Annotated in this window: 117 protein-coding genes and 2 pseudogenes (1 of these 119 running past the window's edge); 56 read left to right on the top strand and 63 right to left on the bottom strand. The window is 65.9% G+C overall.

The genetic code is table 11. The annotated features are described in order from the left end of the window. Positions 1 to 376, bottom strand: the 5' portion of a protein-coding gene (locus tag ACK8OU_RS08120; RefSeq protein ID WP_410302873.1) for a COQ9 family protein. Its footprint begins 299 nt before the window's first position; 376 of the gene's 675 nt are visible here — the first part of the coding sequence; the start codon lies at positions 374 to 376; its stop codon lies off the left edge, out of view. Between the two features lie 105 nt (positions 377 to 481). Between ACK8OU_RS08120 and rpsU the strand changes: the two genes are divergently transcribed. Continuing rightward, positions 482 to 688, top strand: a complete 207-nt coding sequence (gene rpsU / locus ACK8OU_RS08115) for a 30S ribosomal protein S21 (RefSeq protein WP_011748553.1) — start codon at positions 482 to 484, stop codon at positions 686 to 688. 268 nt (positions 689 to 956) lie between these two features. Here the strand turns inward: rpsU and ACK8OU_RS08110 are convergent, their stop codons facing one another. Genes ACK8OU_RS08110 through ACK8OU_RS08100 form a run of 3 tightly spaced genes read right to left on the bottom strand, consistent with a single transcriptional unit; the run spans position 957 to position 3,489 of the window. Then, positions 957 to 2,648, bottom strand: coding sequence for a methyl-accepting chemotaxis protein (locus ACK8OU_RS08110; RefSeq protein ID WP_410302872.1), 1,692 nt, complete (start codon positions 2,646 to 2,648; stop codon positions 957 to 959). A gap of 29 nt (positions 2,649 to 2,677) precedes the next feature. Further along, positions 2,678 to 2,971 carry a hypothetical protein gene (locus ACK8OU_RS08105; protein WP_410302871.1) on the bottom strand — a complete coding sequence of 98 codons (294 nt, stop codon included), beginning with the start codon at positions 2,969 to 2,971 and terminating at the stop codon, positions 2,678 to 2,680. Between the two features lie 59 nt (positions 2,972 to 3,030). Then, positions 3,031 to 3,489 (bottom strand): Lrp/AsnC family transcriptional regulator, encoded by a 459-nt coding sequence (locus ACK8OU_RS08100; protein WP_410302870.1) that lies wholly within the window; start codon positions 3,487 to 3,489, stop codon positions 3,031 to 3,033. Between the two features lie 144 nt (positions 3,490 to 3,633). Between ACK8OU_RS08100 and ald the strand changes: the two genes are divergently transcribed. After that, a complete protein-coding gene (ald, locus tag ACK8OU_RS08095; RefSeq protein ID WP_410302869.1) occupies positions 3,634 to 4,752 on the top strand; it encodes an alanine dehydrogenase in 1,119 nt (372 codons plus the stop codon). A 48-nt stretch (positions 4,753 to 4,800) separates the two neighbouring features. Here ald and mscL read toward each other — a convergent pair whose 3' ends face one another. Beyond that, a complete protein-coding gene (gene mscL, locus ACK8OU_RS08090; protein WP_410302868.1) occupies positions 4,801 to 5,223 on the bottom strand; it encodes a large conductance mechanosensitive channel protein MscL in 423 nt (140 codons plus the stop codon). Between the two features lie 128 nt (positions 5,224 to 5,351). On the opposite strand from mscL, the gene ACK8OU_RS08085 reads away from it, so the two are divergent. Next, complete coding sequence (locus ACK8OU_RS08085; protein ID WP_410302867.1) at positions 5,352 to 6,047, top strand: glutathione S-transferase N-terminal domain-containing protein; 696 nt, start codon at positions 5,352 to 5,354, stop codon at positions 6,045 to 6,047. 35 nt (positions 6,048 to 6,082) lie between these two features. On the opposite strand, the gene pheT is transcribed toward ACK8OU_RS08085, so the two are convergent. From pheT to pyk, 7 genes are all read right to left on the bottom strand, one after another. Further along, entirely contained in the window at positions 6,083 to 8,491 is a 2,409-nt protein-coding gene (pheT, locus tag ACK8OU_RS08080) for a phenylalanine--tRNA ligase subunit beta (protein WP_410302866.1), read from the bottom strand. Further along, complete coding sequence (locus tag ACK8OU_RS08075; RefSeq protein WP_410302865.1) at positions 8,488 to 8,844, bottom strand: DUF2513 domain-containing protein; 357 nt, start codon at positions 8,842 to 8,844, stop codon at positions 8,488 to 8,490. The genes pheT and ACK8OU_RS08075 overlap by 4 nt, the downstream gene beginning before the upstream one ends. Beyond that, the gene (gene pheS / locus ACK8OU_RS08070; protein ID WP_458524349.1) at positions 8,841 to 9,914 is read right to left on the bottom strand and encodes a phenylalanine--tRNA ligase subunit alpha; all 1,074 of its coding nucleotides are present in this window, start codon (positions 9,912 to 9,914) and stop codon (positions 8,841 to 8,843) included. Before pheS ends, ACK8OU_RS08075 begins: the two co-directional genes overlap by 4 nt. Positions 9,915 to 10,054: 140 nt before the next feature. Then, a complete protein-coding gene (rplT, locus tag ACK8OU_RS08065; RefSeq protein WP_250040264.1) occupies positions 10,055 to 10,414 on the bottom strand; it encodes a 50S ribosomal protein L20 in 360 nt (119 codons plus the stop codon). 15 nt (positions 10,415 to 10,429) lie between these two features. Continuing rightward, the gene (gene rpmI / locus ACK8OU_RS08060) at positions 10,430 to 10,630 is read right to left on the bottom strand and encodes a 50S ribosomal protein L35 (protein WP_410302863.1); all 201 of its coding nucleotides are present in this window, start codon (positions 10,628 to 10,630) and stop codon (positions 10,430 to 10,432) included. 139 nt (positions 10,631 to 10,769) lie between these two features. Next, the gene (locus ACK8OU_RS08055) at positions 10,770 to 10,994 is read right to left on the bottom strand and encodes a hypothetical protein (protein ID WP_410302862.1); all 225 of its coding nucleotides are present in this window, start codon (positions 10,992 to 10,994) and stop codon (positions 10,770 to 10,772) included. Positions 10,995 to 11,031: 37 nt separating this feature from the next. Next, positions 11,032 to 12,477 (bottom strand): pyruvate kinase, encoded by a 1,446-nt coding sequence (gene pyk, locus ACK8OU_RS08050; RefSeq protein WP_410302861.1) that lies wholly within the window; start codon positions 12,475 to 12,477, stop codon positions 11,032 to 11,034. Positions 12,478 to 12,611: 134 nt separating this feature from the next. Here pyk and ACK8OU_RS08045 point away from each other — a divergent pair, with 134 nt between their 5' ends. Beyond that, positions 12,612 to 13,352 (top strand): N-formylglutamate amidohydrolase, encoded by a 741-nt coding sequence (locus ACK8OU_RS08045; protein ID WP_410302860.1) that lies wholly within the window; start codon positions 12,612 to 12,614, stop codon positions 13,350 to 13,352. 40 nt (positions 13,353 to 13,392) lie between these two features. Here ACK8OU_RS08045 and ACK8OU_RS08040 read toward each other — a convergent pair whose 3' ends face one another. Both ACK8OU_RS08040 and dgcA read right to left on the bottom strand, forming a co-directional pair. Then, positions 13,393 to 14,256: a D-amino-acid transaminase gene (locus ACK8OU_RS08040; RefSeq protein WP_410302859.1), complete on the bottom strand. Its 864-nt coding sequence runs from the start codon at positions 14,254 to 14,256 to the stop codon at positions 13,393 to 13,395. Between the two features lie 67 nt (positions 14,257 to 14,323). Next, a complete protein-coding gene (gene dgcA / locus ACK8OU_RS08035; RefSeq protein ID WP_410302858.1) occupies positions 14,324 to 15,286 on the bottom strand; it encodes an N-acetyl-D-Glu racemase DgcA in 963 nt (320 codons plus the stop codon). A 198-nt stretch (positions 15,287 to 15,484) separates the two neighbouring features. On the opposite strand from dgcA, the gene ACK8OU_RS08030 reads away from it, so the two are divergent. The 3 genes from ACK8OU_RS08030 to ACK8OU_RS08020 all read left to right on the top strand — a co-directional run bounded on the left by ACK8OU_RS08030 (position 15,485) and on the right by ACK8OU_RS08020 (position 18,025). Next, positions 15,485 to 16,441 carry an L-malyl-CoA/beta-methylmalyl-CoA lyase gene (locus ACK8OU_RS08030; RefSeq protein WP_410302857.1) on the top strand — a complete coding sequence of 319 codons (957 nt, stop codon included), beginning with the start codon at positions 15,485 to 15,487 and terminating at the stop codon, positions 16,439 to 16,441. A gap of 310 nt (positions 16,442 to 16,751) precedes the next feature. Further along, the gene (locus ACK8OU_RS08025) at positions 16,752 to 17,714 is read left to right on the top strand and encodes an acetyl-CoA carboxylase carboxyltransferase subunit alpha (RefSeq protein WP_410302856.1); all 963 of its coding nucleotides are present in this window, start codon (positions 16,752 to 16,754) and stop codon (positions 17,712 to 17,714) included. Beyond that, entirely contained in the window at positions 17,711 to 18,025 is a 315-nt protein-coding gene (locus tag ACK8OU_RS08020) for a DMT family transporter (RefSeq protein WP_410302855.1), read from the top strand. Before ACK8OU_RS08025 ends, ACK8OU_RS08020 begins: the two co-directional genes overlap by 4 nt. Positions 18,026 to 18,043: 18 nt before the next feature. On the opposite strand, the gene ACK8OU_RS08015 is transcribed toward ACK8OU_RS08020, so the two are convergent. From ACK8OU_RS08015 to ACK8OU_RS08005, 3 genes are read right to left on the bottom strand one after another with little or no spacing between them, the layout of a single operon-like run. Continuing rightward, positions 18,044 to 18,775, bottom strand: a complete 732-nt coding sequence (locus ACK8OU_RS08015; RefSeq protein WP_410302854.1) for a lysophospholipid acyltransferase family protein — start codon at positions 18,773 to 18,775, stop codon at positions 18,044 to 18,046. Continuing rightward, positions 18,772 to 19,668, bottom strand: coding sequence for a cell division protein FtsX (locus ACK8OU_RS08010; protein ID WP_410302853.1), 897 nt, complete (start codon positions 19,666 to 19,668; stop codon positions 18,772 to 18,774). The genes ACK8OU_RS08015 and ACK8OU_RS08010 overlap by 4 nt, the downstream gene beginning before the upstream one ends. Continuing rightward, positions 19,668 to 20,339 carry a cell division ATP-binding protein FtsE gene (locus ACK8OU_RS08005; protein ID WP_410302951.1) on the bottom strand — a complete coding sequence of 224 codons (672 nt, stop codon included), beginning with the start codon at positions 20,337 to 20,339 and terminating at the stop codon, positions 19,668 to 19,670. Before ACK8OU_RS08005 ends, ACK8OU_RS08010 begins: the two co-directional genes overlap by 1 nt. Before the next feature lie 139 nt (positions 20,340 to 20,478). Between ACK8OU_RS08005 and ACK8OU_RS08000 the strand changes: the two genes are divergently transcribed. Continuing rightward, positions 20,479 to 21,438: a zinc-ribbon domain-containing protein gene (locus tag ACK8OU_RS08000; protein WP_410302852.1), complete on the top strand. Its 960-nt coding sequence runs from the start codon at positions 20,479 to 20,481 to the stop codon at positions 21,436 to 21,438. A 17-nt stretch (positions 21,439 to 21,455) separates the two neighbouring features. Here the strand turns inward: ACK8OU_RS08000 and ACK8OU_RS07995 are convergent, their stop codons facing one another. Genes ACK8OU_RS07995 through argH form a run of 5 tightly spaced genes read right to left on the bottom strand, consistent with a single transcriptional unit; the run spans position 21,456 to position 27,316 of the window. After that, entirely contained in the window at positions 21,456 to 24,095 is a 2,640-nt protein-coding gene (locus tag ACK8OU_RS07995; protein WP_410302851.1) for a TIGR02302 family protein, read from the bottom strand. Positions 24,096 to 24,128: 33 nt separating this feature from the next. Further along, a complete protein-coding gene (lysA, locus tag ACK8OU_RS07990; RefSeq protein WP_410302850.1) occupies positions 24,129 to 25,394 on the bottom strand; it encodes a diaminopimelate decarboxylase in 1,266 nt (421 codons plus the stop codon). Next, a complete protein-coding gene (locus ACK8OU_RS07985) occupies positions 25,394 to 25,720 on the bottom strand; it encodes a DUF2834 domain-containing protein (RefSeq protein WP_410302849.1) in 327 nt (108 codons plus the stop codon). Before ACK8OU_RS07985 ends, lysA begins: the two co-directional genes overlap by 1 nt. A 55-nt stretch (positions 25,721 to 25,775) precedes the next feature. Next, positions 25,776 to 25,913 (bottom strand): lipoprotein, encoded by a 138-nt coding sequence (locus tag ACK8OU_RS07980; RefSeq protein ID WP_410302848.1) that lies wholly within the window; start codon positions 25,911 to 25,913, stop codon positions 25,776 to 25,778. Further along, the gene (gene argH, locus ACK8OU_RS07975; RefSeq protein WP_410302847.1) at positions 25,910 to 27,316 is read right to left on the bottom strand and encodes an argininosuccinate lyase; all 1,407 of its coding nucleotides are present in this window, start codon (positions 27,314 to 27,316) and stop codon (positions 25,910 to 25,912) included. Before argH ends, ACK8OU_RS07980 begins: the two co-directional genes overlap by 4 nt. Positions 27,317 to 27,341: 25 nt before the next feature. Here argH and ACK8OU_RS07970 point away from each other — a divergent pair, with 25 nt between their 5' ends. The 5 genes from ACK8OU_RS07970 (at position 27,342) to yddG (ending at position 31,928) form a co-directional block, all read left to right on the top strand. Further along, the gene (locus ACK8OU_RS07970) at positions 27,342 to 27,884 is read left to right on the top strand and encodes a TlpA disulfide reductase family protein (protein ID WP_410302846.1); all 543 of its coding nucleotides are present in this window, start codon (positions 27,342 to 27,344) and stop codon (positions 27,882 to 27,884) included. A gap of 93 nt (positions 27,885 to 27,977) precedes the next feature. After that, a complete protein-coding gene (locus ACK8OU_RS07965; RefSeq protein WP_410302845.1) occupies positions 27,978 to 28,832 on the top strand; it encodes an EAL domain-containing protein in 855 nt (284 codons plus the stop codon). A gap of 137 nt (positions 28,833 to 28,969) precedes the next feature. After that, on the top strand, positions 28,970 to 30,145 hold the full coding sequence (locus tag ACK8OU_RS07960; protein WP_410302844.1) for an acetyl-CoA C-acetyltransferase: 1,176 nt from the start codon (positions 28,970 to 28,972) through the stop codon (positions 30,143 to 30,145). A gap of 106 nt (positions 30,146 to 30,251) precedes the next feature. Next, positions 30,252 to 30,974: a beta-ketoacyl-ACP reductase gene (gene phbB, locus ACK8OU_RS07955; RefSeq protein WP_410302843.1), complete on the top strand. Its 723-nt coding sequence runs from the start codon at positions 30,252 to 30,254 to the stop codon at positions 30,972 to 30,974. A gap of 60 nt (positions 30,975 to 31,034) precedes the next feature. Beyond that, complete coding sequence (gene yddG / locus ACK8OU_RS07950) at positions 31,035 to 31,928, top strand: aromatic amino acid exporter YddG (RefSeq protein WP_410302842.1); 894 nt, start codon at positions 31,035 to 31,037, stop codon at positions 31,926 to 31,928. On the opposite strand, the gene ACK8OU_RS07945 is transcribed toward yddG, so the two are convergent. From ACK8OU_RS07945 to ACK8OU_RS07935, 3 genes are all read right to left on the bottom strand, one after another. After that, the gene (locus ACK8OU_RS07945; protein WP_250040323.1) at positions 31,903 to 32,073 is read right to left on the bottom strand and encodes a YdcH family protein; all 171 of its coding nucleotides are present in this window, start codon (positions 32,071 to 32,073) and stop codon (positions 31,903 to 31,905) included. The genes yddG and ACK8OU_RS07945 overlap by 26 nt on opposite strands. Positions 32,074 to 32,191: 118 nt before the next feature. Then, the gene (locus ACK8OU_RS07940; protein ID WP_410302841.1) at positions 32,192 to 32,953 is read right to left on the bottom strand and encodes a tRNA1(Val) (adenine(37)-N6)-methyltransferase; all 762 of its coding nucleotides are present in this window, start codon (positions 32,951 to 32,953) and stop codon (positions 32,192 to 32,194) included. Further along, positions 32,953 to 33,165, bottom strand: coding sequence for a putative signal transducing protein (locus tag ACK8OU_RS07935; protein ID WP_410302840.1), 213 nt, complete (start codon positions 33,163 to 33,165; stop codon positions 32,953 to 32,955). Before ACK8OU_RS07935 ends, ACK8OU_RS07940 begins: the two co-directional genes overlap by 1 nt. Before the next feature lie 59 nt (positions 33,166 to 33,224). Here ACK8OU_RS07935 and ACK8OU_RS07930 point away from each other — a divergent pair, with 59 nt between their 5' ends. After that, positions 33,225 to 34,226: a polyprenyl synthetase family protein gene (locus ACK8OU_RS07930; RefSeq protein WP_410302839.1), complete on the top strand. Its 1,002-nt coding sequence runs from the start codon at positions 33,225 to 33,227 to the stop codon at positions 34,224 to 34,226. A gap of 60 nt (positions 34,227 to 34,286) precedes the next feature. On the opposite strand, the gene ACK8OU_RS07925 is transcribed toward ACK8OU_RS07930, so the two are convergent. The 3 genes from ACK8OU_RS07925 to ACK8OU_RS07915 form a co-directional block, all read right to left on the bottom strand. After that, a complete protein-coding gene (locus tag ACK8OU_RS07925; protein ID WP_410302838.1) occupies positions 34,287 to 35,117 on the bottom strand; it encodes a 4-(cytidine 5'-diphospho)-2-C-methyl-D-erythritol kinase in 831 nt (276 codons plus the stop codon). After that, the gene (locus ACK8OU_RS07920) at positions 35,107 to 36,825 is read right to left on the bottom strand and encodes a tetratricopeptide repeat protein (RefSeq protein ID WP_410302837.1); all 1,719 of its coding nucleotides are present in this window, start codon (positions 36,823 to 36,825) and stop codon (positions 35,107 to 35,109) included. The genes ACK8OU_RS07925 and ACK8OU_RS07920 overlap by 11 nt, the downstream gene beginning before the upstream one ends. A 129-nt stretch (positions 36,826 to 36,954) precedes the next feature. Next, positions 36,955 to 38,616: an electron transfer flavoprotein-ubiquinone oxidoreductase gene (locus tag ACK8OU_RS07915; RefSeq protein WP_410302836.1), complete on the bottom strand. Its 1,662-nt coding sequence runs from the start codon at positions 38,614 to 38,616 to the stop codon at positions 36,955 to 36,957. 265 nt (positions 38,617 to 38,881) lie between these two features. Here ACK8OU_RS07915 and greA point away from each other — a divergent pair, with 265 nt between their 5' ends. Continuing rightward, positions 38,882 to 39,352 carry a transcription elongation factor GreA gene (gene greA / locus ACK8OU_RS07910; RefSeq protein WP_410302835.1) on the top strand — a complete coding sequence of 157 codons (471 nt, stop codon included), beginning with the start codon at positions 38,882 to 38,884 and terminating at the stop codon, positions 39,350 to 39,352. Between the two features lie 12 nt (positions 39,353 to 39,364). Then, entirely contained in the window at positions 39,365 to 40,393 is a 1,029-nt protein-coding gene (locus tag ACK8OU_RS07905) for a hypothetical protein (protein ID WP_410302834.1), read from the top strand. A 97-nt stretch (positions 40,394 to 40,490) separates the two neighbouring features. Here the strand turns inward: ACK8OU_RS07905 and ACK8OU_RS07900 are convergent, their stop codons facing one another. Further along, a complete protein-coding gene (locus tag ACK8OU_RS07900; RefSeq protein WP_410302833.1) occupies positions 40,491 to 41,075 on the bottom strand; it encodes a GNAT family N-acetyltransferase in 585 nt (194 codons plus the stop codon). A 95-nt stretch (positions 41,076 to 41,170) separates the two neighbouring features. Here ACK8OU_RS07900 and ACK8OU_RS07895 point away from each other — a divergent pair, with 95 nt between their 5' ends. Together ACK8OU_RS07895 and ACK8OU_RS07890 are read left to right on the top strand one after the other, a co-directional pair. Next, the gene (locus tag ACK8OU_RS07895) at positions 41,171 to 41,896 is read left to right on the top strand and encodes an AzlC family ABC transporter permease (protein WP_410302832.1); all 726 of its coding nucleotides are present in this window, start codon (positions 41,171 to 41,173) and stop codon (positions 41,894 to 41,896) included. Continuing rightward, a complete protein-coding gene (locus ACK8OU_RS07890) occupies positions 41,893 to 42,222 on the top strand; it encodes an AzlD domain-containing protein (RefSeq protein WP_410302831.1) in 330 nt (109 codons plus the stop codon). Before ACK8OU_RS07895 ends, ACK8OU_RS07890 begins: the two co-directional genes overlap by 4 nt. Here the strand turns inward: ACK8OU_RS07890 and ACK8OU_RS07885 are convergent. The 5 genes from ACK8OU_RS07885 to ACK8OU_RS07865 all read right to left on the bottom strand — a co-directional run bounded on the left by ACK8OU_RS07885 (position 42,215) and on the right by ACK8OU_RS07865 (position 46,278). Next, positions 42,215 to 42,826 carry a hypothetical protein gene (locus ACK8OU_RS07885; protein WP_410302830.1) on the bottom strand — a complete coding sequence of 204 codons (612 nt, stop codon included), beginning with the start codon at positions 42,824 to 42,826 and terminating at the stop codon, positions 42,215 to 42,217. The genes ACK8OU_RS07890 and ACK8OU_RS07885 overlap by 8 nt on opposite strands. Before the next feature lie 63 nt (positions 42,827 to 42,889). Then, complete coding sequence (locus ACK8OU_RS07880; protein WP_250040345.1) at positions 42,890 to 43,024, bottom strand: aa3-type cytochrome c oxidase subunit IV; 135 nt, start codon at positions 43,022 to 43,024, stop codon at positions 42,890 to 42,892. Between the two features lie 55 nt (positions 43,025 to 43,079). Beyond that, positions 43,080 to 43,547: a DUF6173 family protein gene (locus ACK8OU_RS07875; protein ID WP_410302829.1), complete on the bottom strand. Its 468-nt coding sequence runs from the start codon at positions 43,545 to 43,547 to the stop codon at positions 43,080 to 43,082. Then, positions 43,544 to 44,590 carry an MBL fold metallo-hydrolase gene (locus ACK8OU_RS07870; RefSeq protein ID WP_410302828.1) on the bottom strand — a complete coding sequence of 349 codons (1,047 nt, stop codon included), beginning with the start codon at positions 44,588 to 44,590 and terminating at the stop codon, positions 43,544 to 43,546. The genes ACK8OU_RS07875 and ACK8OU_RS07870 overlap by 4 nt, the downstream gene beginning before the upstream one ends. Continuing rightward, entirely contained in the window at positions 44,587 to 46,278 is a 1,692-nt protein-coding gene (locus tag ACK8OU_RS07865) for an acyl-CoA dehydrogenase (RefSeq protein WP_410302827.1), read from the bottom strand. The genes ACK8OU_RS07870 and ACK8OU_RS07865 overlap by 4 nt, the downstream gene beginning before the upstream one ends. Before the next feature lie 125 nt (positions 46,279 to 46,403). Between ACK8OU_RS07865 and ACK8OU_RS07860 the strand changes: the two genes are divergently transcribed. Beyond that, positions 46,404 to 47,366 (top strand): L-threonylcarbamoyladenylate synthase, encoded by a 963-nt coding sequence (locus ACK8OU_RS07860; protein ID WP_410302826.1) that lies wholly within the window; start codon positions 46,404 to 46,406, stop codon positions 47,364 to 47,366. A gap of 6 nt (positions 47,367 to 47,372) precedes the next feature. On the opposite strand, the gene ACK8OU_RS07855 is transcribed toward ACK8OU_RS07860, so the two are convergent. Beyond that, entirely contained in the window at positions 47,373 to 47,939 is a 567-nt protein-coding gene (locus tag ACK8OU_RS07855) for a YqgE/AlgH family protein (protein WP_410302825.1), read from the bottom strand. A 139-nt stretch (positions 47,940 to 48,078) separates the two neighbouring features. Between ACK8OU_RS07855 and ACK8OU_RS07850 the strand changes: the two genes are divergently transcribed. Then, complete coding sequence (locus ACK8OU_RS07850; protein ID WP_410302824.1) at positions 48,079 to 48,888, top strand: protein-disulfide reductase DsbD domain-containing protein; 810 nt, start codon at positions 48,079 to 48,081, stop codon at positions 48,886 to 48,888. Between the two features lie 8 nt (positions 48,889 to 48,896). Here ACK8OU_RS07850 and ACK8OU_RS07845 read toward each other — a convergent pair whose 3' ends face one another. Beyond that, a complete protein-coding gene (locus ACK8OU_RS07845) occupies positions 48,897 to 49,694 on the bottom strand; it encodes a uracil-DNA glycosylase (RefSeq protein ID WP_410302823.1) in 798 nt (265 codons plus the stop codon). Between the two features lie 127 nt (positions 49,695 to 49,821). On the opposite strand from ACK8OU_RS07845, the gene ACK8OU_RS07840 reads away from it, so the two are divergent. The 4 genes from ACK8OU_RS07840 to plsY are packed head-to-tail and all read left to right on the top strand — an operon-like array spanning position 49,822 to position 53,206. Then, positions 49,822 to 50,787 carry an aspartate carbamoyltransferase catalytic subunit gene (locus ACK8OU_RS07840; RefSeq protein WP_410302822.1) on the top strand — a complete coding sequence of 322 codons (966 nt, stop codon included), beginning with the start codon at positions 49,822 to 49,824 and terminating at the stop codon, positions 50,785 to 50,787. Further along, positions 50,780 to 51,265, top strand: a complete 486-nt coding sequence (locus ACK8OU_RS07835) for a hypothetical protein (RefSeq protein ID WP_410302821.1) — start codon at positions 50,780 to 50,782, stop codon at positions 51,263 to 51,265. Before ACK8OU_RS07840 ends, ACK8OU_RS07835 begins: the two co-directional genes overlap by 8 nt. Before the next feature lie 15 nt (positions 51,266 to 51,280). Further along, complete coding sequence (gene pyrC, locus ACK8OU_RS07830; protein WP_410302820.1) at positions 51,281 to 52,558, top strand: dihydroorotase; 1,278 nt, start codon at positions 51,281 to 51,283, stop codon at positions 52,556 to 52,558. A 33-nt stretch (positions 52,559 to 52,591) separates the two neighbouring features. Further along, a complete protein-coding gene (gene plsY, locus ACK8OU_RS07825) occupies positions 52,592 to 53,206 on the top strand; it encodes a glycerol-3-phosphate 1-O-acyltransferase PlsY (RefSeq protein ID WP_410302819.1) in 615 nt (204 codons plus the stop codon). A 73-nt stretch (positions 53,207 to 53,279) separates the two neighbouring features. Here the strand turns inward: plsY and ACK8OU_RS07820 are convergent, their stop codons facing one another. The 3 genes from ACK8OU_RS07820 to ACK8OU_RS07810 are packed head-to-tail and all read right to left on the bottom strand — an operon-like array spanning position 53,280 to position 55,939. Then, positions 53,280 to 54,650: a glutamate--cysteine ligase gene (locus ACK8OU_RS07820; RefSeq protein ID WP_410302818.1), complete on the bottom strand. Its 1,371-nt coding sequence runs from the start codon at positions 54,648 to 54,650 to the stop codon at positions 53,280 to 53,282. A 54-nt stretch (positions 54,651 to 54,704) separates the two neighbouring features. Further along, a complete protein-coding gene (locus ACK8OU_RS07815) occupies positions 54,705 to 55,217 on the bottom strand; it encodes a hypothetical protein (RefSeq protein ID WP_410302817.1) in 513 nt (170 codons plus the stop codon). Next, on the bottom strand, positions 55,214 to 55,939 hold the full coding sequence (locus tag ACK8OU_RS07810; protein ID WP_410302816.1) for a 16S rRNA (uracil(1498)-N(3))-methyltransferase: 726 nt from the start codon (positions 55,937 to 55,939) through the stop codon (positions 55,214 to 55,216). Before ACK8OU_RS07810 ends, ACK8OU_RS07815 begins: the two co-directional genes overlap by 4 nt. A gap of 12 nt (positions 55,940 to 55,951) precedes the next feature. Here ACK8OU_RS07810 and ubiA point away from each other — a divergent pair, with 12 nt between their 5' ends. From ubiA to uvrC, 8 genes are all read left to right on the top strand, one after another. Beyond that, positions 55,952 to 56,968: a 4-hydroxybenzoate octaprenyltransferase gene (gene ubiA / locus ACK8OU_RS07805; RefSeq protein WP_410302815.1), complete on the top strand. Its 1,017-nt coding sequence runs from the start codon at positions 55,952 to 55,954 to the stop codon at positions 56,966 to 56,968. A gap of 83 nt (positions 56,969 to 57,051) precedes the next feature. Beyond that, a complete protein-coding gene (locus tag ACK8OU_RS07800) occupies positions 57,052 to 59,145 on the top strand; it encodes an OmpA family protein (protein WP_410302814.1) in 2,094 nt (697 codons plus the stop codon). A gap of 16 nt (positions 59,146 to 59,161) precedes the next feature. Next, the gene (locus tag ACK8OU_RS07795) at positions 59,162 to 59,491 is read left to right on the top strand and encodes a hypothetical protein (RefSeq protein WP_250040389.1); all 330 of its coding nucleotides are present in this window, start codon (positions 59,162 to 59,164) and stop codon (positions 59,489 to 59,491) included. Between the two features lie 157 nt (positions 59,492 to 59,648). Next, entirely contained in the window at positions 59,649 to 60,458 is an 810-nt protein-coding gene (locus tag ACK8OU_RS07790) for a S49 family peptidase (RefSeq protein ID WP_410302813.1), read from the top strand. A gap of 3 nt (positions 60,459 to 60,461) precedes the next feature. Next, positions 60,462 to 60,650, top strand: a complete 189-nt coding sequence (locus ACK8OU_RS07785) for a hypothetical protein (protein WP_410302812.1) — start codon at positions 60,462 to 60,464, stop codon at positions 60,648 to 60,650. 4 nt (positions 60,651 to 60,654) lie between these two features. Continuing rightward, entirely contained in the window at positions 60,655 to 61,623 is a 969-nt protein-coding gene (locus tag ACK8OU_RS07780; protein ID WP_410302811.1) for a calcium/sodium antiporter, read from the top strand. Beyond that, complete coding sequence (locus ACK8OU_RS07775) at positions 61,620 to 62,399, top strand: SDR family oxidoreductase (protein WP_410302810.1); 780 nt, start codon at positions 61,620 to 61,622, stop codon at positions 62,397 to 62,399. Before ACK8OU_RS07780 ends, ACK8OU_RS07775 begins: the two co-directional genes overlap by 4 nt. Before the next feature lie 298 nt (positions 62,400 to 62,697). Further along, positions 62,698 to 64,596 (top strand): excinuclease ABC subunit UvrC, encoded by a 1,899-nt coding sequence (uvrC, locus tag ACK8OU_RS07770; RefSeq protein ID WP_410302809.1) that lies wholly within the window; start codon positions 62,698 to 62,700, stop codon positions 64,594 to 64,596. A gap of 38 nt (positions 64,597 to 64,634) precedes the next feature. Here uvrC and gdhA read toward each other — a convergent pair whose 3' ends face one another. Continuing rightward, positions 64,635 to 65,984 (bottom strand): NADP-specific glutamate dehydrogenase, encoded by a 1,350-nt coding sequence (gene gdhA / locus ACK8OU_RS07765; RefSeq protein ID WP_410302808.1) that lies wholly within the window; start codon positions 65,982 to 65,984, stop codon positions 64,635 to 64,637. A gap of 182 nt (positions 65,985 to 66,166) precedes the next feature. On the opposite strand from gdhA, the gene pgsA reads away from it, so the two are divergent. The 3 genes from pgsA to ACK8OU_RS07750 are packed head-to-tail and all read left to right on the top strand — an operon-like array spanning position 66,167 to position 67,478. Further along, complete coding sequence (gene pgsA / locus ACK8OU_RS07760) at positions 66,167 to 66,793, top strand: CDP-diacylglycerol--glycerol-3-phosphate 3-phosphatidyltransferase (protein WP_410302807.1); 627 nt, start codon at positions 66,167 to 66,169, stop codon at positions 66,791 to 66,793. Next, positions 66,786 to 67,034 carry a molybdopterin converting factor subunit 1 gene (gene moaD, locus ACK8OU_RS07755; RefSeq protein ID WP_410302806.1) on the top strand — a complete coding sequence of 83 codons (249 nt, stop codon included), beginning with the start codon at positions 66,786 to 66,788 and terminating at the stop codon, positions 67,032 to 67,034. Before pgsA ends, moaD begins: the two co-directional genes overlap by 8 nt. 3 nt (positions 67,035 to 67,037) lie before the next feature. After that, entirely contained in the window at positions 67,038 to 67,478 is a 441-nt protein-coding gene (locus ACK8OU_RS07750; RefSeq protein WP_410302805.1) for a molybdenum cofactor biosynthesis protein MoaE, read from the top strand. A gap of 100 nt (positions 67,479 to 67,578) precedes the next feature. Here the strand turns inward: ACK8OU_RS07750 and ACK8OU_RS07745 are convergent, their stop codons facing one another. After that, positions 67,579 to 68,631 (bottom strand): NAD(P)/FAD-dependent oxidoreductase, encoded by a 1,053-nt coding sequence (locus ACK8OU_RS07745; RefSeq protein WP_410302804.1) that lies wholly within the window; start codon positions 68,629 to 68,631, stop codon positions 67,579 to 67,581. Positions 68,632 to 68,679: 48 nt separating this feature from the next. Between ACK8OU_RS07745 and mnmD the strand changes: the two genes are divergently transcribed. Further along, positions 68,680 to 69,357 (top strand): tRNA (5-methylaminomethyl-2-thiouridine)(34)-methyltransferase MnmD, encoded by a 678-nt coding sequence (gene mnmD, locus ACK8OU_RS07740; protein ID WP_410302803.1) that lies wholly within the window; start codon positions 68,680 to 68,682, stop codon positions 69,355 to 69,357. Then, positions 69,354 to 70,259, top strand: a complete 906-nt coding sequence (locus ACK8OU_RS07735; protein ID WP_410302802.1) for a DMT family transporter — start codon at positions 69,354 to 69,356, stop codon at positions 70,257 to 70,259. The genes mnmD and ACK8OU_RS07735 overlap by 4 nt, the downstream gene beginning before the upstream one ends. Here ACK8OU_RS07735 and ACK8OU_RS07730 read toward each other — a convergent pair. Continuing rightward, positions 70,222 to 72,177: a lytic transglycosylase domain-containing protein gene (locus ACK8OU_RS07730; RefSeq protein ID WP_410302801.1), complete on the bottom strand. Its 1,956-nt coding sequence runs from the start codon at positions 72,175 to 72,177 to the stop codon at positions 70,222 to 70,224. The two genes, ACK8OU_RS07735 and ACK8OU_RS07730, sit on opposite strands and share 38 nt — an antisense overlap. 142 nt (positions 72,178 to 72,319) lie before the next feature. Between ACK8OU_RS07730 and dapA the strand changes: the two genes are divergently transcribed. Further along, positions 72,320 to 73,192: a 4-hydroxy-tetrahydrodipicolinate synthase gene (dapA, locus tag ACK8OU_RS07725; protein ID WP_410302800.1), complete on the top strand. Its 873-nt coding sequence runs from the start codon at positions 72,320 to 72,322 to the stop codon at positions 73,190 to 73,192. Between the two features lie 68 nt (positions 73,193 to 73,260). Here dapA and ACK8OU_RS07720 read toward each other — a convergent pair whose 3' ends face one another. The 8 genes from ACK8OU_RS07720 to ACK8OU_RS07685 form a co-directional block, all read right to left on the bottom strand. Further along, the gene (locus ACK8OU_RS07720; protein WP_410302799.1) at positions 73,261 to 74,646 is read right to left on the bottom strand and encodes a glutamine synthetase family protein; all 1,386 of its coding nucleotides are present in this window, start codon (positions 74,644 to 74,646) and stop codon (positions 73,261 to 73,263) included. Between the two features lies 1 nt (position 74,647). Then, a complete protein-coding gene (locus ACK8OU_RS07715; RefSeq protein ID WP_410302798.1) occupies positions 74,648 to 76,018 on the bottom strand; it encodes an aspartate aminotransferase family protein in 1,371 nt (456 codons plus the stop codon). A gap of 81 nt (positions 76,019 to 76,099) precedes the next feature. Further along, positions 76,100 to 76,492, bottom strand: a complete 393-nt coding sequence (locus ACK8OU_RS07710) for a Na+/H+ antiporter subunit G (RefSeq protein WP_410302797.1) — start codon at positions 76,490 to 76,492, stop codon at positions 76,100 to 76,102. Between the two features lie 7 nt (positions 76,493 to 76,499). Further along, positions 76,500 to 76,769 (bottom strand): K+/H+ antiporter subunit F, encoded by a 270-nt coding sequence (locus ACK8OU_RS07705; protein ID WP_250040432.1) that lies wholly within the window; start codon positions 76,767 to 76,769, stop codon positions 76,500 to 76,502. Continuing rightward, positions 76,766 to 77,257, bottom strand: a complete 492-nt coding sequence (locus tag ACK8OU_RS07700; RefSeq protein WP_410302796.1) for a Na+/H+ antiporter subunit E — start codon at positions 77,255 to 77,257, stop codon at positions 76,766 to 76,768. The genes ACK8OU_RS07705 and ACK8OU_RS07700 overlap by 4 nt, the downstream gene beginning before the upstream one ends. Before the next feature lie 13 nt (positions 77,258 to 77,270). Further along, positions 77,271 to 78,860 (bottom strand): monovalent cation/H+ antiporter subunit D, encoded by a 1,590-nt coding sequence (locus ACK8OU_RS07695; RefSeq protein WP_410302795.1) that lies wholly within the window; start codon positions 78,858 to 78,860, stop codon positions 77,271 to 77,273. After that, entirely contained in the window at positions 78,857 to 79,204 is a 348-nt protein-coding gene (locus ACK8OU_RS07690) for a Na+/H+ antiporter subunit C (RefSeq protein WP_250040438.1), read from the bottom strand. The genes ACK8OU_RS07695 and ACK8OU_RS07690 overlap by 4 nt, the downstream gene beginning before the upstream one ends. Beyond that, positions 79,204 to 82,128 (bottom strand): monovalent cation/H+ antiporter subunit A, encoded by a 2,925-nt coding sequence (locus ACK8OU_RS07685; protein ID WP_410302794.1) that lies wholly within the window; start codon positions 82,126 to 82,128, stop codon positions 79,204 to 79,206. Before ACK8OU_RS07685 ends, ACK8OU_RS07690 begins: the two co-directional genes overlap by 1 nt. A gap of 413 nt (positions 82,129 to 82,541) precedes the next feature. Between ACK8OU_RS07685 and ACK8OU_RS07680 the strand changes: the two genes are divergently transcribed. Genes ACK8OU_RS07680 through ACK8OU_RS07665 form a run of 4 tightly spaced genes read left to right on the top strand, consistent with a single transcriptional unit; the run spans position 82,542 to position 87,360 of the window. Continuing rightward, positions 82,542 to 84,176 carry a glucan biosynthesis protein gene (locus ACK8OU_RS07680; RefSeq protein ID WP_410302793.1) on the top strand — a complete coding sequence of 545 codons (1,635 nt, stop codon included), beginning with the start codon at positions 82,542 to 82,544 and terminating at the stop codon, positions 84,174 to 84,176. Then, positions 84,173 to 84,361: a hypothetical protein gene (locus ACK8OU_RS07675; RefSeq protein ID WP_410302792.1), complete on the top strand. Its 189-nt coding sequence runs from the start codon at positions 84,173 to 84,175 to the stop codon at positions 84,359 to 84,361. The genes ACK8OU_RS07680 and ACK8OU_RS07675 overlap by 4 nt, the downstream gene beginning before the upstream one ends. A 4-nt stretch (positions 84,362 to 84,365) precedes the next feature. Then, complete coding sequence (gene mdoH / locus ACK8OU_RS07670) at positions 84,366 to 86,156, top strand: glucans biosynthesis glucosyltransferase MdoH (protein ID WP_410302791.1); 1,791 nt, start codon at positions 84,366 to 84,368, stop codon at positions 86,154 to 86,156. Then, the gene (locus ACK8OU_RS07665; RefSeq protein WP_410302790.1) at positions 86,149 to 87,360 is read left to right on the top strand and encodes an OpgC family protein; all 1,212 of its coding nucleotides are present in this window, start codon (positions 86,149 to 86,151) and stop codon (positions 87,358 to 87,360) included. The genes mdoH and ACK8OU_RS07665 overlap by 8 nt, the downstream gene beginning before the upstream one ends. A gap of 1 nt (position 87,361) precedes the next feature. On the opposite strand, the gene ACK8OU_RS07660 is transcribed toward ACK8OU_RS07665, so the two are convergent. Beyond that, the gene (locus ACK8OU_RS07660; RefSeq protein ID WP_410302789.1) at positions 87,362 to 88,246 is read right to left on the bottom strand and encodes a LysR family transcriptional regulator; all 885 of its coding nucleotides are present in this window, start codon (positions 88,244 to 88,246) and stop codon (positions 87,362 to 87,364) included. Between the two features lie 94 nt (positions 88,247 to 88,340). Here ACK8OU_RS07660 and ACK8OU_RS07655 point away from each other — a divergent pair, with 94 nt between their 5' ends. The 11 genes from ACK8OU_RS07655 (at position 88,341) to ACK8OU_RS07605 (ending at position 95,869) form a co-directional block, all read left to right on the top strand. Further along, the gene (locus ACK8OU_RS07655) at positions 88,341 to 88,931 is read left to right on the top strand and encodes an FMN-dependent NADH-azoreductase (RefSeq protein WP_410302788.1); all 591 of its coding nucleotides are present in this window, start codon (positions 88,341 to 88,343) and stop codon (positions 88,929 to 88,931) included. 282 nt (positions 88,932 to 89,213) lie between these two features. Continuing rightward, positions 89,214 to 90,725, top strand: a complete 1,512-nt coding sequence (gene ffh, locus ACK8OU_RS07650; RefSeq protein ID WP_410302787.1) for a signal recognition particle protein — start codon at positions 89,214 to 89,216, stop codon at positions 90,723 to 90,725. Continuing rightward, positions 90,722 to 91,255: a GNAT family N-acetyltransferase gene (locus tag ACK8OU_RS07645; RefSeq protein ID WP_410302786.1), complete on the top strand. Its 534-nt coding sequence runs from the start codon at positions 90,722 to 90,724 to the stop codon at positions 91,253 to 91,255. The genes ffh and ACK8OU_RS07645 overlap by 4 nt, the downstream gene beginning before the upstream one ends. A 32-nt stretch (positions 91,256 to 91,287) precedes the next feature. After that, positions 91,288 to 91,584, top strand: coding sequence for a chorismate mutase (locus ACK8OU_RS07640; protein ID WP_410302950.1), 297 nt, complete (start codon positions 91,288 to 91,290; stop codon positions 91,582 to 91,584). A 48-nt stretch (positions 91,585 to 91,632) separates the two neighbouring features. Further along, positions 91,633 to 91,992 carry a 30S ribosomal protein S16 gene (gene rpsP, locus ACK8OU_RS07635; RefSeq protein ID WP_410302785.1) on the top strand — a complete coding sequence of 120 codons (360 nt, stop codon included), beginning with the start codon at positions 91,633 to 91,635 and terminating at the stop codon, positions 91,990 to 91,992. A 71-nt stretch (positions 91,993 to 92,063) separates the two neighbouring features. Then, entirely contained in the window at positions 92,064 to 92,573 is a 510-nt protein-coding gene (rimM, locus tag ACK8OU_RS07630; RefSeq protein ID WP_410302784.1) for a ribosome maturation factor RimM, read from the top strand. Further along, complete coding sequence (locus tag ACK8OU_RS07625; protein ID WP_410302783.1) at positions 92,570 to 93,373, top strand: hypothetical protein; 804 nt, start codon at positions 92,570 to 92,572, stop codon at positions 93,371 to 93,373. Before rimM ends, ACK8OU_RS07625 begins: the two co-directional genes overlap by 4 nt. Next, the gene (gene trmD / locus ACK8OU_RS07620) at positions 93,363 to 94,208 is read left to right on the top strand and encodes a tRNA (guanosine(37)-N1)-methyltransferase TrmD (RefSeq protein WP_410302782.1); all 846 of its coding nucleotides are present in this window, start codon (positions 93,363 to 93,365) and stop codon (positions 94,206 to 94,208) included. The genes ACK8OU_RS07625 and trmD overlap by 11 nt, the downstream gene beginning before the upstream one ends. Before the next feature lie 49 nt (positions 94,209 to 94,257). Beyond that, positions 94,258 to 94,635, top strand: a complete 378-nt coding sequence (gene rplS / locus ACK8OU_RS07615; RefSeq protein WP_410302781.1) for a 50S ribosomal protein L19 — start codon at positions 94,258 to 94,260, stop codon at positions 94,633 to 94,635. A gap of 11 nt (positions 94,636 to 94,646) precedes the next feature. Continuing rightward, entirely contained in the window at positions 94,647 to 94,868 is a 222-nt protein-coding gene (rpmE, locus tag ACK8OU_RS07610; protein ID WP_410302780.1) for a 50S ribosomal protein L31, read from the top strand. A gap of 191 nt (positions 94,869 to 95,059) precedes the next feature. Further along, the gene (locus ACK8OU_RS07605) at positions 95,060 to 95,869 is read left to right on the top strand and encodes a division plane positioning ATPase MipZ (RefSeq protein ID WP_410302779.1); all 810 of its coding nucleotides are present in this window, start codon (positions 95,060 to 95,062) and stop codon (positions 95,867 to 95,869) included. 9 nt (positions 95,870 to 95,878) lie between these two features. On the opposite strand, the gene ACK8OU_RS07600 is transcribed toward ACK8OU_RS07605, so the two are convergent. Together ACK8OU_RS07600 and ACK8OU_RS07595 are read right to left on the bottom strand one after the other, a co-directional pair. Next, positions 95,879 to 96,058 (bottom strand): hypothetical protein, encoded by a 180-nt coding sequence (locus tag ACK8OU_RS07600; protein ID WP_410302778.1) that lies wholly within the window; start codon positions 96,056 to 96,058, stop codon positions 95,879 to 95,881. Positions 96,059 to 96,182: 124 nt separating this feature from the next. Then, positions 96,183 to 97,499, bottom strand: coding sequence for an NAD(P)/FAD-dependent oxidoreductase (locus ACK8OU_RS07595; RefSeq protein WP_410302777.1), 1,317 nt, complete (start codon positions 97,497 to 97,499; stop codon positions 96,183 to 96,185). A 118-nt stretch (positions 97,500 to 97,617) separates the two neighbouring features. On the opposite strand from ACK8OU_RS07595, the gene ACK8OU_RS07590 reads away from it, so the two are divergent. Both ACK8OU_RS07590 and ACK8OU_RS07585 read left to right on the top strand, forming a co-directional pair. Continuing rightward, entirely contained in the window at positions 97,618 to 98,307 is a 690-nt protein-coding gene (locus ACK8OU_RS07590) for a GntR family transcriptional regulator (RefSeq protein WP_410302776.1), read from the top strand. 32 nt (positions 98,308 to 98,339) lie between these two features. Next, a pseudogene (locus ACK8OU_RS07585) lies at positions 98,340 to 98,614 on the top strand (DUF6441 family protein); the annotation flags it as partial. Positions 98,615 to 98,623: 9 nt separating this feature from the next. Here the strand turns inward: ACK8OU_RS07585 and ACK8OU_RS07580 are convergent. The 9 genes from ACK8OU_RS07580 to ACK8OU_RS07540 form a co-directional block, all read right to left on the bottom strand. Next, positions 98,624 to 99,229, bottom strand: a complete 606-nt coding sequence (locus ACK8OU_RS07580) for an ANTAR domain-containing response regulator (RefSeq protein ID WP_410302775.1) — start codon at positions 99,227 to 99,229, stop codon at positions 98,624 to 98,626. Positions 99,230 to 99,277: 48 nt separating this feature from the next. After that, positions 99,278 to 100,450: a transporter substrate-binding domain-containing protein gene (locus tag ACK8OU_RS07575; protein ID WP_410302774.1), complete on the bottom strand. Its 1,173-nt coding sequence runs from the start codon at positions 100,448 to 100,450 to the stop codon at positions 99,278 to 99,280. Continuing rightward, positions 100,450 to 101,589, bottom strand: coding sequence for an AAA family ATPase (locus ACK8OU_RS07570; protein ID WP_410302773.1), 1,140 nt, complete (start codon positions 101,587 to 101,589; stop codon positions 100,450 to 100,452). The genes ACK8OU_RS07575 and ACK8OU_RS07570 overlap by 1 nt, the downstream gene beginning before the upstream one ends. Positions 101,590 to 101,695: 106 nt before the next feature. Then, complete coding sequence (locus tag ACK8OU_RS07565) at positions 101,696 to 102,736, bottom strand: aliphatic amidase (protein WP_410302772.1); 1,041 nt, start codon at positions 102,734 to 102,736, stop codon at positions 101,696 to 101,698. 58 nt (positions 102,737 to 102,794) lie between these two features. Next, on the bottom strand, positions 102,795 to 103,490 hold the full coding sequence (gene urtE / locus ACK8OU_RS07560; RefSeq protein ID WP_410302771.1) for an urea ABC transporter ATP-binding subunit UrtE: 696 nt from the start codon (positions 103,488 to 103,490) through the stop codon (positions 102,795 to 102,797). Between the two features lie 10 nt (positions 103,491 to 103,500). Then, positions 103,501 to 104,232 (bottom strand): urea ABC transporter ATP-binding protein UrtD, encoded by a 732-nt coding sequence (gene urtD, locus ACK8OU_RS07555; protein WP_410302770.1) that lies wholly within the window; start codon positions 104,230 to 104,232, stop codon positions 103,501 to 103,503. After that, positions 104,229 to 105,329 (bottom strand): urea ABC transporter permease subunit UrtC, encoded by a 1,101-nt coding sequence (gene urtC / locus ACK8OU_RS07550; protein ID WP_410302769.1) that lies wholly within the window; start codon positions 105,327 to 105,329, stop codon positions 104,229 to 104,231. Before urtC ends, urtD begins: the two co-directional genes overlap by 4 nt. A 10-nt stretch (positions 105,330 to 105,339) precedes the next feature. Further along, positions 105,340 to 106,209, bottom strand: a complete 870-nt coding sequence (urtB, locus tag ACK8OU_RS07545) for an urea ABC transporter permease subunit UrtB (protein ID WP_410302768.1) — start codon at positions 106,207 to 106,209, stop codon at positions 105,340 to 105,342. Between the two features lie 153 nt (positions 106,210 to 106,362). Next, on the bottom strand, positions 106,363 to 107,772 hold the full coding sequence (locus ACK8OU_RS07540; protein WP_410302767.1) for a transporter substrate-binding domain-containing protein: 1,410 nt from the start codon (positions 107,770 to 107,772) through the stop codon (positions 106,363 to 106,365). A gap of 172 nt (positions 107,773 to 107,944) precedes the next feature. On the opposite strand from ACK8OU_RS07540, the pseudogene ACK8OU_RS07535 reads away from it, so the two are divergent. Beyond that, positions 107,945 to 108,279 (top strand): annotated as a pseudogene (locus ACK8OU_RS07535) (transposase); the annotation flags it as partial. A 625-nt stretch (positions 108,280 to 108,904) separates the two neighbouring features. Here the strand turns inward: ACK8OU_RS07535 and ACK8OU_RS07530 are convergent. Next, positions 108,905 to 109,303 (bottom strand): DUF411 domain-containing protein, encoded by a 399-nt coding sequence (locus tag ACK8OU_RS07530; RefSeq protein WP_410302766.1) that lies wholly within the window; start codon positions 109,301 to 109,303, stop codon positions 108,905 to 108,907. Position 109,304: the final 1 nt, after the last annotated feature.

The raw sequence follows: 109,304 nt of genomic DNA, 5'->3' as shown, positions 1-109,304 counted from the left end.
CCCAGATCAGACGCGCGCCGGTCAGCGCATGTTGTGGCAGGGCGAACAGCGCCGCGCCGCGCCGCACCAGTTCCGGGTCCGCGGCCTCCAGCCGCAGTCGCAGCGCCATCGCGACCCTGTCGCGGAACCGCAGCCCGCCAAGATCGGTCGCGGCAAGCGCGGATTCCATCCCGTGATCCCCCGACCGGTGATAGGCAACCGCAAGATCCACCGCGCCGCGCGGGCAGATCACCCGCGCAAGCCCGGCATCAAGGCCCGCATCCCGGACAGCCGCATCAAAAGCCGGCGCAGACCAGCCATCGAACGGAACATGGGGCAGGATCGCCTGCAACAGGTCGCTGCGCGTGCGATCCACATCCAATCGGTCGTTTTTCATGGTATTTCCCTTCACGCACAGTGGTAGACAAGCGGCCGCGCCTTTGCTATATGGCCGCTTCCTGCAACCGCATGCAACTCTAACTTAGGAAGGTGGTGACACCACATGCAGGTCAGCGTTCGCGACAACAACGTCGAACAGGCGCTTCGTGCTCTGAAGAAGAAACTTCAGCGCGAGGGGGTTTTCCGTGAAATGAAGCTCAAGCAGCATTTCGAAAAGCCTTCTGTCAAGAAAGCGCGCGAAAAGGCCGAGGCCGTTCGCCGTGCCCGTAAACTGGCACGCAAGAAGGCCCAGCGCGAAGGCGCTCTTTAAGCCCTTCACCGCGCGTTTCAGGCGACTGGAACAGCTGGCGGGTCCGCCCGCATCGATCAACCCCCGTGGCCAAGCCATCGGGGGTTTTTCCATGACCGGGCTTTCTTTGGGTGCCCCGAAAATCGCCCGGGCCCGACGCTGTCAAGCGCGTGAAAGAAAGCGGGGATCCGCAGGTGCCCGGTTCATCGGCGCAAGCCGCTTCCGCAGGCACCGCCGGGTGCCGCCCGCCCATTCGCCAAAGGCGGGCGCGGGCCCCGTGGCATATAGGTCAGCCGGTCTTGCGCAGCGCGTCGGGCCAGCTGGCGCCAGAATCCCCCCCGATACGGAACAGCGACATCGACCGGCGAAGTTCTTCGGCCATGGTGTCAAGCGTCTGGGTCGCGGCAGAGGTTTCCTCAAACATCGCGACATTCTGCTGGGTAACGTGATCCAGCTGCTCGACCGCGCCGTTGATATCGGTGATGGCAGAGGATTGTTCCCTGGCCGAGCGGGCGATTTCCGCGACCCGTCCGCTGATCTGTTCGACGGCGCTGACGATTCGGTCAAGCGAGGCAACCGTCTTGTTCACAAGCTCTACGCCGTTGCGCACCTGCGCCTCAGACGCGCTGATCAACCCGCTGATCTCGCGCGCAGAGGCCGAGGACCGCTGCGCCAGATCCCGCACCTCGGAGGCGACGACGGCAAAGCCCCGGCCAGCCTCACCCGCGCGCGCGGCCTCGACCCCGGCATTCAGTGCCAGCAGGTTGGTCTGGAACGCGATGTCGTCGATGACCGAGGTGATCCGTGCAATCTTGCCCGAACTTTTCTCGATCTCATCCATGGCCCGGATCGAGGCGGCGACCACCTCGGCACTTTCACGCGCAACGCTTTCCGCCTGGCCCGCCGCAGTCGCCGCTTCGGCAGCCACCATGGCCGCCGATTGCACCGAAACGGTCAGCTCATTGATCGCCGCCGCAGTATTAGCCAGCGTCACCGCCTGCCGTTCGCTGTGATGGGACAGGCTTTGGGTTGCCCCGTTGATTTCCCCGATCTGGGCCCGGATATCGCCGGAATAGCCAAGCGCGGCTGAGATGGCCTGCGCCAACTGATCGACCGCCAGGTTGAAATCGCGCGCCAGGGTCCGGTACTCGGCATCCTCGATCGCATCCAGACGCACCGACAGATCCCCCTGCGACAGATGCTGCAGGGCCGCCTTCAGGATCTTGACGATCCGGGCCTGCGCCGCGACCGTGGCCGAACGTTCCGCTGCCAGCCGTTGTTCTGCATCAAGGGCCGCGGCATTGGCCTGCATCGCGGCCTGCGCCTTCTCGACCGCGTCCCGGCGCAGGCTTTCGGCTTCGGCGGCGGCACGTTCGACCGCAGCCTTTTGTTCCCGCGCCTCGCGCAGGCCGGCCTCGGCCTGCTGCCGCGCGGATTCGGCAGCCTCGGATGCAACGGCGACCTCTTGCAGCCGTGCCCGGAGTGTCGCTGTCATCTGCTGTCGGTTGCGCACCGCGACCACCAGAATGGCAGCTTCGACCCCCACGACAAGCCCGTGAAACAGTGACCGCACGACATTGGCGAAGATGTCGGTGTCGGGATAGGTCAACTGCGGCATGACGACACCTAACACCAGATGGTGCACCAGGATCATGCCCGCCCCCAGAAGAATGGCCCGCACATCGACCAGTACCACCAGAACGGCCATCAGCGCAAAGAAGACCATGTGGCTGTCGATCTGCCAGGGATGGCCGTTCAGCGCGGCGGTCAGCGCCACCGCCTGCCCCATCAGGCCAAGCCCGACGATCGAGGCGGCGCTGGCGGCGGCGGCATATCGCCCGCCAAGGACCGCGGCGGCGGCGAAGGTCGCGGCGGTCATGCTGGCGACCCAGGGGGCAGATGCCACCCGGAACGCCACAGCCGTGACCACGACAGCCAGGATGACCACGCCGATCGACAGCAAGCGAATTTCGGGTTTCATGCCTTCCCCTTGACCAGGGTCTTGAACGCTCATGTCGGGTCTCCGCAAATCCAGGACATCTTGGCCTGGTCAAGAACAAGCCAGGCGCCGACGGATCGCAGACGCGCCACGAAATCGGGGGCATTCCCTGCCGCAAGGGTGGCAAGCGGCGGATCGGTGGGGCCAATCGGCCAGCCACCGGCACGTCGGATCACAGCCTCTGGCGCGCGCCAGGGCGGGATGACGACAAGGTAAGGTCCATCACCATCCGGCCGGGCCGCGGACAGGGCCGCCGCCGGGCCGGACAGCACGGCCAGAAGAATCATCAGGGTTTCAAGTCGCATCGCCCGGCCTCCATCGGCCAAGGCTTAGCGCGCGTTTCCTAAGATGGGCCTAACACCTGTCAGAGCGGCAGGGCCGTCGTCTTGAACACGGTGCGCAGCGCGAACGAACTTTGCATCTGCGCGACGCCGGGCAACCGCGCCAGATGGGCGCGATGGATGCGGGCGAAATCCTCGGTATCCTCGGCCACGACCTTCAGCAGGTAATCGGCAGACCCCGCCATCAGATGGCATTCCAGGACATCAGGGATCTTGCGTACCTCGCGTTCAAAGGCATCAAGAACCTCATCCGCCTGACCTGACAGCGTTATTTCGACGAACACCGTCGTGGGCCGGTTCAGCTTGCGCGCATCCAGAAGCGCCACATAATCGCGGATGAAGCCCTCATCCTCAAGCCGTTGCACCCGGCGGTGGCAGGCCGAGGCGGACAGGTTCACACGGTCCGCAAGCTCGGCGTTCGATATGCGCCCGGCCTTTTGCAAAGCGGCAAGAATACGGCGGTCTGTCGCGTCAAGTTGCATGGTCGCGCAATTTTCTTCAGCGTTTCGTTGAAATTCAGGTAAGTTTTATCATTCAAGATCGTCATGACGCCAGCGAAATGCCGGGGCTTCCCGGGCTTACGCCATCATGGCGGCCGGAAACACCCGCTACGAAACGGAGCAAACATGAAGATCGGCTGCCCGAAAGAGATCAAGCCACAGGAATTCCGCGTAGGCCTGACACCACATGCGGTTCTCGATGCGGTGGCGCGGGGCCATGAGGTGATGGTGCAAAGCGGTGCGGGCCTGGGCGCGGGTTTTGCCGATGCCGATTACATCGCCGCCGGGGCGCGCATCCTGCACACCGCCGAGGCGATCTTTGCCGAGGCGGACATTGTGGTAAAGGTCAAGGAACCGCAGCCGGGCGAACGGCGGCTGCTGCGCCCGGGGCAGGTTCTGTTCACCTATCTGCATCTGGCGCCCGATCCGGGCCAGACCCGCGACCTGATGGCCGCGGGCGCGACCTGCATCGCCTATGAAACGGTGACCGACCGGGCCGGGGGCCTGCCGTTGCTGGCACCGATGTCCGAGGTCGCCGGGCGGTTGGCGCCGCAGGTCGGGGCCTGGGCACTGCAAAAGGTCAATGGCGGGCGCGGCGTTCTGCTGGGCGGTGTGCCGGGGGTTTTGCCCGCGCGGGTGCTGGTGATCGGCGGCGGGGTCGTGGGCACGCATGCGGCGCGCATCGCGGCCGGAATGGGCGCCGACGTGACGGTGCTGGACCGATCCCTGCCGCGGCTGCGTCATCTGGATGACCTTCATGGCCGCGAATTCCGCACCGGCTTTTCCAGCGCGGGGCTGATGGCCGAACTTCTGGCGGAATCGGACCTGGTGATCGGCGCGGTGCTGATCCCCGGGGCCGCGACACCCAGGCTGGTGACGCGCGCGATGCTTGCGACGATGAAGCCCGGCGCGGTGCTGGTGGACGTGGCGATCGATCAGGGCGGCTGCTTTGAAACCTCGCACCCGACCACGCATCAGGACCCGATCTACGAGGTGGACGGGATCGTGCATTATTGTGTCGGCAACATGCCCGGCGCGGTGGCGCGCAGTTCAACCCTGGCGCTGGGCAACGCCACCCTGCCCTTTCTTCTGGCCATCGCCGACAAGGGCTGGCGACAGGCATGCGCCGATGATCCGCACCTTCTGGCGGGGCTGAACGTTCATGCGGGCCAGATTACCCATCCGGCCGTGGCCGAGGCGCTGGGCCTGCCCCACGTCAGCGCGCAAGAGGCGCTCGTGCCCTGACCCCGGCGAGGGTCCGGCCCTGTGCCCGGGCCGGGCCAGGCCGGGCGCTTATTTCTTCAGCGCGTCGCGGATTTCCATCAGCACGTCAAGCTCGGTCGGGCCCGCAGGCGCGGCCGGGGCCTGCTCTTCCTTCTTGATGGCGGCGTCCTTGATCCGGTTCACCATCTTCACCAGCAAAAAGACCACGAAGGCGACAATCAGAAAGTTGATCACCGCGGTGATGAAGGCGCCATAGGCGAAGACCGGGGCCCCCGCCTCACGCGCGGCGGCAAGGCTGGTGAACTCCCCCTCGCCAAGGTTGACGAACAGGTTGGAAAAATCCATTCCGCCGGTGATCAGGCCGATGATCGGATTGATCAGATCGGACACAAGCGAAGTGACGATCGCCGTGAACGCCGCGCCAATGATGATGCCGACGGCCATGTCCATGACATTGCCCTTGGCGATGAAATTCTTGAATTCGTTAATCATCTCTGCCCCCGAAATGCGCGCCCGTTTTCGGGCGCCTGTGTGCAGCCTAACATGGGCTGCGCGCAATTGCAGCTTTCAACAGGCGGGATTTTCAGGCTTCCTGACCCCAAACCAGTCAGGAGCCCCCGATGACCGATCTGTCCGCCTTTCCGATCACCCGCCGCTGGCCGCCCGTCACACCCGGCGCGATTCAGCTCTATTCCCTGCCGACGCCGAACGGGGTCAAGGTGTCGATCATGCTGGAAGAACTGGGCCTGCCTTATGACCCGCATCTGGTGCGCTTCGACAGCAATGACCAGATGACACCCGAGTTCCTGTCGCTGAACCCCAACAACAAGATCCCCGCGATCATCGACCCCGACGGGCCGGGCGGCAAACCGCTGCCGTTGTTCGAAAGCGGCGCGATCCTGATCTATCTGGCGGAAAAGACCGGCCGGCTTTTGCCGCAACAGAACCGGTATGAGATTCTGCAGTGGCTGATGTTCCAGATGGGCGGTGTCGGGCCGATGTTCGGTCAGCTGGGCTTTTTCCACGCTTTTGCCGGCAAAGAGATTGAAGACCCCCGCCCCAAGGACCGCTACCGCGCCGAGGTGGCGCGGCTTTTGAAGGTGCTTGATGGCGCGCTGGAAGGGCGCGACTGGATCGCCGGGGACTATTCCATCGCCGATATCGCCATCTGCCCCTGGCTGCGGACGCTGCGCGATTTCTACAAGGCCGGCGATCTGGTCGGCTGGGATGATCTGCGCCATGCGCCAGCCTGGCTTGACCGGTTCCTGGCGCGGCCCGCGGTGCAGCGGGGGCTGACCATTCCCAGCCGGGATTAGGGCGAAAGGCCCCCGTTCGGGGGCCTTTTCTGGCATCAGCCGCGCAGCGTGCCGCCGGTGGCCTTGGTCACCTTTTCGACGATCCTGGCGGAAACCGCCTCGATCTCGGCATCGGTCAGCGTCTTGTCGCGCGGCTGCAGCCGCACCGTCAGGGCGATCGACTTCTTGCCCGGGCCCATCTGCGCCTCGGCCTTGTCGCCGGTGAACTGGTCAAAGACGCGGACCGTTTCGATCAGCACCTTGTCGGCACCGGCGGCGGCGTTGACCGCCGTCAGCGCCTCGACCCGGGCGTCCACGACAAAGGCAAAGTCGCGGTCCACCGCCTGCAGGTCCGACAATGCCAGCGCGGGGCGCGTGGGCATCCTGACCTTCGGGAAGGGCGCGTTTTCCGGCCAGATCGTGAAGGCAACCGCCGGCCCCTTCACGCCCATTTCGCGCAAGACACGCGGATGCATCTCGCCGAACACGGCCAGCGCCTTCGGACCCAGCGCCATCACCCCCGACCGGCCCGGATGCCACCAGCCGGTGGCCTTGCGATTGACCTGCACCTTGGCCGGCGCGCCGATCGCGGCCAGCACCGCCTCGGCATCGGCCTTGGCGTCGAACACATCCACGGGGCGACGCGAGCCATAGGGGTCACGCGGCGCGACTTGTCCCACCAGCAGCCCCGCGGCCTGCAGATGCTGGTCCCCCGGCTCGCCGCCGGTAAAGGCGGGGCCGACCTCAAACAGCGCGAAATCGGCGAAACCGCGTGCCTGATTGCGCGCCGCGGCCTGCAACAGGCCGGGCAGCAGGTCGGGGCGCATATGGGTCATCTCGCTGCTGATCGGATTGTCGATCCGCGTCGCATCCTGCCCCCCGCCGAACAGCGCCGCCGCCGCCCCGTCGATGAAGGAATAGGTCACGCATTCATTATACCCCAGCGCCGCCAGCGTCCGCCGCGCCGCCTTTTCGCGCACCTGCATCGGCGTCAGGATCGGCGCCGGCACACCCACGGTTTCGCGCGCCAGCGGCTTGCCCACCAGTTTCGTCAGCGAGGCGATGCGCGCCACTTCCTCGACCAGATCGGCCTCGCCCAGAACATCGGGGCGCCAGCTGGGCGGGGTGGCCATGTCACCGTTCAGCGCAAATCCCAGCGCCTGCAGCGTCGCGCGTTGTTCGGCCTCGGGGATGTCCATGCCGACCAGGCTGATCACGCGGGCCGGGTCCAGCCGATAGGCGCGGGTGTTGGCGGGCACAGCGCCATCGACCACCACGCTTGATGCCTCGCCCCCGCACAGATCCAGCACCATCTGGGTCGCCAGTTCCAGCCCCGGCAGCGTAAACTCCGGGTCGACGCCGCGTTCGAACCGATAGCGCGCGTCGGAATTGATCTTCAGCGCGCGGCCCGTGGCGGCAATCGTGATCGGGTCCCAATAGGCGCTTTCCAGGAACACATCGACCGTGGCGTCGGAACAGCCCGACAGCTCGCCCCCCATGATTCCGGCCAGCGATTCCGGCTGTTCATCGTCGGAAATGACCATCATGCCGTCGCGCAGCGCATAGGTCTTGGCGTCCAGCGCCAGCAGCTCTTCGCCGCCCTTCGCCGGATGGATGCGCAGGTTGCCCTTGACCTTGGCCGCGTCGAACACATGCAGCGGACGGTTCAGGTCGAAGGTGAAGAAGTTGGTGATATCCACCAGCGCCGAGATCGGGCGCAGGCCAATCGCCCGCAGCCGCTGTTGCAGCCAGTCGGGGCTGGGACCATTGGTCACGCCGCGGATCAGGCGACCGGCAAAGATCGGGCAGCCCTTTTCCTTCAGGGCCGGGTCGATCTGCACCTTGATCGGGCTTTCGAACCCGCCCGGCACCGGCTCGATTTCAAGCGGTTTCAGCCGCCCAAGGCCGCGCGCTGCCAGATCACGGGCAATGCCGCGTACGCCCAGCGCATCGGGGCGGTTCGGGGTGATCTTGATGTGGATCATCGGGTCCACCGCCTCGGGGCGGTTTTCGGCCAGCCAGTCCACGAATTTCTGCCCGACATGCCCCGAGGGCAGTTCGATGATACCGTTGTGTTCGTCGGACAGTTCCAGTTCGCGTTCGGATGCCATCATGCCGTGGCTTTCCACGCCGCGAATCTTGCCCACGCCCAACGTCACGTCGATACCCGGCACATAATCGCCCGGCTTGCACAGCACGACCGTGATGCCCGCCCGCGCATTGGGCGCGCCGCAGACGATCTGCTTTTCGCCTTCATCCGTTTCCACGCGGCAAACGCGCAGCTTGTCGGCGTCGGGGTGCTGTTCGGCATGGACCACGCGGGCCAGCGTGAACGGCACCAGCCTGGCGCCCGGGTTCACGACCTCTTCGACCTCAAGGCCAAGATCGGTAAGGGCTTCGGTGATCTCATCGAGGCTCGCCTCGGTGTCGAGATGGTCTTTCAGCCAGGAGAGGGTGAATTTCATAGGTCTATCCCCGTGTGTTGGGAGATTTTTTTCTTCAAGAGCCCAAGGGCAAGTGACTTCAATATCTCCAGCGACGCGTTGCCACCAGTTTCTGCGACTGCTTCCTTGGTTTTTGACCAGATCCCTTGGTCGCGAATTGCGTCCAGAAAATCATGACCCGCGGCAGTCATGCGCATCGTCGACCGCCCAACGGGCGCCATTAACCCTTGATCCATCATCAGGAGAACATGATACCGTTCCCGAAGTTCATCTCGACTAGCACCTGACGTGTCGCCTGTCATAAGTTGGAGCCAGTCCTGATCTGCCTCGAATCTCAGGAGGAGCGTTCGAATGAAATCATCGTCTCGCTTCACCTGCTCAACCCCCCGAACACCGTCGGCATGTCCAGCGCGGCAAAACCGTAATGCCGCAGCCAGCGCAGGTCGCTTTCAAAGAAGGCGCGCAGGTCGGGGATGCCGTATTTCAGCATCGCCAGACGATCGATGCCCATGCCGAAGGCAAAGCCCTGCCATTCAGCCGGGTCGACGCCGGCGGATTCCAGCACCTTGGGGTGGACCATGCCTGAACCCAGGATTTCCATCCAGCTGTCGCCCTGCCCGATCTTCAGCTGGCCGCCTTCCCAAGAACAGCGGATGTCGACCTCGGCGGACGGCTCGGTAAAGGGGAAGTGGCTGGCGCGGAAGCGCAGTTCGACGTTTTCCACCTCAAAGAAGGCGCGGCAGAATTCTTCCAGCACCCATTTCAGGTTGGCCATGGAAATGTCCTTGCCGATCGCCAGCCCCTCGACCTGGTGGAACATCGGCGCGTGGGTCTGGTCCATGTCCATGCGGTAGACGCGGCCCGGCGCGATCACCCGGATCGGCGCGCCCTGTTTCTGCATCGCGCGGATCTGCACCGGGCTGGTGTGGGTGCGCAGCACATGCGGCGGGCGCGGGTCTTCGGCGTCGCGGTGCATGAAGAAGGTGTCGTGTTCCTGCCGCGCGGGGTGTTCGGGCGCGATGTTCAGCGCGTCAAAGTTATACCAGTCGCTTTCGACCTGGGGCCCCTCGGCCACGGCAAAGCCCATGTCGGCAAAGATCGCGGTGACTTCCTCCATCACCTGGGACACGGGATGGATGGTGCCGCGCGGGCGCGGGCGGCCCGGCAGGGTCACGTCCAGCCATTCGGTCGCCAGGCGGGCATCCAGCGCGGCATCGGCCAGCGCGGTCTTGCGCGCGCGCAGGGCGGCGTCAAGTTCGTCCTTCAGCCGGTTCAGGCGGGCGCCGGTGGTCTGGCGTTCCTCGGGCGTCATCTGGCCCAGTTCGCGCATCTTCAGGCTGATCTCGCCCTTCTTGCCAAGGGCGGCCAGGCGGATTTCCTCAAGGCTCGCCTCATCGGCGGCGGCGGCGATCCCATCCAGATATTTGGCCTTCAGAACATCCAGCGCGTCCATCGCGATCTCTCCTGCAAAGTCGCGCCCGTGCTAGCCAGAGGAACCCCCGATTGCAAGCATGGGCCAAAGAAAAACCCCGCGACTGGGCCAAGGCGCCAGCGCGGGGTTCAAATTGCATTCCCGGTCAGGAATTACGCCGCAGCCTTCGCCTTTTCGACGATGGCGCCAAACGCCTCGGGCTCATGGATGGCCAGGTCGGCCAGAACCTTGCGGTCCACCTCAATCCCGGCCTTGTCCAGCAGGTTGATGAAGCGCGAATAGGTCATTTCGGCGTCGAACGCGCGCACAGCGGCGTTGATCCGCTGGATCCACAGCGCGCGGAAGTTCCGCTTGCGCACCTTGCGGTCGCGGGTCGCGTACTGATTGGCCTTGTCGACGGCCTGGGTTGCGGTGCGGAAGTTGCGCGAGCGGGCCGAATAATAGCCTTTCGCCTTCTTCAGAACCTTCTTGTGGGCGGCGTGGGTGACTTTCCCGGATTTAACGCGTGCCATTGTCCAGCCTCCAGATCAGCGGTTATAGGGCATGTATTTCTTGACGATCTTGGCGTCGCAATCGGCCAGGACCATCGTGCCCGCGCTGTCGCGGATGAATTTCGGCGTGCGCTTGATCATGCCGTGGCGCTTGCCGGCGGCGCCGGACTTCACCTTGCCGGTGGCGGTGAAGGAAAACCGCTTCTTGGCCGCGGATTTGGTCTTCATCTTGGGCATTTCCATCTCCTCTTTCGAGTTGGTGTTTGCGCGACTCGGCATGCCTCACCGGCCGGCCGCGCAGGCTCATAGAGCGCGCCTGATAGCCGGGCGCGCCGGGATTGGCAAGGGATAATCCGCGCCGGTCAGCGCCGGGGCGTCAACGCCACAGGTCAGCCAGGACACGCGCAAAGACCACCGGGATCTGGGCGGCGGTATAGCCGCCCGGCCGCGTCAGCACCGCCAGCAGGATCATGCCGCCGCCGACCATGATGGCAATGGTGGCCGCCCGGGGCGGGCGGCTGTCGGCAAAGGCAGAAATGGCGGCGGGAATTGCCAGGGCGGCAATCAGAAACCCCATCACCAGAACATGGTCGCTTGTCATCGCGCCCCCCCCCCGCAGATCGTACCGCAGGTGAATCCTATTCCGGGTCGGTGCGGAAAATCAATCGTTCGTCACAGGGCGCCACGCGCAGGATGTTGGTGGTGCCCGGCACGTTGAAGGGCACGCCGGCGGTGACAACGATCTGGTTGGTCTCATCGGCAAAGCCGAAATCGCGCGCCGAACGGGCGGCGTTGACCACGGCCATCTTGAATCGCTCGACCTCATCACAGCGGATGTTGTGGGTCCCCCAGGTCAGGCACAGCCGGCGCAGCGTGGTCAGCAACGGCGACAGCGCGATGATCGGCACGCGGGGGCGTTCGCGCGCGACAAGGCGCACCGTGCCGCCCGATTGGGTATAGCAGCAGATCGCGGCGATATCGGTCGCCTCGGCAATCTCACGCGCGGCGGCGACGATGCCATCGGCGACGGTCTGGCGTTTCACGGTGCGGCTGGCCTCGATCACCTCGCGGAAGGTTGGGTCCCCCTCAACCGAGATCGCCGTGGCGTTCATGGTGGCCACCGCCTCGACCGGATAGCGCCCGGCGGCGGATTCAGCCGACAGCATCACCGCATCGGCGCCTTCATAGATCGCGGTCGCAACGTCCGAGATTTCGGCGCGGGTGGGCATCGGGCTTTCGATCATGCTTTCCAGCATCTGGGTCGCCACGATCACCGGCTTGGCGGCGGCGCGGCAGGCCCGCACCAGCCGCTTCTGGATCGGGGGCACGGAATGGACAGGCAGTTCGACCCCCAGATCACCGCGCGCCACCATGATCCCGTCGGAAACCTTGAGGATTTCGGCAAAGGCCTTCACCGCGGCGGGCTTTTCGATCTTGGACAGGATCGCGGCCCGCCCGCGCGCCAGATCACGCGCCTCGATCACGTCTTCGGGGCGCTGCACGAAGGACAGCGCCAGCCAGTCCACGCCCAGTTCGCAGGCAAATTCCAGATCGGCGCGGTCCTTGTCGGACAGCGCGGCCAGCGGCAGCACCACATCGGGGACATTCACACCCTTGCGGTTGGAAATCGTGCCGCCCGTGGTGACGGTGCAATCGGCGAAATCGGGGCCGCAAGCATCCACCCGCAGGCGGATCTTGCCATCATTGACCAGCAGCGTCGCGCCGGGTTCAAGGGCGGCAAATATTTCGGGATGCGGCAGGCAGACGCGGTGGCTTTCGCCCTCGGCCGGGTTCAGGTCAAAGCGGAACTTCGCCCCTTCCTCCAGATCGGCGGCACCTGCGGCAAAAGTGCCCACGCGCAACTTGGGCCCCTGCAGATCGGCCAGAATCGCGATCGGGCGGCCGGTATCGGCCTCGATCTGGCGGATGATGTCGTGGCGGGCCTTCTGTTCGGCATGGGTGCCATGGCTCATGTTCAGGCGGAACACATCGGCCCCCGCCTCGAACAGCGCGCGGATGGTGGGGTAATCAGAAGAAGCCGGGCCCAAAGTGGCCACGATCTTGACGTTGCGAAGGCGTCTCATTCTGCCTCGGTCTCCGTTCGGTTTCTATGCGTCGTGGGCCAGGGCAAGCTATGGCGCAAAATGTCCCGCAGGGCAACTGGCACTCCTTCCGCGGCTGGCGTAAATCCTGTCTGGGACAGGGGGATGACAGGAACATGACAGATCCGGCTTACGAAATACTTGGCGCGGGGCGGGCGGGGCGCTGGCTGGTCACCTGCGATCACGCCACCAACCGGGTGCCGGACTGGATCGGGGGCGGCACATTGGGGATCGACGCGCAGGACATGGCGCGCCACATCGCCTATGACGTGGGCGCCGCGGGGCTGACGCGGGCCCTGGCCGAACGGCTGGATGCCCCCGCGATCCTGAGCAATTTTTCGCGGCTGGTGATCGACCCGAACCGGGGCGAGGATGATCCGACCCTGGTGATGCGGCTCTATGACGGCACCATCATCCCCGCCAACCGCCATGCCGCCCCCCCCGAGGCCGAACGCAGGCTGGCGCGGCTGTATCGCCCCTATCACGCCGCCTATGCCGATCTGGCCGGGCGGCGCGGCGATACGGTGATCTGCGCGGTGCACAGCTTCACGCCCTGCCTGCGCGGGCGCGCGCCGCGGCCCTGGCAGGTGGGTGTGCTGTATTCCCACCGCGACACACGGCTGGCGCTGCCCCTGATCGCGGCGCTGCGCGCCCTTGGCCTGTGCGTGGGCGACAATGAACCCTACAGCGGCCATCTGGACGGCGATGCCATTGACCGCCACGCATTGACCCCGGGCCGGCCCAATGTGCTGATCGAGGTCCGCAACGATCTGATCGCCACGCCCGCCGATCAGATCGCCTGGGCCGACCGGCTGGCGCCGGTGCTGGAACAGGTGCTGGCCGCGACCGGGCTGTAACGCCCGCCTGACCGTCCCCGCCGCCCGGATCTGAGGCGTTTCAGACCGCCGCCTTGCGGCTTTCCTCCAGATAGATCTCGCGCAGGCGGGTCGCCACCGGGCCGGGCACGCCCGTGCCGATCCGGGCCCCGTCCAGTTCCACCACCGGCATCACGAAGGCCGAAGCCGAGGTGATGAAAGCCTCATCCGCCGCCTTTGCCTCGGCAACGGTAAAGGAACGCTCTTCCACCTCCATCTGCGCCTCGGCGGCATAGCGCAGCACGGCGGCGCGGGTGATGCCGTGCAGGATGTCGTTGGACAGCTGGCGGGTGACGATCCTGTTGCCCGTCACGATATAGGCATTGTTCGATGTGCCCTCGGTCACCAGCCCATCCTCGACGAACCAGGCGTCATCCACCCCGGCCTTCTTCGCCATCATCTTGCCCATCGACGGATACAGCAGCTGCACCGTCTTGATGTCGCGCCGGCCCCAGCGGATGTCGTCGATGCCGATCACCTTCAGCCCCGTGCGCGCCTGCGGATTGTCGGCAAGGCCGGGCTTGGACTGGGTGAACAGCACCACCGTCGGCCTGGTCGTCGCCGGGTCGGGGAAGGCAAAGTCGCGGTCGCCCGGGTTGCCGCGCGTGACCTGCAGATAGACCAGGCCGTCGGCGATGCCGTTGCGCGCCACCATCTCACGATGCACGGCCAGCCATTCGGCATCGCTCAGCGGGTTTTCGATCTCCAGCTCGGACAGCGACCGGGCCAACCGCTTCAGATGGCCGGCAAAGTCGATCAGCTTGCCATCCAGCACCGAGGTCACCTCATAGACGCCATCCGCCATCAGAAAGCCGCGGTCAAAGACCGAAACCTGGGCCTCCGCCTCGGGAACATAGGCGCCATTCACATAGACAGTCCGGCTCATCACGGCCTCCTCGGGTGGGATCTGGTTGTCCCGCTTTTGATCCTCGGGCCCGTGGGCGTCAAGCCCCTCAGCCCCACAGCGCCGCCCCGGGCGGATGCACCCCCTGCGCGTCATACCGCAGCGGATGGGCGCGATCCCCGGCCAGCAGCAACGGCCCGTCCAGATCGACGATCCCCGCCCCCTGCCCCACCAGCACCGCAGGCGCCATCGCAAGGCTCGACCCCACCATGCATCCCACCATCACGCCATAACCCTCGACCCGCGCCAGATCACGCAGCGCAAGCGCCTCGGTCAGCCCGCCGGCCTTGTCCAGCTTGATGTTCACCATGTCATACTTGCCCGCCAGATGATCCAGGCTGGCGCGGTCATGACAGCTTTCATCGGCGCAGACCGGCAGCGGGCGGGCGATTTCGGCCAGCATCTCATCGGCACCGGCGGGCAGGGGCTGTTCCACCATCGCCACGCCCAGACGCACCAGATGCGGGGCCAGATGGGCATAGACCTCGGCGGTCCACCCCTCATTCGCATCGACAATGATGCGCGCGCGCGGCGCCCCGGCGCGCACCGCCTCCAGCCGGGGCATGTCATCGGGCGTGCCCAGCTTGATCTTCAGGATGGGACGATGCGCATGGCGGGCGGCGGCCGCGCGCATCCGCTCAGGCGTATCCAGCGACAGGGTATAGGCGGTGACCAGCGGCCCGGGCACAGGCAGCCCCGCCAGATCCCAGACCCGCTTGCCCGCGGCCTTCGCCTCCAGATCCCACAGCGCGCAATCCACCGCATTGCGCGCCGCACCGGGCGGCAAGGCATCGTGCAGCGCGGCGCGGCAGATCCCCTCGGGCAGCCCCTCGATCCGGGCCGCCACACTGTCCAGGCTTTCGCCATAGCGGGCATAGGGGACACATTCGCCCCACCCCTCATGCCCGCCCCGCGCGACCCGCACTGTCAACACCCGCGCCTCGGTCCGCGCGCCGCGCGAAATGGTGAACACCTCGGCCAGCCGGAACACATCCGCAGTCACCGAAATCATCCGCGCCCCCTTCGGCTTTGCCCAAATATCCCCGCCGGAGGCTTCCGCACCCCCCACCGGCACAGCCTGTCAGAGGATGCCCGGCAGGTCCACCGGCACCACCACTTTCTGCATCTGCGAAAGGGCGCTTGAAACCACTGGCGCAATAATCTATCCCACCAACAGCAAAAACCGAAACATCCTTGCGAAAGGCCCGCCATGAGCTTCCGCGTCCAGCCCGCTGCCCCCGCCCGCCCCAACCGCTGTCAGCTGTTCGGCCCCGGTTCGCGCCCCGCGCTGTTCGAAAAGATGGCGAAATCGGCCGCCGATGTGATCAACCTCGACCTCGAAGATTCGGTTGCCCCCGACGACAAGGCCCAGGCCCGCGCCAACATCATCCAGGCCAGCCATGACGTGGACTGGGGCAACAAGCATCTGTCCGTCCGCATCAACGGGCTGGACACGCCTTATTGGTACCGCGATGTCGTCGACCTGCTGGAACAGGGCTCTGAACGTATCGATCAGATCATGATCCCCAAGGTCGGCTGCGCCGCCGATGTCTATGCCGTGGACGCGCTGGTCACCGCGGTTGAGGCCGCAAAGGGCCGCAAGAAGCGCATCAGCCTTGAGGTCATCATCGAATCCGCCGCCGGCATCGCCCATGTCGAGGAAATCGCGGCCGCGTCCCCCCGCCTTCAGGCGATGAGCCTTGGCGCGGCGGATTTCGCCGCTTCGATGGGCATGGCCACCACCGGCATTGGCGGCACGCAGGAAAACTACTACATGCTGCGCGAAGGCGCGAAATACTGGTCGGACCCGTGGCACTGGGCGCAGGCCGCCATTGTCGCCGCCTGCCGCACCCATGGCATCCTGCCGGTCGACGGCCCGTTCGGCGATTTCTCGGATGACGAGGGCTTCCGCGCGCAGGCGCTGCGGTCGGCCACGCTGGGCATGGTCGGCAAATGGGCGATCCATCCCAAACAGGTAGCCCTGGCCAATGAAGTCTTCACCCCCTCCGAGGCTGCCGTGGCCGAGGCGCGCGAAATCCTGGCCGCGATGGAAAAAGCCAAGGCCGAGGGCCTGGGCGCCACCACTTACAAGGGCCGCCTTGTTGACATAGCGTCCATTCGTCAGGCAGAAGTGATCGTGCGACAGGCCGAGATGATCGCCGGATAAGCAGATCGCGAATCCCGGAGCGGCAGGGAGGGGAGGCCCGGCCAGCATGAGGGAACAGGAACGCCCCGACCCGCCGGTCGGGGCGTTTCCGTTTTCGGGCCCCGTCCTGCTGCAAGCGGACAGACACGCCGCCGCATGATCAATGCCGCATGATCAATCCCCCGGCGGCCTGGCCGCGATGCCCACAGGTGCCCGGCTGTCGCACGGCTTCGGTTCGCGCGCCCCGCGGCCCCTGCCGCGCACCCGGCGCTCAGTTGCAATTCCACCGCCGGGGCTTCATATAGGCCGGGTTATGCAACGGAGGGATCCGATGACCACCTATCTCGAGTTCGAAAAGCCCCTGGCCGAAATCGAAGGCAAGGCCGAAGAGCTGCGGGCGCTGGCGCGCAAGAACGAAGAGATGGATGTCGAGAAAGAGGCCGCCGCGCTGGACCGCAAGGCCGCGCAGCTGCTGGCCGACCTGTACAAGGATCTGTCGCCCTGGCGCAAATGCCAGGTGGCGCGGCACCCCGACCGGCCCCATTGCAAGGATTACATCGAGGCGCTGTTCACCGAATACACGCCGCTGGCGGGCGATCGGAACTTTGCCGATGACCATGCCGTGATGGGCGGGCTTGCCCGCTTCAACGACATGCCCGTGATGCTGATCGGGCACGAAAAGGGCCATGACACCGCCAGCCGGATCACGCGCAATTTCGGCATGGCCCGGCCCGAAGGCTATCGCAAGGCGATCCGGCTGATGGACATGGCGCACCGCTTCGGCCTGCCGGTGGTGACACTGATCGACACGCCCGGCGCCTATCCCGGCAAAGGTGCCGAGGAACGCGGCCAGTCCGAGGCGATCGCCCGGTCCACGCAGAAATGCCTTGGCATCGGCGTGCCGCTGGTGTCGGTCATCATCGGCGAGGGCGGATCTGGCGGGGCAGTGGCCTTTGCCACGGCCGACCGGATCGCCATGCTGGAACATTCCGTCTATTCGGTGATCTCGCCCGAGGGCTGCGCCTCGATCCTGTGGAAAGATGCCGAAAAGATGCGCGAGGCCGCCGAGGCGCTGCGCCTGACCGCACAAGACCTCAGGAAGCTGGGCGTGATCGACAGCATCATCAAGGAACCCGTGGGCGGGGCGCAGCGCGGACGCGAGGCCGCGATTGCCGCCGTGGGCGCGGAAATCGCGGCGATGCTGGATGCGCTGAAAGGCAGGAAACCGGCCGATCTGATCAAGGACCGGCGGCGCAAATTCCTGGACATGGGGTCCAAGGGCCTGGCGGCATGAACCCCTGGGCCCTGGTACTGATCGCGGGTTTCCTGGAAACCGCCTGGGCGCTGGGCCTGAAGTATTCCGAAGGCTTCACCCGCCCGATCCCGTCGGCCCTGACGATCCTGGGCGCGCTGGCCAGTTTCTGGCTGCTCAGCCTTGCAATGAAATCGCTGCCGGTGGGCACGGCCTATGCGGTCTGGGTGGGCATCGGCGCGGTGGGCACCGCGCTGGCGGCGGTTGTCCTGCTGGATGAACCCTTCACGCCACTGCGCGTGGCCGGAATCGCGGCCATCGTCGGCGGCATCGTCACGCTGAAATTCGCCTGACGCGCCCGACGGCGCGACCTAGCGGCCAAAGCCCGCCTCGGCCATCAGCCGGTCCGAGGCAGTTTCCACGACTTCCTCCAGCCGGGTCATGAATTCCTGGGCATCGACACCCGGATGGATCGCGGGCAGGAATTCCACCACCGCCAGGCCGGGTTTGCGATACATCGACCGGCGCGGCCAGAACACGCCGACATTGGTGGCGACAGGCACGCAGGGCTGGCCCAGATCACGATACAGCGCCGCCGTGCCCATCTTGTAGGGCGCCCTGACACCAGGCGCGACGCGGGTGCCCTGCGAAAAGATGATCAGTTGCCCGCCCTTGTGGCGCCCGCCATTCGCCTCGGCCAGCATCGCGCGGATCGCCGCGCCCCGCTTGCCCCGATCCACCGGGATGCAGCCGATCAGCCAGGCATACCAGCCCACGAAGGGCGTCCAGACCAGTTCCTTCTTCATGATGAAGCGCCCCTGCGGCACGGCGCGAAAGATCAGCAGGATGTCCAGAAAGCTTTGATGCTTGGCCGCGATCAGCACATCGCCCGTGGGCGGGGTGCCGCGCACCTCGGACCGCAGGCCGATCATCCAGCGCGCGGTGAACACGACCCAGTGGCAATAGGTCCGGCAGACCCAGATCGCCCCGGCGCGCCCGCCCAGAATGGCCACAGGCAGCAGGCCCACCGCGATCACCGCCAGCATCACATACATCTGCGCGATGAACAGGGTGGAACGGACATATTGCAGCGCGTGGCTCATCTGATCCCCCTCAACATGCGCAGCGCGGCGGCGCGCGTCGCGGCAAAGGCCACCGCCGCGGCCATCGGCGGTATCGTCATCGGCCACAGCCACGCGGCGCCCTCGAACCCCAATCCGGTCAAAAAGCCACCCGCCGCATCCGCCCGGGGCAAAGCCGCCACGGCAATCATGCCCAGCACCGTACCCAGCGCCGCCCCCGACAGCCCGCGCAGCGCGAAGCGGCGCACGAAGGCCCGCGCGATATAGCTGTCCCGCGCGCCCACCAGCCGCAGCACCCGGATCACCTGGCCATTGGCGGCCAGCGCGGCCTGCGCGGCCAGCGTGATCATGCCCGCCGTCGCCCCCCCGATCAGCACCAGCGAAATCAGCCCCAGCAGCCGCAACCGTTCCGCCGCCGACACCAGCGGGCGGCGCCAGCGGGTGTGATCGTCCAGCACCGCGCCGGGCGCCTCGGCGGCCAGGCGCAGCCGCAGGCCTTCGCCATCCACACCGTCGGCCGTTTCGGTCAGCGCGATCAGCTGCGGCAGGGGCAGCGTCTCGACCGGCAGGTCAGGGCCGAACCAGGGATCCAGAAGGCGGCGCATCTCATCCTCGTCCAGCGCGCGGTAATCGGCGATGCCGGGCGTCGTGGCCAGCACCGCAAGCACCGCGCGGGTCTGGGTCGGCATCTGATCGGCCGGGGCCGAGATGCGAATGGTGGCCGACCGCGCCAGCGCATCCGACCAGCGATCCGCCAGCCGCCCCGTCGCCAGCGCAAGCGCCAGCGCAAAGACCGCCAGAAACGCCATAGCCGCCGCCGACAACACCGTCAGCCAGGCGGTATGCCCGGTCGGCGGCACCACCCGGTCGACACCGCGCCCCTCGGCCCGGATCAAGGCCAGAACCGCCCGCATCACAGATCCGCCCCCGCCAGTTGCAGGCGCCGGTTTGCGATCCGCAACACCCGCGCGGACACCTGCTGTTTCGCGGCCCGGATCAGGTTCAGGTCATGCGTCGCGATCAGCACGGCCTTGCCCATCCGGTTCAACTCGACCAGCAGCGTCAAAAGCCGCAGCGACATGTCCCAATCCAGGTTGCCGGTCGGCTCATCCGCCAACAGCACATCGGGCGCCATGATCACCGCCCGCGCCAGCGCCGCGCGCTGGCGTTCGCCGCCCGACAACTGCGGCGGCAGCGCATCGGCCTGCGCCTTCAGCCCGACCCAGCCCAAAAGCTCCATCAACTCGCGCGCATCCAGCGGGCGGCGCGCCACGGTCAGCGGCAGGGCCACGTTTTCCGCGACCGAAAGGTGGTCCAGGAACTGGCAATCCTGATGCACCACACCGATCCGCCCGCGCAGCGCGGCGATATCATCGCGCCCCATCGTGCGCCCATCGCGCCCCATGAAGGACACATGCCCCGCCGAGGGCATCAGTTCGGCATAGCACAGCTTGAGCAGCGTGGTCTTGCCCGCGCCCGACGGCCCGGTCAGGAAATGGAACGAACCCGGCGCAAGTTTCAGCGAGACCCCGGAAAACAGATCCCCGCCGCCATAGCTCATCGCGACATTCTGCAGCTCGATCACCGCCCAATCCCTGTTCAGATCCCGCATCGCCCCGGCAACGCCGGCACGCAAATGCTTGGATAACGCCTCGGCGCTTGCTACAACATGCGCAGGCAGATTGCCAGAAGAGCAAGAACGATCCGAGCAGGGTGGGGGCGCGATGCGGCTGACATGTCCGAACTGCCAGGCGCAGTACGAAGTGGATGACAGCGTCATCCCCGACGGCGGGCGCGATGTGCAGTGTTCGAACTGCGGGCACACCTGGTTTCAGACCGGCAAGGCCAGCGCCGCCACGCCGGCCCCGCAGGCAACGCCGCAAGACGAAGACGCGATTTCCGCCGCCGTGGCCGCCAGCCTGCGCCCCCAAGACCCCGCCGCCCCGCAGGCGCAGACCCCCGCCGATGACGGCGCAGGCGATAGCGACGCGACCGAAACTGATGAAGAAGGGACGGACCTGAGCCCCGCCCCCGCCCCGGGGGCAACACCGCGCCGGGCGCTGGATTCCAACCTGCTGGCAATCCTGCGCGAAGAGGCCGCGCGCGAGGCCGAGGCGCGGCGCGCCGAAGGCGCGGCGCTGGAAATGCAGCCCGATCTGGGCCTGGAAGACGCCCCCGTCCACGCCGCCGCCCCTGCCGACCGCGACCCCGCAGGCGATGCCATTGTCCGCGCCATGGCGCGTCGGCGCGATCAGCGCGGCGATACCCCCGCGCCCGAAGGCGACCGCGTGGCGCAGCTGATGGGCGCCACCGAAGTCCCCGAGGACGAGGTTAGCGAAAACCCCGCCCCCGTCGCCCCCCGGCGCGAACTTTTGCCCGATGTCGAGGAAATCAGCTCATCGCTGCGGGCGACCTCGGACCGGGTGGGGGAACCCGCGGCGATCGACGCGCCGCAGATGATCGCGCGGCAGCGGTCCGGTTTCCGGCTGGGGTTCTTCACGGCGGTGCTGATCGCGGTCGCGGCCCTGTGGGTCTATGCCTTTGCGCCCCGGATCGGCGGTGCGGTGCCCGCACTGGTGCCCGCGCTGGACGGCTATGTCACCCTGGTGGATCGCGGGCGCGTCTGGCTGGACCAGCATCTGCGCGACATGACCAAGGCCCTGCAGGACCGCACCGGCGCCTGACAGGCCATCGCCCCCGTTCAGAACCGATCCAGCAGACGGCGCAGGTAATCCAGTTCGTCATCCGGGCGCAGCCTTTCGCCGGAACGGCGCCGGATTTCATCCAGCAGGTCGCGCGCCCGGCGATAGACATCTTCGCCACCCAGCATCGGATCGTCGGTACCAATGCGCCCGCCTTCGCCCGGCGTCCGGCCCAGCGGGTCGCGCGGCGGTTCGCGGCCCTGCCCGGATCCCGCCTGGCCCAGTCGCTGTTCGCCCTGCTGGCGCCCCTCTTCCTGGGCCAGCGCCTCGCCCAGGGACCGCATCCCCTCGCGCAGCGCCTCGATCGCATCGGCCTGCCGGTCGATGGCGGTGCCGTTGTCACCGCGCCGCAGCGCCTCTTCGGCCTGTTCCATCGCACGGCCCGCATCATTCAGGCGCTGGCGCGCGGTCTCGCCCGCCTCATTGCCAAGACGGGGCAAAAGTCCTTGCTGGCGGCCCAGTTCCTGCCGCAGCGCACGCTGGCGTTCGGCCAGCGCCCGGCCCTGATCGCCCGCGCCGTCGCCCCCATCCTGACCCGGCTGGCCCTGTTCGCCCGTCTGCCCGTCCCCCGTCTGCCCGTCCCCCGTCTGCCCGTCCGGGGATCGGCCATCCTGCTGCGGGGGATCATCGGGGGTCTGACCCTGCCCGCGTTGCGGCTGGCCAGACTGACCGTCCTGCATCCCGCGGAAGGCATCATCGGACAGTTGCTGCTGTTCGCGCAGCGTCTCGCCCAGATCGCGCATCGCCTGCCCGCCGGGCATATCGCCTTCGCCGCCCTGGCCCTGCCGGACCTGCAGATTTTCCAGCATCCGCGACAGCTGATCCAGCAGCTCCTGCGCCTCGGCCATGCGGCCTTCTTCCATCAGGCGCTGGATTTCATCCATCATCTGCTGGATCTGGTCGCCGGTGATCTGCTGGCTTTCGGGCTGGCGACCGAATTGCGGGCCATCTTCCTGCGGGGCCTGTTCCGCCAGCATGCGCAGGTAATTGTCGGTCGCCTCTTTCAGTTCCTGCATCAGCTTGGCGATTTCATCGGGCGAGGCACCATTGCGGATCGCCTCGGACAGGCGTTCCTGCGCCTGGCGCATCGCCTCAAGCGCATCGGCCAGCCCGCCATCTTCCAGCAGTTCGGCCAATTGCCACAGCGCCTCGGCCAGTTCGTCGCGGGTGGAAACATCCAACGGGCCCTGATCCAGCGCCGCATCCAGCCGCCGGATCGCCACCTGCAGCATCAGCCCGGCGTCATCGCGGCGAATAAAGCCCTCGGGGCGGTGTGCCACCGCGCGCAGCCACTGTTCCACGCGCGGGCCATTGTCGCGCGACCACAACAGATCGCGCCGCGCCTCGATCAGTGCCGCGGCCAGCGGGTCAAAAAAGCGCCGGCCCGGCAATTCCATCGCCTGTTCCGCGCTTTGCCCGGTCTGCGCGCGGCCGTCTTCAACCTCCAGCGTCAGCTTGACGGGCAGGTTGGCCCAGGGGTGGCGGGCAGCATCCTCGACCAGTGCTTCGGTGAAATCGGCGCGGCTGCCGGTGATCGGCAGGGGCAGGTCAAGGATCAGGTCCTCGCGCGGTTCGGGCGGCAGGGCCAGGCCATAGCGGCGCGAAACGGCGGCCAGATCCAGCGTGATGCGCGCCTGCCCGCCGGTCACGCCGTAATCATCGGTCGCGCGAAAGGGCTGTTGCAGACGGCCATCGGCGCGCCGGGTCGCCAGCGCCGTCACCTCGACCGCGGGGGCAGCATCGGGCAGGATGGTGATCTGGAATTCGCGCCCGTCCGGGCCAGTACCCGGGCCGGTAATCACGATCAGCCCCGATCGCACCGCCTCCAGGTCGCGCCGGCCGGGATCGGCCTGCCCCTGCTGCGGCAGCGCAGCGGGGTTTGAAACCGTTTCGCTGAAGCCGATCGCATCAGGCGAGCCATAGAACCGGAACGACAGCCGCGTGCCTTCGGGCAGCGCCAGCGTGTCGGCGGTGATCGCGTTCAGGTATAGCCCCGGCTTGCCGGTATAGCGCGGCGGCTCGGCCCAGCCTTCCCAGGCGGCGCCCATCGCGGCCTCGGCCGGGCCGGGAAGGCCGGTGACCAGGGCGCCGATATCGGCCAGCCGCGCGGGTGCGCCGAAGATCAGCGCCACCACCAGCGCGCCCAGCGCACTAAGCCGCAGGGCGAAGGGATCGCGGCGGGCCAGGTCGGGGGCGGGCGGCACCGGGCGGGCGGCGGCGGCGCGGGCCGCCATGCGCGCCTGATGCGCCGCCCAGAGCGCGCGTGCGGCCGGATCGGCACCGCCCAGCGCCATCCGGTCGGTCAGCGCCGCGATGGGGCGGCCTGGCAGGGTTTCATCCAGCCGCGCCACCGCCTCGGCCCGGGCAGGCCAGCGGAACCGCCAAAGGCCCCAGCCCAGGCTTGCCAGAACCCCCAGCGCCAGCACCGCACCCGCAGCCTGAACCGGGCGGGCGCCCGCCATATCCTGCGCGCCAAAGGCCAGCGCCGCCAACGCCAGCGCCAGCACCGACAGCGCGGACCAGAAGGCGCGCAGACCACGTTCCAGCACCATGCCGGCCCGCGTCAGCGCGATCGGCCAAGCCAGGTGTTTCAACGCCTCGGCCGTCGGGTCGGGGTGGCGGGGGCTGCGTGGTGCCATGTCTCCCTGCGGGCTATCGGGGCGGATTCCCCGTCAAAGCCATTCGGGTATGGTATCGCGCCCGAGGATTTCATCAAAGCCTGGCCTTGCGCGGATGACGGCGAATTGATCCCCGTTCACCAGCACCTCGGGCACCAGCGGCCGGGTGTTGTATTCGGACGCCATCACCGCCCCATAGGCCCCGGCGGACCGGAACGCCACCAGATCGCCGGGCGCCAGCCGGGGCATGGCGCGGCCCTTGGCAAAGGTATCGCCGGTTTCGCAGACCGGGCCCACGATGTCATAGGGCCGCTGTTCGGTGCCCGGCACGGGTTCGGTGACCGGCACGATGTCATGATGCGCGCCATACATGGACGGACGTACCAGATCGTTCATCGCGGCATCCAGGATCAGAAAATCGCGCCCCTCGCCTTCCTTCAGATAGATCAGCGAGGACACCAGCAGCCCCGCATTGCCCGAAATCAGCCGGCCCGGCTCGATCTCGATCTCGCAGCCCAGATCGCCAACGGTGCGGCGGACCACCTCGCCATATTCCAGCGGCAGGGGCGGCGCTTCGTTCGACCGGGTGTAGGGAATGCCCAGTCCCCCGCCCAGATCCAGGCGGATGATGTCATGGCCATCGGCGCGCAGCGCAAGCGTCAGTTCGCGCACCTTCAGGAAGGCGGCCTCAAAGGGGGCAAGATCGGTCAGCTGGCTGCCGATATGCAGATCGACGCCCACGATCTTGATGCCCGGCAGGCCGGCGGCCTCGGCATAGACGGCGCGGGCCCTGGCAATCGGGATGCCAAACTTGTTTTCCGATTTTCCGGTGGCAATTTTCTCATGCGTTCTGGCGTCCACATCGGGGTTCACGCGGATCGCGATGGGCGCCTGCACCCCCAATTCGGTCGCGATGGCGGAAATCGCCAGCAGCTCGGGTTCGGATTCGACGTTGAACTGGCGGATGCCCCCCTCCAGCGCCTGCCGGATTTCGGCGGGCGTCTTGCCCACGCCGGAAAACACGATCCGGTCGCCCGGCACACCGGCGGCCCGGGCGCGCAGGTATTCCCCGCCCGAGACCACATCCATCCCCGCGCCCAACTGACCCAGCGTCCGCAGCACCGCGATATTGCCGTTCGACTTCACCGAAAAGCAGACCAGATGATCCATCCCGGCCAGGGCTTCCTCGAACAGCCGGTAATGACGCGTCAGTGTCGCGGTGGAATAGACATAGAAGGGTGTGCCCACGGCGGCCGCGATTTCGGGGATTGCGACGTCTTCGGCATGCAGAACGCCGTCCTTGTAAAGAAAATGGTCCATCAGCCCACCTTGCAGGTTCGAAGATACAGATAAAGCGGCAGCCCGCAGCCGACGCCGATACAGAAGGTTGCCGGGATCGCCACCAGCGCGGCCCAGTTGCGGCGAACCCGCACCTCGGCGATGATCCAGACGGTCAGCGCGGCGGCGGCGATGGTCAGATCCCAGGTCAGCCCCTCGGTCGCGGGGTTCACGAACCAGGCATCGCGCAGCGCGGTCAGCGACCAGCCGCTTGCGGCCAGATACTCCAGAAAATACCGCATCGGCAGCACCGCGCCGATCAGCGCAAGGCCAAGATAGGTCAGGCGAAGGGGCGACAGACGAGCCACGGAAACTCCGGTTCAGATGCGCGGGTTGTAGCGCGCGAAAGGCCTTGGCGAAAGGTCAGCCGCGGGTAATGCCGAAGACCGCCGTCCCCTCGATCCGAATGCCGGGCCCGGTGCCCTCGGGGTGCTGGGGCGGACCGTCGACGCCACAGGCTGCCAGCGCCAGCACCCCGGCCAAAAGCACAAGCCGGGTCATGCCAGCGCCTCCTTCCAGCGGGCGATCTGGGCGCGCACCTGGTCGGGCGCGGTGCCGCCATAGGACTGGCGCGAGGCAACGGAATTATGCACCCCCAGCACCGCAAAGATGCTGTCGTCGATCGCCGGATGAACCGACTGCATGTCGGCCAGCGACAGATCGGGCAGGTCACAGCCCTTGGCCTCGGCCATCGCCACCAGCGAACCCGTAACGTGATGGGCATCGCGGAAGGGCAGGCCCGCCTCGCGCACCAGCCAGTCGGCCAGATCGGTCGCGGTGGAAAACCCGCTGGAGGCCGCCGCCTGCAGCTTGTCGCGGTTCACCGTCAGGTCGCGCAGCATGCCCTCCATCGCGGCCAGCGACAGCATCAGGTTGTCGGCGGCGTCAAAGACCTGTTCCTTGTCTTCCTGCATGTCCTTGGAATAGGCCAGCGGCAGGCCCTTCATCACCGTGAACAGCGCGACGGTCGACCCCAGGATGCGGCCGATCTTGGCGCGGATCAGTTCGGCCGCGTCGGGGTTGCGCTTTTGCGGCATGATCGATGAGCCGGTGGACCATTTGTCCGACATCGCCACAAACCGGAACTGGGCCGAGGACCAGATCACCAGCTCTTCGGCCAGCCGCGACAGATGCACCGCGCAGATTGACGCGGCGGACAGGAATTCCAGTGCGAAATCACGATCCGACACCGCATCAAGGCTGTTGGCCATCGGCCGGTCAAAGCCCAGCGCCGCCGCCGTCGCGTGCCGGTCGATCGCAAACCCGGTGCCGGCCAGTGCCGCCGCGCCCAGCGGGCATTCGTTCATCCGGCGGCGCGCATCGACAAAGCGCGACTTGTCGCGGGCGAACATTTCCACATAGGCCATCATGTGATGCCCCCATGTCACCGGCTGCGCGGTCTGCAGGTGGGTAAAGCCCGGCATCACCCAATCTGCCCCCGCCTCGGCCTGGCCCAGACAGGCGCGGATCAGCGCGTCCAGCCCGGTGATCGCCGCATCGGCCTGATCGCGCACCCAAAGCCGGAAGTCGGTCGCCACCTGGTCATTGCGCGACCGCGCGGTGTGCAGCCGGCCCGCGGGTTCGCCGATGATTTCCTTCAACCGCGCCTCGACGTTCATGTGGATGTCTTCCAGCGCGGTGCGGAAAGGGAAATTGCCGGCCTCGATCTCTGACAAGACCGTGAGCAGCCCTTCCCGGATCGCCTTTGCATCGCTATCACCGATGATGCCCTGGGCGGCCAACATCGCCGCATGGGCCCGGCTGCCGCGGATATCCTGCGCGTAAAGCCGCTGGTCAAACCCGATCGAGGCATTGATCGCCTCCATGATCGCGTCGGGCCCGGCGGTGAAGCGCCCGCCCCACATCGCGTTGGAGGCTTGGGGTTCCTTGGCGGTATCGGTCATGGTCAGGCCCTTCGTCGGAGGCAATATGCTGCGGTTCCTCGTCCTTTATACGGCCCTTGCGCTTGGTGCAAACGCTGCGGCCGCCACCGATCTGGAGCCCCTGAAACAGGGTGACATGCGCAAGCTGGTGCTGACAGCGCCGCCTGCCCCCGCCCCCGAGGTGGCCTTTCAGGATGTCGATGGCGCCACGAAAACGCTGGCCGACTGGCGCGGCAAGGTGGTGCTGGTGAATTTCTGGGCGACCTGGTGCGCGCCATGCCGGGCGGAAATGCCCGCGCTTGACCGCCTGCAGGCCGATCTGGGCGGCGATGGTTTCGCAGTGGTCACCGTCGCCACGGGCCGCAACGCCCCCGCCGCGATCGACAAGTTCTTCGATGAAGCCGGCGTAACGCGGTTGCCGAAATTTCGCGATGAACGTCAGGCACTTGCCCGCGCGATGGGGGTGGTGGGCCTGCCCGTCAGCGTGATTCTGGACACCGAGGGACGCGAGGTCGCCCGCCTGATCGGCGAAGCCGCCTGGGATGCACCCGAGGCCAAGGCCGTGATCGCGGCACTGATGGCCCCCTGAGGAATTGTGCGACGCATTTGAAACAAAGCCCGAGTTTTACCGCTTCTTAGCGGGTTCGGGGCAATCTGCCCCCGACCAGGAAGGAGCGTGCCGATGCCATACCCCGAATCCCCGACGGGCGACAGAACCGCAGGCGAACCGCTTCGGGCGGACCTGGCCAGCCCCCTGGATTACGCGGTTGCCCAGCGCGACCGCGAAACAATGGCCATGGTCCGCCGCGCCGTCAGCCGGCGCGATGTCGTTCTGGCCTTCCAGCCGATCGTGCAAAGCGCGCGCCCCGACCGGGCCGCCTTCTACGAAGGACTGATCCGAATCCTCGACGAAACCGGGCGGGTGATTCCCGCACGTCAGTTCATCAACACCGTCGAAACCACCGAACTTGGGCGCCAGATCGACTGCCTTGCGCTGGAAATGGGGCTGATCTCGCTGTCCGAAGACCCGGGGCTGCGGCTGTCGATCAACATGTCGGCGCGCTCGATCGGCTATCCCGACTGGATGAAGACCCTCAACCGTGGCCTTGCGGTGGATGAAACCGCCGCTGAACGGCTGATTCTGGAAATTACCGAAAGCTCTGCCATGCTGATGCCCGATCTGGTCGGCGTCTTCATGCAGGATCTGCAGGCCCGCGGCGTCAGCTTTGCGCTGGATGATTTCGGCGCGGGCTACACCTCATTCCGGTATCTGCGCGAATTCTATTTCGACATGATCAAGATCGACGGCCAGTTCATTCGCGGCATCGCTGAAAACGCCGACAATCAGGTTCTGGCCGGTGCCCTGCTGTCCATCGCGCGGCATTTCGACATGCTGACCGTCGCCGAAGCGGTCGAGAATGGCGAAGATGCCGCCTATCTGATGGATCTGGGGGTCGACTGCATGCAGGGGTTCTACTTTGGGGCGCCGACAATCCTGCCCCCCTGGAAAACCCCGCCGAATGCGATGCGTGCCTGACGCCTGCGTCCTTCCCCGATGCCGCGCGTCCATCGGTCGCTGGCCCGCAAATGCACTTGACCTTGGCCGCCCTTGGTTCATGCTGCGCAGCGGCACGGGGCACGTCGCCCTATCCTTGAGTCCGAGGGAGTATATCCATGACCAATGTCGTCATCGTCTCGGCAGCACGAACCGCTGTCGGCAGTTTCAACGGTGCTTTCGCCAACACCCCCGCCCATGACCTTGGCGCCGCGGTGATCGAGGCGGTCGTTGCCCGCGCCGGGATTGAAAAGGCCGAAGTGTCCGAAACCATCCTGGGCCAGGTGCTGACCGCAGGCCAGGGCCAGAACCCGGCCCGTCAGGCGCATATCAACGCGGGCTTGCCGATCGAAGCCGCCGCCTGGTCGATCAACCAGGTCTGCGGATCGGGCCTGCGCTCGGTCGCGCTGGCCGCGCAGCACATCCAACTGGGCGATGCCGCCATCGTCATCGCGGGCGGGCAGGAAAACATGTCCCTGTCCCCCCATGTCGCACATCTGCGCGCGGGGCAAAAGATGGGGGATATGAAGTTCATCGACTCGATGATCAAGGATGGCCTGTGGGATGCGTTCAACGGCTATCACATGGGTCAAACCGCCGAAAACGTGGCGCAGCAATGGCAAATCTCGCGCGAGATGCAGGACGAATTCGCCCTTGCCAGCCAGCTGAAGGCCGAGGCGGCGCAAAAGGCCGGCAAGTTCAAGGATGAAATCGCCCCCTTCACCGTCAAGACCCGCAAGGGCGACATCATCGTGGACAACGACGAATATATCCGCCACGGCGCCACGATTGAATCGATGCAGAAACTGAAGCCGGCCTTCACCAGGGACGGCTCGGTCACGGCGGGCAATGCCTCGGGCATCAATGACGGCGCCGCCGCCGTCCTTCTGATGAGCGAGGAAGAGGCCGTCCGCCGCGGGCTGACGCCGCTGGCGCGTATCGCATCCTACGCCACCGCGGGGCTTGACCCCTCGATCATGGGCTGCGGCCCGATTCCGGCCAGCCGCAAGGCGCTGGAAAAGGCCGGATGGTCGGCCGCCGATCTGGACCTGATCGAGGCGAACGAAGCCTTCGCCGCGCAGGCCTGCGCGGTGAACAAGGATATGGGCTGGGATCTGTCCAAGGTGAACGTGAACGGCGGTGCCATCGCGATCGGCCACCCGATCGGTGCCTCGGGCTGCCGCATCCTGAACACGCTGGTGTTCGAAATGCAGCGTTCGGGCGCGCAAAAGGGCCTTGCCACGCTGTGCATCGGCGGCGGCATGGGTGTTGCCATGTGTCTGGAACGGGCCTGATTTGCAGAGTTTCGCTGCAACTGCGAAATCGTGTGCGCAATATTATTGCGCACACATCACTAATTCTGTAACAGGATTTCAAATGAATCTGATTTGAGGGGGAATCATGTCCAGAACAGCACTTGTCACCGGCGGGTCGCGCGGCATCGGCGCGGCGATTTCGGTCGCACTCAAGACCGCGGGCTACAAGGTCGCGGCGAACTATGCCGGCAATGACGAAGCCGCCGCGAAATTCACCGCAGAAACCGGCATTCCCACCTACAAGTGGTCGGTCGCCGATTATGACGCCTGCGCCGCCGGTATCGCCAGGGTCGAGGCCGATCTGGGCCCCATTGACGTGCTGGTGAATAATGCGGGCATCACCCGCGATGCGCCCTTCCACAAGATGAGCCGCCAGCAGTGGCAAGAAGTCATGGACACCAACCTGTCGGGCGTCTTCAACATGACCCATCCGATCTGGCCGGGCATGCGCGATCGCAAGTTCGGCCGCGTGATCACGATTTCCTCGATCAACGGGCAAAAGGGTCAGTTCGGCCAGGCCAATTATTCCGCCGCGAAGGCGGGCGATCTGGGCTTCACCAAGGCACTTGCGCAAGAAGGCGCGCGCGCCGGCATCACCGTGAACGCGATCTGCCCGGGCTATATCGGCACCGACATGGTGATGGCGGTTCCCGAAAAGGTCCGCGAATCGATCATCGCGCAGATCCCGGTCGGCCGTCTGGGCGAACCCGAGGAGATCGCCCGCTGCGTGGTCTTCCTGGCCTCGGACGATGCCGGTTTCATCACCGGGTCGACGATCACGGCAAACGGCGGTCAGTTCTTCGTCTGACCCCTTCCAAATTCCTCGAAAGGCCCGCATGTTGCGGGCCTTTCCTGTTTGGGGATCGTCATGACCAGAACCCGGGCCACGGCCATCGGCTTTAGCGCCATCCTGATGTGGGCCTTGCTGGCGCTGTTCACCGTCGGCGCGTCAGACGTGCCGCCGCTGCAACTGAACGCGATCTGTTTCGCCATCGGCGGGATGATCGGCCTTGTCTGGACGGCCCGCGGAGGCGGGTTTGCCGTGCTGCGCCCGATCCCGATTGCCGTCTATGCCTTCGGCACTGTGGCGCTGTTCGGCTATCATCTGCTGTATTTCTGGGCACTGCGACTGGCCCCCGCGGCCGAGGCAAGCCTGATCGCCTATCTCTGGCCGCTGTTCATCGTGGTGTTTTCCGGCCTTTTGCCGGGAGAGCGCCTGACCGGCCAGCATGTTCTGGGCGCGCTGACCGCCTTTGCCGGGGCGGCACTGATCGTGACCGGCGGCGGGATCGGGCCGTCGGTCGCATCGCTTCCCGGCTATGGGCTTGCCTTCCTTTGCGCACTGACCTGGTCGGGGTATTCACTGATGTCGCGGCGCCTGGGTGCGGTGCCGACCGCGGCGGTGGCGGTCTATTGCCTGGCGACCGCCGCCCTGTCCGGCGTGGCGCATATGGCCCTGGAACAGACGGTCTGGCCCGCCGATGCGATGGGCTGGGGCGCGGTGCTGGCGCTGGGGCTGGGGCCGGTGGGTCTTGCCTTCTACACCTGGGACATCGGCGTGAAACGCGGTGACATCCAACTTCTTGGAACCGCGTCCTATGCTGCGCCACTGCTGTCGACACTGGCGCTGGTTCTGGCGGGGGTGGCTGCTGCCAGCCTGAAACTGGGCCTGGCAGCAGCATTGATCACTGCGGGCGCGGTATTGGCCGCGCGGGCAAGTCGATCAGGTCAGGGGGTCAGGCAGTCTCGGACAGTCGGCTGATTTCTTCCTTGAGACGGAGCTTTTGCTTCTTCATCTCGGCGATCTGCAGGTCATCGAAGCCCGGGGTGCGCTGCGCGCGTTCCACCGCCTCAGACAACGCTTCATGCTTCTTGCGAAGTTCGGTGATATGCGAACCCAGCGACATGGCAGTCTCCTCTTCTGTTGATGTTATCCGATCCCACCACAAGTTTCCCCACTTGTCACGGGATTGTCGCATCCCTGCGACAGGATTGCAGTTTGCTGCGCGAAAAGCTGCGAAAGCGTTAACGGGGCATGGGCAAATCGGCGCCTTCACGCAGAATCGCACGGGCCGCGGGGGTCAGATCCTCGCGGTCGCCATCGTGGCGGGGGGCGGCGTGAATCACCAATGGAGCCAGCAGACGAAACGGCCCGCGCCCGCCCTTGCGGCCCTGCACGATAACCCGCCCCGCCGCCCGCCCCTGCCGCGCGGCAATCGGCAGAACAGCAATGCTGCCGGCACCCGCCGCCAGCGCGGTCAGCGCCTCGGGCAGGCGATCGGCATTCTGGATCAGGGTCAGCCAGCCCCCCGGACGCAGCCGCTTCAACCCCTGCAGCACCCATAGAGACAGCGGCGTCGCCTCACGCTGGGCGGTTTCACGGCCCGGATCGGCGGCGGCGGTACCCCCGCCGGGGGCGAAATAAGGGGGGTTGGCAATGACATGATCAAAGCTGCGCGCGCGCAGGATGGCCGGCATCCGCGCCAGATCGCCGGCCATCACATCCAGCGCGATCCCGTTCGCCACCGCATTGGCGTGTGCCAGATCGGCATAGGCGGGTTGCAGTTCAAGCCCCGTCAGCCGCAGCCCCGCCACCCGCGCCCCAAGGCACAGGCTTGCCACCCCGACCCCACAGCCCAGTTCCAGCACGCTGTCGCCCGGTGTGGCCGGACAGGCCGCGGCCAGCAGAACCGGGTCCATCGCGGCGCGATACCCGCTGCGCGGCTGGGCGATCTGCAGGCGGCCGCCCAGAAACCCGTCCCGGGTCAGGTCTTGGGGGGCAAACATCAGCCGGACCCGATGCCATTGTCGCCCAGAACCCTGCGCGCCAGGAACAGATCCGCATCGCGCACCATCAGGCGGCGCGGCAAAATGCCAAGACTGCCTTCCAGCACGCTCATGTGGACGTCGATCTGAAAGGCGTCTATACCCTCGCCCTCAAGAAGGGCGGTGGCGAGGGCCAGTTTCACCGGGTCCGTGCTGCGCAAAAGCTCTTTCATGGGTCGAGACTTACGGGCATCTGTCGCGCCTGTCGAGACGAAGGGAATGGGGAAGCGTGATGAGCCTGGATGACAAGGCAGTGAAACCGCATGACCGGCTGGCGCAGGCGCTGGCCGCGGATATGGGGGCGGTGAACGCCCTGATCCGCGACCGGATGGCCAGCGAACACGCCCCGCGCATTCCCGAAGTGACCGCGCATCTGATCGAGGCGGGCGGCAAGCGGCTGCGCCCGATGCTGACGCTGGCGGCGGCGCGGCTGTGCGGCTATGCGGGGCCCTATCATGTGCATCTGGCGGCCACGGTCGAATTCATCCACACCGCAACGCTGCTGCATGACGATGTGGTCGATGAAAGCCGCCAGCGGCGCGGGCGGCCCACGGCAAACCTGCTGTGGGACAACAAATCCTCGGTTCTGGTGGGCGATTACCTGTTTGCCCGCAGCTTCCAGCTGATGACCGAGGCGGACAACATGCGGGTGCTGAGCATCCTGGCCAATGCCTCGGCGGTGATTGCCGAGGGCGAGGTGCTGCAACTGACTGCGGCACAGGATCTGGCCACGACCGAGGCGGTCTATCTGAAGGTAATCCGGGGCAAGACCGCGGCGCTGTTTTCGGCGGCAACCGAGGTGGGTGGCGTGCTGGCCGGCGCGCCCGAGGATCAGGTGCGCGCGCTGTTCGATTATGGCGATGCGCTGGGGATCGCGTTCCAGATGGTCGATGACCTGCTGGATTACAGCGGCGCGACCGACGTGATCGGCAAGAATACAGGCGACGATTTCCGCGAACGCAAGCTGACGCTGCCGGTGATCAAGGCGGTGGCCCTGGCCGATGCCGAAGAGCGCGCCTTCTGGATCCGCGTGATCCAGAAGAGCGACCAGCGCGACGGCGATCTGGACCGGGCGCTGGATCTGATGCGCAGGCACGGCACGCTGGAGGCAACGCGGGCCGAAGCGGTGGCCTGGACCGACCGGGCGCGCGCCGCATTGGCGGTGCTGCCGGATCATCCGCTGCGGCAGATGCTGGACGATCTGGCCGATTATGTGGTGGCCCGCGTGCGGTAAGCGCGCACCGGGGGTTTCACACCCCCGGACCCCCGTGGAGTATTTCCGCCAAGAAGAAAATCACAGCACGGCGGTATCGCGGACCCACCAGCCGGGCTGGGCGACCGACAGCGCGCGCGCGGCGGTGGCGGCGGTTTGCGGATCGGCGAAGATGCCGAAGCAGGTGGCGCCCGAGCCGGACATGCGCGCGATCAGGCAGCCGGGCTGCGCGCCCAGCGCGGCAAGGGTCGTACCGATGACAGGGGCCAGCTGGCAGGCCGGGGTTTGCAGGTCGTTGCGCTGCATCCGAAGGAAGGTGGTCAGATCCGCCGCCGTGGAACAGCGCGGCAGCATCGCGGGCATCGGCGGGCCATTGCGACAGGTCAGCGCGGCAAAGACCGCCGGGGTCGACAACGGAACGCCGGGGTTTGCCAGCACCAGCCAGATCGGCGGCAGGGGCGGCACATCGGCCAGAACCTCGCCCAGGCCGGCCATGCGGCGGGGGATCGGGGTCAGGCAGACGGGCACATCGGCGCCCAGCCGGGCCGTTTCGGCAGCCGGCGGCAGGCTGCGCCCCGTCATCCGCGCCAGCGCCCGCAGGGCGGCCGCCGCATCCGACGACCCGCCCCCGATGCCCGAGGCCATCGGCAGGTGTTTGTCCAGACGGATCGCCGCGCCATTGACGCCAAGATATCGCGCCGCGCGCAGAACAAGGTTGGTTTCATCGACCGGAATACCCTGCGCGAAGGGGCCGGTGACCGCCAGCGTCAGATCATCGGCAGGGCGGGCGGTGATGCGGTCGCCCAGGTCGGTGAAAACCACCAGACTGTCAAGCAGGTGATAGCCATCGGTCCGCCGGCCGGTGACATGCAGGGTCAGGTTGATCTTGGCCGGCGCCGGTTCAGTTTCCATTCGCGGACAGTGCCGGTTTCAGGGGGTCTGCCCCCTCTTCGCGCAGGACCTGGTCCAGTCCCACCTCCAGCTTGCGGCGCACCCGGTCCATGTCAAGGTCTTCACCGGGGCCAAAGCTGATGGCGCGTTTCCACTGAAATTCCGCCTCGCGCTGGCGGCCCACCGCCCAGTAGACGTCGCCCAGATGGTCGTTGACCAGCGGATCGACCGCCATCAGTTCCACCGCGCGCTCCATCTGAACCACTGCCTCATCGTAGCGGCCAAGGCGGTAGAGGACCCAGCCCAGGCTGTCGATGATATAGCCGTCCTCGGGGCGGGCCGCGACAGCGCGTTCGATCATGGACAGCGCCTCATCCAGGTTCTGCTTCTTCTCGACATAGGAATAGCCAAGGTAGTTCAGCACCGCCGGCTGATCGGGGGACAGTTCCAGCGCCTTGCGGAAGCCGGGTTCGGCCTTGTCCCATGCGCCCGACCGTTCATGGGCAATGGCGCGGGCATACCAGACAAACCAATGCGCGGGGCGCGGATCCCCCAGCAGATCAATGGCTTTGTCATAGGCGGTGGCGGCGTCGGGATAGCTTTCCTGACGCCGCAGCGTATCGCCAAGCGAGATCCAGCCACCGGCCAGATCGGGGCGGGTGCGGGTCAGCTGCCGCAGCACCTCGATCGCGGCATCGGGACGGTCAGCGGCAACCAGCGCATCGGCGCGACCGATTTCTGCGGCGGGGAAAGAGGGGTGGTCCTGCGGCACGCGGGCATAGGTTTCGGTGGCAAGGTCGTGCTGTTCCTGCTGTTCCAGGATCGCGGCGCCAAGCAGGATCGCATCGACCAGATCGGGGCGCAGGTATTCCGCCAGCCGGGCATGCAGCAGGGTGAACACTTCGGGCGTATCGCCCTGCAGCGCGCTGGCGACCGACAGATAGACCTCGGCGATGCCATCGCGGGCGCTGGGGACGATCGTGAAAGGCAGCGGCGCACCAGCCTGCAGCGCGGCGCGCACCTGCGCGAATTCGGGATCGACATCGGGGCCAAGGGCCCGATCGATCAGCGCCAGCGCATCGGCCGGGCGTTCCAGCTGGCTGAGGATCTGGACATGCGCCAGCAGGCCCCGGCGGGTTGCATGCAGGGGCGCGCCGGACTTGTCGGCGAAAATCGCATCGGCACCTTCGTAGTCGCCAACCATCGCCAGCGCGAGCGCCTTGTGGTAAGCGCCAAAGACACCAAGGCCGGATTCCGCAATCACGGTATCGAAGGCGCGCATCGCCTGCGACATGTCGCCCTGCCCGGCCAGCGCCCAGGCACGGAACAGCCCCGTGACCAGAACGCCCGCCTCGGCGCCGGCGTCAAGCCGCGCCAGGCCGCCCGCGTAATCCCCCGCCTGGGCATCCGCCGCCAACAGCGTCAGCGCCGCGATCTGGCTTTCGTTGCCGGCACCGGCCATGGTCTCGGCCACCACCTTCGCACGGTCGACATCCCCCAGCCCCAGATAGGAAATCAGCGCCGTTTCCTGCAGGAACGGGTTGGTGGGATCGGCCAGCAACGCACGGGCGTAATAGGCCGACGCATTACGATAATCGCTTTGCGCCCCGGCGATGCGGGCCGCCAGATAGGGCCCGGCCACATCCGCCTGCGCGGGGACAGGGGCCTGCAGGCCAATGGCAGCCAGCAACAGATACAGCGGACGCAGGGGCCGGAGGGAAAACACCACGGATCAGTTCCTTCTGTCAGTCCGCCCAAAGCTAGCCGCGCGCCCGTCCCAAGGCAATGCGGGGGACGCGAGCCGCGCCCCCCGCCTGCCGCGTTACACGCGGATGTGACGCCCCCCGGCGCGACCGGATCACATATTAGGATAATTCGGTCCGTCGCCGCCCTGTGGCGTGGTCCAGTTGATGTTCTGGCTGGGGTCCTTGATGTCGCAGGTCTTGCAGTGCACGCAGTTCTGGAAGTTGATCTGGAACCGCGGGCCATCCTCGCCTTCAAGCACCTCATAGACCCCGGCGGGGCAATAGCGTTGCGCGGGTTCGGCGTATTTGGGCAGGTTCACCGCGATCGGGATCGCCGCGTCCTTCAGGCGCAGGTGGCAGGGCTGGCTTTCCTCGTGGTTGGTAAAGGAAAACGCCACGTTGGTCAGCCGGTCAAAGGACAGCTTGCCATCGGGTTTGGGGTAGTCGATCGGCTTGAACTTGGCCGCCTCGCCGGTGGCGGCGGCGTCGGTCTTGCCGTGGCGCAACGTACCCAGCGGGTTCCAGCCGGTCAGGTTGGCGACCCACATGTCGAACCCGCCCAGCGCCAGGCTGGCCCACATGCCCATCCTGGACCACAGCGGCTTGACGTTGCGCACGCGCTTCAGATCCCTGGCAACCGGACCAGAACGCAGGTCGGCCTCATATTCCACCAGGTCATCGCCCGCACGCCCCGCCGCGATCGCCGCAGCCGCCGCGTTGGCCGCCGCGATCCCCGACAGCATGGCGTTGTGATTGCCCTTGATCCGCGGCACGTTCACCAGACCCGCCGAACAGCCCAGCAGAACGCCACCGGGGAAGGACACTTTCGGGATCGACTGCCACCCCCCTTCCGAGATCGCGCGCGCGCCATAGGCCACGCGCTTGCCACCCGCCAGCAGGTCAGCCACCATCGGATGGTGCTTGAAACGCTGGAATTCCATATAGGGGTACAGGTGCGGGTTTTCATAGTTCAGGTGAACCACAAAGCCGACATAGACCTGATTGTTTTCAAGGTGATAGATGAACGACCCGCCGCCCGCATTACCGCCCAGCGGCCAGCCCATCGTATGGGTGACGGTGCCGATCCGGTGCTTGGCGGGGTCGATCTCCCAGATCTCCTTCATGCCAAGGCCGAATTTCTGCGGGCAATGTCCCTTCGACAGGTCGAACTTCGCCATCACCTGCTTGGACAGGCTGCCCCGCACCCCCTCGCCCAGCATCACATATTTGCCAAGCAGCTCCATCCCCGGCTCGTAGTTCGGGCCGGGCGTGCCGTCGGCCTCAAGCCCCATCTCGCCCGCGACGACGCCCGCCACCCGCCCGGTGCCGGTCCCGTCCTCGGCCCAGACCAGCGCGCTTGCCGCCATGCCGGGAAACACCTCGACCCCCAGCGCCTCGGCCTGCTCGGCCAGCCAGCGGCAGACATTCGCCATCGACACGATATATTTGCCGTGGTTGTTCATCAGGGGCGGCATCGGCCAGTTCGGGATCCGCATCTGCCCCGCCTCGCCCAGGATGTAGAAATTATCCTGCGTCACCGCCGTCTTGATGGGCGCGCCCTTGTCCTTCCAGTCGGGGATCAGCGCATCAAGACCCGACGTGTCCAGAACCGCCCCCGACAGGATATGCGCGCCAACCTCGGACCCCTTCTCCAGCACGACGACCGAAAGATCACCATCAATCTGCTTGAGCCGAATCGCAGCGGAAAGACCCGCGGGGCCAGCCCCAACGATCACCACATCATATTCCATCGACTCGCGTTCGATCTCGGCCATGTCCTCGTCCTTCCTGCTGGCGGTATGCGCGCTCTCAGGACGGTTCACTAGCCCACCTGCGCGCATGAGGCAATTAAAACGCCGCGCTGCTGCGCAATTTTCTTGCGCCAAAAGGGGGGCTTGCGACACATGCCTTGACCGGACGCAGGCATCACCCCGCCACCGCCGGCAAGGAAAATCCGCCCCGCCCTTGACTTTGGGGGGGGAAGGCGGATTTACACAAGCATCCGTTGAATTTCACCAGTCACCGCGATCAAGGGCCTCCATGGAAAAGATACCGATGACGCGCGCAGGATATGACGCGCTGGATGAGGAACTGAAATCCCTCAAGACGGTGGAACGTCCCGCCGTGATCAAGGCGATTGCCGAGGCGCGCGAACATGGCGACCTGTCGGAAAACGCCGAATATCACGCCGCCCGCGAAAAGCAGAGCTTCGTGGAAGGCCGGATCAAGGAACTGGAATCCATCCTGGGCCGGGCCGAGGTCATCGACCCGTCGCGCCTGTCGGGGGCGGTGAAATTCGGCGCCACCGTCACCCTGGTGGACGAAGATACCGAGGATAAGCGCACCTACCAGATCGTCGGTGAGGCCGAGGCCGATCTGGAACGCGGCCTGCTGAACATGAAATCTCCGCTGGCGCGCGCGTTGATCGGCAAGGAAGAAGGCGACAGCGTCGAGGTCCGAACCCCCGGCGGCGACAAAAGCTACGAAATCCTCGCCGTTCGCTTCATCTGACGGGGGCGCACCATGCCTGTCGCGAAACCGGCCAGCAAACCCCCGGCGGACCCGGCGATCACCCCGCGCGCCCGGCCGCTGTCGCGGCTCAGCGGCGTGGAACGCATCGCCCTGGCGCTGACACTGGTCTGGTTCGCGCTGGTCCTTGTGTTCTTCCTGCTGATCCCCGACAGCGGCAGCGGCTTTGACGCATTGTCGCTGACCATGGCACTGGTGGGCATCTTTCTGCCCGTGGCAATGATCTGGGTGGCCGCCGTCACCGCGCGCACCGCGCGCGAAATGCGCGCCGAGGCGCAGGATCTCAAGCGCGCGGTCGAGGCGATGCGCAGCGCCTGGGTGTCCCAGCAAACGGTGCGCAGCGGGCAGACGGTCGAACGCAAGCTTGATGAAATCGCCGCCGCCGCCCGCCAGGCCGAAAGCGCCATCGTCACCTTCACCTCGCGCCGCGATGCCCAGGCCACGCAACCCTCCGCCGACCGCAAGGCTGCGCTGGCCGCCCCACGCCCCGCCCCCCCGGGCGAGGATCAGCCCGCGCTCGCCCTCGGCACCCCGGCCGAGGATCTGCGCGCCCCGGTATCAGTGGCCGATTTCATCCTGGCGCTGAATTTCCCCGACAGCCCCGATGACCGGGAAGGCTTTCGCGCGCTCCGCCGCGCGCTGGAAGACCGCACCATGGCCAAGCTGATCCGCGCCGCACAGGATGTGCTGAACCTTCTGGCGCAGGACGGCATCTACATGGATGACCTCAAGCCAGACCGCGCCCGCCCCGAACTCTGGCGCCGCTTCGCCCGCGGCGAACGCGGCCGCGAGGTGGCGGCGCTTGGCGGCGTGCGCGACCGCTCGTCCCTGGCGCTGACCGCCGGGCGCATGCGCGGCGACACGATCTTCCGCGATGCGGCGCATCACTTCCTGCGCCAGTTCGACAAGACCTTCACCGAATTCGAAAAGAACGCCACCGATCAGGATGTGATCGACCTGGCCGACACCCGCACCGCGCGCGCCTTCATGCTGCTCGGCCGTGTCACCGGAACCTTCGACTAGGCTTCTTCTTGGCCGAAATACTCCGGGGGTGAATTGGCCGGCACGGCCAAAAGGGGGCAGCGCCCCCTATCCCCTGCCGCCGCCTCTCCCCCGTCCGCTACAGCCTTCTCGCCATGACCAGCGCCGACCGGAAATCGAACATCACCCGGGTCAGCCAGCGATCCGACCGCCGCAGCACCACGAAACCCAGCCGGTCATACAGCGCGCGGGCGCGGATGTTTTCGTCCACCACATCCAGCCGCACCTCGGCATAGCCGCGCGCCGCCGCCTCGGCGCACAGCGCCCGCACCAGCGCCGCGCCAATCCCCTCGCTGCGGCGCGCCTGATCCACCGCCAGCCCATCGACCAGCAGCACACCCTGGGGCAGTTCCTCGGCGATCAGCGACAGGCATGTGGCCCGCCAGGCCGCACCAAACCGGCCATAAATGGCGACCAGATCCGATCTTGTCCCGCCGACGAAAGCCCCCGCGCGGGTGCGAAACCCGATCACCCCCAGCACCCGGCCCGCGGGGTCGACCGCCGCCAGCGCGTGATCGGGGGCCAGGACCCGCTCGACATAGCGCATGGCCTTGCGCTCGGGGCCCAGAACCCGGCCAAGCTTGCCACCAAAGGCGCCCCAATAAAGCTGCGCGGCCCGCGCCCTTTGGCCCGGCGCGATGCCGCGGCTGATCCGAATTGACATCCCTCCTCCTCCGCCGCGCCGGGACGTGCCGCGATGACTTGCATCCGCGTGCGCATCCCGTATCACTGGCGCAGAATTCAAGCCCGGGCAAGGTCATGCAAACCCCCTCAGCAAACCGATCCGCCTTCTGGCGCGGCTTCCGTCAGGGGCTGCCGTTCCTGCTGGTCATCATTCCCTTCGGCCTGCTGTTCGGCGTGGCCGCGACCGAGGCCGGGCTGCCCATCACCGCGGTCATGGGCTTTTCCGTTCTGGTCCTTGCCGGCGCCTCGCAATTCACCGCGGTGCAACTGATCGGGGAAAACGCCCCGACCGTTCTGGTGGTGGTGACCGCGCTTGCGGTCAACCTGCGCATGGCGATGTATTCGGCCTCGCTTGCCCCGCATCTGGGCCCGGCGCCGGTGTGGAAACGCGCACTGGTGGCCTATTGCATGATCGATCAGTCCTACACGCTGGCCGCGCAGGATTACGACCGCGCCCCGGATCAGACGGTTGCGGAAAAGCTGGCCTATTATGCCGGGGCCTGTTCGCATGTCTGCCCGGCCTGGGTTGTGGCCACCTGGGCCGGTGCCGCGGTGGGTCAGGCCATCCCCCCCGAATTCGCCCTGGATTTCGCCATTCCGATCACCTTCCTGGCGATGCTGGCCCCGGCGATGCGCACGCTGGCCCATGTCGCCGCGGCGACGGTATCGGTCGCGCTGGCGCTGGTCCTGGCCTTCCTGCCGTCGGGGCTGGGGCTTCTGGTGGCGGCGGTTGCGGCCATGACCACGGGGGCACAGGTGGAACTTTGGGCCGCGCGGCGCCGCGCAGCGGGGGACGCATGACCTATTCGACAACCGAGATCTGGCTGATCATCGCCGCGCTTGGCGCGGGCACCTTCCTGCTGCGCTATTCCTTTCTTGGCCTGATCGGCAACCGCCCCCTGCCGGAATGGGCGCTGCGCTACCTGCGCTATACGCCGGTTGCGGTGCTGCCGGGTCTGGTGGCGCCCCTGGTTCTGTGGCCGCAGGCCACCGGGGGCGTCTTCGATCCGGCACGGATGCTGGCGGCGGGGGCGACCGTGGCGGTGGGCCTGGCCACGCGCAACACGCTGGCCGCGATCGTGGCCGGTCTGGTGGCGCTTTACCTGGGGCTGTTCCTGTTCAGTTGAACGCCTCGTCCGGCGCGTAGACGGGTTGCTTGGCCTGGATCATCAGCACGCCGGAATTATTGGCCGGATCGCCATCGTAATGATCCTTGCCGGTCACGCCCGGCAAATTCCCGAAAGCCCGCGACAGCCGCAGCGGCGAGAACGTGCCCGGGACCGATTCGAACCCCGGCGCCCCGCGCAGGATCGACGCCGTGGATGTGGCGCACAGCATCTTGCCCACCGCGCCATTTGCCTCGGCCCGGGCGCGCAACAGTTCGGCCACCTCCAGGCTGACGGGAACGGTCTGTTCGCGGACAAACCAGGTCTCGCGCGCGTGGTAGTCGATATAGAACTTCCGCATCCGCTCGGTGATGCCATAGTGGACATCGTTGCGTTCCGGAATCCAGGGGTGGCGCCAGCTGCCCGCGGGGTCGAACATGACCCGTTCGCGCCCGTCGATCATCAGCGCAGAATGCCCGCCTTCGCCGCTGCGGGTGCCGATCACGGTATAAAGCGTGACCGAGGGCGGCAGCCCGGTGGAATAGGACGCCTTTTCGACCGCCTCATCGCTGGCCCACACGGATTCCGGCCCCAGGCCGCAGCCCGCCAGCGCGATTGGCACCATCAGCGCCAGGACAAATCCGCGAACCCGCCGCGCCGTTCTTCGCATACCGCCGCCCACCACCGGTCAGGCGTTTGCCAGCGCCAGGAACACCAGCGCCCCGATCAGGACGATCACCGACCAGGTGACGAATTTCGTGAAACCCGCAAAGGTCTTTTCCTGGGCACGGATGTCCATTTCGCCCGGCTTGTAGTCGGCCATAGCCTTCTCCCTACGCTATTCTCCCAGCTCCGGATACCCGATCCGGCGGGCGGTGTCACGCCCCCTCGGCATCCTGAAGCGCACGGGCCAGATGAAAGCCGATACGGCGGGGTTCTTCGCGTTCCGGCGCCTTGGGCAGCGCCACAAGCATCACGTTCAGCTGGCTGACATGCTGGATCAGCTGGGTCCGCGCGCCGTTGTCATCGGTGCCATAGAAAGTCAGCATGTCAGGCGCGAAATAGCCCAGCCCCTCGATGCGCAGCACCCCGGCCTCGGCGCCGGTCAGGCCCAGCGCCACCTCTTGATCCGGTTTCAGCTGGTCTTCAAAGTTGCGGATATACAGCAGCAGCCGTTCATAGGCCCATTGCGCGGGGCTTTTGGATTCGACCGAGGCCCGCGCGATCTGGGGTGGCAGGGGCATCGTTTCGGGCGTGGGGGGCGCGCCCGCGGTGGTGTGGACAACCCCGGCACAGGGGATGGCGCTTTCCTCATGCGCCTCGGCGGTGGTGCGAATATCGGTCATGCCAGCCCCCAAAGCCAGGCATCATCCCCGGCGCGCCGGGTACGGGTGACCTCATCCCGGTGCAGCAAGTGGTTCAGATGGGCCACAGCCTCAACCAACGCAAGGCCATATTCCGCTTCGCCGATGGCGCGCCTGAACAGCGGCGCAAAGCATTGCGCCGCCGTACAAGGCCCCTGCGCCAGATGCTGGCGCAGACGGTCCAGCGCACCCAGGTGATTGTCGATCATCTGGCCCAGCCGCAGCGGCAGGCCGGTGAAGGGCAGCTTGTGCCCCGGCAGCACCAGATGGCGCGGTTCGGCGATCCGGGCGAACCGGGCGCAGCTGGCCAGCCATTCGCCCACCGGATCGGCCAGCGGCTCGGTCGCATAGACCCCCAGATTGGCCGAAATGCCCGGCAGCAACTGATCGCCGCCGATCACCAGATCGTCCGACAGGCTCCAGAAGGTGGCATGTTCGGGGGCATGGCCATCGCCCATGTGCACACGCCATTCGCGCCCGCCCATCGCAAAAACCTCGCCCTCGACGATGCGGCGAAAGCCAAGCGGCATCGGGTGGACGACATCGGCAAAGTTGAACGGACGCTCGGCCGCGCGCTTGTCGTAAAGGGCCGGGTCCATGCCGGCCGCGCGCCAGAAATCCAGCGTTTCGGCCACGGGCTGGTGCTGTTCGTCCAGCACCAGCATCCGCGCGAACAGCCAGGCGGTGCGCGTGGTCCACAGCGCGGCGCCGCGGGTCTGGAACCAGCCGGCCATGCCGACGTGGTCGGGATGGTGATGGGTCACGATGACCCGGCGCACGGGCTTGCCCGCCAGGGGGCCATCCAGCAGATCCTGCCACAGCGCACGGGTCTTGCGCGTATCCATCCCCGGGTCGATCAGGGTCCAGCCGTCGCCATCGTCAAAGACATAGCAATTGACGTGATCCAGCGTCATCGGCAGCGGCAGGCGCAGCCACAGCGCGCCCGGCGCGATCTGCTGCACCCCGCCGGGCGCGGGCGGTTCGGGCCAGGGCATCCGGACGGGGCCGCGATCCTGAACCGTCATACGACCAGATCTTCCACGCTCAGGTCATAAAGCCCCGCCGCACCCGCCTTCACCTCGGCGAGGGCGGCGGCATATTGCGGCAGCAGGCGGCGGATATAGACCCCGGCCAGCGCGCTGCGCGGCCCGCCACCGCCTTCGGCAATCGCCGCCTTCAGATGGAAGTGCCCGCCCAGCACGCGGGCAAAGGCGCGCAGATACGCCACCGCGCCGGCATTGCGATCCTGCGCGCCTTGGGCCACCAGCCATTCGGTCGCCTCGCGCAGGGTTTCGGCCGCCGTCCAGACATCTTCGGCCAGATCGGGCAGAACGTCGCGGGCGGCGGCGGCGTCATCCTCGATTTCCTGCAGCAGGCGGCAGGCGGCGGCACCGCCATCCATCATCTTGCGCCCGACCAGATCCATCGCCTGAATGCCGTTGGTGCCTTCATAGATCGCAGCCACGCGGACATCGCGATAGAACTGCGCGGCGCCGGTTTCCTCAATATAGCCCATGCCGCCATGCACCTGCACACAGGTTTCGGCCACGTTCATGCCGACATCGGTGCCATAGGCCTTGGCGATCGGCGTCAGCAGCGCCGCGCGCGCCTGCCAGTCGGGCTCGGCGGTGGCGCGGCCCATGTCCAGCGCCACCGCGCAGGCCAGGGATATGGCGCGGGCGGCAAAGACCTCGGCCTTCATCGTGGCCAGCATCCGGCGCACATCGGCATGGTCGATGATCGCACCCATCTGGTTGCGGTCGCGGGCATATTCGGCGGCCTTCTGACAGGCGGCCTCGGCAATGCCGACGCCCTGCACCCCCACGCCCAGACGGGCATTGTTCATCATCGTGAACATCGCCGCCATGCCCTTGTGCGGGCCGCCCACCATCCAGCCGGTCGCGCCCTCAAAGCTCATGACGCAGGTGGGCGATCCGTGCAGGCCCATCTTGTGTTCCAGGCTGACGACGCGCAGGTCATTGGCCACACCGGGATTGCCCGCCGCATCGGGGATGTATTTGGGAACCAGAAACAGGCTGATCCCCCTGGTGCCCGGCGCCCCGTCGGGCAGGCGGGCCAGCACCAGGTGGCAGACATTGCCCACGAAATCGCAATCCCCCCAGGTGATAAAGATCTTTTGCCCGGTGATCGCATAGGTGCCATCGCCCTTCGGTTCCGCCCTGGTGCGCAGCGCCCCCACGTCGGACCCCGCCTGCGGTTCGGTCAGGTTCATCGTGCCCGACCATTCGCCCGAAATCAGCCTGGGCAGGTACAGCGCCTTGATCTCATCGCTGGCGTGATGTTCCAGCGCCTCGATCTGGCCCTGCGTCAGCAACGGGTTCAGTTGCAGCGACATGCAGGCCGCCGACATCATGTCATGCACCGCGACATTCAGCGTTTGCGGCAACCCCATGCCACCATGCGCCGGATCGGCGGCCAGCGCCACCCAGCCGCCTTCGGCAATGGCGCGAAAGCCCTCGGCAAAACCGGGCGCGCTGCGCAGCACCCCGTTTTCCAGCCGCGCCGGCGCCATGTCGCCCGCCCGGTTCAGCGGCGCCAGCACCTCTTCGCACAGCCGGCCCGCCTCGGTCAGGATCGCCTCGGCGATCTCGGGCGTCGCTTCGGCAAAACGCGCGGTGGCCGTGACCGGGGCCAACGGCACGACATGGTCAAGGATAAAGCGAAGCTCGGCAACGGGGGAACGGAATGGCATGGCACTCTCCTTTGCGCGCTGCCTTGGCAAGGGGGCGGGCGGCGCGTATGTCTGCACAACGGTCAGGCTGCAGGTTACCGCAAGGTCATGCGCCTTCAACATCAACGCTGCGTCACGAATATCCCATGGCTCCGGAAACCGAAACCCTTTGTCCCGACGCGGCCGGTCTGGCCCGGGCCGCCGCCCTGCTGCGCACGGGCGCGCTGGTCGCCTTCCCGACCGAGACGGTCTATGGCCTGGGCGGGGATGCGCGGTCCGATCTGGCCGTGGCGCGGATCTTTGAGGCGAAGGGCCGGCCCCGGTTCAACCCGCTGATCGTGCACCTGCCCGATCTGGCCGCGGCCCGGGCGATCGCGCGGTTCGATGACCGCGCCCTGCGGCTGGCATCGGCATTCTGGCCGGGGCCGCTGACGCTGGTGCTGCCGCTGCGGCCGGATGCGGGCATATCAGATCTGGTGACGGCGGGGCTGGACACGGTGGCGATCCGCGTGCCCGCGCATCCGGTGGCGCAGGCGCTGTTGCGCGCCTTTGGTGGCCCGTTGGCGGCCCCCTCGGCCAACCCCTCGGGCCGGGTCAGCCCGACGCGCGCCGCCCATGTGGTCGAGGGGCTGGGCGGCCGGATCGCGGCGGTGGTCGATGGCGGGGCCTGTGGCGTGGGGGTCGAATCGACGATCCTGGCGCTGAACCCGCCCACCCTGTTGCGGCCCGGCGGCCTGCCGGCCGAGACGCTGGAACAGGCGCTGGGCCAGCCGCTGGCCACGGGCGGCGATGCGGCCCGGCCCTCGGCCCCGGGACAGCTGGAATCGCATTACGCCCCCGGCGCGATGGTCCGGCTGGCCGTGACGCAGGCCAGCGCCGATGCCGTCTGGATCGGTTTTGGCCCCGATTGCGCGGGCGCGGATCTGAACCTGTCGGCCACCGGCGACCTGGTCGAGGCGGCCGCCAACCTGTTTGCCCTGCTGCGTAATGCCGACCGCATCGCCAAGGCCACGGGCAAGGCGCGGATCACGCTGGCCCCGGTGCCCGATCACGGCCTTGGCCGCGCCATCAACGACCGGCTGCGCCGCGCCGCGGCGCCCCGGCCCTGATCCCGATCAGGCGCGCCCCGCCGCCGCCGACAGCGTCAGCGGATCAACCCCGATCTTGCGCAGGGCGCGCGACCATTTCGTCGCATGGTCCCGGTCCAGCGTCAGGGCGGCATCGCCCTCGGTGGTCAGCCAGCCATTGTCCAGGATTTCCCGTTCCAGCTGGCCCGGGCCCCAGCCGGCATAGCCCAGCGCCAACAGCGCCTGCGCCGGGCCACGGCCCTCGGCCATTGCCTCCAGGATGTCGCGCGTGGCGGTCATCGACAGATCCGGCGTAACCGCCATCGACGCGGCCTGACCGGACCAGTCGGGTGAATGCAGCACGAACCCGCGTGAGGTTTCGACCGGCCCGCCGAACAGCACCGCGGGCGCGGCCATGTCGACCGCCGCCCCCGCCTCGGGGTGCAGGCCCAGCTGTGCCAGCAATTCCGCGAAACCGGGGCGTGGCAGGGGCTTGTTCACGATCAGGCCCATCGCCCCCTCGGACCCATGGGCGCAAATAAAGACGACGCCGTGTTCGAATCGCGGATCGCCCATGCCGGGCATCGCGATCAGCAGCTTTCCGGTCAGGTCCATCTTCAGCGCCCCCCTTTGCCCATATGTCGCGCGCCGGGCCGCCCGGCGCAAGCCCCGGGGCTGTGGCAAAGCCGCCCTATCCCCGGCGCTGGCGCTTTTGTGACTTTGCCCGCGTCGCGCGGGGCGCTATCCGAAGGTCATGGACCGAACCCTTCTCATCGCATTCCTTGGCATGCTGCAAGCCATGCCACTGGCCGCGCAGACCAACGCCCCCCTGCCCCCGGGCATGGAGCGGGCCGAGCTGCTGGACGGCTGGCAAACACCGACGGGGGCACGCATGGTCGCCCTGCGCATCGCGCTGGACGATGGCTGGAAGACCTACTGGCGCGCGCCGGGCGATGCGGGCATCCCGCCGCAGTTCGATTTTGCCGGGTCGCAGAACGTCGCCGGCGTCACCGTGCACTGGCCCACGCCTGAAGTATTTGACCAGAACGGGATGCGATCGGTGGGCTATGACGACGAACTGATCCTGCCGCTGGAAATCACGCCCGCGGACCCCGCCCAGCCGATCGCGCTGGCCGCCGGGGTGGATTTCGGCATCTGCCACGATGTCTGCGTGCCGGTATCGGTGTCGCTGCAGGCCGATCTGGCGGGGCCCGGCGTCCCCGACCCGGCGATCCGGGCGGCGCTGACCGAACAGCCCCAGGCGTTTTCGGGTCCGGCGCGCTGCGCGGTCGAACCCATTGCCGATGGCATGCGGGTGACCGCCACGATCGACCTGCCCGAGACCGGGGGCACACCGGGCGTCGAAGAAATCGCGCTGTTCGAGCTGGCGGGCACGCCGGTCTGGATCTCTGATTCGGTGTCGCGCCGCGAAGGCACCGTGCTGGTGGCGATGGCCGAATTCGTGCCGGCCGAGGCGCGCCCCTTCGCGCTGGACCCCGCCGATCTGCGCATCACCATTCTAAGCCCCGCCCGCGCGCTGGAAATCACCGGCTGCGGCGACTGACGGCCCGGTCAGACCGCGTCCAGCCGCGCCCGCAGGCCAAGCAGATCGGCCCAGGCGTCGCGCTTGGCCAGTGGCATGCGCAGCAGATAGGCCGGATGGGTCATCGGCAAGGCGGGGCGCCCGAAGGCCTCGGCCCACTGGCCGCGCAGCTTCACGATGCCGGTCCGGCCCAGCGCCGCCTGGCAGGCCGGATTGCCCATCAGCACCAGAAAATCCGGATCGGCCAGTTCCACATGGCGCGCCAGGAACGGGCGCATCATGTCGATTTCCGCCGCGTCCGGCGTGCGGTTGCCGGGCGGGCGCCAGGGCAGGACATTGGTGATGTAGAACGCCGCACCCGGATCGGGGGCGCCACGCGACAGGCCGATGGCGGCGAACATCCGGTCCAGCAACTGGCCGGCCGGACCGACAAAGGGCTTGCCGGCCAGGTCTTCCTCGCGGCCCGGCGCCTCGCCGATGATCATGACGCGCGCCGCCGGATTGCCATCGGCAAAGACCATGGATCGCGCGCCCTTCTTCAGATCGCACAGATCGAAATCGGCAATCGCACGGGCCAGCGCGGGCAGATCGGTCGCCGCCCCCGCCGCCGCGCGGGCCAGCGCCACCGGGTCGGGCGCCGCCTGGGCCGGCGCCACGGGCATTGCGGCGGCGGTGGCCTGCGGATTGGACGCAGTCTGGGGCCTGGCCGCGGCAGCCGGTGCGCTGTCGGGCAGATCATACCGGTTCAGGGGGGCATCCAGAATCGCCTCATCCGCGCCCATTTCCAGCTGCCATTCCAGCGCGGCCAGGGCGGCCAGGTAGTCCATCTCGGGGGCGGGCTCTATCTGCATCGCGCCAAGCTAGGGCCGGGGCCCGCGAAGGTAAAGCCTTCGTGCTGGACGCCAGCCCCCCCTTTTGCGATAAGCGCGCCAAACCACGATAGGAGAGGCGGCGATGGCATTCCGCGCAAGGCACCTTCTGGGGATCGAACACCTGACCCCCGAGGATATCCGCACCGTTCTGGACCTTGCCGACCGTTACGTCGACCTCAACCGCCGCACGGTGAAGCGCACCGATGCGCTGGCCGGGATGACCCAGATCAACATGTTCTTCGAAAACTCCACCCGCACCCAGGCCAGTTTTGAACTGGCCGGCAAGCGGCTGGGCGCGGATGTGATGAACATGGCGGTGGCGCAATCCTCGGTGAAGAAGGGCGAGACCCTGATCGACACCGCGCTGACGCTGAACGCGATGCACCCCGACCTGCTGGTCGTGCGGCACCCCAATTCCGGCGCGGTCAACCTGCTGGCGGAAAAGGTGAATTGCGCCGTTCTGAACGCGGGCGACGGCAAGCACGAACACCCGACCCAGGCGCTTTTGGATGCGCTGACCATCCGCCGCGCCAAGGGCCGGATTCAGCGCCTGACGGTGGCGATCTGCGGCGACATCGCGCACAGCCGGGTGGCGCGGTCGAACCTGCTGCTGCTGGGCAAGATGGAAAACCGCGTGCGCCTGATCGGGCCGCCGACGCTGATGCCCGCAGGCGTGGCCGAATTCGGCTGTGAGGTCTTCGATGACATGCCCGCGGGCCTGGACGGCGCCGATGTGGTGATGATGCTGCGCCTGCAGAAGGAACGGATGGACGGCGGCTTCATCCCGTCCGAACGCGAATATTTCCACCGCTACGGGCTGGATGCCGAAAAGCTGGCCTTTGCCAGGCCCGACGCCATCGTGATGCACCCCGGCCCGATGAACCGGGGCGTGGAAATCGACGGCACCATCGCCGATGACATCAACCGTTCCGTCATTCAGGAACAGGTGGAAATGGGCGTGGCGGTGCGGATGGCCTGCATGGATCTGCTGGCGCAGAACCTGCGGGCCGATCGCGGCCGTCAGGCGACCGAGGGCACCTATGTCTGAAATCAGGCGCGACGACGTTCACGACTATCGCCCCGGCCCCGCCGCGGAACGCCCGCTGGAAGACGGGGAACCGGTCAATGCCGTTTTCCTGGCCGACCGTCGCCGCTACTGGACCGATCATGCCGCGATGGCCGCGATCGGGGTGGCGGCGCTGCTGGCGATCCTGCCCTGGATGGGCAAGGCCGGCCAGATCCCGGTGGCGGCGCTGGCGGTAATGCTGGGGCTGGGCCTGCGCGGGCTCTACTTCCGGTCCGAGGCATTTGCCCGGCGCTGGCGGCTGACCGACCGGCGGCTGATCGGGCCGCAGGGACGGCAGGTGATGCTGCTGGAAATCGCCGCCGTCCGCCGCCTGTTCGGCGATGTGCAGATCGTCACCAACGGCGGTGCCAAACATCTGATCAAGCATCTGGCCGATGCCGAGGCCGTCGTGCGCCAGATCGAGGCGGCCAGGGCGGCGCGCGCGCTTGTGGCGCGATAGGACAACGGGGGACCCATGACGATCTTTCTTGAAAACGCCCGCCTGATCGACCCCGAGGCGCAGACCCAGACCCTGGGCAACGTGATCCTCGACAATGGCGTGATCGCCGCCATCGGCGAAATGTCCGCCCCAGCCGATGCGCAGGTGATCGAATGCCACGGCAAGTGCCTGGCCCCCGGCATTGTCGACATCGGCGTCAAGATCGGTGAACCCGGTGAACGGCACCGCGAATCCTTCCGCTCGGCCGGCCTTGCGGCGGCGGCGGGGGGCGTGACCACGATCATCGCGCGCCCCGACACCACGCCCGCCATCGACACCCCCGAGGTGCTGGAGTTCGTCACCCGCCGCGCCGCCGGTTCCGCCCCCGTCCGCATCCGCCACATGGCCGCGTTGACCAAGGGCCGCGAAGGCCGCGAAATGACCGAGATCGGCTTTCTGCTGGATGCCGGCGCGGTCGCCTTTACCGATTGCGATCATGTCGTGGCCGATACCAAGGTGCTGTCGCGCGCACTGGCCTACGCCCGCAGCCTGGGCGCGCTGGTGATCGGCCACCCGCAGGACCCCGGCCTGTCGGCGGGCGCTTCGGTCACCTCGGGCAAGTTCGCCTCGCTGCGCGGACTGCCCGGCGTCAGCCCGATGGCCGAACGGATGGGCTTCGACCGCGACATGGCCCTGGTCGAGATGACCGGCGCACGCTACCACGCCGATCAGGTCACCTGCGCGCGCACCCTGCCCGCGCTGGAACGGGCCAAAAGGAACGGGCTGGACGTGACCGCAGGCGTCTCGATCCACCATCTGACGCTGAACGAATTCGACGTGGGCGACTATCGCACCTTCTTCAGGCTGACCCCGCCACTGCGCGCCGAGGAAGACCGCCTTGCCGTGCTCGATGCCGTGGCCAGCGGCCTGATTGACGTGATCTGTTCATTGCACACCCCCGCGGATGAAGAATCCAAGCGCCTGCCGTATGAAGAGGCAGCCGCGGGCGCGGTGGCGCTGGAAACCTTCCTGCCCGCGGCGATGCGGCTTTACCACGCCGGCGCGCTGACCCTGCCACAGCTGTTCCGGGCCATGGCGCTGAACCCCGCCAAACGGCTGGGCCTGCCCCAGGGCCGCCTGGCCGAAGGCGCCCCCGCCGATCTGGTGCTGTTCGATCCGGACGCGCCCTTCCTGCTGGATCGGTTCAAACTGCAGTCAAAATCGAAAAATACCCCCTTCGACGGGCAGCGGATGGAAGGCAAAGTTCTTGCCACATTCGTCGCAGGGGTGCAGGTTTACCGCGCGGGCGAATAACCGCGAACGAATAACAAGAATACGGGGGCAGTCATGCCGGTTTTGGATAGCGGGGCGCTGATCCTCGGGCTGGTAGCGGTGCTGGGCTACCTGCTCGGATCCATCCCCTTCGGCATCGTGATCACCAGGACGCTGGGCCTTGGCGATCTGCGCGCCATCGGATCGGGCAATATCGGGGCAACCAATGTGCTGCGCACCGGCAACAAGGCGGCAGCCGCCGCCACACTGGTGCTGGACGGTGCCAAAGGCGCGGTGGCGGTGCTGATCGCCCGCGCACTCATGGCCGAGGACACCGCAGCCCAGATCGCGGGCGGCGCGGCCTTTCTGGGCCATCTCTATCCGGTCTGGCTGGGTTTCCGGGGCGGCAAGGGCGTGGCCACCTTTCTGGGCACCATCCTGGCACTGGCCTGGCCCGTTGGGCTTGCGGCCTGCGCGACCTGGCTTGTGACAGCGGCGATCAGCCGGATTTCATCGCTTTCGGCACTGGCCGCGGCGGCGGCCTCGGTTCCGCTGGCCTGGGCCCTGGGCCGGCCGCAGGTGATGCTGATCTGCGCGGTGATGGCGGTCATGGTCTTCTGGCGCCACCGCACCAATATCGCCCGCCTGGCCGCAGGGACCGAACCGCGTATCGGTCGCAAGACCGCCTGATCTTCTTCTTGGAAAAATACTCCGCGGGGGTCCGGGGGCGCGCAGCCCCCGGCACCAGCCACGGGCGCACCGCTCAGTAACTGTATTCGGCGTAGATCCGGCTCAGATCGCCCTGCCATTCGCCATGATATTTCGTCAAAAGCTCATCCGCCGGCACCTGCCCGCTGGCCACGCTTTCGGCAAGCGCATCCAGGAAATGCGTCTCATCGGGGATCAACCCGCCCGCACCGGGGCGCGCGCGCGCCTTCAGCCCGGCCTGCGCGATCGCCACCGCCTCGCGCGCCAGGTCGTGCAGGCGGATGCCGTTCGTCTCGCCCTGAAGCGCATCGCGCCCCGCCGCCACACGCAGCGCATCGCGGGTTTGCGCATCCCAGCCCTTGACCAGATCCCAGGCCGCATCCAGCGCGCCCTGATCATAGATCAGGCCGACCCAAAAGGCCGGCAGCGCGCACAGCCGCCGCCAGGGGCCACCATCGGCGCCGCGCATCTCGATGTATTTCTTCACCCGCGCCTCGGGGAACACGGTCGTCATATGGTCGGCCCAATCCGACAGCGTGGGCTTTTCGCCCGGCAACGCGGGCAGTTCGCCCTTCAGGAAATCACGGAACGACTGGCCCAGCGCATTGATGTATCTGCCGTCGCGGTAGACGAAATACATCGGCACATCCAACACATAGTCAACCCAGCGTTCATATCCCATGCCGTCTTCAAAGACGAAGGGCAGCATGCCGGTGCGCGCGCCATCCAGGTTCTGCCAGATATGGCTGCGCCAGCTTTTCATGCCGTTGGGCTTGCCGTCCAGGAAGGGCGAGTTGGCAAACAGCGCGGTCGCCACCGGCTGAAGCGCCAGCGCCACGCGCAGCTTCTTCACCATGTCTGCTTCGGACGCGAAATCCAGGTTCACCTGCACCGTGCAGGTGCGATACATCATCTGCTTGCCCAGCGTGCCGACGCTGTCCATGTAATCGGTCATCAACCGATAACGGCCCTTGGGCATCATCGGCATCTGGTCCTGCGACCATTCCGGCGCCGCCCCCAGCCCGATGAAGCGCGCGCCGATGTCATCGGCCACGGCCTGCACCTCACGCAGGTGTTCATGCACCTCGTCGCAGGTCTGGTGGATGGTTTCCAGCGGCGCGCCCGACAGTTCCAGCTGCCCGCCCGGCTCCAGGCTGACATTGGCACCATCGCGCGTCAGGCCGATGATATTGTCCTGCTCCAGCACCGGGGTCCAGCCAAAGCGGTCGCGCATGCCTTCCAGCATCGCCCTGATTGACCGCGGGCCGTCATAGGGCAGCGGCTGCAGCGTGTCCTTGCAATAGCCGAATTTCTCATGCTCGGTGCCAATGCGCCACTGATCCTTCGGCTTTTCGCCCGAAGCGATATATTCGGCCAGTTGCTCATGGCGCTCGATCGGGCCACCGCCCTGTTGTGGAATTGACATGGGCCGTCCCTCGCGCACTTCGGTTCCGGGGCAACAGGTGGCGCGCTGTGACGGTCAAGTCAAGGGCAGATGGGCGGGCCGCTGCCACAGGCTTTGTGCGGCCATGCGCTGATCCAGCGCGGCCGACAGGCGCGCCATGTCGATCCCGGGCAGGGTGGCAAAGGCATCATACAGCGCCGCCGCCCCCGCCGCCGCGACCGGAATCAAAAGCGCCTGGCCATCCGCCTGCTTCAGCCGCCAATAGTGCTGGCCCCGCAGCACAAGCAGGCGGATTTCGGTCAGATCGCGCAGCGCGACACAGCCGCCAAGGCCCTGGGCCGCGCCGAAATAGCCGATCTGGCCTTCATCCACCTCGACCAGGCCCGGCGCGGTGATGTCGCGCGCGAAACGCAATCGGCGCAGGGCGATCACCGTCCAGGCCAGCGCCACCCCCGCGACGATCAGCCCCAGCGCCTGCATCAGCCAGCCCCCCAGCGTGAACAGCCAGATCCCGCCGGCCAAGGTGCCCGCCGCCGCCGCCGCCTCGCGCCAGCGCATCAGGGTTGCGCGCGCCGCGGGACGGATCACCGCCAATCCCCCAGCGCGGCCTGCCACAGCGTCAGCGCCGCACAGGCCGCCGTATCGGCCCGCAGGATGCGCGGGCCCAGGCTGACCGGGGTCACGAAAGGCAGGCCGCGCAGGCGGGCGCGTTCGGGTTCGGAAAAGCCGCCCTCGGGGCCGATCAGGATGGCCCAGGGGCCGGGGGCCAGACCCGCAAGCGTTTCGGCTGGGCCGGCCATGCTTTCATCGGCCCACAGGATGCGGCGGGCCCCATCCCAACCCGCCAGCAACCTGGCCAGCGGCACCAGATCGCTGACCCCGGGGACAAAGGTGCCGCCGCATTGTTCGGCGGCCTCGACCGCATGGGCCTGCAGCCGGTCCTGCCGAATACGTTCAGAATTGGTGAAGTCGGTCTGCACGGGTATGATCCGCGCCGCCCCCAGTTCCGCCGCCTTTTCCACGATGAAATCTGTGCGCGCTTTCTTGATCGGCGCGAAAAGCAGCCACAGGTCGGGCGGGTCCAGCTGTGGCGCGGCCTGTTCCACACAGGCCAGATCGCCGCCGCGCCTGGCCGCGCGCGCCACCTCGGCCGTCCATTCGCCGTCACGCCCGTTGAACAGCGCGACCCGCGCGCCAACCCCCAGCCGCATCACCCCGAACAGGTAATGCGCCTGTGCCTCGGTCAGGGGCACGGCTTGCCCCGGACCCAAAGGGTGCTCTACATGAAGTCTGATCCTGGCGCGTTCCATGAGGCGAAATCTATGACCCAAAAGACCGAATTGCCAGAGCGGACCGACACGCCCGAGACGACCGATGCGGCCCGGGCCGATCAGCCCGGCGCCTGCGGAACGGTCGCGGATGCGCCGCCCGACAACTGGGTCGACCGCTGGGCCCCCGCGGCCACGCGCCCCTATCTGCGGCTGTCACGCGCCGACCGCCCCATCGGCACCTGGCTGTTGTTGCTGCCGTGCTGGTGGGGGCTGGCGCTGGCCGCCGCCGCCGATGCCCCGCGCTGGGGCGATCTGTGGATCGCCATTGGCTGCAGCATCGGCGCGGTGCTGATGCGTGGCGCGGGCTGCACCTGGAACGACATTACCGACCGCGATTTCGACGGGCGGGTGGCGCGCACCCGGTCGCGCCCGATCCCGTCGGGGCAGGTCACGGTGCGCGGCGCGCTGATCTGGATGGCGGCGCAGGTGGCGGTTTCGGCGCTGATCCTGTTGACCTTCCCCCCCGCGGCAATCGTGCTGGGGCTGGTCGCGCTGATCCCCGTGGGGATCTATCCCTTTGCCAAACGGTTCACCTGGTGGCCGCAGGTCTTCCTGGGCATCGCCTTCAACTGGGGGGCGCTGCTGGCCTGGGCCGCGCATGCGGGCAGCCTGTCGGCGGCGCCGGTGCTGCTCTATCTGTCGGGGCTGGTCTGGACGTTGTTCTACGACACGATCTATGCCCATCAGGACAAGGAAGATGACGCGCTGATCGGCATCCGGTCCACCGCGCGGCTGTTTGCCGACCAGACGGGGCGCTGGCTGAACGGTTTTCTGATCGGATCGGTCGCGTTGATGACGGGGGCAGTGCTGGCGGCGTTGTTGCCCCAGACCCCGCCGCACAGCCTGGTTCTGGCGCTGATCGCGCCCTGGGCCTTTGGCTGGCACATGATCTGGCAGCTGCGCCAGCTGGACATCGACGCCCCCGCCACCTGCCTGCGCCTGTTCCGCAGCAATCGCGACACCGGGCTGATCGTTGCGCTGTTTCTTGCCGCAGCGGCACTGGTTTGATTGATCCCCGCCCCCCCTGCCCTTAAGGAGGAGGCGAGGCAACAACCAAAGGCTCTGCCGATATGCGCTTGCGCTCTACACTGATGACCGGCGCCGCCTTCGTTTCGGCGCTGATCCTGTCGGCCTTCATCGCCGGCGGATCGGCCACGATCATCGAAAAGCGGTCACGGTCTGACGTGCGGGTCGCGCTGGAAACCGCCGGCCACAGCTGGGCCCGGATCGAGGCTGACGGGCTGCAGGTGATCGTGATGGGCACCGCGCCATCCGAAGCCGCCCGGTTCCGCGCGATTTCCCTGGCCGGAACCGTGGTCGAGGCGACGCGCGTGGTCGATGCCACCGATGTCGCCCAGGCCCGGGATATCGCCCCCCCCGCCTTCAGCCTGGAAATCCTGCGCAATGACGATGGCATCTCGCTGATCGGGCTGGTCCCGGCGGAAACCGACCGCGCGGCGCTGGTGCGCGACCTGACCGCCCTTGCCGCAGAGGGCAAGGTCACCGACATGCTGGAAACCGCGGATTACCCCGTGCCGGACGGCTGGCAACAGGCCTATGACTTTGGCCTGACCACGCTGCGCAGCCTGCCGCGGTCCAAGATCTCGATCGCGGCGGGCGAGGTCGCGGTGACCGCAATCACCGATTCCGCCACCGAAAAGGCGCGCATCGAAACCAGCCTGGCGCGGCGCAACACCGGCGGGCTGAAGCTGACGCGCGACATTTCCGCGCCGCGCCCGGTGATCACGCCCTTCACGCTGCGCTTCCTGATCGATGCCGAAGGCGCGCGCTTTGATGCCTGTTCGGCCGATACCGACCGCGCGCGCACCCGCATCCTGGCCGCGGCCCGCGCCGCCGGGGCCACGGGCGACCTGGGCTGCACGGTGGGTATGGGCGTACCTTCGCCCGACTGGGCCGAAGCGGTGGGCATGGCGCTGGCCGCGATGAAGGAACTGGGCGAAGGATCCGTCACCTTTTCGGATGCCGACATCGCGCTGATCGCGGGCGACAGCGTCAGCCAGGCGGTGTTCGACAAGGTGGTGGGGGAACTGGAATCGAACCTGCCCGAGGTCTTTTCGCTGAAGGCCGAACTGACGCGCAAACCCGAAGCCGGCAGCGCCGCGCCCGAATTTTCCGCGACGCTGGCCGCATCCGGTCAGGTCCAGCTGCGCGGGCGGCTGACCGATGAACGCCAGCGCGAGGCGGTCGAGAATTTCGCCCGCGCGCGCTTTGGCAATGCCCGGGTCTATGGCGCCACGCGTCTGGACGACACCCTGCCGCTGGGGTGGCCGGTGCGTGTTCTGGCCGCGCTGGAGGCACTGGACGAACTGGCCCAGGGCGCGGTGGTGGTCAGCCCCGACATGATCCGCCTGTCCGGGGTGACAGGAAACCCGCAAGCCTCGGACGCGGTGGCCCGGATCCTTGCCGCCCGGCTGGGCGAAGGGGTGCGGATGGACCTGTCGATCCGCTACGACAAGCGGCTGGACCCGGTGCTGGGGCTGCCCACGGGCCCGGAATGTGTGGCGCAGCTGAATGCGGTGCTGCGCGACGACAAGCTGAGTTTTGAGCCCGGTTCAGCGGTGATCGCGGCAGATGAAGGGGCGGCGCTGGACCAACTGGCAGAAATCATGAAGACCTGCGCCGATTTCCGCATGGAACTGGCCGGTCATACCGACAGCCAGGGGTCCGAGGAATTCAACGAAAGGCTGTCGCAGGAACGCGCCGATGCGGTGCGCGCCGCGCTGATGGAACGCCGGGTTCTGGTGGGCAACCTGACCGCGAAAGGCTATGGCGAATCGCAACCGATCGCCGACAACGGCACCGAGGCAGGCCGCGAAGCGAACCGGCGGATCGAATTCGTCCTGCTGGATGAAACGCCCGTCGAGGGCAGCCCCACCGCAGCGGTGCTGGATGCAGCGGGTGGGGTGCCAGCGCCCGGCAGCGCCGCGCCCGAAGCGGCCGGCACACCCCCGCAAACGGTCGACGCCGCGGATGCCGGGGCACAGGACGAGACGCAGGACCCGCCGGGCGCAACAGATACGGCAGACGCACAGGCGCCCGACGCAGCCCCCGGGGAACCGGCCGGCGACCCGGACGGGATCGTGATCGAGGCGGTGCCGGCCACCGCAGACACGCCGCGCCCGCGCGCGCGCCCGGAAGGCCTGGGCGGGACGGAACGGAATTGAGGCGACAGGGGCAGACATGAACAGAACCGAATTCGTTTTCGCCACGGCGATCATCCTGTTTCTGGCCTTCAGCCTGGGCTGGTTCGCGTCATGGCTGATCCACCGGCTGACGCGGGTGACGCGCGCGGACATGGGCGAACTGGAGCAGATGGCCCAGGCCCTGCATGAGGCCGAGGAGACCCGCGACGAGGCGCTGCGGTTTCTGGAAACGCGCGAGGCCGAGTTGATGAACCAGATCTCGCAGACCGAGGCAGAGCTGCGCGCGGCAATGGACGGCCTGCGCGATGCCCGCCACGAAGCCGAGGAACTGCGTGCCTATATCGAGCGGATGAACGCGAACCGATAGAAAAGGGGGCTGTCTGCCCCCTCTTGGCCTGATGGCCAATTCACCCCCGAGGATATTTTGGCAAAGCCGAAGCCAGACCCCGGGGATGGCGGCGAATTTCGGGGAAATCGGGTGGGCGCGCTTGTTACGGCGGCCAGTTGCCCCTACATCGCAGGCCATGCGTAGTCCCGTTCGCCTGCCCTTCGTGAAACACGTCCCGCAAGTTGCGGTGATCCGCCTGCAAGGGCCGATCGGGGCCGTGCGCCCCGGTGGCGCGGGCCTGACAGATGCGGCCCTGGCGCCGCTGATCGAACGTGCGTTCCGGCGCGGAAAGCCGGTAGCGGTGGCGCTTGTGGTGAATTCGCCAGGTGGATCGCCGGTGCAGTCGTCGTTGATCGCGGCGCGCATCCGGCGGCTGGCCGAGGAAAGGCGCATCCCGGTTCATGCCTTCGTCGAGGATGTGGCAGCCTCGGGCGGCTATTGGCTGGCCTGTGCGGCCGATGACATCTGGGCGGATGCGACCTCGGTGATCGGGTCGATTGGCGTGATCTCGGCCGGGTTCGGATTTGCCGGGCTGATCGATCGGTATGGTGTCGAGCGGCGGGTGCATACGGCGGGCGGGGCGAAAAGTTTCCTTGACCCGTTTCGCCCCGAAAAGCCCGAAGATATCGAACGCCTGCGCGCCATTCTGGAACCGATGCATGCCGCCTTTCAGGCGCATGTCACCGCCCGCCGCGGCGCGCGCCTGAGCGCCGGGCGCGATCTGTTCACCGGCGATATCTGGGCCGGGCAGCAGGCGGTGGAACTGGGCCTGATCGACGGGATCGCCCACATGGTGCCCAAGCTGAAATCACTGTATGGCGACAGGGTGCGGCTGGTGCCCTATGGGCTGCGCCGGCCGTGGTTCCGCCGGATCGGCATGGACGCCGCCGGCGCCGTGATCGCGGCGGCAGAGGAGCGCGCCCTGTGGGCCCGCTATGGGCTGTAGCCGATGCTGATCAAGGTGATGATCCTGTTTCTGCTGGCGATGGCCGTGCTGGCCATGATCGGCAAGCTGCGCCTGCCCGGGCGCGCGGGCAAGCGGCGCGGCAAGCTGGCGACGGGGCGATGCAAGCACTGTGGCCGGCCAAGGATCGGCAAGACGCCATGTCCTTGCGAAACAAAGACATCTGGGGGGTGACCAATTGATCTGGGATCTGGCGCATATCGGCGCGGGGCTTGTCCTGCTGATCCTTGCGGGCGACATACTGGTGCGCGGCGCGGTTGCGCTGGCGCTGCGGCTGGGGATACCGGCGCTGATCGTCGGACTGACGGTGGTGGCCTTCGGAACCTCGGCGCCCGAGATGATGGTGTCGGTGGCTGCGGTGCTGGAAAACGCGCCGGGCATCGCATTGGGTAATGTGGTCGGGTCCAACACCGCCAATATCCTGCTGGTTCTGGGGCTGCCCGCGCTGATCGCCAATATCCCCACCGATGAACATGACATGCGCAAAAGCTATCTGACGATGATGGCGGGCAGTGTTCTGTTCATCCTTCTCGCCTTCATGGGGCCGTTGCGATGGCCACATGCGCTGATGCTGCTGATCGGGCTGGCGCTTGTGATGGGCGATCAGATCCGCGACGCGCTGGCGCATCGGGCCGGGCGCGCCGAGGCCGAAGCCGACGCCCCCGAGATCGCCACGACCGATGCGGCGCTGTCCCCCCTGCGCATCGGCCTTTACATCCTGGCCGGCCTGATCGGGTTGCCGCTGGCGGCGGATCTGCTGGTCACGGGGGCGGGCAACATGGCCCGTGCCTTTGGAATTTCCGAAACCGTGATCGGGCTGACGCTGGTGGCGGTGGGCACATCGCTGCCTGAACTTGCGACCTCGGTCACGGCCGCGATGAAGGGACGCGCGGATGTGGCACTGGGCAATGTGGTGGGGTCGAACATCTTCAACCTGCTGGGCATCATCGGTGTGGCGGGGCTGGTCGGCACCCTGCCCGTGCCGCCGGAAATGCTGCGGCTGGACCTTTGGGTGATGCTGGGGGTTTCGGCGCTGATTGCCCCCTTCATCTTCTATCGCTGGCCGTTCCGCCGGTTGATCGGCATCGGGTTCCTGGGGATCTATGCGGGTTATGTGGCGATCCTGATGACGGGGGCCGCGGCATGAGCGGGCGGGCACTGGTGACCGGCGCGGGGCGCCGGCTGGGGCGGGAAATGGCGCTGTATCTGGCGCGGCGCGGCCATGATGTGGCGGTGCACTATGCCACCTCGCAATCCGAGGCGGAAACGGTCGCACAGGACATCCGGGCGATGGGCCGGCAGGCTGTCGCCCTGCAGGCCGATCTGCTGGCAGAGGCCGACACCCAGGGCCTGGTCGCCCGCGCCGCCAAAGGTCTGGGCGGACCGCTGGATGTGCTGGTCAACAACGCCTCAATCTTTGAATATGACAACATTCACACCGCGACACGGAACAGCTGGGACCGCCATTTCGAATCCAACCTGCGCGCGCCTTTCGTGCTGACACAGGCCTTCGCCGCACAGGCCCCCAAGGCCGACCGAAGCCGGGGCGAGCCCAGGGCACGGGCGCTTGTGGTCAACATGCTTGACCAAAGAATGCGCAAGCTGACCCCGGAATTCATGACCTATTCGCTGGCCAAGATGGGGCTTTGGGCGCTGACCCGTACCGCCGCACAGGCGCTTGCGCCGGACATCCGGGTCAATGCAATTGGTCCAGGCCCAACCCTTCAGGGCGCGCGCCAGACCAAGGATCACTTTGCCCGCCAGCGTGCCGCGACGATCCTGGAACGCGGGGCCGACCCGGAAGATGTCTGCGCGGCCCTGGGTTATTTCCTGGATGCTCTTTCGGTTACCGGCCAGCTGATCTGTGTCGATGGCGGGCAGCATCTGGCGTGGAAAACGCCCGATGTGCTGGGCCCGGAATAAGCCGTGCAGCGGTCGGGGCGCGGCAACTTGTCCACTTTGCCTGACGCCTTCACAAACCCGTTAAGAATCCTTTATTCTTTTCAGTAGCTTGCTGATCGTTCAAATTATTTCCAAATAAAATCAGTGCTTTATATATGTGCCTATTTTTTGGGCAAACCGATGAACCCGCCCGAAAACAAGGGAGATTTCGCCGTCCGCACACTTTGCCAACAGAGTTATCCACAGAAACCGTGGACAGCTTTGCGCTTGATCTTGGCACCCGGACACGGCAACCGGGACAGAGAATCGAAAGATTGACATGACCAAGGACCCCCAAGCCCCCCTTTCACCCGACGGCGCCACGACCAGGGCCGCGCTGACCGGCCACGCGCTGGTGCAAAGCTATCTGAAAACGCTGGACGGCTCGCCCGGCGTCTACCGGATGCTGAACGCCCAGAATGAGGTGCTTTACGTCGGCAAGGCGCGCAACCTGCGTGCGCGGGTGTCGAATTATGCCCGGCCCTCGGGGCATTCCGGGCGCATCGCCCGAATGATCCACGAAACAACGCGGATGATGTTTCTGACCACCCGGACCGAGACCGAGGCCCTGCTGCTGGAGCAGAACCTGATCAAGCAGCTGAAGCCGCGCTACAACGTGCTGCTGCGTGACGACAAAAGCTTTCCCAATATTCTCGTTTCGAAAACACATGCCTATCCGCAGATCAAGAAGCATCGCGGCGCCAAGACGGAAAAGGGCAGCTACTATGGCCCCTTCGCCAGCGCGGGCGCGGTGAACCGGACACTGAACCAGTTGCAGCGCGTCTTCCTGCTGCGCAACTGTTCGGATGCGATGTTCGAAAGCCGCACCCGGCCCTGCCTGCTGTATCAGATCAAGCGTTGCGCCGGGCCCTGCGTGGGCCGCGTTTCCGAAACGGATTACGCCGCGCTGGTGGCGGATGCCGAACGCTTCCTGCAGGGCAAGTCGACCGACATCCAGAAACATCTGGCCGCCGAGATGGCCGAGGCATCCGAAGCGATGGAGTTCGAGCGCGCCGCCGCCCTGCGCGACCGCATCCGCGCGCTGACCAATGTGCAATCGGCGCAGGGCATCAACCCGCGCGGTGTGACCGAGGCGGATGTGATCGCGCTGCATATGGAGGGCGGGCAGGCCTGCGTTCAGGTATTTTTCATCCGCGCGCATCAAAGCTGGGGCAACCGCGACTATTATCCCCGCACCGGATCGGGGGCCGAGGCGCCCGAGGTGCTGGAGGCGTTCCTGGCACAGTTTTACGACGACAAGACCCCGCCCCGGCTGATCCTGTTGTCACATCCGATCGGGGATGAGGATCTGATGGTGAACCTGCTGTCCGACCGCGCCGGCCGACGGGTCGAGATTGCCGTGCCGCAACGGGGCGAAAAGGCCGAGCTGGTCGAAAACGCCGCGCGCAACGCCCGCGAAAGCCTGGCCCGCAAGATGAGCGAAAGCGCGACCCAGGCCCGCCTTCTGGAAGGACTGGCCGAGGCCTTCGGCCTTGATGCCCCGCCCCGCCGGATCGAGGTTTACGACAACAGCCACATTCAGGGCACCAATGCCGTGGGCGGGATGATCGTGGCCGGGGCCGAAGGGTTCCTGAAAAGCCAGTATCGCAAGTTCAACATCAAAGGCACCGACATCACCCCAGGCGACGACTTCGGCATGATGAAAGAGGTGCTGACCCGCCGCTTTGCCCGCCTGCTGAAGGAAGACCCCGACCGCGAAACCGAAAGCTGGCCCGACCTTCTGCTGATTGACGGCGGCGCGGGGCAGGTTTCGGCCGTGGCGGAAATCATGGAGGAGATGGGCGTCGAGGATATCCCGATGGTCGGCGTCGCCAAGGGCGTGGACCGCGACCACGGCAAAGAGGAATTCCACCGCCCCGGCCAGCGCCCCTTTGCGCTGCGGATGAACGATCCGGTGCTGTATTTCATCCAGCGCCTGCGCGACGAGGCGCACCGCTGGGCGATCGGCGCGCATCGGGCGAAACGCGCCAAGGCCGTCGGGGCGACGCCGCTGGATGAAATTCCGGGGGTTGGGGCGGCACGCAAACGCGCGCTTCTGGCGCATTTCGGTTCGGCCAAGGCGGTCAGCCGCGCAGGCCTGTCGGACCTGCAGGCCGTGCCCGGGATTTCCGAGACAATGGCCCAGACGATCTACGATTTTTTCAACGCCAAGGGCTGAAGATACCCCGGCCGGGCGAACCGGCCGGGGCAATGGGGTCAGATCACGCCCATCAGGCGCATCGCTTCGGCCACGCGGACAAAGCCCGCGATATTGGCGCCCAGCACATAATCGCTGGGGGCGCCATATTCCTCGGCGGTTTCAAAGCAGGCGTCGTGGATCGAATGCATGATCGTGGCCAGACGGGCCTCGGTCTGCTCAAAGGTCCAGCTGTCGCGCGAAGCGTTCTGCTGCATCTCCAGCGCCGAGGTCGCAACGCCACCCGCATTTGCGGCCTTGCCGGGCGCGAACAGCACACCCGCGGTCTGGAAGGCACGGACCGCATCGGGGGTCGAGGGCATGTTCGCGCCTTCGCCCACCGCCACAACGCCGTTCTTCACCAGCGTCTGCGCGTCCTTGCCGGTCAGCTCGTTCTGCGTGGCGCAGGGCAGCGCCACATCGCACGGCACATCCCAGATCGAGCCCTTGGCGATGAAATGCGACCCCACGCCCTTGATCCGCGCATATTCCGAGATACGCGCACGACGGACTTCCTTGATCTCTTTCACCAGGTCCAGGTCGATGCCGTTTTCATCCACCACATAGCCCGAGCTGTCCGAGCAGGCCACGATCGTCGCGCCGTATTCGATCGCCTTTTCCATTGCATAGATGGCGACGTTGCCCGAACCCGACACGGTGACACGCTTGCCTTCAAAGCTCTGGTCCTTGGTGCCCAGCATGCGCTGCACGAAATAGACGGTGCCGTAGCCGGTCGCCTCGGTCCGCGCGCGCGAGCCGCCATAGACCAGGCCCTTGCCGGTCAGAACGCCCGCCTCATAGCGGTTGGTCAGGCGCTTGTACTGGCCGAACATGTAACCGATCTCGCGTCCGCCCACGCCGATATCACCGGCCGGAACGTCGGTGTATTCGCCGATGTGGCGGTGCAGTTCGGTCATGAACGACTGGCAGAACCGCATGATCTCGCCATCCGAACGGCCCTTGGGGTCAAAGTCCGAACCGCCCTTGCCACCACCGATCGGCATGCCGGTCAGTGCGTTCTTGAAGGTCTGTTCAAAGCCCAGGAACTTGATGATCCCGACGTTGACCGAGGGGTGGAAACGGATCCCCCCCTTGTACGGGCCCAGCGCCGAGTTGAACTGCACCCGGAAGCCACGGTTGATCTGCACCTGATTCTTGTCATCCACCCACGGCACGCGGAAAATGATCTGGCGTTCGGGTTCGCAGATCCGCTCGATCAGCGCGTCATTGGCATAATCGGGGCGCTTGGCAATCACCCGGCCCAGGCTTTCCAGCACTTCGTGAACCGCCTGGTGAAACTCCAGCTCGCCCGCGTTGCGGCGCAGAACCTCGTTCAGCACCGGTCTCAGTTTGTCGTCGATATTTTGCACTCAGGGCCCCCAATTCGGTGACGAATTGCCCAATGCTTGGGCATTGTGCCTGCGAAATGGCCGATTCTTCGGGCAAAGTGAAGTGCAAATCCGATTCCAGCCCCAAACTGCGCCCGCGGGCCGCGGGCCGGGGCGCCATCCGCCCTCTTCCCTCGGCACGGATCAGAAGCTAGGGTACCGACATGAAATGGAATTTGCCCAATATCCTGACGGTCTTGCGACTGATCGCCGCGCCTGGCGTCGCGGTCATGTTCCTGTATTTTCAGCGACCCTGGGCAGACTGGTTCGCGCTTGCGCTGTTCATCACCGCCGCGGTGACCGACTGGTTCGATGGCTACCTCGCCCGTGCCTGGAAGCAGGAATCGCGATTCGGCGCCATGCTCGACCCGATCGCGGACAAGGCGATGGTGGTGATCGCGCTGGTGATCATCACGGGCTATTCGGGGATGAACCCCTGGCTGATCCTGCCGGTCACCGTGATCCTGTTCCGTGAGGTATTCGTGGCTGGCCTGCGTGAATTCCTTGGCGCGGATTCGGGCAAGCTCAGGGTCACGAAGCTGGCAAAATGGAAGACCACCGCGCAGATGGTGGCGATCGCGGTCCTGTTCCTTGGCACCGGGCTGGCCTTTCTGGAACGCCGCCCCCCCCGCGCGGGCGAAGGCGACCTGCCGACCGGCGCCAGCCTGGCCGATCTGGCAACCCACTTCGGACTGGCCCTGATCTGGATCGCCGCGATCCTGACCGCGATCACCGGCTGGGATTACTTCCGCAAATCGCTGCCCCTGCTGAAGGAGCCCAAGGATGGTTGAGGTTCTGTATTTCGCCTGGGTCCGCGAACGCATCGGCCTTGCCCGCGAAACCGTGCAGACCGACGCCACGACGGTCGCCGGCCTCGTCGAACAGCTCAGGGCGCGCGACCCCCGCTATGCCGCCGCCTTCGCCGATGTCGCGGCGCTGCGCGTCGCGCTTGATCAGGATCTGGCCGATTTCGCCGCCCCCCTGGCGGGCGTGCGCGAGGTTGCCTTCTTTCCACCCATGACCGGGGGCTGACCCATGCGCATCACCCTTCAGCAAGCCGTCTTCGATCCGGGCCGGGAAACCGCGGGCTTCGGCCAGGGCCGGGCCGATGTTGGCGCGGTGGTCACCTTCACCGGACTGGTGCGCGACGACAGCGGCAAGATGCGGGCGCTGGACATTGAACATTACCCCGGCATGACCGAACGCGCCATTACCACGATCGCCGAACAGGCGGTCAGCCGCTGGTCCCTGGCCGATTGCCTGGTGATCCATCGCTACGGCCATCTTGCGGTGGGCGCGCCGATCATGATGGTGGCCACCGCCGCGCGCCACCGCGCCGATGCCTTCGCCGCCGCCGAATTCCTGATGGATTATCTGAAATCCCGCGCGCCCTTCTGGAAAAAGGAAATCAGACCCGATGGCGAAAGCTGGGTCGCGGCCAAGGACAGCGACGAAGCCGCCCTGACGCGCTGGTGACCCGCCCGGCGCCAAAGCCCGCCAAAGCCCTCGGCGCCCCTTCGGCTTTGCGAAAATATCCCGGGGTGAATGGGCCGGCAGGCCCAGAGGGGCAGCGCCCCTAAAGACTGTCCCCGACCCGGAACCCCGCCGGAATGGCGTCACGCCCCGCAAGCACCAGATCGGCCATCACCTCGGCCACCTTCGGCGCCATGCCAAAACCGATCTTGAAGCCGCCATTGGCGATGAAATGCCCCGGGCGCCCCGGCCAGGGCCCCAGCATCGGCGCGCGTGACCGCGCCCGCGGACGCAACCCGGCCCAACGGTCCGCCACCTCGGCCCCCGCCAGCACGGGGCACAGGGCGCGGGCCTGCGCGATCAGCGACTCCAGCTGCGCATCCACCGTGTCGGGCGCATCGAACACCCGTTCCGATGTCGACCCGATCGCCACCGTGCCATCGGCATGGGGCACGACATGGACGCCTTCGGCATAGATCTGCGGCACCGGACCCGCCGCATGACGCAGTAACGCCGATTGCCCCTTGATCCCGCCGCCCACCGGCTTGCCCAGCGCGCCCGACAACGCCGACAGCCCCGCCGCGCCGGTGGCGTGGATCACGGTACCTTCCTCGGGCGCCTCGCCCAGCACGACCTCGGCGCCCAGCGCCCGCAGCGCCGCCACCAGCGCGGCCCCTGCCCGGCGGGGGCTTGCCCGCGCGCTCAGCGTGTCATGCACGACAAGCCCCGTCGGCGACACCGGCGCAAAGGCCCCGAAGCCCGCCACAGGCACCACCTGCCAGACCGCCTGGCCCCGCCAATGCACCGCGGCCCCCGCCGCGCGCGCCGCCGCGCGCGCCACCGCCCCGGCATCGGCCAGCGGCTGGATGCGGCCCAGCCGCGCATAGCCCGGATCAGCCCCCCCCACCGCCGCCACATCGGCCCAGAAAGCCTCGGCCATCAGCAGGCTTTCCAGCTGAAACTGCTTCTTGGGGTTCCACTGTTCGGGCACATGCGGCGCCAGCGCCCCCACATGCCCGCCCGAGGCACCCGCGCCGATCCGCGCCACCTCGATCAGGCGCACCCTTGCGCCCCGCCGCGCCAGAACAAAGGCACAGGCCAGGCCAAAGACCCCGCCCCCGCGCACCGTCACATCGATCCGTTTGCCCGTTGCCATTGCCCGCCCCTTTCGCCATGGTCGCAGCCGAACCAAGGGCTATCCGCAATGCGCGACACTGACCAGACCGACCCCGGCCTTTCCTGGCGCGACGGCGTGATTCCCGTTTCGATCCGCTTTGACGATCCCTATTTCAGCCTGTCCGATGGCCTGGCCGAAACGCGCCATGTGTTTCTGGCCGGAAATGACCTGCCCGGGCGCCTGCGCCCCGGGTTTCACATCGCGGAACTGGGCTTTGGCACCGGGCTTAACCTGCTGGCCACCTGCATCGCGGCCGGCAACACGCCGATCCGCTTCACCAGCTTTGAGGCCTTCCCCCTGTCCGCCGCAGATATCGGCCGCGCCCTGCAGGCCTTCCCCGAGGCGCTTGCCATCGCGGGGCCGTTCCTGGCGGCCTGGGGCCGGGGGGAACGCCGCTTCCAGATTGGCCCCGTCGCCGTTCAGGTGGTCGAGGGCGATGCCCGTGACACCCTGCCACGCTGGGACGGGCGCGCGGATGCCTGGTTCCTTGACGGCTTTTCCCCCGCCAGGAACCCCGAGCTGTGGGGCGAGGCGCTGATGGCCGAGGTCGCCCGCCACACCGCCCCGGGCGGCAGCTTTGCGACCTATACGGCCGCAGGCTTCGTGCGCCGCGCACTGGCGCAGGCGGGCTTTGCCGTGACCCGCGCGCCCGGTCACGGCCACAAGCGCCACATGAGCCGCGGCCGGCTGGGGGCGCCGGAATGACCGCACAGAACCAGCGCACCGGCATATTGCTGATGATCGCCACCACCCTGATCTTCGCGATCCAGGACGGCATCTCGCGCCATCTGTCGGAAAGCTACAACGTCTACATGATCGTGATGATCCGCTTCTGGTTCTTCGCCCTTTTCGTGGTCGCGCTGGCCAGCCGGCAGGCAGGCGGGCTGCGACAGGCCGTAGCCACCCGCCAGCCGTGGCTGCAGATCTGCCGGGCGGTGCTTCTGGTCAGCCAGGTCCTGATCGTGATCCAGGGCTTCGTGGTCCTGGGCCTGGTGGAAACCCATGCGGTCTTTGCCTGCTATCCGCTTCTGATCGTGGCCCTGTCCGGCCCGGTGCTGGGCGAAAAGGTCGGCTGGCGGCGCTGGGCGGCGGTCGTGATCGGCCTTGTCGGGATCATGGTGATCCTTCAGCCCGGCGTCGGCGTGTTTCAGCCGGAGGCGCTGATCCCGCTGCTGGCAGCCCTGCTGTTCGCGCTTTATGGCGTCCTGACCCGTTATGCGGCGCGCAAGGACGGCACCGCTGTATCCTTCTTCTGGACCGGCGTTCTGGGCGCGCTGACCACCACCGCGATCGGCATCTGGTTCTGGGAACCGATGATCGCCCCCGACTGGGGCTGGATGGCGATCCTGTGCCTGACCTCGGCCAGCGCGCACTGGCTGCTGATCCGCGCCTATGAACTGGCCGAAGCCTCGGCGATCCAACCCTTTGCCTATCTGCAACTGGTCTTTGTCGCGATCCTTGGCCTCACGATCTTTGACGAAATGGTCCGCCCCAATGTCGCGCTGGGGGCGGTGATCGTGGTGGGGTCGGGGCTGTTTGCGCTGTGGCGCGAACGGATGCGCGCCCAGGTCAGCGCGCCGGTGCAAGACCCCGCAACTCATCGCTGAACCGCAGCGGCCCCGCATCCGCCCGGCCCAGCCGCGCGCGATAGATCGGCAGGCTTTCAGCCACGCGCATCACATAATTGCGGGTTTCGGTAAAGGGGATCATCTCGATCCAGTCCACCACATCAACCGTCGGGCTGCGCGGATCGCCGCGTTCCTCAACCCAGCGGCGCGGGCGGCCCGGCCCGGCATTGTAGCCCGCCGCCACCAGGACCGGCGAGGCACCGAATTCGCTACGCAGAACGCCCAGATAGGCCGCCCCCAGCCGCGCGTTATAGCCCGGATCACGCGTCAGCCGATCCGGCTCATAGGCGATGCCCAGGCGATCGGCCATCATCTTCGCGGTGCCCGGCATCACCTGCATCAGCCCGCGCGCCCCCGCCGGCGACACCACCGCCGGGTCAAATTCGCTTTCGCGCCGGGCAATCGCCAGCGCAAGTTCGGCCGGAACGCCCAGGTCCTGCGTCTCGATGCCCGACAGCGGGTAATAGGCCGCCACCAGCATCGCGCCGGTTTCCGCCGCCCGCTTGCCCAGGCCCAGCGCCAGATGCGGATCGTTCCATTCCAGCGCCAGCCGCGCCAGCCGCGCCACATCCCCGGCACCAAGGCTTTCGGACAGATGCAGAATGAACCGTTCGGCCAGATCCGCGCGCCCGGCCGCCTTCAGCAACAGCGCCGCCTGAAACACCGGGGCCCCGGCAAAGCCTGCCCCGCGCCATTCAGGCAAAGGCGGTGGCGCGGCAAAGTCCGGGTCCAGCGGCAGGCCCGCCCGCTCCGCCGCCAAAAGGCCATAGAACGCCGTCTGATACCGCGCCGCATCGCGATAGGCCGCCTGGGCCGCCTCGGCCTTACCCATCGCCTCCAGCGCGCGGCCCTTCCAATACCCGGCCCGCGACAGGCTGATCGGGCTTTGCACCACCGCCCCCAGCGCCTCGAAATGGCGCAGCGCGGTGGGCGCATCGCCCAGCTTCAGCGCGGCATAGCCTGCCAGCCATTCCAGATCGGCATAATCCGCACCCTCGGCCGCCAGCCGGTGCCGCGCGGCAATCATATAGGCGCGGCGCGCATCGCCCTGACGCAGATCCCACCGCGCCAGCGCGGCGCGCAACCCCGCCCACAGATGCGGCGCGCCCAGACGATCGGCATCGGCGGACCGTTCCAGCAAAAGCTCGGCCGCCGCCGCCTCGGCCCCGTTGCGCCAGCGCCACTTGGCCCGGTCCAGCGCAAGCCCGGCCGATCCCAGCATCCGCTCGGGCACCGCCGCGATCAGCGAATCGACGCCCCCCCGATTGGCCTGCAAGGCAATACGCGCCTCGGCGACCGCCCGGGTGCCGGGGGTGGCAAAGGGCAGGATGCGCTGCACCTGTTCGCGCTGCCCACGTTCCAGCATGGCCGCAATCCGCCCGCCGTGATGCGGCGCGACCAGATCGGGATAAAGCTGCAGGAATGCCTCCTGATCGCGCGCCTCCATCACCAGCCCGCGCCAGGCGGCCTCGGCCACCGCAGCGGCCTTGCCCGCATCGCCGCGGGCCTGATGGGCGGCGACCAGCGCCAGCGCCCCCGCCCCGGTCAACGGCGCCCGGTTCGCGAAATAGCCCACCACCCGATCAGCAGGTACGCCGTCAAGCTTTGCTTCCCCGCGCCGCCACAGCAGATCCATCCCCGGCCAGTCGGCCCGGCGCGCGGCAAAATCGGCATGGTCGGCAAAGGTCCCCTCGCCCGCGCGCAGGCGATGCCATTCGACGATGTCAAAGGACAAGGGCCCCGATCCCCGCGCCAGACCCTGCGCCGTGGACCAGTCCTTCGCCCCCGCCACCTGCAACGCGCGCGCCAGCGCCGCCGCATCCTCGGCCCAGGCCGCACCGACCGGCGCCAGAACCGCCGCCGCCAATACAACCGCCCGGAACATTCCCTGGATCATCACCTGCCCGCCCCCGTCTTTTTCCTCTTCCTGCCCGCCAGCCCCCCCCAGTGCAATTCACAAACTTGGCAAGGCCGCGCGGCTCGCATAAGGTCCGCCCGATTTCAACCGGGCGAATCCGCCCCGACGCAAGGAGCGTGTCATGTTCAAAGGGTCCATTCCCGCACTGATCACGCCGTTCAAGGACGGCGAGCTGGATCTGGACGCGCTCAAGAAACTTGTGGAATGGCATGTGGCCGAAGGCAGCCACGGCCTCGTCCCCATGGGCACCACAGGCGAAAGCCCCACGGTCAGCCACGAAGAACACATGCGCGTCGTCTCCGAGGTGGTCAAGGCCGCCGCCGGCCGCATTCCGGTGATCGCCGGCGCGGGCTCGAATTCCACCGCCGAGGGCGTCGAACTCATCCGCCATGCCGCGGCGACCGGCGCGGATGCCGCCCTTGTCGTCACCCCCTATTACAACAAGCCCACGCAGCGCGGCATGATCGCGCATTTCACCGCGATGCATGATGCCTGCGGCCTGCCGATCATCATCTACAACATCCCCGGTCGCTCGGTCGTGGACATGCTGCCCGAAACGATGGGCGAACTGGCGAAACTGCCGCGCATCATCGGGGTGAAGGACGCCACCGGCAAGATCGAACGCGTCAGCCTGCAGCGCGAAACCTGCGGCCCCGGTTTCATCCAGCTTTCGGGCGAAGACGCCACCGCCCTTGGCTTCAACGCGCATGGCGGCGTGGGCTGCATCTCGGTCACCGCCAACGTGGCGCCGCGGCTGTGCTCGGAATTCCAGGAAGCCACCCTGCGCGGCGATTATGCCAAGGCACTGGAATACCAGGACCGCCTGATGCCGCTGCACACGGCGATCTTCGTCGAGCCGGGCGTGGCCGGCGCAAAATACGCCCTCTCGCGCCTTGGCCTCTGCCGCGAAGAGGTGCGCCTGCCGCTGACCCCGCTTCTGGACAGCACCAAGGCCCAGATCGACGCCGCGATGCAACACGCGGGCCTGCTCTAAGACGCCTTGCTTCTTCTTGGCGGAAATACTCCGGGGGTCCGGGGGCAGCGCCCCCGGTCCTTTTCGTTTCACACCGTGTGCAGATACAGATCGTAATCCACATCCGCGATGGTGCGGGCCACGCGCTGATATTCGGCAGCCTTGATCGCGGTGAAGGTGCGGTGCATGTCCGCGCCCAGCGCCTCTTTCAGAAAGACCGAGTCCGTCGCCGCCCGGATCGCCTCGCGCCAGTCGCCCGGGATCGGCAGGTCATCCTTGCCCTGATAGCCGTTCCCCGTCGTCTCGGGCCCCGGATCGATCCGGTGGCGCAGCCCGTGGCGAATACCCGCCAGCACGGTCGCGGCCACCAGATAGGGGTTGGCATCCACGCCGGACGGGCGATGTTCGATCCGCCGCGCCTTCAGATCCCCCGCCGGAATCCGCAGCGCGACCGAACGGTTGTTCACCCCCCAGCTGGGCGATACCGGCGCATAGCTTTGGCCGACGAACCGCCGCCAGCTGTTGGCATGTGGCGCAAAGACCAGCATCGATTCGCCCATCGTGGCGCGCAAGCCCCCGATGGCGTGACGAATCGTGTCGGTCCACTGGCCCTCGACCGTTTCGGCAAAGATGTTGCGGCCAGCGTCATCCTGCAGGCTGACATGGAAATGCATGCCCGATCCGGCGTATTTTTCGACCGGCTTGGCCATGAAACACGCCACCACGCCATGCCTGCGCGCCTGCAGCCGCACGATGCGTTTCAGCCGCACCAGATCGTCGGCGGCCTGCATCACATCGGTGCGATAGTGTAGCGTCAGCTCATACTGGCCCGGTGCATATTCGGAAATCACGGTTTCCGCCCTGATCCCCATGACTTCCGCCGCGCGGTAGATGTCGGAAAACAAGGGCTCCATCCCGTGCAGGTGATCGACGGAATAAACCTCGGTCCAGTCCGACCGGCGGCCATCCAGCACCGCCGCCGCGGGGCGGGGATAACCGTCCTCGCCGAACTTCGGGTCCAGCAGGAAGAATTCCAGCTCGAACGCGCCGGCGGGATACAGCCCCTCGGCGGCCATCGCCCTGACCTGACGGGACAGCGCGTGGCGCGGGTCGGATGTCATCTCGGCCCCGTCCAGGTGATACATGCTCATCAGCACCTCGCCGCGCGGCGGGTTGGTGCCATGCAACGGCTTCAGCGTGCCGGGGATCGGCCAGGCGCGCAGGTCGCCGTCACCCTGATCCCAGATCAGGCCGGTTTCATGCACATCCTCGCCCACGATATCGAGCCCCAGGATCGAGATCGGCAGATGCCGCCCCCCGGTATAAAGGCCCATCAGCTCGTGCCGGCGGATGATCTTGCCGCGCCCGATGCCGTTGGCGTCATGCAGGACGATATCGAAGGCCTCGATCCCGGGGTGGGCCTTCAGGAAGGTTTCGGCCTCTTGCCAGGACGAACCAGAGGGGGATTGGGTCATGTCAGGTCTCGAACAATTCGGTCAGGGTGGCGGCAAAGGCGGCGATCAGACGGTCGATCTGGGCCTTGGTGGTCGCGGGGCTGACCAGCATCATGTTATGGAAGGGCGCGATCAGGCAGCCCCGGTTCAAAAGGCATTGCTGGATGGCGGCTTCCAGCGCGGGGGCATGGGCCGCCCCGGCCTGCGATCCGTTGCGCAGGGGGCCGGGGGCGCAGATGAATTCCACCCGCGCGCCGACGCGCACCACATGCCAGGGCGCGCCCGCCGCCGCGATGGCCTTGGACAGGCCCGCGTGCAAACGCGCGGCGCCCGCCTCCATCCGGGCATAGTTTTCGGGGGTCATTACTTCGGCAAGGGTCGCGCGCAGGCAGGCGAATTGCATCGGGTTCGCCGAAAGCGTGGTGCCCATGCCGCTATGCCCGGGGGGGCGCGTTGCATCATAGGCGGCAAAGCGGGCGGCCACGGCCTCGGTCAGGCCCCAGACGGCGGTGGGCATGCCACCCGCAACGCATTTGCCGACCACGAAGATGTCGGGCTGCAACCCGTGCACGCGCGTATAGCCACCCGGCCCCGAGGAAATCGTATGCGTCTCATCCACGATCAACAGGGCGCCATACCGGGTTGCCAGATCGCGCAGGCCCGCGTGGAAGCCCGGTTCAGGCAGGACCATACAGGAATTGGTCATCACCGGCTCGGTCAGGATCGCGGCGATGTCGCCCTGGGCCAAAGCGGCCTCAACGCCCGCCAGATCGTTGAATTCACAGGCCACAGCGGTCGCGGTCAGGTCGGCCACCTGACCGACAAGGCCGGGCCGCGCCTCGGTCCCCAGCGGGCCAAGGCGGACCATCGCATCATCCACGGTACCGTGATAGCAGCCGTTGAAGACCAGCGCCTTGCGCCGCCCGGTCACCGCGCGCGCCACGCGCAGGGCAAAGCGGTTGGCATCGGTCGCGGTGGTGGCCACCTGCCAGCGCATCGGACCGAAGCGGTCGCACAGCAGGCGCCCCACCGCCAGCGCATCCTCGGTCGGCAGCATACAGGCCAGGCCGCGTCCCGCCTGCGCCCGGATCGCGCGGGCAACCGGCGCGGGGGAATGGCCGAACATCGACCCGGTATCGCCCAGACAGAAATCGTCGATGCGGTGGCCATCGATGTCGGTCAGAACGGCGCCCTTCGCCTGCGCCACCAGCAACGGGAAGGGCTGCGGCCAGTCCTTCATCCAGTGCATCGGCACATCGTCCAGCCACCCCGAGGAACCGCCCGCCAGCGCCGCCCGTGTGCGCGGGCGCGCCGCCGCATAGGCCGCGGCGGCCGATTGCGAAACCGCCCTGATGCGCGAAACGGGAACGCCCCCGATGCGGTCCTGCACCATGTTTCACCCGCCCCCTACGCCCGGTCGGCCGAGACAATCACGCCCCGCGCGACAGGTCAACGCCGGCCGCGGCGGCAAGGGTCAGCGCGCATTCTCGCGCAGTTCCTCGGCCGAGGTGTCGGATTGTTCCTGATACAGCGCCCATTCGGCCTCACCCTCGGGTCGGGGCAGCTGTTCGCGGTTCCAGTCCCGATACAAATTGGCCTTGGCGATGAAATGCGCCGTGATCGGCGCGGTCAGGAACAGAAACAGCGTGATCATCAGTTCATGCAGCGTCAGATCGCGCTGAATCGCCCCGAAATACAGCATCGAGGCGATCAGCACGCTGCCCACCCCCACGGTCGTGGCCTTGGTCGGCGCATGCAGCCGGGTCATCGGATCGGGCAGCTTCACCAGCCCGTAAGACCCGACCAGACCAAAGATGCCGGCGATCACCAGCAGCGCCGAGATGAGGATTTCCCAGAAAATTTCCATCACGCCCTCACTCGATGATATCGCCGCGCAGGATGAATTTGGCATAGGCCACGGTCGACACAAATCCCACCATCGCAAACAGGACCGAGGCCTCGAAGAAAATCGCCGTGCCCTCGGCAATGCCGAACAGCACCAGCAGCGCGATCGCATTCACCACCATCGTGTCCAGCGCCAGAATCCGGTCGGTAACGCCCGGGGCATGCACCACGCGATACAGGTTCAGCAAAAGCGCCAGCGTGAAGCAGCCAATACAGAAATACAGCGCATAGAGGATCATTCGAAAATCTCCTTCAGGCGGCGTTCATAGCGGCTTTTGATCTCATCGCGCACGGCATCAGGCTCGGGGGCGTGCAGGCAGTGCACCAGAATGCTGCGCCCATCGGTGGACAGTTCCGCCGAAACCGTGCCCGGCGTCATCGTGATGGTGCCGGCCAGAACGGTGATCGCCTCGGGCGAGGTCAGATCGGTGGGGACGGTGATCCAGGCCGGGCGCATATCCTTGTTGCGCATGAACAGAACGATCCGGGCCACCGCGATATTCGCCACAACAATATCATACAGCACCAGCAGCACATATTCGATAATCATCGGGATGTTGCGCACCACCGGACGATCGGACCAGTAGGGCGCGGTCAGGATCGGAATGATGATGCCCAGGATCAGGCCAAAGACCAGCGAGGTCGCGGTATAGGCATTGGCCAGCATCAGCCAGACGATGGTCAGCGTCAGCGTCAGGTAAGGGTGCGGGAAGATCCGTTTCAACATCGCTTTGCCCCCCTTATTGCCCATTGTCGGGCGCCGGCGCGTCCGCGCCATCCGGGACGGCGGCCTGCGCCGCCCCCGGGGGCCAGTCCGCCCGTTCCGCCGCACCGGCCATGACCGCCTCGACATAGCCGCCGGGCGCGTGGATCTGATCCGCCGTGGCCTGCAGCCAGCCCGTCACCGGCCCGGCAAAGACCGTCATGCCCACCAGCACCGCCAGCAGCCCCCCGGCTGCGACAAAGGCCAACCCGTGCGACGGCGCCTCGGGCAGATCGTTCGGCGGCGCGCCGGTGGCATGGGCCTTCCAGAACACCTCGGACCCGGCGCGGCCAAAGCCCACAATCGCCAGAAGCGAGGTGATCAGGATCGCCGCCCAGATGCCCCACTGGCCCTGCATTGCATCCAGGATCATCAGCTTGCCCAGGAAGCCGGACAGCGGCGGCATCCCGGCCATCGCGATCGCCGCCGCAAAGAACAGCGCCGCAAGCAACCCGCCCTGCGCGATCGGCGCCGCCGCCACAAGGCGCAGCCCCGCCCCCCCGCGCCGCTGCGCGACCAGGTCGACGATCAGGAACAGCGCCGCCGCCGCAAAGGTCGAATGGACCATGTAATACAGCCCCGCGCCGGTCGCCACCGCGTCAAACTGCGCGAAGGCCAGCATCATCGTGCCAACCGAACCGATCACCGCATAGGCCGCGACCCGGCCCAGATCGCGCGCGCCCAGAACGCCCACCATCCCGATGATCAGCGAGGCCAGCGCCGCGGGCATCAGGATCTGCGCCGCAAGCCCGCCGATCGTGCCGTCTTCGGGGAAGACCAGCGTATAGATGCGCACGATGGCATAGACCCCGACCTTGGTCATGATCGCGAACAGCGCCGCCACCGGACCCGGCGCATTGGCATAGGTCGCCGGCAGCCAGAATTGCAGCGGCACCAGCGCAGCCTTGACCGCGAAAACCAGCATCAGAAGGATCGCACCCACCCGGATCAGCGCGGTATCATCAGGGGGCAATTGCGCCACCTTGACCGCCAGATCGGCCATGCTCAGCGTGCCGGTAACCGAATAGATCGTGCCCAGCGCGAACAGAAACAGCGTCGAACCGGCCAGGTTATAGACCACATATTGCACCCCCGCCTTCAGCCGCGCCTCGCCGCCCGAATGGATCATCAGGCCGTAAGAGGCGATCAGCAGAACTTCGAAGAAGACGAACAGGTTGAACGCATCGCCTGTCAGGAAGGCGCCGTTGATCCCCATCAGCTGGAATTGCAGCAGCGAATGGAAATGCCAGCCGCGCCTGTCCCAGCCCGCCCCGATGGCGTAAAGCGCCACCGCCAGCCCCAAGGCGGCCGTCAGGATCAGCATCAGCGCCGAAAGCCGGTCCAGCACCAGAACGATGCCAAAGGGCGCCTCCCAGTTGCCAAGGCGATAGACGATCGTCTCGCCCGCCGAGGCATCCACCGCCAGCTTCACCGCGACCGCCAGCAGCACCGTCATCCCGGCAATCGAAAAGATCCGCTGGCTGCGCAGGTCGAAGCGCATCCACAGCACGATCAATGGCGCAAGGAAAGCCGGCAGCACGACCGGCGCGATGATCCAGTGGCTCACGTGTTCTTCTCCTCGTCCCCGAGGTCGATCTTGTCATTCCCCGCCTCGATGAAGGCGCCCAGCGACAGCATCACCACCACCGCCGTCATCCCGAAGGAAATGACGATCGCGGTCAGCACCAGCGCCTGGGGGATCGGATCGGTATATCCGGGGGTATTTTCGCCCAGATGGTTCAGGATCGGTGGCATGTTCACCACAAGCCGTCCGGTGGCGAACAGAAAGACGTTCACCGCATAGGACAGCATCGTCATGCCCAGCACCACCGGAAAGGTGCGGAACCGCAGGATCAGGTAGATCCCGGCGGCGGTCAGCACGCCAATTCCGCTTGCAACCAGCGCTTCCATCAGTTGTCCTCCTCGGCGCCAAGGCGCGCGGTGCGCCGCCATTCGCCGGCAAGCCCCACCTCCAGCGGGCCGGTCTGTTCGGCCAGCGCGCGGGCATCGGGTTTTTCGGCGACGACGTGGAAGCCCTCATCCCCCACGGCGGCGCGGCGCGCCAGCCGCGACAGCCCGCCCAGCGCCAGCATGACCGACCCCACAACCCCCAGGAACACGCCCAGGTCAAAGCCCATGGCGGTGGCCAGTTCGAACTTGTCGAAAGGCGGAATGCGGAAATAGCCGAAATCAGAGGTCAGGAACGGCACGCCATTGAACCAGGCGCCGATGCCGGTGATCCCGGCGGCCAGAACACCCAGCGCGATCAGGACGTGGTAATAGACCCGCTGGCGCGCCTGCGTCCAGGCATAGCCCGAGGCCATGTATTGCATCACCAGCGCCACCGCCGCGATCAGCCCGGCGATGAACCCCCCGCCCGGCAGGTTGTGCCCCCGCAGGAAGATGAACACAGCCATCATCAGCGCGATGGGCATCATCACCCGCGTCGCCACCAGCAGCATCAGCGGATGCTTGTCGCCCGCGCGCACCACATCGGGCCGCCAGGCAATCAGCTTGCGCGAGGATGCCCCCGTCAGCAGCGCCTCGGTCAGGGCAAAGATCACCAGCGCGGCGATGCCCAGCACGATCACCTCGCCATAGGTGTCATAGCCGCGGAAATCCACCAGGATCACGTTGACCACGTTGGTACCACCGCCGCCGGCATAGCTGTTGGCCAGGTGATATTCCGACATCGACGGAAAGACGAAATCGCGCAGCATCAGGGCATAGATCAGAAGCCCCGCGCCCAGGCCGCCCACGATCGCGACCACCGCATCAAAGCGGCGCTTCAGCACGCTTGTTTCCGGCACGGTGACCTTGGGCAGGAAGTTCAGCGCCAGCAGCATCAGAACCGCCGTCACCACCTCGACCGAGATCTGCGTCAGCGCCAGGTCGGGGGCCGACAGATAGATGAAGCTCATCGACACGATCAGCCCGACGATCGAGATCAGCACCAGCGCCAGCAGACGGTTGCGGTGGAAGGCCACGACACAGCCCGTCGCCACGATCAGCATGATCCAGGCGGCAAAGGCCACCGGCGTCGCGGGCGTCAGCGCGCGGGTGGGCGCGCCCTGCTGGCCGGTGGTCCAGGCCCAGTAGCCCGCGCCCAGCGCCGCGATCACGAAGATCAGCAGATAGCGCGACATCGAGCCATTGTGCAGCCGCCCGGTCAGCGCCCGGGCTGCGCGCGCGGCGGCGGCGATGATGGCGTCAAAGATCGCCTTCGCCTCGGGGCGTGGCGTGGCCAGCCAGATCGCGTTCAGCCGCGGATGCAGCGCCAGCAACAACAGACCGCCGACCACCGCGACGACCGACATCCACAGCGCCGGGGTCAGCCCGTGCCAATGCTTGATCGGATACATCTCCAGCCCGCCGCCCACGACGGCATTGGCGGCGGTGCGCACGATCTCGCCGGCGAAGGTCATCGGCATCAGGCCGATCGCCACCACCAGCACCACCAGAAACGCAGGCGCGGCCCACATGCCAAAACCCGGATCATGCGGATGATGGGGATAGTCGTCGCGCACCGGGCCCAGGAAGGCATGGGCGATATAACGGAAGGAATAGGCGGCCGAAAACAGCGCCGCCACCGCCGCCACCGCCGGCACGATCCAGGCATTGCCCGCCCAAAGCGTGTGCGAGGCTTCCTCCAGCATCATTTCCTTGGACAGGAAGCCGTTCAGCATCGGAATGCCGGCCATCGACAGCGCGGCTATGGTGGCGATGGTGAAGGTGATGGGCATCAGATGGCGCAGCCCGCCAAGGCGTTTCAGGTCGCGGGTATGGGTTTCGTGATCGACGATCCCCGCGCTCATGAACAGCGCCGCCTTGAAAGTGGCGTGGTTGATGATGTGAAACACCGCCGCCACCGCCGCGGCCTTGGTGCCAAGGCCCAGAAGGAAGGTGATCAGGCCGAGGTGCGAAACGGTGGAAAAGGCCAGAAGCGCCTTGAGGTCATCCTTGAAGATCGCAATCTTGGCGCCGACCAGCATGGTGATCAACCCCACGGTCGCCACGATGTAGAACCATTCGGGCGTACCCGCCAGCACCGGCCACAGCCGCGCCATCAGGAACAGCCCCGCCTTCACCATCGTCGCCGAATGCAGATAGGCCGACACCGGCGTGGGCGCAGCCATCGCATGCGGCAGCCAGAAATGGAACGGGAACTGCGCCGATTTGGTGAAGGCCCCGATCAGGATCAGGACCAGCGCGGGCAGATACAGCGGGCTGGCCTGGATCGCATCCTTGGCCTGCAGGATCGCGCTGATGTCATGGCTGCCGGCAATATTTCCCAGGATCAGCATGCCCGCGATCATCGCAAGCCCGCCCATGCCGGTGACCGTCAGCGCCATGCGCGCGCCCTGGCGCCCTTCGGGCAGGTGTTTCCAATAGCCGATCAGCAGGAAGGACGACAGCGAGGTCAGTTCCCAGAAGATCAGCAAAAGCAGTATGTTGTCAGACAGCACGATTCCAACCATCGCACCCTGGAACAGCAGCAGATAGGTGTAGAACTGCCCCGCCGGATCGTCCTTGGACAGGTAGAACCGCGCATACAGGATGATCAGCAGGCCGATCCCCAGGATCAGCGTGGCAAACAGCAGGCCCAGTCCGTCGATCATGAAATTCGCGTTCAGGCCCAGCCAGGGAAGCCAGTCATAACGCGCGGTGATCACCTCGCCGCGCATCACGGCGGGGGCGTGCAGCAGCAGGCCCAACAGCGCCAGACCCGAGGTCGCGGCGGCGGCAACGGCGGCATTGGTGCGGCCGGTGCGGATCAGAAGGGCGGGAAGCAGGGCCCCGAGAAAAGGCAGGGCGGCAATAAGGGCAGGCGACATGCGTCTTCTCTGGTCCGTTCTTGTTCACTGGTCCGTTCTTCGGCGGGCCTTCGGGCGCGTGCGATGGAATGCGGGGCCTTCGGCGCGGATGCCCCCTTAACTGTGACAGCCCCCTTTGGCTGTCAAGCGAAACCGGGCGCGAATCGGGGAAACCGGGATGCCGGGGATGGCCGGGGAACCATGCAGCCGCAGAATAGCTGCCATGAAATTTTGCCATAGCAGCCGGGGAACCGGCGCAATTCCGCCCGTTTGCGCCATGCCAATGGCGGGAAATGGACAAAGCCGATCAGGTCACGCGGCTTTGAGCAAATCCGCGTCAAAGCCCGCTTGAAAGACTCGGGCCGGTGTGAATATGCATCGCCGAAATGAAACTGTCACATCGCCGGAACTGTCTGGCACGGTTTGGAAAATAGATGCGCCCCGCCCGGCCCCTTCCCCCCGCTTCCCTGACCCGACGCAGCCTGATCGCCAGCCTGTCGGCGGGCGCCATGCTGATGGGCGCGACCGCCTTTGCCCGCGTCGCGCGCGCGCAGGAGGCCACCACCGCGCCGGTTGCTGCCCCCGCGACCGATGCCGCGGCGCAGCAATTCTCTTTCGATCTTCTGGCCGAGGAAATGCGCGCATTGGCCGCGGTCGCACCCCGGACGGCGGATCTGCCCGCCGGCTTTCTGGACGGGCTGACCTATGACGATTACCGCCTGATCCGGTTCAACCCCGATCGCGCCCGCTGGGCCGGGGTGGATGCCAGCGCCTTCCGGCTGCACGCGTTCCACATGGGCTGGCTGTTCAAGGAACCCGTGCTGATCCATGAGGTGGCGGATGGTCAGGCCCGGCTGATGGCCTTTGACACCGACGATTTCATCTACGAACGCGAAGCGCGGGCCCGTGTGCCTGAACATGCGCCGCTGCCGGGGGTCGCGGGCTTTCGCCTGCACCATCCGCTGAACCGCCCCGATGTGTTTGATGAACTGGTGGCGTTTCAGGGGGCGTCCTATTTCCGCGCGCTGGGGCGCGGGTCGGCCTATGGCATCTCGGCCCGGGGTCTTGCGGTGAACACCGGCCTGCCGGTAGCCGAGGAATTCCCCCGCTTCACCCGCTTCTACATCGAACGCCCCACGCCCGGCGCCCGCACAATCACGGTGCATGCCGCGCTGGAAAGCGCCTCGCTGACCGGGGCCTATCGCTTTGTCATCACGCCCGGCGCCGAAACGGTGATGGAGGTGACGGCGCGGCTGTTCCTGCGCACCGATGTGCAGCAGCTTGGCATCGCGCCGCTGACCTCGATGTTCCTGTTTGCCGAACGCAACCGCCATCTGTTCGACGATTTCCGCCCGAATGTGCATGACAGTGACGGTCTTGCGATCGAACGCGCCGATGGTGACCGGCTTTGGCGGCCGCTGGCGAACCCGCCGCATCTGGCCTCCAGCTATTTTGTGGAAACCGCCCCGCGCAGCTTTGGCCTGTATCAGCGCGACCGCGATTTCGACCATTACCAGGACGCCGCCGCGCATTATGAACGCCGGCCCTCGGTCGCGGTCGAGCCCATCGGCGATTGGGGCCGGGGATCGGTGCGGCTGGTCGAGATCCCCTCGGATCTTGAGGTGAACGACAATATCGTCGCCTTCTGGGTGCCCGAAGCCCCCGCCAGGGCCGGTGAGATGCGCGATTTCAGCTATCGCCTGCGCTGGGGCGATCTGCCCCCCGACCCGGCCGACGACCGCGCCCATGTTCTGGAAACCCGCGCCGGTGTCGGCGGCGTTTCCGGCGTGGAAAACACCAAAGGCACGCGCAAGTTCGTCATCGATTTCAAGGGCGGCCTGCTGGGTCGGCTGCCCGGTGACAAGGTCGATGACCTGACCATTGCTGCCACCGCCGCAGGCGGCGAGATCGTGACCCAGACCCTGTCGGCGATCCCCGGCGAAGGCGTCTGGCGGCTGGTGCTGGATGTCAGCGCCGCCGATGGCGCGACAGTCGAACTGTCGGCCCATGTCGCGGGGTACGGGCGCAAGCTGACCGAAACCTGGCTTTATCAATGGATCAAGGCATGACTGCTCAGTTCCCCATGGTGGCGGGCGCGCTTTCACCCGCTGATCTGATTGCCGGGCCCTGCGCCCTGCCCGAGGCACCGCTGGCCATGCCGTGCCAGATGCTGGAGCCCGAAACCGGCCTGCTGCGCCGGATGCTGTCGGCCCTGCTGCCGCGCCCGCACGCGCCCAAAGGCGCCGAGGGCTGATCCCGTGACGCCGCCCCGCCCTTTCCGCGCGGCCCTGGTGGGGCTGCGCGCGCTGGCATTGGGCCTGAGCGCGCTGGCCGGCATCGGCGCCTTCATCCTGTTCCTGCAGTTCGGCGAGGCCGACGGGCTGGATGCGCTGGATATCCTGCGCGCCGCATTGATCCTGATTTCGACCCTGTGGCTGGCCTGGGGGGCGGTGCAGGCGGTGATCGGGCTGACCACCACCGCCCGCGCGCCTGTTCTGGACCGCACCGCGCCGATCACCGCGCGCTGCGTGGTGCTGATGCCGGTCTATAATGAAGACCCGCTGGCCACCTTTTCGCGCGTCGCCGCCATGGATGCCTCGCTGGCGGCAACGGGCCACGGCGCGGCCTTCCATTTCGCCATCCTGTCGGACAGCCGCAATGAGGTGATCGCCCGGCGCGAAGAGGCGTTGTTTGCCCATCTGGTGGCCGATCGCGCGGGGCTGGGGCGGTTCTTCTACCGCCGCCGCGCGCAGAACACCGGCAAAAAGGCCGGCAATATCGAGGATTTCATCGTGCGGTCCGGCGCGGCCTATGATTTCGCACTGATCCTGGATGCCGACAGCCTGATGGAAGGCGAAACCATCGTCGAGATGCTCCGCCGGATGCAGGCCGAACCGCGCCTGGGGCTGTTGCAGACCCTGCCCCGGATCATCCGCGCCCGGTCACGCTTTGGCCGGACGATGCAGTTTTCGGCGGCCTTCTTCTCGCCCGTTTTTGCGCGGGGGTTGGCGATGATGCAGGGCGAGACGGGGCCGTTCTGGGGCCATAACGCCATGATCCGCGTCCGCGCCTTTGCCGAAAGCTGCGGACTGCCGGTGCTGAAAGGCCGCCCGCCCTTTGGCGGCCACATCATGAGCCATGATTACGTCGAGGCCGCCCTGCTGGCCCGCGCGGGCTGGATCGTACGGCTGGATGACGACCTTGACGGCAGCTTTGAGGAAGGCCCCGAAAACATCATCGATCACGCCAAGCGCGACCGGCGCTGGTGCCAGGGCAACCTGCAGCACAGCCGCATCATCGGCGCCCCCGGGCTGAAAACCTGGTCGCGCCTGGTCTTTGCCCAGGGCATCATGGCCTATATCGCGCCGCTGTTCTGGCTGGGGTTCATCCTGGGCTCGATCGCGGCACCGCTGCTGGCCCCGCCGCCCGATTACTTCCCCGAACCCTACTGGCCCTTTCCCTATTTCCCGCCCTCGGGCGCGTCCAAGGCGATCGGGCTGGCGATCGGCATCTTCGGCCTGCTGCTGCTGCCCAAGATCCTGATCGCCGCCCGCGCCGCGCTGGATGGCCGCGCAGCAGGCTTTGGCGGGACGGCGCTTGCCTTTGCCTCGACCTTCGGGGAACTGGTGTTTTCGTCGCTCACCGCGCCGGTCCTGCTGCTTTACGCCACCCGTTCGGTGTTTCAGGTCCTGCTGGGCCGTGACGGGGGCTGGCCCACCAACAACCGTGGCGACGGACGCCTGACCCTGACCGAGGCCTTTGCCGCCGCCCATTGGATCATCAGCATCGGGCTGATCGGGCTGTTTGCCACCTGGGCCTTCGCGCCGGGATTGTTGCTGTGGCTGCTGCCGGTGGGCGTGCCGATGGTGCTGGCCCCGGTGGTGATCTGGTGGTCGTCGCAAGACAGTTCGGGCCGGCTGATGGGCACGCCCACGGAATATGCGCCAGCGCCGGTGATGACCCTGCAGGACCACATCTTTGACCGCTGGGCCGCCACCTTCGATGCCGCCGCCCCCGGCCCCACCCTGCCGGAGGCCGCCCATGCCTGATCCAATGACACCGCCCGCCCGGCTGGCCATTCGCGACCCGCGGCTTGATGCCTTCCGTGGCCTGGCGCTGGCGATGATTTTCATCAACCATGTGCCCGGAACGATCTTCGAGCATCTGACCTCGCGCAATTTCGGCTTTTCCGATGCGGCCGAGGGCTTTGTGTTCATGTCCGGGCTGGCCGCGGCGCTGGCCTATGGGCCCGGCCTTGCGCGCGCCCCCCGCCTGCCGACCGTGACCCGGATCTGGGGGCGGTCGTGGCTTTTGTACATGGTGCATCTGCTGACCGCAGCCTGGGCAATCGGCATCGTCAGCGCCGCCGCGCTGTGGTTCGGCGCCGAGGAGATGCTGACGAAAAACGCCTTCCGTCCCCTGACCGAGGAGCCGCTGGCCTTCCTGATCGGCATCGTCACACTGACCCATCAGCTGGGCTATGTGAACATCCTGCCGATGTATGCCGTGCTGCTGCTGGCCGCGCCCGCGCTGATCCGGCTGGGGCAAAGGCGGCCGATATGGCTTCTGGCGGGGTCGATCGGGTTCTGGGCGCTGGTGGGCACATTCCGGCTCAACCTGCCGAACTATCCGTTTGAGGGGGGCTGGTTCTTCAACCCCTTCGCCTGGCAGCTGCTGTTCTGCCTGGGCATCCTGACCGGCCTTGCGATACGCGACGGGCAGCGCCTGGTTCCGGTGCGGCGCTGGATGATCTGGCTGGCGGCCGGGTTTCTGGCCTTCGTTCTGGTCTGGGTCAAATCCCAGTGGTTGCTGGAACACCTGGGCCACGCGATCTGGCAGTTGCGGGAATGGGGCGCGCCGTTCTGGCTGGTCAGCTTTGACAAGACCTATGTGTCCGGTCCGCGGTTGCTGCACCTGCTGGCGCTGGCCTATCTGCTGAGCCTGCCCGGCCCGGTGCCTGCGCTGGCCGCCTCGGCGGCGGCGGCTCCGCTACGGCTGCTGGGGCGGCATGGCCTGCCGGTCTTTGCCCTGGGCACGGTGCTGGCAATCCTGGCACAGGCGGTCAAGGCGATCTGCCCGGCAAGCCTGTGGCTGGACACGGCGCTGATCCTGGGGGGGCTGACGCTTCAGCTTGGCTTTGCCGCGCTGCGCGATCTGCTGGCACCGAAAAAGGGGGCACAGCCCGCAGGCGCGGGAAAGGCCGCGGTGGCCCCGGCGCAGGCATCCCGCTGGGCGGCAAGGCCCGTGCGCTGACTCAGCCCTCGACTGCCGCTGCCCGCATCTTCAGCACAGCCAGTGCCGCCTGCACCTTCGGCGTGCGGTGCAGGTCGACATGCGTCACCAGCCAGAGCGGCGCCTGCCATTCCGGGCGCGGCCCCATGACCTCGATCAGGGCCCCGTCGCGCCCCCCCTCGCGCACCGGCATGAAGCCAAGCCCCATGCCTTCGCGCAAGGCACATTCCTGCGCCTCGAACTCATTGGCGCGGAACACGATGCATTCGGGCGGGATGCGTTCGGCCAGCCAGCGATGAAAGGGCGCGCGGCTTTCCACACCCTCGGGCCCGACAAAACGGTGCCCGGCCAGGTCTTCCTCGGTGGCAGGCAAGCCAAAGCTTTCGGCATAGGCAGGGGCGGCGTAAAGCGCGTGCTGCAACTGGGTCAGCGGCTGAACCACATTGTCGGGTTCCGCCGGCCGCGCCCCGGCCCGGATCGCCACATGCGCTTCGCCATATTCCAGGCGGAACAGGCGCTGATCGGTCAGATAGCGCAGCCGCAGCCCCGGATGATCGAACATCAGCCGCCGCAGCGCCGGCAGAACCAGCCCCGACAGCGTGGGCAGCGAGGTCACGATCAACTCGCCCGACACCTCTTCGCCCACCCCGGCGATGCGCGCGGCAAGCTGGGAAAACTGATCCTCGGTCGCCTGCCCCACCGCCAGCAGATGCGCCCCGGCTTCGGTCGGGGTATAGCCGCGCGGATGGCGCTGAAACAGCTTGGCGCCCAGCCGCGCCTCCAGCGCGTCGATATGCCGGATCACCGTGGCATGGTGCACGCCCAGCACCTCGGCCGCGCCCGAAACCGTGCCGATCCGGGCCACCTGATAGGCGGTGCGGATCTCATCCCAGTTGTCGATTCCCATATGTGCACCCGTGAACAGCCTGGGTGCAGTCTTGGCGATTGCGTTCGCCCGGACAAGGCACGATTTCACCATCAGATTCATACAGGAGCCTCCCATGACCAAAATCCTCCGCATCGATGCGTCGATCAAATCCGAAGGGTCGGTGTCGCGCCGCCTGACCGACCGCATCATCGCCCGCCTGACCGCCGCCGACCCGGCCGCCAGCGTGACCGAACGCGACCTGTCGCAGGGCGTGCCGCAGATCGACGGCGCCTGGCTGGGCGCAGTCTTCACCCCAGCCGACCAGCGCAACGCCGATCAGGCCGCGATCGCCAGCAAGGCCGACGAATACCTCAATGAGGTCCGCACCGCCGACATCCTGGTGATCGGCCTGCCGGTCTACAATTTCGGCGTGCCCGCCCAGATGAAGGCCTGGATCGACCAGCTGGCCCGCAAGGGCGAAACCTTCACCTATACCGAGACTGGCCCCGTCGGCCTGCTGACCGGCAAGCGCGCCATCATCGCGCTGTCCTCGGACGGCACCCCGATCGGGTCGGAAATCGACTTCGCTTCGGGCTATATCCGTCACATGCTGGGCTTCTTCGGCATCACCGATGTCGAATTCATCGCCGCCGACAAGATGGTTTTCGCCCCCGAGGAAACGCTGAGCCGCGCCGAAGCCGCGGTGGACGCGATCGCGGCCTGATCTTCTTCTTGGCAAAAATACTCATTCCGCAGCCGCCGTTTGCGCAAGCGGCGGGGGCGGAAGCCTCCGGCGGGAGTATTTGCGCCAAGAAGAAACGAAGCGATACGAGGGCTCCGGTTGACTCCGGGGCCTTTTCTTCTTAGATCACGCTGGATTCCCCGAAGGCCCGATGCCTTCGGTCCCCGCAACCTGCAGGGATCGCCACCAGTCAGCGCGTTGCGCCCACTGGTGCGTTTGTCGTTTTCCGCCGGTCCGCCGGCTTGCCCGAAGGAGGGCCGCGATATGTTCGAGAACCTGTCCGAACGCCTTGGCGGCGTCTTTGACCGGCTGACGAAACAGGGCGCGCTGTCCGAGGAGGATGTACGCACCGCCCTGCGCGAGGTGCGCGTGGCCCTGCTGGAGGCCGACGTGTCGCTGGCCGTGGCGCGCGATTTTGTCAGGGCTGTCGAGGCCAAGGCGACCGGCGCGGCGGTCACCAGATCGGTGACGCCGGGCCAGCAGGTTGTCAAGATCGTGCATGACGAGTTGGTCTGGGTTCTGGCCGGGGACGGCACGGCGGAAGCACTGAAGATCGACAACCCGCCCGCACCGATCCTGATGGTGGGTCTGCAGGGCTCGGGCAAGACCACCACCACGGCGAAACTGGCACGGCGGCTGAAGGACAAGAACGGCAAGCGGGTGCTGATGGCCTCGCTGGACGTGAACCGCCCGGCCGCGATGGAGCAGCTGGCGATTCTGGGCCAGCAGGTGGGCGTGGACACGCTGCCGATCGTGCCGGGGCAAAAGCCGGTCGACATTGCCAGGCGCGCCAAGCAGCAGGCGACGCTGGGGGGCTATGACGTCTACATGCTGGACACCGCGGGCCGTCTGCATATCGACGACGTGTTGATGGACGAGGTTCAGGCGGTGCGCGATGCCGTGCAGCCGCGCGAAACGCTGCTGGTCGTGGACGGTCTGACCGGCCAGGACGCGGTGAACGTCGCCAGCGAGTTTGACGGCAAGGTCGGCATTTCCGGCGTTGTGCTGACGCGGATGGATGGCGACGGGCGCGGCGGTGCGGCGCTGTCGATGCGCGCGGTGACCGGCAAGCCGATCCGCTTTGTCGGCCTTGGCGAAAAGATGGACGCGCTTGAGGTGTTCGAGCCGTCGCGGATCGCGGGACGGATCCTGGGCATGGGCGATATCGTCGCCCTGGTGGAAAAGGCGCAGGAGACCTTTGAGGCCGAGCAGGCCGAGCGTATGATGAAGCGGTTCCAGAAGGGCCTCTTCAACATGAACGACATGAAGGGCCAGCTGGAACAGATGCTCAAGATGGGCGGGATGCAGGGCGTCATGTCGATGATGCCGGGCATGGGCAAGATGGCCAGGGCCGCCGAGGAGGCGGGCTTTGACGACCGCACCATCCGCCGGCAGATCGCGCTGATCAACTCGATGACGCGCAAGGAACGCGCCAATCCCGATTTGCTGCAGGCCAGCCGCAAGAAGCGGATCGCCGCAGGTGCCGGGCTGGAGGTGTCGGAACTGAACCGCCTGCTGAAGATGCACCGGCAGATGGCCGACACGATGAAGAAACTGGGCAAGATGGGCAAGGGCGGGCTGATGAAGCAGGCCATGGCCGCGATGACCGGCAAGGGCGGCGGATTGCCCGGCGCGGGTGAGATCGACCCCGCGAAGATGGAAGAGGCCGCGAAGATGCTGGGCAAGATGCCCGGTGCGGGCGGCCTGCCGGGGCTGGGCGGGCTGAAACTGCCTGGCGGGCTTTCCGGTCTTGGGGGGCTGGGCCGCAAGAAATGATCGCGCTGTCGCCCACCCCCGTGCTGGAGACCGAGCGTCTTGTCCTGCGCGCACCCGCGGCGCGGGATTGGGATCGATTCAACGCCTTTCTCGCATCGGATCGGGGGCGCTTCGTGCGTTCGGGCGATTATTCCGAGGAACAAAGCTGGCGCGCCTTTGGCCATGTCATCGGGCATTGGGTGCTGCGCGGCTTTGGCACTTTCGTTTTCACGTTGAAGGACAATGACCGCGCCCTTGGCATGTGCGGTCCCTGGCGCCCCGTGGGATGGCCGGAAAACGAACTGGGCTGGACCGTTTGGGCGCCAGAGACCGAAGGTCAGGGATTCGCGCATGAGGCGGCGCTGGCCGCGCGCGACCATGCCTTTGACGTGCTGGGCTGGGACACGGCGGTCAGCTATATCGCGCCCGGCAACGCCCGATCAATCGCGCTGGCCAGGCGGCTGGGGGCTGCGCCCGATCCGGCGGCGGCTTTTCCCGGCGCCGGACCCTGCCTTGTCTATCGCCACCCCCGCCCCGAGGTCCGCGCATGACCGCCCTGCCCCTGCAACAGCCCGAGGACCGCATGACCGATCCCGTCGCCCGCGCCGCCGCCCTGCTGAAAGAGCATCGCGCCAGCATCGACCGGCTGGATGCGATCCTGGTGTTCACCCTGGCCGAACGGTTCAAGCACACCCAGGCCGTTGGTCGCCTGAAGGCGGAACACGACCTGCCCCCGTCGGACCCCGCGCGCGAAGCCGCCCAGATCGCGCGGTTGGAACGTCTGGCGACCGAGGCCGATCTTGACCCCGAATTCGCCCGCAAATTCCTTAACTTCGTGATTTCGGAAGTGATCCGGCATCACGAGATATTCCAGAAATGACGGGGTCACATTGACACCCGCCACCAGCCATCCAAAGGAGATACAGACATGGCTATGAAAATCCGCCTCGCCCGTGGTGGTTCCAAGAAGCGCCCGCATTACGCGATCGTGGCATCCGATTCGCGCATGCCGCGCGATGGCCGCTTCCTGGAAAAGCTGGGCACCTACAACCCGCTGCTGGCCAAGGACAGCGAAGACCGCGTCAAGATGAACATGGAACGCGTGCAGCACTGGCTGAGCCAGGGCGCCCAGCCGACCGACCGTATCGCGCGCTTCCTGGAGGCCGCGGGCGTTCTGGCCAAGGCCGAGCGCAAGAACATGAAAAAGGCCGAGCCGGGCAAGAAAGCCAAGCAGCGCGCCGAGGAAAAGGCCGCCAAGGCCGCCAAGGCCGAGGAATCGGCTGAATAATCAGCCGGCTTGTGCCAGGAAAACCGGGCCGGGCAGCCTATGCCCGGCCTGTCCACATCCGGAGGGGCAAGATGAGCAATCCCGATCGTGTCTGCGTTGGCGCCATTGCCGGGGCCTTCGGCGTGAAGGGTGAGGTGCGGCTGAAAAGCTTCTGTTCCACCCCCGAGGACATTGCCGCCTACGCGCCCCTTTACACCGAGGATGGCAGCCGCAGCTTTGGCATCCGGCTGACCCGGCCCGTCACAGGGGGGCTGGGCGCGCGCCTGACCGGCGTGACCACCAAGGAAGAGGCCGATGCGCTGAAGGGTGTGACCCTTTGGGCCGACCGCAACAGGCTGCCGTCGCTGCCCGATGACGAATTCTATCATGCCGACCTGATCGGGTTGACGGTGCTGGATACCGGCGGCGCGGTTCTGGGCACGGTCCGCGCGGTGCACAACCACGGCGCGGGCGACATTCTGGAAATCTTTGGCCCCGGCCGTCGCCAGACCCTGCTTTTACCGTTCACCAAGGCCGTCGTGCCCACCGTCGACCTGACCGCAGGGCGCATCGTGGCCGACCCGCCCGAGGATGTCGAATGACCCGGGTGATCGTTCATGCGGGCTTTCACAAGACCGGAACGACCAGCCTGCAAAACCACCTTGCACACCATCGCGCCACGCTGAAACCCTGGTTCGACTATTATGGCCAGAACGATTTTCTAAGCGCCGGCGCCCGCGCCCGGATCTATGCGCAAAAGCCGTTTTTCTGGCGCAGGCTGCGGTTTCGCGCGGCCTTTCGCCGGTTTCTGTCCAAGATCCCCGATGCCCCGGTCATCGTTCTGTCGCGTGAGACGTTTTCGGGCGTGATGCCCGGTCACCGCAACTGGCGCGGACACTTGATCCGCGATTACGGCGCGGCGGTCCCGCTGTGCCGCGAAGTGATCGGGGCGCTGCGCCGCCGGTTCGGCCCGGCCGTACGGATCGAATTCCTGTTCACCACGCGCGAGGGCGAAAGCTGGGCGCGCTCGGTCTATGGTCACCTGCTGCGGTCTATCCACCTGCGCGAGGATTTCGCGCAGTTCCGCGCCGACCTTCCCCCCCGCATCGACCTGGCGGCCGAGGCGAAGCGGATCGGCGCGGCGCTGGCGCCCTGCACGGTGCGGGTGGAACGGCTGGAAGACTGGTCCGGCCACCGTCACGGGCCCGCAGGCATCATCCTGGCGATGACCGGCGTACCCGATGCGCTGACCGCCAGCCTGCCGCCTGCGGCGCGCGGCAACATCGGCCAGACCCCGGATCAACAGGCGGACTTTGCCCGGCTGAACCGATCCGGGCGCGGCAAGGCCGAACTGAAACGCATCAAGGACCAGATCCTGCGCGAGGCACGCCATGACCGATGACACCGCGGACAAGCCGATGAAATCGCATGGGCGGCTGGCGATTTCCGCCTCGATCCGCCCGCGTGAACTGATGACCGACACCCCGCGCCTGCAGGGCGCCTGGACCGCGCGGATCATCACCCTGTTCCCCGAGGCCTTCCCCGGCACGCTGGGCCTGTCGCTGACCGGCAAGGCCCTGCAGGAAGGGCTGTGGGCGCTGGAAACGATCGACCTGCGCCCCTTTGGGATCGGCAAGCACCGCAACGTCGATGACACCCCCGCAGGCGGCGGCGCGGGAATGGTGCTGCGCGCCGATGTCGTGGGTGCGGCCCTGTCCGAGACGATGCGCGGCACCCCCACCGACCGCGCACGCTGGCCGGTGGTCTACATGTCCCCGCGCGGCCGCCCGCTGACCCAGGCGATGGCGCGGCGGTTTTCACAGGCCCGGGGCATGACCATCCTGTGCGGCCGGTTCGAGGGCGTGGACGAACGCGTGCTGGACCATTTCGGGGTCGAGGAAGTCTCGATCGGGGATTTCGTCCTGACCGGGGGCGAGATCGCCGCACAGGTCTTGATTGACGCGACAGTCCGGCTTATACCCCGCGTGCTCGGGAATCAGGCATCCACCGAGGAAGAATCCTTTTCTCACGGTTTGCTTGAACATCCGCAGTATACCCGCCCCACGCTTTGGGAAGGTCGCGCGATACCGGAAATTCTTCAGTCCGGGCATCATGCGAAGATAGAGGCGTGGAAGCGGGAACAGGCCGAAAGGCTGACCAAAGAACGACGACCTGACCTCTGGCGGGCTTGGTGTGCGGCGCACAACAGGGACCCGGATGAAGACCAAGAGCTCTGAGGGCGCGCACACCTTCGCGGAACCACCGCGAGCAATGAAAGGACCAGCGATGAACCTGATCGCACAACTCGAGGCGGAACAGATCGCCGCCCTCGGCAAGAAAATTCCGGATTTCAAGGCCGGCGACACCATCCGCGTCGGTTACAAGGTGACCGAAGGCACCCGGTCGCGCGTGCAGAACTATGAAGGCGTCTGCATCTCGCGCAAGGGCGGCAGCACAATTGCGGCGTCGTTCACCGTGCGCAAGATTTCTTTCGGTGAAGGCGTGGAACGTGTGTTCCCGCTGTATTCGACCAACATCGACTCGATCGAAGTGGTCCGCCGTGGCCGCGTGCGTCGCGCGAAACTGTACTACCTGCGCGACCGTCGTGGCAAATCGGCCCGTATCGCCGAGGTCACCAACTACAAGCCCAAAGCCGAAGCGTAAGGAGCGGGGCCATGAAAGCAGATACCCATCCCGAATACCACTTCATCACGGTGAAGATGACCGACGGCTCGACCTATCAGACCCGGTCGACCTGGGGCAAGGAAGGCGACACGATGGCGCTGGACATCGATCCGCTGGCACATCCCGCCTGGACCGGCGGTTCGGCCAAGCTGATGGACACCGGGGGCCGCGTGTCCAGGTTCAAGAACAAATACGCGGGCCTCGGCTTCTGATCCCCCCGCCAGTTTTCTGCAAAGGGCGCGCCAGTGGCGCGCCCTTTCGTTTGCGTCCCCTTCCCCTGTTGCGGAAACGCATTGTTTCCGACGCCCGTTGCCCCCCCTTGCGCGGGCGTTCTTCCTTCGTTAGCCACCTCCACTTATAGTCGTCGCGCGCCAGGAAGGCGCGAGATAAAGGGGTACGGGACGTGGCGCATATCATCGTTGTGGGCAATGAAAAGGGCGGTTCGGGCAAGTCGACCACCTGCATGCATGTGGCCACGGCGCTGGCGCGCATGGGCAAGAAGGTTGGCGCGCTGGATCTTGACCTGCGCCAGCGCAGCTTTGGGCGCTATGTGGAAAACCGCCTGGCCTTCATGGCGCGTGAGGGGCTGGACCTGCCGACGCCCGAATACCGCGAACTGCCCGAGACGGACCCCGCGGCGCTCGAACCCGGTGAAAACCCCTATGACCGCCGCCTTGCCGCCGCCGTGGCCGAGCTGGAAGTGGAATGCGATTTCATCCTGATCGACTGCCCCGGCAGTCACACCCGGCTAAGCCAGGTCGCCCATTCGCTGGCCGACACGCTGATCACACCGATGAATGACAGCTTCATCGACTTTGACCTGCTGGCGCGGATCGACCCGGAAACATCAAAGGTGATCGGCCCGTCGATCTATGCCGAGATGGTCTGGTCGGCGCGCCAGTTGCGCGCGCGGGCCGGGCTGAAGCCCATCGACTGGATCGTGCTGCGCAACCGCCTGGGCGCGCAGCAGATGCACAACAAGAAAAAGGTCGGCGCCGCGCTGGAACAGCTGTCCAGGCGCATCGGCTTTCGCGTGGCACCCGGGTTTTCCGAACGCGTGATCTTCCGCGAACTGTTCCCCCGCGGCCTGACGCTGCTGGATCTGCGCGATGTGGGGGTGGAGAACCTGAATATCTCGAACGTGGCCGCGCGTCAGGAACTGCGCGACCTGATCAAGGAACTGAACCTGCCGGGGATTGAAATCAACTTCTGATCCGTCGCCCTACAGCGTCCGGCCCGCCATCGCGCGCGCCGGGGCGCGAAACGGCGAAGGCTGCGCCCGCCGGGGCGCGCGGCGCGGCTGCGCGTGGGCAAGGGCCGCCAGACGCGAGGCCAGAACATCGCCCGCGGCGGGGTCCGCCACAAGGCCGAAACGGACCAGTAACCTGCGCATGAACATCATCCATCCCCCCGCCCTGCCGGTTGCGACACCTTTTGGTTAACACAACTCTTGCGGGCAATCTGGGCCAGATTATGTCCCCTGTGGGGAAAGCTTGGGCAGATATGGTGACACCGGCGCGACGGGATCAGATACCCAGCCGGTCGCGTGCGCCATACCACCAGGACCCGATCACCGAATAGGGAACCCGCAACATCCGTCCGCCGGGGAAGGGTATCCAGGGCAGGCCCGCGAACACGTCAAAGCGGGACAGATCGCCGTTGATCGCCTCGGACAGGATGCGCCCGAAGGTATGCGATCCGGTCACGCCATGGCCGGAATAGCCATGGGCGAAATAGGTATTGGCACCGATCCGGCCCATCTGCGGCACGCGGCTGAAGGACAGTGCGAAATTACCCGACCAGGCGAATTCGATTTCCGTCCCGACCAGCTGCGGAAAGACCTTCTTCAGGTTCTTCCACAGTTTGGCCTTGATATCCCTGGGGTCGGCCCCGCCATAGACCGTGCCGCCCCCAAACAGCAGCCGATGGTCGGCCGACATGCGATAATAGTCCAGGATATAACGCACATCCTCGATACAGGTGCCTGCGGGCATCAGGTCGCGCGCGCGTTCGGCGCCCAGCGGACGCGTTGCCATGATCTGCGTGGACACCGGCATCACCCGCGGGGTCAGCGCCGGGACCACATGGCCCAGATAGGCATTGCCACACAGCACAAGCGTCTTGCACACGATCTTGCCCCGGGCCGTATTCACCACGGGCCGCGCGGCATTGGTATCGACCGAGGTCACCGGCGACATTTCAAAGATCCTGCCGCCAAGGCTTTCAAAGGCCGCCGCCTCGCCCAGGGCCAGGTTCAGCGGATGCATGTGGCCACCGCTGACATCCAGCATCCCGCCAACGTAAAGATCGGAATTGGCATGCTGGCGCATTTCATCGCGCGACAGCATCCGCTGGTTTTTCAGACCATAGCTTTCCCACAGCGCCTTGCGCTCTTCCAGGTCGCGCATCTGCTTTTGCGTCAGCGCGGCAAAGACATTTCCGTCTTTCAGGTCACACTGGATGTTGTAGGTGCGCACCCGTTCGCGGATGATCTCGCCCCCCTCTTGCACAAGGCCCGCGACAAAGCGCGCGGTATCCTGACCATAGCGGCGCCCGATGGTCTGCAGGCTGGCGTTCAGCCCGTTCACGATCTGCCCGCCATTGCGCCCCGAGGCCCCCCAGCCCACGCGCGCGCCTTCGATGATGGTGACCTTATGCCCCTTTTCCGCCAGGTGCAGTGCGGTCGACAAGCCCGAATAACCGGCCCCAACCACGCAGATATCGGTTTCATGCGTGCCCTGCAGCGCCGGGCGGTCGGGCGCCGGGTTGGCCGAGGCCGCGTAATAGCTGGCAACATGCGCGCCGGTGCCTGCATAGGGATGCGACTGTGCGGTGGCGTTCATAGGGACTCCTGACTGCAATTCGGGGGCATTCTTCCGCACCGTCAAAATGTGATAGCATTTTTTATTTTGTGATATACTTTGGCCATCAAGTCAACAGATCCGGCCGCCCCGCACAAACATGATCCAGATCCCCGACATCCCGCGCAGCGCCGACATGACCACCCAGGACTATGCCTATTTCCGGCTGCGCAATGCGATCATGGTGGGGGCCCTGCGCCCCAGGACGGCGCTGACCTTTCGGGGCCTTGCCGAACAGCTTGGCCTGAGCCCTACCCCGATCCGCGAGGCGGTGCGCCGGCTGTCAAGCGAACATGCGCTTGAGGTTCTTGAAAACAGGCGGTTGCGGGTACCCGAAATGACCCCCGGCCGGTTTGAGGAACTGGCACAGCTGCGTCTTGCGCTGGAAACCCACGCAGCAACGCGCGCCTTTGCCTACCTGTCCGATGTCACAATCGACACGATGGCGCGGCTGGACGCACGGATGGATGGCGCCGTCAAAAGCCGCGATCTGGACGCGCTGACGCGGATGAACCACCAGTTCCACCGCCTGCTCTACTGCCTCAACCCGCATCAGACGGTGATGCCGTTGATCGAAAGCATCTGGCTGCAGCTGGGCCCGTTCCAGCGCCGCGTGATCGAGGATATTGACCGGACCTATGTCATCGATCGCCACAAGGAAATGCTGGATGCCATGCACAAACGCGACCTGCCCGGCCTGTGCGCCGCGATCGAACGGGACATCGAAGACGGCTCGATCCGGTCGGGGCGGCAGATGCTGCACTGCACGAAGGATAGCATTCCCATCTGACATCGCAGGTTTCAGGGAACCGGCCTTTTGCGTGGTCGGTGACCGTCGGCGCACCTGACACAGGGCAGTTGATCCTGTCACGCGAAGGCTTCTGGCCGGCCATCCCCGTTCCGGCCTGCGGGCAAATCCACCTGCGGCAGGCGCATCACCACAAGTGAATGGAAACGACGCACGGGACTGCGCCTGCCGTTCATCTATCGCCGCCGGGTCCCAAGCCTGCTGGTGCCCGAGGCGGATCAGCGGCAAGGGACGCACCGTGGCATCCCGCGCAAAGACCGGACGCGGGATGGCCGCCGTGCCGACGTATCGCACAGGTTTACTTCTTGACCTTGAGGGTACTTAGCAACCCGTCGGCATTTATGATCGCATTGGCAATATCGACAGTCGATGAACGGCGCGCCATCGCGTGGCTGCGGATGATCTTGTAGGCCTCATTTTCATCGATGCCATGGTGTCGCATCAGAATAAACTTGGCCTCGGTGATGATCTGCACCTGCTCAAGCTTCTGGCGCAGCTTCTCCTCGGCGCGCAGCGCTTCGCGTTGGCGTTCCCAGACACGTCGCGCCATCAAGATAGAGCTCATCACCCCAAAGGCCCGCAACGGCTTGCTGATCACCGCCTGCACGTCCAGTTCCAGGATGCCTGCAAGAACCGAGGGGTTTTCATAGGCGATTACCCCAATCAGGGTCGGGCGCTGATCGGGACGCGGCGACAAAAGCCGCGTCAACACCGGCGAGATCGCCTCCTTGATCTCAACAAACACCACATCGACAGAGGCAGGCAGGGTCTCGGGCGGTGGCCAGATCGTTTCGACGCTGCATCCGATGCGGTTCAACTGCTGGATCAGATCATCCGCATCCGAATCGCGCGGATGCAGAACCAGCACACTCAAGCTGCGCAAGCTAGTGATCAGATCGGTCATTTTACGATCATGGACATGCCGGTTTTCTCCCCACCGCGCCTCCTGAGATTAATTTTTGCGTGCCCTGACAGGTGCATTTCGCAAGCGGAATGCACGGTCGTTCAGGTCAGGAATAACAAGATAGGGATCGGGCTTGATCGGGCGGACAACTTCGCGCTGGATGATGAAATCCCCGCATTCATCCACCTTGCCGATCCGCGAATGCAGATAGGTATGATTGTTATCAGGATCAATCTTCACCTGCCCCTGCGGTGCATTGAAGGTAGAACCCAGAAGCGCTTCGCGCAACTGGTCTATGTCCAACGTACGAACCCGTTCCAATGCTGCCGCGAACATATGAACCTGGAAATAGGCGCTTTCACAACAGCTTGTCACCATCGCGTCCGAACCGAACTTGCGGCTGTAGCTGGCCAGAAACTTCTGGTTTTCGGGCGTGCAAACGGTTCGGAAATAGGGCGCGGCGGTGATATGGCCGACAGCTGCTTCTGGACCGATGCGTGCAATCTCGGCTTCATTCGTGGTCAGGCTTGCGATCGGGCGGGCCCGCGCATCATGCCCGGCCTCGTGATAGGCACGATAAAAGCTGATCGTGCTGTCACCAACGACGGTCGAAAAGATGACATCAGGCTGTTTTTCGGCGATATCGACAAGAATGGCGTCGAAGGCATCCGCCCCGGCAGTGATCGGCAGGTAGTGTTCACCGACCACTTCACCGCCGCCCTGCCGCAAGATGTTGCGCATGACGCGGTTGGATTCACGCGGATAGATGTAATCCGAACCCACAAAATAGAACCGGCTGCCGTAATTCTCCAGAAGATAGCTGGCCAGCGGCACGCTGTTCTGGTTCGCGCAGGCCCCCCCGTAAATGACATTGGGCGAATATTCGAAGCCTTCATAAAGTGTCGGATAGAAAAACAGCGCATTGCGCCGTTCGACGACGGGCAGAACTTCCTTGCGGGCCGACGACATGTAGCACCCCACCAGAACGGACACCCCGTTCTCGACGATCAGCTTTTCCGCAAGCCGGCCATATTCCGCCGGGACAGAGCCGGGGTCATAGCTGATGGCCTCGATCGGACGGCCAGCGACACCACCCGCGGCATTGATCTCTTCTATCGCCAGCAGCGCGCCATTTTTCTGCGATTGTTCGATGACCGCAGTGGCCCCGGTTTCCGAAAACAGGACGCCAAGTTTCCAGCTGTCCTCGCGCGCAATTTTCATCATTCCGAGCCCTGCCCCGTAAGATCTTCAATCCTGAACCAGACTTCGCCCTGACGCAACTCTGCGATATAGGTGCGCCGGTCGACCAATGCGGTGGATGGTTGGTTCAGCAAATGGCGGGCGACGGGGATCTCGACAAATTTGCGCACGGCCCGACGTAGTGATCGCGCGCCAAACTGCCGGTCAAAGCCGACCCGGCCAATGTGGTTACGCAAGCTGGGGGCAAGTTCGACCTTGCACATGTGCTTGGCAAGACGCCGGTTCAGCTTGTCCAGTTCCAGCCCGACAAGGGTCTGCACATCCGACTGGTCGATCCAGTCGAAGACCTCGACATGGTCGATACGGTTGACGAATTCGGGCGGGAACCGCGCAAGCAGTGCCTTTTGTGCAATCTCTTCGGCCCGTGCGCGGTGGTTTTTCGCCCCGCCCGGACGTAGCCGGTGCCAGACGCTGTGCTGTGTCTCGGCCTCGCGGCGCAGCTGTTCGGCGCCAAGGTTTGAAGTCATGAAGATGATGGCGTTGCGGAAGGAATAGGTCCTTTCGCCCGACGCGGTGGTCAGTATGCCATTGTCGAAGATGTTGAGAAGCGACAGCACAACTTCGGGGCTTGCCTTCTCCAACTCATCAAACAAGACGATTCCGGGCTTGCCGATGCTGCCCTCGATCTTGCTTTGATCAAGGATCGTGCGCCCCTCTTTCGAGCCGACATAGCCCGGCGGCGCGCCCGAAATCGCGGCAGCGTAATGTTCCTGTGACAGGGTGTTCATGTCCACCCGGCACAGCGCATCGGCATCGCCGTGAATGGACCGGGCCAGCACACGCACGATTTCCGTCTTGCCGACGCCAGTCGGCCCGAGCAAGAGCGAGGTATAAAGCGGGCGGCGCGGATCGGCGATATCGGCACGGACGATGCGCAGCATGTCGATGATCGACTCGACGGCATGGGGCTGGCCTATGATCTCACGCCGCAGGTGGTCGGCGATCAGATCGACGTCAAAGCGGAAGCGGCTGTCAAGGCCGGTGGCGGCGACCCGATGGGCAGACACCACGTCATCCTCGGCCAGCGTCTCGGTCTTGAGGGCGTCTGCATCGCGCTTGCGGCGTTCGGTATCGGCCAGCATGTCGTTGAGAAACGGCATCGGCTGCGGTCTCCTTCAGGGGCGGGGCTGCCCGCCGGTAAGGTGGTGGCGTTGATCCGCCTGGAAAGATGGGCGGCGGGTGACCGCCGCCCTGATGCATCAACCCTCAGGCTTCCTTTTCCTTGGCCGCCGTCGGCAGGCTGCCCACCGGGCAAGAGGCCACGCCCACGGTGGTGCGGGTGAAGGCCTCGACCTGCTCGCGCGCCTTCTGTGCGTCGGTGACCCAGGTCCGGTAGAATTCGAACGGGCAGTCGGCCACCCCGTGATCGCCATCCCCCGCCGCATGGACACCCGTGTAGCCACGATGCAGAAGCTTGAAGAGATGGTTTTGCGACTGGTCGTTGGCGCGGGCATCCCGGATCTCGGGGATCGAGAGCTGGGCATACTGGATGCCATATTCCTCTTCGCCGCATTCGCCCAGCGTGCGGCCATCAAAGCCGATGATCGCCGAATGGCCGAAATAGGTGTAGACCCCGTCGAAGCCTGCCGCATTGGCCACCGCGACATAGCAGTTGTTTGCCCATGCCATGGCCTTGGCCATGATTACCTGCTGGTCCTTGGCCGGATACATGTAGCCCTGGCAGCGGACTATCAGCTCGGCCCCCTTCATTGCGCAGTCGCGCCAAATTTCGGGATAGTTGCCATCATCACAGATGATCATCGCCACCTTCAGGCCCTTCGGTCCTTCGGCTACATGCGTCGTCCCACCGGGATACCAGCCCTCGATCGGGCACCAGGGCAGGATCTTGCGATATTTCGAGACGATCTCGCCCTTGTTGTTCATCAGGATGAGGGTGTTGTAGGGCGGTTTGCGGGGATGCTCCTCATGGCGTTCGCCGGTCAGCGAGAAGATGCCCCAGACATTGGCCTTGCGACAGGCCCGGGCGAAGACCTCGGTCTCGTCGCCGGGGATCGTCACCGCCGTCTCATACATCTCTTTTTCATCATACATGATGCCCTGAAGCGAATATTCGGGGAACACGATCAGGTCCATGCCAGGCAGGCCCTGCTTCATGCCCACGATCATGTCCGCGATCTTGTTCGCATTCTCCATGACTTCGGCCTTCGTGTGAAGGCGGGGCATCTTGTAATTGACCACCGCCACGCCGACGGTGCTGGGGCTGGATGAAATGTCGCCGTGTCTCATATTCGGCTTCTCCTCTCTGGTTGGATCTGGTCAGGATGACGCCGGGTTCCCCCCGGTGTCAGAAAGTCAGGTGCTTGTCGGCAATCTCATCGGTCAGCTCGGACCCCGCGCCACTGATGACGACGCGGCCCTTGTCGATGACGAGAAAGCGGTCCGAAACGGCACGCGCAAAGGGCACGTTCTGTTCAACAAGCACGATCGTCAGACCGAATTCGCGGTTCAGCCGCACGATCACGTCATGAATCTGCTGGACGATGTTGGGCTGAATGCCTTCGGTCGGCTCATCCAGGATCAGCAACTGCGGGTCCATCGCCAATGCGCGGGCAATGGCCAACTGCTGCTGCTGGCCGCCGGACAAATCACCCCCGCGCCGATCCAGGAATTCCTTCAGGATCGGGAACAACTCGAAGACGAATTCGGGCATATCGCGGCGGCCGTCGCAGCGGGCATAGGTACCCATCACGATATTCTCACGCACGGTAAAGCGCGGGATAATTTCACGTCCCTGCGGAATATAGCCAATGCCCAGCATGGCCCGGTCGGGCGTGCTCATCCGCGCGATGTCATGGCCGTCGAAAAACAGACTGCCGTCCAACCGGTCAGTCAGCCCCATGAAGCTGCGCATCAGCGTGGTCTTGCCCACCCCATTGCGCCCCAGCACGCTAAGCAGCTCACCCTTGTGCAGGGAAAAACTGACATCCTGCAGGACAGGGCTCTTGCCGTAATAGGAAAAGAGGTTCTTTGCCTCGATCATCATCTGATCCTCAATGTCCGAGATAGACGGCCTTGACCTGCGGGTCGGCCTCGATTTCGGCGATTGACCCATCGGCCAGAACGCTGCCTTGGTTCATCACCGTGACCCGCTCGGCTACTTCGCGAACGAACTGCATGTCATGTTCGACCACGATGATCGTGTGTTCGCCCTTCAGCGCGTTGAAGATCGCGGCGGTCTTCAACGTCTCCTGAATGGTCATTCCGGCGGTCGGCTCATCCATCAGAATAAGCTTGCTATCCTGGGCCAGCAGCATGGCAATTTCCAGCCACTGGGTCTGCCCGTGCGACAGGTTGCCCGCCCGAATGTCGACATGGTCGGCCAGCCCGACGCGGTCCAGCACCTCAAGAATGCGGCCGCGCACCGGCGTGCGAAAAACACGAATGGTGTCAAGCACACCTGCCTTGCGCGATTGTGCGACTTCAAGATTTTCCAGAACCGTCAGTTCCTTGAAAACCGACGGCACCTGGAACTTGCGCCCGATCCCCAGCCGCGCCCGGCGGTATTCCTTGAGCCAGGTGATGTCATGGCCGTCGAACAGGATCTGCCCCGAGGTCGCCCGCGTCTTGCCGCAGATCAGGTCCAGCGTAGTGGATTTACCCGCGCCATTCGGCCCCAAAAGGCAGCGCAATTCACCCTTCTGGATCTGCAGCGACACGGCGTTGACCGCCTTTAGCCCGCCAAACTGGACGGAAAGGTCACAAACTTCAAGAATACCGGTCATCTGGCGGGGTCCTCGATCTTGATGGCATCGGCGTCACGCTGTGCGTTTCTGCCCCGGCCGAGCGCTTCGGTTGCACCGCGCACCAGGCCGTAAAGCCCGCGCGGCAGAAACAGGACAAAGAAGATGAACATCAGGCCCAGGATTAACAGCCAGCCCTCGACGAACAGGTCCGACAGCCGGCCCTCGGCAAGGTTCACAAGGATCGCACCCACCGCTGCGCCAAGAAGGGATTCCCGCCCGCCGACGGCGACCCAGATCACGATGCCCAGGCTGAAAGCGACGCCCATATAGGTGGGCGAAGCGAATTCGAGAACCAGCGCATAAAGCATCCCCGCCCAACCTGCGATGGCGGCCGAGATGCAGAACACCACCGTCTCGTAACGCGCCACGTCATAGCCGAAATAGCGCACACGCATGTTGTCTTCTCGGATCGCGCGCAGGATCAGCCCGACCTTGCTGCGCGTCACCAGCGCACCCAGAAGCAGCGCGGCAATCAGACAGCCCGAAACGAGGTAATAGAACGACAAGCTGTAGGTATCGACCGTCCAGCCGCCAAGTTGCAGTGGCGCAAGACCCGTCAGGCCATTCTGCCCGCCCGTATATCGTTGTTCCTCAATGAAAAGCAGCTGCAACGCGACCATGAAGGCAAGGGTGATGATCGCCACGAACACCCCGGTGATCCGGGCGCGAAACATGAAGACGCCCATCAGCCCCGCCAGCAGCGCAGGCAGCGCAAGCCCCAGGATCAGCGTCACTGGCAACGAATGGAACGGCAGCCAGAACCACGGCAGGGTCTCGACATTGTTCCAGCCCATGAAGTCGGGCATGCCGCCTACATTGTTGACGCTGGCCTTCAGCTTCAGATGCATGGCCATGACATAAGCGCCGATGCCAAAGGTCGTTGCCTGACCAAGGTTCAGCAACCCCGCCGTACCCCAGGACAGGGCTAGCGCCATTGCGACCATCGCCAGCGTAAGATAGCGCGCAAAAGTGTTCAGCTCGAACCCGTCAAAGCCCAAAAGCGCGGGCACGCCCAGAAGAATGACAAGCGCAAAGGCAACATAGCCCAGAAAGTCGTATCGGTTGGTCCGGTTCATGATGCCCTCCTCAGCGGCGCACAGACTGCGGGAACAGCCCGTTGGGACGTAGTCGGATGAACAGGATGATTGCGACAAGGACGGCGATCCGCCCCAGCGTGTCGTTCATCAGAAGCGAAAAGAATGCAGTCGCCTCGCCCACCGCGCCTGCGGCCACAGCCGTCCCCACGATCGAGCCGACCCCCCCGATAATGACGACCAGGAAGGCGTCCACCACCAGATAGGTGCCCATCGCCGGTGTGGTGCTGACCAACGGGGCAATCAGGGCCCCGGCCACGCCCGCCAGCCCCGCGCCATAGGCGAAGGTCAGGGCATAGACCTTTTCTGCGCGAACCCCGTAACATTCCGAGATCTCACGATTTTGGATGACGGCCCGCAACTTCTTGCCGAATTCGGTGCGCGTCAGTAGCGCCCAGGTCGCCACCAGCACTGCAGCCGAAAACAGCACCACAAAGATGCGATAGTTCGACATCACCACATTGCCGATCGTCAGGTTGCCCTGCAGAAAGGATGGCCCCGCGATGAAACGCGATTCCGGCCCGATGCCCATGCGCACAAGTTGCTGCAGCACGATGCCGATACCCCAGGTGGCCAGAATCGTATCGAGAGGCCTGCGGTAAAGGCGGTGAACGACCGTTCGTTCTATTCCCCAGCCAACAAAGCCGATCAACACGAAGACGACCGGCAGGGCCATCAGAAGCCCGGTTCCCAGGTAAGTCTGCATCGCCCAGGTGACATAGGCGCCCAGCATGACGAATTCGCCATGCGCCAGATTGATGACGCCCATCGCGCCGTAAATGATCGCCAGCCCCAGCGCCACCATCAGAAGTATGGAGGCCATGCTGACGCCGGCGAACAACTGATTGAAGATCGTGTCCATACCGTTCCGTCGCTGTTGTCGCTTGCCGTTGTCCGCCTTGCGCCAGGCAAGACAGGAATGTCCGGTGCCGGGTGGGTCCCCGGTATCGGTGCTGCGAAAGTTATGAGAGAGGGGGCCGGGGAAGCGCATCGCCCCCCCGGCGTCAGCCGTCCATCAACTGCGAACGAGGCCCTCGCCCGTGCAGGTCTCGCCCTCATAGGCCCAGTAGGGGTCTGGGGCGACACGCTCTGCGGACTGGATCAGGATCTCGGCCTGACCGTCACTCTTCCAGCGGGCAATCTTGGGCCAGAGATGGGTATGCAGGTTGGGATCTACCAGAACCTCACCCTGCGGCGCCGTCACCGTCAGACCCACCGCCGCATCGCGGATTGCCTGCGGCGTAATGTTCGCGGGGTCAAGTTTTTCCAGCGCCGCCTTGAACTGGTAGACTTGGAAATAAGCCGCCTCCGAGACGAAATGGGTGACCTGGTCACCGCCCCACCGGGCTTTGTACGCCTCAACGAAACGCTCATTTTCAGGCGACGAATGGCCCATGAAATAGGGCGCGGACGAAAAATGCCCCACCGCCGCCTCACCACCGATCGCAGCGACTTCAACCTCGGATCGCGTGAGCGAGGCGACCGGCATTTCCTCGGGGTTGAAGCCTGCGGCGTGATACTGGCGCTGGAATGCCACATCGCTGTCGCCTACCAAGGTACAAAAGATCACGTCGGGTTTTTCAGAGCGGATACGATTGATCACAGAGCTGAAGTCCGAATGGCCAAGCGGCACATATTCCTCATGCACCACCTCGCCGCCCAGTTGGCCAAGCAGCATCTTGCAGACGTTGTTTTCTTCCTTCGGATAAACGTAATTGTTGCCGATCAGATAGAACCGACCGCCAAAATTCTCAAACAGCCACGGAACGAAGTCCTGCTGCTGCTGGTTCGGCACAGCACCACCATACATGATGTTGCGCGAACATTCACGCCCCTCATAAAGCGTCGGGTACCAGTAAAGGTTGTTGCGGCTTTCCACGACCGGAAGCACCGCCTGGCGGCTGGCCGATGTGTAGGAACCAAAGACGCTGACACAATTATCACGGATCATCAGGCGACGAGCGCGATCCGCATAGGTCGCAGGGTCAGAGGCGGGATCTTCGATGAAGGTCTTGAGCTGCATGCCATGGACCCCGCCGGCTGCGTTGATCTCTTCGATGGCCATCAGCGCGGCGTCATGCAGGGTGCGTTCGACCACAGCGACCGCGCCCGTCAGCGAGAACAGGAGACCCACCGGGATTTCCCCGTTCTGGGCGTAGGCGGAACGGGTCCCCAGGATCAGGGAAGGCGCGGCCAGACCGCCAGAGGCGGCCACTGTTCCAAAGGCACCAAGGCCTTTGACAAAACTCCGACGCTTCATCGGAACTTCTCCCATGTTGGTGATGATTTTTATTATGCCGGGCAAACGAAAAAGCCCCATGAACAACGTCGCCATTGACGCGGTTTCATGAGGCTTCGATGCCTTGACTGTTAGAGGTCTTTGTTGACCTCTGTAGCGAAAAGTCTGTGTTAGAATTCGCTTCAAATCAATAACAAAATAACATTTTAAATCAATTACTTACCAAAATTGTAGCAAACTTCGCCAAAACGAAACGCTCGAAATCTGGCGCGTCGCCTGCGCTTCGAATCACCTAAATCTGAATTGCCCCGTGTATCGTGGACGCCTTCTTCGCCAATTTTGAGGCAAGGAGGCCCTGATGAGCAGCAGCAAGTTCAGTGACGATCTCAAGCGAGATGCCGTCGCGCAGATCACAGAGAGGGGCTACCCGGTCAGGGAAGTGTCGGAGCGCCTGGGGGTCAGCACGCATTCGTTCTACGCCTGGAAGAAGACGTTCGCGAAGGCGTCATCTGGTGACGCCGAGAAAGAGGCCGAAATCCGTCGACTCAAGCGCGAGCTCCTGAGAGTGACGGAGGAGCGGGATATCTTAAAAAAGGCGACCGCGTATTTCGCCAGGGATGCAAAATGAGATACACGTTCGTGGCCGAGCATCGCGGACAATTCTCTGTCAGGGCTATGTGCCGCTGGCTGAGAGCAAGGGTATGGAGGAAGCCCAGGAGGCGCGATCCGTGGCCTGATCGAGAAGATCGTGCTGACGCCGCACGCGGACGGTACCGGTGACGGTGGAGCACGTCGACGGCATCTCGACCGTCGCGCTGACACAAGCAGGGGTCAAACTTTGAGTCCAGCTCGAGTCAAAACAAAAGGCCCCGGCGAAGCGCGCGGGGCCTTTTCATAAGCCTTTGGAATGTCGGCGTGCCTTGGAGTGGTTGCGGGGGCAGGATTTGAACCTGCGGCCTTCAGGTTATGAGCCGAACTCTTTGATTCTCATGACTCTTTTCTATTCAGAGACTTAACGTGCAAGCCTTTGAGACGGCAGACTTTTTCGAGAACTATCGGCGCTTCTCGCCGGATTTGGACGGATCAACGTGCGCACAGGGACGCATTCGCGGGTTGACCAGACGTTGACAAGCGATGTTCATCGAACGCGAAAGCCATCCCTACATCCCTTGGATCGGTCTCGACGCGAAGGGCGGAGAGCGGACGGTCGCTGCGCAAAGGATGGAGGTCAGCAATGCGGGACTTTCCTGACTTTCGCTGCGACTGCGCGGTGTGAGGTTTGTGCAGTGGCCCCACAGCGATCCTGAGATCGGCGCCGTCAGGCAGCCTCGTAGCTGGAGAAGATTTCCGTCCTGCCATCTCCGAGGATCAGGAACACGTCGTAGGCTTCCCGCTCATCCTCTGGCCCCATGCCCGGTGATCCGTAAGGCATCCCAGGCACGGCGAGACCGACGGCATCGGGGCGCTCGGATAGCAGCCGTCGAATGTCGGCCGTCGGCACGTGTCCTTCGATCATGTAGCCCTCGATTTCGCCGGTGTGGCAGGAGGTCATGTTCTGGGGGATGCCGTTCTCGACCTTGTGCCGGATCAGGAGGGTGCCGAAGCTGCGCTCGGTGGTGACCTTAAATCCGTTCTCTTTGAGGATCTCGATCCAAGCTGTGCAGCAGCCACAGTTCGGGTCTTTCAGAACGTGGATCGCGGGAGAGCTTTGAGACAGT

The sequence above is a fragment of the Pontitalea aquivivens genome, from assembly GCF_046507575.1.
Classification (GTDB): domain Bacteria; phylum Pseudomonadota; class Alphaproteobacteria; order Rhodobacterales; family Rhodobacteraceae; genus Pontitalea; species Pontitalea aquivivens.
The sequence above is the reverse complement of the archived record's forward strand: the minus strand, read 5'-3'. Positions and strand labels throughout refer to the sequence as shown.

Coding starts and splice junctions, on each gene's coding strand:
- rpsU (WP_011748553.1), top strand. CDS start 482: ATGCAGGTCAGCGTTCGCGACAACAACGTCGAACAGGCGCTTCGTGCT.
- ACK8OU_RS08110 (WP_410302872.1), bottom strand. CDS start 2,648: ATGAAACCCGAAATTCGCTTGCTGTCGATCGGCGTGGTCATCCTGGCT.
- ACK8OU_RS08105 (WP_410302871.1), bottom strand. CDS start 2,971: ATGCGACTTGAAACCCTGATGATTCTTCTGGCCGTGCTGTCCGGCCCG.
- ACK8OU_RS08100 (WP_410302870.1), bottom strand. CDS start 3,489: ATGCAACTTGACGCGACAGACCGCCGTATTCTTGCCGCTTTGCAAAAG.
- ald (WP_410302869.1), top strand. CDS start 3,634: ATGAAGATCGGCTGCCCGAAAGAGATCAAGCCACAGGAATTCCGCGTA.
- mscL (WP_410302868.1), bottom strand. CDS start 5,223: ATGATTAACGAATTCAAGAATTTCATCGCCAAGGGCAATGTCATGGAC.
- ACK8OU_RS08085 (WP_410302867.1), top strand. CDS start 5,352: ATGACCGATCTGTCCGCCTTTCCGATCACCCGCCGCTGGCCGCCCGTC.
- pheT (WP_410302866.1), bottom strand. CDS start 8,491: ATGAAATTCACCCTCTCCTGGCTGAAAGACCATCTCGACACCGAGGCG.
- rplT (WP_250040264.1), bottom strand. CDS start 10,414: ATGGCACGCGTTAAATCCGGGAAAGTCACCCACGCCGCCCACAAGAAG.
- rpmI (WP_410302863.1), bottom strand. CDS start 10,630: ATGCCCAAGATGAAGACCAAATCCGCGGCCAAGAAGCGGTTTTCCTTC.
- ACK8OU_RS08055 (WP_410302862.1), bottom strand. CDS start 10,994: ATGACAAGCGACCATGTTCTGGTGATGGGGTTTCTGATTGCCGCCCTG.
- pyk (WP_410302861.1), bottom strand. CDS start 12,477: ATGAGACGCCTTCGCAACGTCAAGATCGTGGCCACTTTGGGCCCGGCT.
- ACK8OU_RS08045 (WP_410302860.1), top strand. CDS start 12,612: ATGACAGATCCGGCTTACGAAATACTTGGCGCGGGGCGGGCGGGGCGC.
- ACK8OU_RS08040 (WP_410302859.1), bottom strand. CDS start 14,256: ATGAGCCGGACTGTCTATGTGAATGGCGCCTATGTTCCCGAGGCGGAG.
- dgcA (WP_410302858.1), bottom strand. CDS start 15,286: ATGATTTCGGTGACTGCGGATGTGTTCCGGCTGGCCGAGGTGTTCACC.
- ACK8OU_RS08030 (WP_410302857.1), top strand. CDS start 15,485: ATGAGCTTCCGCGTCCAGCCCGCTGCCCCCGCCCGCCCCAACCGCTGT.
- ACK8OU_RS08025 (WP_410302856.1), top strand. CDS start 16,752: ATGACCACCTATCTCGAGTTCGAAAAGCCCCTGGCCGAAATCGAAGGC.
- ACK8OU_RS08020 (WP_410302855.1), top strand. CDS start 17,711: ATGAACCCCTGGGCCCTGGTACTGATCGCGGGTTTCCTGGAAACCGCC.
- ACK8OU_RS08015 (WP_410302854.1), bottom strand. CDS start 18,775: ATGAGCCACGCGCTGCAATATGTCCGTTCCACCCTGTTCATCGCGCAG.
- ACK8OU_RS08010 (WP_410302853.1), bottom strand. CDS start 19,668: ATGCGGGCGGTTCTGGCCTTGATCCGGGCCGAGGGGCGCGGTGTCGAC.
- ACK8OU_RS08000 (WP_410302852.1), top strand. CDS start 20,479: ATGCGGCTGACATGTCCGAACTGCCAGGCGCAGTACGAAGTGGATGAC.
- ACK8OU_RS07995 (WP_410302851.1), bottom strand. CDS start 24,095: ATGGCACCACGCAGCCCCCGCCACCCCGACCCGACGGCCGAGGCGTTG.
- lysA (WP_410302850.1), bottom strand. CDS start 25,394: ATGGACCATTTTCTTTACAAGGACGGCGTTCTGCATGCCGAAGACGTC.
- ACK8OU_RS07980 (WP_410302848.1), bottom strand. CDS start 25,913: ATGACCCGGCTTGTGCTTTTGGCCGGGGTGCTGGCGCTGGCAGCCTGT.
- argH (WP_410302847.1), bottom strand. CDS start 27,316: ATGACCGATACCGCCAAGGAACCCCAAGCCTCCAACGCGATGTGGGGC.
- ACK8OU_RS07970 (WP_410302846.1), top strand. CDS start 27,342: ATGCTGCGGTTCCTCGTCCTTTATACGGCCCTTGCGCTTGGTGCAAAC.
- ACK8OU_RS07965 (WP_410302845.1), top strand. CDS start 27,978: ATGCCATACCCCGAATCCCCGACGGGCGACAGAACCGCAGGCGAACCG.
- ACK8OU_RS07960 (WP_410302844.1), top strand. CDS start 28,970: ATGACCAATGTCGTCATCGTCTCGGCAGCACGAACCGCTGTCGGCAGT.
- phbB (WP_410302843.1), top strand. CDS start 30,252: ATGTCCAGAACAGCACTTGTCACCGGCGGGTCGCGCGGCATCGGCGCG.
- yddG (WP_410302842.1), top strand. CDS start 31,035: ATGACCAGAACCCGGGCCACGGCCATCGGCTTTAGCGCCATCCTGATG.
- ACK8OU_RS07945 (WP_250040323.1), bottom strand. CDS start 32,073: ATGTCGCTGGGTTCGCATATCACCGAACTTCGCAAGAAGCATGAAGCG.
- ACK8OU_RS07940 (WP_410302841.1), bottom strand. CDS start 32,953: ATGTTTGCCCCCCAAGACCTGACCCGGGACGGGTTTCTGGGCGGCCGC.
- ACK8OU_RS07935 (WP_410302840.1), bottom strand. CDS start 33,165: ATGAAAGAGCTTTTGCGCAGCACGGACCCGGTGAAACTGGCCCTCGCC.
- ACK8OU_RS07930 (WP_410302839.1), top strand. CDS start 33,225: ATGAGCCTGGATGACAAGGCAGTGAAACCGCATGACCGGCTGGCGCAG.
- ACK8OU_RS07925 (WP_410302838.1), bottom strand. CDS start 35,117: ATGGAAACTGAACCGGCGCCGGCCAAGATCAACCTGACCCTGCATGTC.
- ACK8OU_RS07915 (WP_410302836.1), bottom strand. CDS start 38,616: ATGGCCGAGATCGAACGCGAGTCGATGGAATATGATGTGGTGATCGTT.
- greA (WP_410302835.1), top strand. CDS start 38,882: ATGGAAAAGATACCGATGACGCGCGCAGGATATGACGCGCTGGATGAG.
- ACK8OU_RS07905 (WP_410302834.1), top strand. CDS start 39,365: ATGCCTGTCGCGAAACCGGCCAGCAAACCCCCGGCGGACCCGGCGATC.
- ACK8OU_RS07900 (WP_410302833.1), bottom strand. CDS start 41,075: ATGTCAATTCGGATCAGCCGCGGCATCGCGCCGGGCCAAAGGGCGCGG.
- ACK8OU_RS07895 (WP_410302832.1), top strand. CDS start 41,171: ATGCAAACCCCCTCAGCAAACCGATCCGCCTTCTGGCGCGGCTTCCGT.
- ACK8OU_RS07890 (WP_410302831.1), top strand. CDS start 41,893: ATGACCTATTCGACAACCGAGATCTGGCTGATCATCGCCGCGCTTGGC.
- ACK8OU_RS07885 (WP_410302830.1), bottom strand. CDS start 42,826: ATGGTGCCAATCGCGCTGGCGGGCTGCGGCCTGGGGCCGGAATCCGTG.
- ACK8OU_RS07880 (WP_250040345.1), bottom strand. CDS start 43,024: ATGGCCGACTACAAGCCGGGCGAAATGGACATCCGTGCCCAGGAAAAG.
- ACK8OU_RS07875 (WP_410302829.1), bottom strand. CDS start 43,547: ATGACCGATATTCGCACCACCGCCGAGGCGCATGAGGAAAGCGCCATC.
- ACK8OU_RS07870 (WP_410302828.1), bottom strand. CDS start 44,590: ATGACGGTTCAGGATCGCGGCCCCGTCCGGATGCCCTGGCCCGAACCG.
- ACK8OU_RS07865 (WP_410302827.1), bottom strand. CDS start 46,278: ATGCCATTCCGTTCCCCCGTTGCCGAGCTTCGCTTTATCCTTGACCAT.
- ACK8OU_RS07860 (WP_410302826.1), top strand. CDS start 46,404: ATGGCTCCGGAAACCGAAACCCTTTGTCCCGACGCGGCCGGTCTGGCC.
- ACK8OU_RS07855 (WP_410302825.1), bottom strand. CDS start 47,939: ATGGACCTGACCGGAAAGCTGCTGATCGCGATGCCCGGCATGGGCGAT.
- ACK8OU_RS07850 (WP_410302824.1), top strand. CDS start 48,079: ATGGACCGAACCCTTCTCATCGCATTCCTTGGCATGCTGCAAGCCATG.
- ACK8OU_RS07845 (WP_410302823.1), bottom strand. CDS start 49,694: ATGGACTACCTGGCCGCCCTGGCCGCGCTGGAATGGCAGCTGGAAATG.
- ACK8OU_RS07840 (WP_410302822.1), top strand. CDS start 49,822: ATGGCATTCCGCGCAAGGCACCTTCTGGGGATCGAACACCTGACCCCC.
- ACK8OU_RS07835 (WP_410302821.1), top strand. CDS start 50,780: ATGTCTGAAATCAGGCGCGACGACGTTCACGACTATCGCCCCGGCCCC.
- pyrC (WP_410302820.1), top strand. CDS start 51,281: ATGACGATCTTTCTTGAAAACGCCCGCCTGATCGACCCCGAGGCGCAG.
- plsY (WP_410302819.1), top strand. CDS start 52,592: ATGCCGGTTTTGGATAGCGGGGCGCTGATCCTCGGGCTGGTAGCGGTG.
- ACK8OU_RS07820 (WP_410302818.1), bottom strand. CDS start 54,650: ATGTCAATTCCACAACAGGGCGGTGGCCCGATCGAGCGCCATGAGCAA.
- ACK8OU_RS07810 (WP_410302816.1), bottom strand. CDS start 55,939: ATGGAACGCGCCAGGATCAGACTTCATGTAGAGCACCCTTTGGGTCCG.
- ubiA (WP_410302815.1), top strand. CDS start 55,952: ATGACCCAAAAGACCGAATTGCCAGAGCGGACCGACACGCCCGAGACG.
- ACK8OU_RS07800 (WP_410302814.1), top strand. CDS start 57,052: ATGACCGGCGCCGCCTTCGTTTCGGCGCTGATCCTGTCGGCCTTCATC.
- ACK8OU_RS07795 (WP_250040389.1), top strand. CDS start 59,162: ATGAACAGAACCGAATTCGTTTTCGCCACGGCGATCATCCTGTTTCTG.
- ACK8OU_RS07790 (WP_410302813.1), top strand. CDS start 59,649: ATGCGTAGTCCCGTTCGCCTGCCCTTCGTGAAACACGTCCCGCAAGTT.
- ACK8OU_RS07785 (WP_410302812.1), top strand. CDS start 60,462: ATGCTGATCAAGGTGATGATCCTGTTTCTGCTGGCGATGGCCGTGCTG.
- ACK8OU_RS07775 (WP_410302810.1), top strand. CDS start 61,620: ATGAGCGGGCGGGCACTGGTGACCGGCGCGGGGCGCCGGCTGGGGCGG.
- uvrC (WP_410302809.1), top strand. CDS start 62,698: ATGACCAAGGACCCCCAAGCCCCCCTTTCACCCGACGGCGCCACGACC.
- pgsA (WP_410302807.1), top strand. CDS start 66,167: ATGAAATGGAATTTGCCCAATATCCTGACGGTCTTGCGACTGATCGCC.
- moaD (WP_410302806.1), top strand. CDS start 66,786: ATGGTTGAGGTTCTGTATTTCGCCTGGGTCCGCGAACGCATCGGCCTT.
- ACK8OU_RS07750 (WP_410302805.1), top strand. CDS start 67,038: ATGCGCATCACCCTTCAGCAAGCCGTCTTCGATCCGGGCCGGGAAACC.
- ACK8OU_RS07745 (WP_410302804.1), bottom strand. CDS start 68,631: ATGGCAACGGGCAAACGGATCGATGTGACGGTGCGCGGGGGCGGGGTC.
- mnmD (WP_410302803.1), top strand. CDS start 68,680: ATGCGCGACACTGACCAGACCGACCCCGGCCTTTCCTGGCGCGACGGC.
- ACK8OU_RS07735 (WP_410302802.1), top strand. CDS start 69,354: ATGACCGCACAGAACCAGCGCACCGGCATATTGCTGATGATCGCCACC.
- ACK8OU_RS07730 (WP_410302801.1), bottom strand. CDS start 72,177: ATGATCCAGGGAATGTTCCGGGCGGTTGTATTGGCGGCGGCGGTTCTG.
- dapA (WP_410302800.1), top strand. CDS start 72,320: ATGTTCAAAGGGTCCATTCCCGCACTGATCACGCCGTTCAAGGACGGC.
- ACK8OU_RS07720 (WP_410302799.1), bottom strand. CDS start 74,646: ATGACCCAATCCCCCTCTGGTTCGTCCTGGCAAGAGGCCGAAACCTTC.
- ACK8OU_RS07715 (WP_410302798.1), bottom strand. CDS start 76,018: ATGGTGCAGGACCGCATCGGGGGCGTTCCCGTTTCGCGCATCAGGGCG.
- ACK8OU_RS07710 (WP_410302797.1), bottom strand. CDS start 76,492: ATGGAAATTTTCTGGGAAATCCTCATCTCGGCGCTGCTGGTGATCGCC.
- ACK8OU_RS07705 (WP_250040432.1), bottom strand. CDS start 76,769: ATGATCCTCTATGCGCTGTATTTCTGTATTGGCTGCTTCACGCTGGCG.
- ACK8OU_RS07700 (WP_410302796.1), bottom strand. CDS start 77,257: ATGTTGAAACGGATCTTCCCGCACCCTTACCTGACGCTGACGCTGACC.
- ACK8OU_RS07690 (WP_250040438.1), bottom strand. CDS start 79,204: ATGGAAGCGCTGGTTGCAAGCGGAATTGGCGTGCTGACCGCCGCCGGG.
- ACK8OU_RS07685 (WP_410302794.1), bottom strand. CDS start 82,128: ATGTCGCCTGCCCTTATTGCCGCCCTGCCTTTTCTCGGGGCCCTGCTT.
- ACK8OU_RS07680 (WP_410302793.1), top strand. CDS start 82,542: ATGCGCCCCGCCCGGCCCCTTCCCCCCGCTTCCCTGACCCGACGCAGC.
- ACK8OU_RS07675 (WP_410302792.1), top strand. CDS start 84,173: ATGACTGCTCAGTTCCCCATGGTGGCGGGCGCGCTTTCACCCGCTGAT.
- ACK8OU_RS07665 (WP_410302790.1), top strand. CDS start 86,149: ATGCCTGATCCAATGACACCGCCCGCCCGGCTGGCCATTCGCGACCCG.
- ACK8OU_RS07660 (WP_410302789.1), bottom strand. CDS start 88,246: ATGGGAATCGACAACTGGGATGAGATCCGCACCGCCTATCAGGTGGCC.
- ACK8OU_RS07655 (WP_410302788.1), top strand. CDS start 88,341: ATGACCAAAATCCTCCGCATCGATGCGTCGATCAAATCCGAAGGGTCG.
- ffh (WP_410302787.1), top strand. CDS start 89,214: ATGTTCGAGAACCTGTCCGAACGCCTTGGCGGCGTCTTTGACCGGCTG.
- ACK8OU_RS07645 (WP_410302786.1), top strand. CDS start 90,722: ATGATCGCGCTGTCGCCCACCCCCGTGCTGGAGACCGAGCGTCTTGTC.
- ACK8OU_RS07640 (WP_410302950.1), top strand. CDS start 91,288: ATGACCGATCCCGTCGCCCGCGCCGCCGCCCTGCTGAAAGAGCATCGC.
- rpsP (WP_410302785.1), top strand. CDS start 91,633: ATGGCTATGAAAATCCGCCTCGCCCGTGGTGGTTCCAAGAAGCGCCCG.
- rimM (WP_410302784.1), top strand. CDS start 92,064: ATGAGCAATCCCGATCGTGTCTGCGTTGGCGCCATTGCCGGGGCCTTC.
- ACK8OU_RS07625 (WP_410302783.1), top strand. CDS start 92,570: ATGACCCGGGTGATCGTTCATGCGGGCTTTCACAAGACCGGAACGACC.
- trmD (WP_410302782.1), top strand. CDS start 93,363: ATGACCGATGACACCGCGGACAAGCCGATGAAATCGCATGGGCGGCTG.
- rplS (WP_410302781.1), top strand. CDS start 94,258: ATGAACCTGATCGCACAACTCGAGGCGGAACAGATCGCCGCCCTCGGC.
- rpmE (WP_410302780.1), top strand. CDS start 94,647: ATGAAAGCAGATACCCATCCCGAATACCACTTCATCACGGTGAAGATG.
- ACK8OU_RS07600 (WP_410302778.1), bottom strand. CDS start 96,058: ATGATGTTCATGCGCAGGTTACTGGTCCGTTTCGGCCTTGTGGCGGAC.
- ACK8OU_RS07595 (WP_410302777.1), bottom strand. CDS start 97,499: ATGAACGCCACCGCACAGTCGCATCCCTATGCAGGCACCGGCGCGCAT.
- ACK8OU_RS07590 (WP_410302776.1), top strand. CDS start 97,618: ATGATCCAGATCCCCGACATCCCGCGCAGCGCCGACATGACCACCCAG.
- ACK8OU_RS07580 (WP_410302775.1), bottom strand. CDS start 99,229: ATGACCGATCTGATCACTAGCTTGCGCAGCTTGAGTGTGCTGGTTCTG.
- ACK8OU_RS07575 (WP_410302774.1), bottom strand. CDS start 100,450: ATGAAAATTGCGCGCGAGGACAGCTGGAAACTTGGCGTCCTGTTTTCG.
- ACK8OU_RS07570 (WP_410302773.1), bottom strand. CDS start 101,589: ATGCCGTTTCTCAACGACATGCTGGCCGATACCGAACGCCGCAAGCGC.
- ACK8OU_RS07565 (WP_410302772.1), bottom strand. CDS start 102,736: ATGAGACACGGCGACATTTCATCCAGCCCCAGCACCGTCGGCGTGGCG.
- urtE (WP_410302771.1), bottom strand. CDS start 103,490: ATGATCGAGGCAAAGAACCTCTTTTCCTATTACGGCAAGAGCCCTGTC.
- urtD (WP_410302770.1), bottom strand. CDS start 104,232: ATGACCGGTATTCTTGAAGTTTGTGACCTTTCCGTCCAGTTTGGCGGG.
- urtC (WP_410302769.1), bottom strand. CDS start 105,329: ATGAACCGGACCAACCGATACGACTTTCTGGGCTATGTTGCCTTTGCG.
- urtB (WP_410302768.1), bottom strand. CDS start 106,209: ATGGACACGATCTTCAATCAGTTGTTCGCCGGCGTCAGCATGGCCTCC.